This window comes from Draconibacterium orientale, assembly GCF_900111425.1.
GTDB lineage: Bacteria > Bacteroidota > Bacteroidia > Bacteroidales > Prolixibacteraceae > Draconibacterium > Draconibacterium orientale.
In genome coordinates, this window is record NZ_FOHT01000020.1 from 1 (window position 1) to 101,786 (window position 101,786).

A 101,786-nucleotide genomic window follows, 5' to 3' on the forward strand; every position below is an offset into this window, starting at 1 on the left:
TTCAAATGTATTTGAATGAGTTCGTCTACAAGCTAAACCGGAGGTATTTTGGAGAAAAACTCTTTGACAGGCTGGTTATTGCTGGAATTACTGGACTATGACTAAATACGGATATTCAAATATTTTTTGTCGAAAAGATTGATTGTTTCACCATTTTTTACCTCAGCACTCTCTTTTGCTTCTTCTTTTACTTCAGCAGATCCATTTGTAGGAGTAGCTGCCATTTCATAATCTTTGTTCATTTTATTAAATTTTTATTGTTTAAGACTTATTTTTTAATCTTTGATCTTTTGAGCAAAGGCTGCCCATTAATGGGTTTAACTTCATTGGTTTCCAAAAATGATTGAAGCTGATCTTCAGTCATATAGGTTTTGGAGCTCACAATGGTCAGAGGAAGTCTTCCTTCATCTTTCCAGTTGTAAATGGTTCTTTTTGTTACTCCAAAGAAGGTAGCTAATTCACCTAGTGAATAAACCTTCAATTCTTTTTTTACATTGTTTTTTTGCGTTAGCATTCTCAGGATTTGATCCTGACCAGCTTTCAATTTTTCAAATTCTAAATTCAAGTCCATGACTATTGATTTTAGATTATTACTTTAAGAACCTCCAGTTCATTGAAACCAAGATGGAGTGTACTCAGTTTCAATTTCCAACACTAAGGTATGGTGAAATGCACATAGGATTTCATGTCGACATCATGTCGGCATGTTGTGTAAGGGGTAGTATTTCAGTGATTTATATTAGAATTTATTTAATGATCCTTTCATGTTGGACAACAAAATCTTGAGGTTTTGCACAGAATTAGGATCTGGATCATTGTAGGCATTTTTTATAGATCCTTCGTTGAATGAAGATTTATCTGGGCTCTTGAATGAGTTTTTTAGCACTCTGTGGATGTGCGTTCGATGTTTAGCGGAAAATACCTTGTTTTCTTCTAAAAGACGGAATAGTAAAGCAATATCTGATAATGGCACATTGAGTTCCAGTTTACCCACAGTCGATTCATCTTTATTGGAATTATTGCTGATGATTTCTTCGAGTTCTTCAATCATACTTGTAATTACCTCATGCCTCGATTTATTATAAGCCACAAATTCTTTAATAATCAACTCATTGTCAGGTGACTTTAAATCGTATTGTTCAATCAAAACGTTTTGTTTATTCAAAATTCCAAATTCCGAAATAATTCTTGAGTTTATGTGGCATAAATACTCTGTGTCGTTAATATCTTTTTGTACAAAGTCCAATGAAATATCATTTAAAAAGTGCAGCTGTGCATTAATATATTCAATACCAATTTCCTGTTTCGAAAACTCGGTTCTTATTTCTCGTATAATTTTTCTTGCATTGCTGACCATGAAATTGTGGTAGCTCTCAGCATTTTTGAAATCTTTATAAGAAAGGTAAGAATTGATGGCTTTTATTGTGCCATGAACATCTTCTATCTCATCCAATGCCTCTTGAAATGTCGGTACATGATCCGATAATAGATCAAAGAAATCATCAATATTTAATTTCTGTTTTTTAGGTTCATTATCATTATCCAACATTTCTTTCAATCCGTTTATTAGTTCCACTGTATAATCATATTTGAGCTGTGATACTTCAACAATTTTGTCAAAAATTTCGTCTTTTACCTTTTCAATATTTCCTTCATATTCATAGCCTTCCCAAACTGGAATTACTGCTTCAGGTTGATATTGGAATTTTTTATCTCTTAATTTATATAGTTTGAACGTGTCAAGTGTTTCTGATAGTTCATTTAATAACAATCGCACATAATCGTATTCAATTTTGTTCGATAATATTTGCTCCTTTATGTGAAATATTGTTTTATCAATTTTTCCCTTAAATGAATTTCCAAAGGAGCTTGGATCTGTGTAATCTTTATAATACAAAATCATTGTTATTTCATTGGTGCCGGGAATTGATTCCATACTAAACCTGTACTTCGGATTTTTATCACATAATACATCTTTTACATGATCAATGATATCAGGAGTAATTTTCATTTTTTGTATTAGTTAATTATAAGTTCGTTTGCATCATCTAGTACATCATTTTCAAAGCTATCCAGATACACCTGTGTTGTCTCTTCTGATTCATGTCCAAGACCTTCACTAATTATTGCAGTAGATATACCTGATCTTTTTGCAATAGTAGCCCATGAATGTCTGGATACGTATGTTGTTAAAGGTACATCAAGCTTTAATATTTCAGAAATTTTCTTCAACTTTTTATTCATTAGCCTCATGGCATTTCTGTAGTCGAGGTATTCTTTGTCTTTTCTATATATAATTGGGAATATGTGGGAATCTGGTTGTTTCAGGTCGTTATACCTGATAATAATTGCCCTTGCCTTATCAGTCATTTTGATGCTGAATTGCTGACCGGTTTTTTGGCGTGTATATTCAATTCTGCCGTTTTTTATATTACTAACTTTTAGAAACGCCATATCTACAAAATTCATCCCTCGGTTATAGAAACTGAACATGAAAAGGTCTTTGTAAAGCTGTAGGCTCTTATCAACGTCCAGATCTTCCACCAGTTTAATTACATCTTTATTGACAGCCCTTTTACGAGTTTTTTGTGTTTTTATCGATATGTTCTTGAAAGGGTAGGAGGCTTCTTCAATAAGTCCTTCCTTAATGGCTTTATTGATTATTGCTCGAAGTGTCCTTAAATAAACGGATATGGTATTAACAGTTAGTTTCTTCTTGACCTCGTTGCTTTTACCTTTATTAATTATAACAACTTTCTGTTCCAGGTATTTTTGGAATCGTTTTATAAAGTGATAGTCTATATTTTCTATTGATATATCTTTTCCACTTCTAAACGCAGATATTGAATCCAGACAATTTTTGTAAACTATAGCATTCCCCTTTTTCCCAGATTTCCTTAGTGATTGAATTATATCATCCGTATATTGGAAGAACATTTCCTTTGAACCACTAAGTTTATACTTGTTTTCCACGTCAGTTAACGAAAATTGGACATGTCTGTTTTCAAAATCGGTGATTATAGTTTTAAGTAGCAACACGGCATTCTTCAACCTTGATTTGATGATTTTATGGTCCGGGTGTTTACTATTTGGCAAGTTGGTTGTATCATCCCATTGGTGGTCTAAAGTGGAATAACCAAGATGGAATACTTTTTTCTTTCTATTGTGAAGAACTTGAATTATGATTGCCTTTGAACCGTCTTTTAGTAACAAGTCGTTTTTCAACTTTACTTTTACAGATGCCATCTTGAAATTGAATAGTGAAACAATAGTGAAACATTTATTTCAAAAATATGTATTTTATTTCATTTTTCAATAGCTTGTAATATTCTGTAATAGTATGTTTTACTAGTTTTGTGTGAAAAATCGTGAAGTGTCAGGAAATACTAGTTGTGCCTTCTAAGCAGTAGGTCATGGGTTCGAATCCCGTCCGGAGTACAACGAGTTACATTAAAGCACTGAAATCATTGGTTTCGGTGCTTTTTTTTTAGCGAATACCGGATAACCAGATACCCGCCAACACCAGCGATCAACGAAGCAATCAATATTCCCAATTTTGCGGAGTGCTGTAAATGAACAGACACGTAGGAAAGATTGCAGATGAAAATGGACATTGTAAAACCAAATCCGCCTAAGCAGGATAAGCCAAAAATCTGTCGGAAATCGACATCTTGAGGCAGTACAGCTATTTTTAGTTTTATGGCCAGCCACGAAAATAAACTTATCCCGATTATTTTGCCACAAACCAAACTTATCGCAATGCTTGTGGTTAAAGGTGTAAAAGCACCTTCGTTGCCCATTAAATTTATGCCCGAATTGGCAAAGGCAAATAGCGGAATAATAAAAAAGAAAACCAATGTGCTCAACTTGTTTTGCAGATGTTGTAAAGGCGATTGAATCTCGGAAGTTATATTGTCCAGAATGTTAATGGCTGTTTTATGATTTTTAAATTCTACCTCCTTTTTCCCGATTAGTTGCGATAACTCGTTAAGGGCATTTTTACCTTTTCCAATTACATATGCAAGCCTTTTTTTGCGATGCGAAGGAATGGTAAATGCAAAAAGAACACCTGCAATTGTAGGATGTATGCCCGACTCTAAAAACAGCAGCCAGACAACAATGCCTACAGGAATATGGATATAGCTGAAATATAAGTTTTTTATCGACAAAAGTGATAGCGCAATTAATAAAACAAAAGCTATGACGACCAAGTGCCAGGATATAAGAGAACTGTAGAATCCCGCAATAACCATAACCGCACCCAGATCGTCGATAATGGCAAACGCCGCAAGGAAAATGGTAAGGCCAAAAGGTACTTTTTTCCCAAGAATTCCTAATATACCCAACGAAAAGGCAATATCTGTAGCCATGGTTATTCCCCAGCCATGTGTGCTTTCGTTGCCCGAATTCAGTAAAAAGAAGATGGCAATAGGGAAGATCATTCCGCCAATGGCTGCCAAAATAGGTAGTATGGCTTTTCTGGCCGAGCTGAGTTCCCCAATCATAAATTCGCGTTTTATTTCCAGCCCAATAACAAAGAAAAAGATGGTCATTAAGCCATCGTTAATCCAGTGCAGCACCGATTTTGATAAGTGGAAGCCGGAAAAACCGATAGAAAATTCGAGTTCTAATAATTGTTCGTAATAGCTGTACAGGTTGGTGTTGGAGACTATCAGCGCAGCAATGGCAGCCAAAAGCATACAAATACTGCTCAGTGACTTAATTTTTATAAACCGCCGTAAGGGATCGAATTTTATCTCCATGTGTCATTAAGTTTTCTGTGTCTCTTTAGCCTTAATAAATTTCAGAAATAACAGTTTTCCATGTATTTACGCGTATGTGCTTTAAAGAGTTTCTAATATATTAGAGCGGAGTATTACGGATTTTAAGCCCTTTCAATTTCCTTAAACATAAATTCATTTATCCAAAATATTACTACATTCACAACCGACTAAAACAATTTAAAACCGATCAAAAAAAACGAAGCAAAATGGAACTGATTAAGTGTTTACATTGCAACGAAGACAATAAAACCAACGCCAGATACTGTCGCTATTGTGGCTACGAGCTTCCCAAAGCAGCGCCCAAAGAGCTCCTGGAAAAACAGGTGGCTAAACAAACAAAAAGTTCGACCAAAAAGAAGTTGATCGTCGCGCTTGTTAGTGTGGTGGCTTTTGTTGTTGCCTTTTTGGTGGTGCAGCAGTTGGTGCAGCGTGTTTTTTCTTTCGATAAGGTGTTAATGAAAACCGCCAGCGAATTAAACGAAGCCTGCCCTTTTATGGTGGATGCCGAAACCCGTCTCGATAATGCTGCGGCAATGCCCGATAATACTTTTCAGTACAACTATTCGCTAATGACTTTGGTAAAAGACTCGATCGACATCAGCAGTTTTGAAGCGTACCTGATTCCGCAAATAACCAATAACATAAAAACCAATCCTGATATGGAATTATTCCGCGTTAACCAGGTAACCATGAACTACAAATATGTGGATAAGAATGGGGTGTTTATCACCAAAATATCTGTTGGCCCTGAGCAATATAACGAGTAAGCTGTAAGCATAAAACAGGAGATACAATTCGTAGAATTTGCAATAAATACGGATTGCATCCTTTGTTACCCAATATAAACTTTATCTAAAATCAATCCAGATAAGCTTGCGTTTTTCAAAAATCAATTTATATTTGCGCTAAACAAATTCGGCAAGAATGAACATTGACAAAAGAAATACTACTTCTTCCAGCGCAGCAATCCGTTGCGAAGCAATGTTTATGTCGTCTATGTATATGTCTATGCGATAGCCTTCATTCGATGGTTATTCGTTGTTTGAAGGCATTCCGTACAAGTGTTTATTAAGCAAACAAAAATTTCAAAAAAAATATTTTTATGTCGGATAATGTTATTCGATTTGGTGGAAGCCATATTGGCAACCAAATAGCATTGCACAATTTAAAAGCTTGGTTAACAGGTTGCAATAGCCGCAATTATGTAGTGGTTTCGCCTATTCCGCAATTGCTCGATCTTGTTCAGTTTAACCTGCAACAGGTATTTCTGCAAGAACTGGATGAAGAGGAATTGTTGAACGAGATCTATGGATTTTATATCAGTACCGTTGATGAGCAACCATCAGAAGTGTATTCTGATTTGGCCAAACAATTGGTTGGATTATTAAAAGGAATTGGACTTATCGGCGATTATTCGCAGGCTTTAAAAGACCAGGTACTGAGTTTTGCCGAAAAATTGTCGGTTGAGATTCTTTCGTCGCTTTGGAATGAAGCAAGTATTATTCTTCCCGAAGACATTGACTTGCAGGTGTCGTCCGATTTCGGAAATGCAACTTTCCTTTCGGTCGATACATTTAAGCTCAATAAGCAGGAGCCCGGTGTTTTCCTGATTCCCGGAACATACGGGATCAACGAGAACAATAAACTGGCACGAACCGGTAAAACGGCAGCTGATTATACCGCCGCTTTTCTTACCAAAGAATTGGGTATCGATACACTAAAACTTTGGGGCCTCGATAACGATTTTCAGCGGGCCAAGCCTGCCATTATCGAAAATCCTGAAATCATTAAACGCCTTACGTATTCCGAAGCCAGTGAACTGGCCTATTTCGAACACTACTCGTTTCACCCGCGAACGGTAGAACCGCTGGAACACGCGCATATCCCGATCCAGGTACTAAGTCCGGATACGCCCGATGGCGAAGTGCAAACCGTTATCAACACCGAGACATATATTGAAGAGCAGATTGTAAAAAGTGTAGCCTGCACCGACGATATTTCGCTGCTGAAGCTCGACGGGCCGGGCGTTGGTTTAAAACCGGGTATCCTGGCAAAAGTTACCAACCAGTTAAACGATGCCGGACTAAACATTAAGTCGGTGATTACCTCGCAAACTTCCATCAATTTTATTTTAAGCAAAGAAAATGGTGCAAAAGCACTAAAACTCGTGCACAAATTGGGCTTTTCGGCTGTTACTGATATCAAAGTGGTGAACGATGTGGCGCTTATAGGTATTGTTGGGCACGGAATGCAACAGGCCTACGGTGTGTCAGCCAAGATATTTGCCGCGGTGGCCAACAACAAAATAAATGTAATACTTAGCGGCTCCGGCGCATCCGACCTGGTAAGCTATTTGGTGGTGCAGGAATCCGACAAAGAAAAGAGTGTACGTGAAATTTATAAGGCTTTTTTCTAGTCCAAAATAGTTCTAAAAAAAAAAATAATGATTTTACCCTTTTGGCTGTCGCCATTTTCCCTTAAAAAGGGGAAAATATTAAAGGGAAGCTTCTGCGGAAAAGATTTGCAGAGGCCTATATTTAAACGTTCTCCGCTTGTAAGTGGAGATGCTGACAAGCAGAGGGGTAAGTCCCTTTCAGGGGATTTAGTAGTAACAAGTTTCTAACTCAAAAAATTATAACATGACAACTCAAAAATTAAATTTCGAAACACTGCAATTACACGCAGGACAACAACCCGATTCAGCAACTAGCTCGCGAGCGGTGCCTATTTACCAAACATCGTCGTACGTGTTTAACGATGCCAATCATGCGGCTAATTTGTTTGCCTTAAAAGAATTTGGCAACATTTACACGCGAATCATGAATCCAACTTCAGATGTGTTTGAGCAGCGTATTGCAGCGCTCGAAGGGGGAGTGGCAGCACTTTCTGTGGCTTCGGGACACGCAGCTCAGTTTATCGCACTGAATAATATTCTGGATATTGGCGACAATATTGTTTCGTCGCCTTATTTGTACGGCGGAACCTACAACCAGTTTAAAGTTACTTTTAAACGACTGGGAATTGAAGCTCGTTTAACCGAAGATTTGGAAGCCGCATCGTTCGAAAAACTGATTGACGAGAATACAAAGGCCATGTACCTTGAAACCATTGGAAATCCGGGATTTGTGATTCCTGATTTTGATGCGATTGCGGCTGTGGCTAAAAAATACGACATTCCGTTTATTGTCGACAACACTTTTGCCGGCGGAGGGTATTTGTTCCGTCCGATTGAGCATGGTGCCGACATTGTTGTGGAATCGGCAACCAAATGGATTGGCGGCCACGGAACCAGCATTGGCGGCGTAATTGTTGATGCCGGAACTTATAACTGGGGCAATGGAAAATTCCCTGGCTTTACAGAGCCTTCTGAAGGTTATCACGGATTGAAATACTGGGATGTGTTTAATTTCGACGGGCCATTCGGAAACATTGCATTTATTACAAAAGCACGTGTTGAAGGACTGCGCGATTTTGGATCGGCGATCAGTCCGTTTAACTCGTTCCTGCTGCTTCAGGGGCTGGAAACCTTGTCGCTCAGAATGGATCGTCATGTGGAAAATACGCTGGCTGTGGCCAAATGGCTTGAAGCGCATCCGAAAGTAGAAAGTGTAAATTATCCCGGACTGGAAAGCAGCCCATCGTATGCCAACGCACAAAAGTACCTGCCGAAAGGTGCCGGTGGTGTGCTGTCGTTCAATGTAAAAGGCGATAAAGATACGGCGAATAAGGTGGTAAATAGCCTGGAGCTTGTAAGTCACCTGGCTAATGTTGGCGATGCCAAAACGCTGATCATTCAGCCGGCAGCAACAACACACCAGCAATTGTCGGAAGAAGCGCAGGCAGCAGCTGGTGTAACGCCAACACAGTTGCGAGTGAGCGTAGGTTTGGAACACATCGACGATATTATTGCCGATTTTGAACAGGCTTTAGCTAAAGTTTAATCAGAACAATTCACCTGCTGGCTTCAAGTCAGCGGGTGAATAAATATTTTCCAACTTCATACTATTGGTTAATTTTGCACGAACTGAAAAAATGGAGCGACGAGATTTGAAAATTGGTCTTCTCGTCACGAAAAAAGGAATATAAAATGCCATTAAATATAAACGACAAATTACCGGCAATTGAAATTCTTCGCGAGGAGAATATTTTTGTAATGGATACTTCGCGGGCATCGCACCAGGATATCAGACCGCTAAAAATTGTGATCTTAAACCTGATGCCGCTGAAAATATCTACCGAAACAGATCTGCTTCGTCTGTTATCCAATTCACCGCTACAAATTGAAATTGATTTTCTGAAAATAAAGGGACACACGCCAAAGAATACACCAAGCGAGCACATGAGTGAGTTTTACGACACTTTTGATGAGCTGAAAAACAAAAAGTACGATGGCATGATTATTACCGGAGCGCCGGTTGAACAGCTCGATTTTGAGGAAGTAACCTATTGGGATGAAATGAAAGAGATTCTCAACTGGGCCGAACATCACGTAACTTCGTCGTTGTTTATTTGCTGGGCGGCACAGGCGGCTTTGTTTCATTATTACAAGGTGCCCAAATACCCGCTCGACAAAAAAATGTTTGGCGTTTTCGAGCATCGTTTGTCCGACAATACATTGCCTATTTTCAGAGGTTTTGACGATGCTTTTTTTATTCCTCACTCTCGCCATACCGAGATTCGAAAAGAAGATATCGAAAAAGTGGATGAATTGCAGATTATTTCCTGTTCTGATGATGCCGGAGTGTCAATCGTAAAAGCCAAAAACGGCCGGCAGTTGTTTATTACCGGACATTCTGAATACTCGCGCCACACACTGGATGGAGAGTACAAACGCGATAAAGCAAAAAATTTGCCCATCGAAATTCCAAGAAATTACTATCCGGATAACGATCCGTCGAAAACACCGGTTATGCGATGGAAATCAACGGCAAACCTGTTGTTCTCCAACTGGCTGAATTACTATGTTTACCAGGAAACACCGTACGACCTGGAGCAGATTAGTTAAGTACAGATCTTAATTACGTTTTCTGATTCACTTTTTATCTTGTAACTTTGAAATACAAAATTAAAAAAGGAGATAAAATGAAAAATATAGCAGTAGTATTAGCAGGAAATGGTGTTTATGACGGTGCCGAAATTCACGAAGCCACATTAACTTTACTGGCTATTGCACAGCAAGGTGCAGCTTACCAGTGTTTTGCTCCCGATGTGGATCAGGCGCATGTGGTAAATCATATTTCGGGCGAAGAAATGCCGGAAACCCGTAATGTGTTGGTAGAAGCTGCCCGAATTGCGCGGGGTAATATAAAAGCATTGTCGGAATATAATGCTGCCGATTACGATGCCATAATTTTTCCGGGTGGTTTTGGGGCGGCCAAAAACCTTTGCACTTTTGCTTTTGATGGCCCTGATTGTAAAGTAAATCCCGATGTTGAGAAAGCCATAAAAGCGACTGTTGACGCAAAGAAACCTGTAGGGGCACTGTGCATTTCGCCGGCCATAATTGCCAAAGTATTAGGCGATGTAACACTTACTATCGGGCAGGATAAAGGAACCGCCGATGCGCTGGAATCGTTGGGCGTCACACACATTAACACCACCCACGGCGAAATTGTAGTTGACGAAAAATACAAGGTAATTACAACGCCATGTTATATGCTCGATGCTACTATCACGCAAATTGCTGATGGTGCTTCAAATGTGGTTGCTAAAATGCTGGAGATGGCATAGTTGAGGAGGATTTAGCTAATAAAACTGGTTTATGAGTTCAATTCCCTATATCGATATTCACACACATCCGTTTCATAATGAACTGGAAACGGTAACGGTACAAAACATATTTCCGAGCGATGGATTTGCGGCTTTTAACGGGCGTAATTTTTATTCGGTAGGGCTTCATCCGTGGCATCTTGGCAGCAAACAGGAAAACAACGAGGCGCTGCAAATGGTAGAGGAAGCACTTGAATTCGATCATGTAATTTTTGTGGGGGAAGCAGGCCTCGACAAAATTAACGGCGGCGATTTTATCGAGCAGCTTCGGGTGTTTGAAGCGCAGGCTGTTATTGCCGAAGAGTATGAATATCCGCTTATCATACATTGTGTGAAAGCATTGAACGAGGTCGTTGCGCTTCGCGAAAAACTTAATCCCGCTATGCCCTGGATTATGCATGGATACAACGGGAGTGTCGAAATTACAAAACAATTGATGGATAAAGGATTTTTGTTTTCGTTTGGGAAGAACCTTTTCAGGGAGGATTCAAAAGCGGTAAAATCATTTAAATACCTTCCTTTGAATAAAATTTTCTTCGAGACCGATGAGCTGGATTTAAATGTAGATACCATTTACGAGCAGGCAGCAGCCTTAAAAGAGGTGCCGGTTGAGGTGCTTAAAAAGGCGGTGTGGACCAACTTTAACCAGATAGAAAAATCGTTGATGCCCGGAAGAATGTAAACACAATTTTGTTTCTTTGCCCCACGAAAATTAAGTTTTAGAGAGTAATGTATTGGTTAGAACGAACTGAGTTATTGTTAGGAGAAGAAAAACTGGCCAAATTGAAAAATGCCAATGTTCTGGTGATTGGTTTAGGGGGAGTTGGAGCTTATGCCGCCGAACAATTATGCCGGGCCGGAATAGGAAAAATGACCATTGTTGATGGCGATGTAGTGGAAGAAAGCAACCGCAACCGTCAGTTGCCTGCGCTTATAAGCACCAAAGGACAGCCAAAAGCCGAAATTCTGGCAAAACGTTTTATGGATATAAACCCTGATTTGAAATTAAGGGTGGTAAATGATTTTATTCACGACGAGCAAACGCTAGAGCTCTTAAAAAGCGAGCCTTTCGATTATGTGGTTGATGCCATCGATACACTTTCGCCAAAAGTATTTCTGGTTTACCACGCACTGCAGTTAAAACTTCGTATAATCAGTTCGATGGGGGCAGGCGGAAAAATGGATCCGTCGAAAATAGAAATCACCGACATCAAAAAATCTCACAATTGCAAACTGGCAAAAATGATGCGTAAACGACTTGGTCGTTTGGGCGTTAAAAAGGGCGTAAAAGTGGTTTTTTCGTCCGAAGATATTGACGAAAATGCGGTACGAATCGAGGAAGGCCGGAATAAAAAATCAACTGTAGGCACTATTTCGTACATGCCACCGCTGTTTGGAGGCTTTATTGCCAGCGCGGTAATTCGCGATCTGCTTGCGGAATAAAAGTATGTTAAAGAAATATGTTAATTTTACTTTGTTAGTTCGAATAAAGAATTACCTTTGGGCTGTTAATTTTTAGAAAAGTCTGGCAATTAGCATTTTGGTCTTTTTTTATTGATATTAATAAACCGGACAGTTTATCTCTCTTGTGTTTTTCCCGACGTTATTTCGATCGTAAATAAAGCTTCTTTTTATACTGTATTCAAGTAACACCAGGACGTGATGCATTTTGATTGGTTCTTCTGGTGATCAGTAAGATGGATATATTAACTTTAAATTATAGTATAAAATGAACATTTACATTGGAAATTTGCCCTTCAACATGGGCGAAGAAGATTTGAGAGAAATTTTTGAAGAGTATGGTGAAGTTGCTTCATCTAAAATTATCATGGATAAATTTACCGGTAGAAGCAAAGGTTTCGGTTTTGTTGAAATGGAAGACGATTCTGAAGCTAACAAAGCTATCGAAGAACTGAACAACGCTGAGGTTGCAGGTCGTAACATCAAAGTTAACGAATCAAAACCTCGCGAAAACAACAACCGTGGCGGTGGCGGCGGTGGTTACAACCGTGGTGGCGGTGGTGGTTACGGACGTCGTGACCGTTACTAGAATCAGAAAAGAATTTTTTGATAATATAGAAAAGGGGTTCATTAAGTTGAATCCCTTTTTGTTTTTATAAGACGAGAATTCAATGTTTTTCTATTTTTGAGATACAATTCAAGCCGATTAAAATTATGAGCAATATCGTTTATCTGAACGGAGAATTTATAGCAGCCGACGACGCAAAAATCTCACCAAACGACCGTGGATTTCTGTTTGCCGATGGTGTTTACGAAGTAGCCAAATATTATAATGGCAAGGCTTTTCGTTTTCTGGATCATTTGGATCGTTTAAACCGCAGTTTAAAAGAAATTGGTATTAACTATAATACTGAAAATCTTAAGGCTGTTTTTATGGAATTGATGCAGAAAAACGATATGCTTAACAAACATGCCGGAATTTACCTTCAAATTTCGCGGGGCGCAGCCAAACGAACGCATAATTTCCCAGATGAGATTACTCCAACCGTTTACGCCTTTGCTTTTGATCTGCCATCAGCAACCGAAAAACTGGAGAACGGTATTAAAGTGATTACCCGCAACGATATTCGCTGGCAACGCTGCGACATTAAATCGGTGTCGTTGCTGCCCAACACCATGCTTTACAACGAAGCGCACCAAAGCGGGGCAGGAGAGTGTATTCTTATTCGCGACGGATTTGTCACAGAAGCAACACATTCAAGCGTACTGTGTGTAAAAAATGGCGCAGTAGTTACACGTCCGTTATCGAACCTTATTTTACCGGGCATCACCCGAAAAGTAATTATGGAACTGTGCGCGGTCAATAATATCCCGGTTGAGGAGCGCCTGTACACCAAAGAAGAGCTTAACGAAATGGATGAAGTTTTTATCGCCGGAACCGGTAGCGAAATATGCCCTGTTGTGCAAATCGAAGAGCAATTGGTTGGTAACGGAAAACCGGGAGAAATAACACGTTTGCTTCAAAAGCTGTTTTTTGCGTTGGTTTAATTAGTTTGTTCTTGCAAATTTATACATTCAAAATGGGGATTACCTGTAGGTTGTGCTTTTGCCTGCCGGCGGCCTTCATTTTTGCCTTAATGCAAAAACGAAGCAAAAAGATCAAGGCTGCTTTTGATCTTCACCCTACATTTTCATAAAACCTAAGTTCTGGCGGGTGATCTCCTCGCTCCCTCGGAGCTTCCCGCTCTCACTAAGGTTTCATTTCCACTCCGGGTAAATACCAAAAGAGGCCGGTCCACTTAAGTATTGTTAGCAGATACGAAAGCAATATCGAAGCTTCGGCCTCGGCCGGTGAACCGGAAAACAAGTGGTGACGGCGTTAAAAAATTACTGATGTTTGAGGAGGTACGACGAGTTTCAGGAATTTTAGCTGGTATCGCGTAGTTTTTCCGAGTGAAGTGGGCGCAGCCTTGAGTTTTTTGTTTACTTATTGTCTCAAGACAAAAAGTAAAATCCGCCTGATAAGGCTATAGGAACTAAATTCTTGTGTATAATCTTTATCATCTCAACCATGTCACAATTAGAATCGAACAGATTTCAATATAGGAGATTTGGAAAGCCAAATCTTAGACTTCCAAAACAAGTTGATCAAGTTCATTTTGTATGAAAGTAAACTCTTCATCCGAAATGTTTAATTCAGCAGCTTTCAGATTCTCCAATACCTGCTTTTCATTTCGGGCACCGGCCAACACGCAGGTTATTCCGGGTTGTTGCAAAGTCCATTTTAAAACCAGTTGTGCTAACGTTGCTTGATTGGCTTCAGCAATCGGTTTTATTTTGTGAAGAAATGCATTGATTCGTGACAAATTCGGCTCCTTAAAAAATGGAGTTGTCGGCCGATGATCACCTTCTGAAAATTTATACCCGGCAGTAATTTTTCCGGTTAAAACACCTCTTTGCAGCGGGCTGTAGGGAATAATTGCCTTATTCGTGGCGATGCAATACGGCACCAATTCCTTTTCAATGCCGCGGTTAACCATGCTATACGGAACCTGGTTCGATGAGAGTTCGAAATATTTTTCAGCTTTCTTCATTTCGTTCACCGAATAATTGCTAACACCACCTGCTCGGATTTTCCCCTGATCTTTAAGTATTTCCAGTGCTTCCATTGTTTCTTCAACCGGAGTAGAACTGTCGGGCCAGTGTTGTTGATAAAGATCGATGAAATCGGTGCCAAGTCTTCGTAAACTATCCTCGCACTCTTTTATGATGCTTTCTTTACTACCCAAACGATACAGGCTTACCTCGTTTCCCTGGTTATCGAAAGTCTTTTCGTAATGCACATGCCCCGATTTCCGGTCCCACACCAAACCAAACTTGGTTAACAGTTCAACTTTGCTGCGTTTGCCTTTTATGGCTTTCCCTACAAACTCTTCGCTTTGTCCGAAACCATAAACCGGCGCGGTATCAATGGTTGTCATACCGTTTGAAATAGCTGCTTCAATGGCTTTTACCGACTCATTTTCTTCGGCTCCGCCCCAAAACCAGCCGCCAATGGCCCAGGCTCCAAAAGTTATCGGTGTAATTTTTACGTCTGATTCGGGTAACTGAACTTTATCCATGATGTTAAACTTTTCAGGTGACTATGTTTCGGGAAGTTAGGGATAAAATTTAACTTATCGAACTCCAGTCGAAGCTTGTATCTTTTGATGATAACAGGTTTTTTAGCAGCAGTTGGTTTTGCTCTTTTTGCAAAAACGGATCGTCGTCGAGAATATCGTTCGCAATGTTTCGGGCTTTTTGAAGGATTTCGCCGTCTTTCCCGAGGTTGGCAATTTTTAGGTCGAAACCCATACCGCTTTGTTGTGTGCCTTCCAAATCGCCGGGGCCTCGTAGTTTCATGTCAACTTCGGCAATATCAAAACCATCGTTGGTGCGTACCATGGTATCCAATCGTTTGCGGCTTTCAGTGCTTATTTTATACGACGACATCAGGATACAATACGATTGTTCGGCGCCACGTCCCACGCGGCCACGCAACTGGTGCAACTGCGACAAGCCAAAACGTTCGGCACTTTCAATTACCATAACTGCAGCATTTGGCACGTCAACACCCACCTCAATAACGGTTGTGGCAACCATAATCTGTGTTTCGCCACGTTTAAAAGCCTGCATGGCATTTTCCTTAATGTTGGGTTTCATTTTCCCGTGCACCATGCTGATCTTGTAATCGGGGAAAGTCTCCGAAATATGACGGTAGCCTTCTTCCAGGTTTTTCAGGTCCATTTTTTCCGACTCGGAAATTAGCGGATAAACGATATAAACTTGTGTGCCTTTTTCAATTTGCTGTTTCAGAAAACGGTTTAACTGCGCTCTTTTGTTCTCGAAAAAGTGCATGGTTTGTATCGGTTTCCGTCCCGGTGGCAATTCGTCAATTACCGATACTTCCAGGTCGCCGTAAACAGTCATGGCCAATGTTCGTGGAATAGGAGTGGCCGTCATTACCAAAATGTGCGGCGGGATAAGGTCGTTCTTTTTCCAGAGTTTTGCCCGTTGAGCCACACCAAATCGATGTTGCTCGTCAACGATAACAAGTCCCAGCCGTTTAAAACTAACCGTATCTTCAATTAATGCATGCGTCCCAATAATAATCTGCATTTCGCCCGATTGTAATGCGGCATGCAATTCGCGGCGCTGCCTGGCTTTTGTCGATCCGGTTAATAGTCCAACGTTTATTCCCATTCCATCTACCATTTTTGAAATCGATTGGTAGTGTTGCTGAGCCAGAATTTCGGTTGGTGCCATTAAACAGCTCTGGAATTCGTTGTCCATGGCCAGTAGCATCGTCATTAATGCTACCAGTGTTTTTCCGCTTCCCACGTCGCCCTGCAGCAAACGGTTCATCTGTGATGTGCCGTTAACATCGCGCCTAATTTCTTTGATCACCTTTTTTTGTGCATTGGTAAGATCAAAAGGCAGGTATTTTTCGTAAAAGGTATTGAAGTTGTAACCTACTTTTTCAAAATGAAATCCTTTAAATTTTTGATTACGATTATGTTTTAATGCCAGTATTTTCAACTGAATAAAAAACAGCTCTTCAAACTTTAAGCGGAAGGTGGCGTTTTTAAGCTCAATTGGTTTTTCCGGTTTATGAATGGCCGAGAGTGCCTGCTCAAGCGGCATTAATTTTAGCTCGCTGGTGATGTATTCCGGCAGTGTTTCTCTGATTTTACCTTTTGCCAGCCCAAGTAAAGTGAGCTGGAATTTATTGATGGTTTTCGAGGTGAGAAACTGCTTTTTCATTTTCTCGGTGGTGTTGTAATGCCCCTGGAAAAGCCCGATCGGTTTAAGTTGCATTTCCTGCTCAGTTTCCATTTCGGGGTGCACCACACTAATGCGGCCGCTAAACAAAGCCGGCTTGCCAAAAACAATGTAGGTTTTGTTAATGCGGAGTTGTTCCTTTTGCCATTTTATCCCTCTGAACCACACCAATTCCATGGTGCCGGTGCTATCCGAAAAACGGGCAACAAGCCGCTGTTTGCTTCCGGTGCCAACAGTTTCCATCGAGCGCAAAACGCCTTTCACCTGAATGTACGCCATCTCGGTGTTAATGTCGGAGATATTGTAAAATTTGGTGCGGTCGATGTATTTATACGGATAATAATAGATCAAATCTCTGAAGGTTTTTATTTTCAGCTCTTTGAATAAAATTTCCGCACGTTTTGGCCCCACACCGGGTAAGAATTTTATTTCCTGATCGAGAAATTCTGGCATGCAGCAAATATACATATTCACACAAAGTGCGGCAACAGAGAAATACAACCAATTATTCAAAAATAATTAACTGTTGGGTACAGTTTTTGTTATAAAGCGAAAGTTTTACTTATGATAATAAATCTTAAAAAATGCTATTTCTGGCCGGTAAACGCGCGGAAAATCATATTTTTAACATCGATTCGATCAATTCGTGTAATACAACAGAAAAAATACTACAAATACATAAAACAAAGCTATGCCGGAAAAAATTATTCATGTTGAGAATATTGTAAAAACTTATAAAGTTGGAACGCAGGAAGTTCGCGCCCTTCGTTCGGTTTCTATTGATATTTACAAAGGCGAATACGTGGCCATTATGGGCGCCTCGGGCTCGGGAAAGTCAACCTTAATGAACATTATTGGCTGTTTAGATACTCCAACCAGTGGGAAATACGTGTTGAATGGAAAAGATGTGAGCAGCCTGTCGGACGATCGTTTGGCAGAAATAAGAAATTCGGAAATCGGATTTGTTTTCCAGGTTTTTAACCTTTTACCACGTAATTCAGCCCTTGAAAACGTAATGTTGCCACTGGTTTACGCCGGGAAACGCAAGGCTGAACGCAAGCAAATGGCCGAAGCCACCCTTGTTGACGTAGGTTTGGAAGACCGTATGGAACACAAGCCCAACGAATTGTCGGGAGGACAACGCCAACGTGTGGCCATTGCCCGTGCGTTGGTAAATAAGCCCGCTTTGCTGCTGGCCGATGAGCCAACCGGTAACCTCGATTCAAAAATATCGGAAGAAATTATGAAGCTTTTTGCCGAAATTCACCGAAAAGGGAATACGCTGGTTATGGTAACTCACGAAGAAGATATTGCCGAGCACGCACACCGTATTATTCGGTTAAAAGATGGAGAAGTGGAGTCGGATGTAATTAATGAAAATCCTATTTATTAACTTTGCAAAACATTAATAACAATTATCCCGAATGGTAAACATCTCGGGATTTTTTATGTTTTCACTTTACAAAAGAATAAACATGTCAGGAGATTTTAAAATATACACGAAAACCGGCGACGACGGTACAACCGGACTGGTTGGTGGCAGCCGCGTAAAAAAATACGATCTGCGGTTAGAAAGTTACGGAACAGTTGATGAATTAAATGCGTGTATTGGCGTTATCCGGTCGTTCGACATTGATGTGGCGGTGAAGGATTTGCTGCTAAAAATTCAGCATAAACTTTTCAACATTGGTTCGCGACTGGCATCGGATGAAAAAGGACAGGAGTTTACCGCGAAACTTATTGTTAAAAATGAAGATATTGAGGTGTTGGAGAAAGCCATTGACGCGTATCATGAAACACTGCCAGAATTACGAAACTTTATTCTTCCGGGAGGAGAACTGTCAGCTGCTCAGTGTCATATAGCCCGAACAATTTGCCGAAGGGCAGAGCGACGAATCGTTGAATTCGCAGAACAAACGCCGGTTCAGCCCGAATTGATAAAGTACATTAACCGGCTTTCGGATTACCTGTTTGTATTGGCCCGAAAACTCGCTCATGATAAAGGGATTGACGAAACAACCTGGCAGTATTGATATTTTTTTTTCAGGAACGTTTTTTGGTATTTATTTTTTGTTATATTCGCGCCAAAGTAAAAAATCGAGTTTAACCACATAAAACTATATACACATGTATTGGACTCTGGAATTAGCATCGAAGTTAGAAGATGCACCTTGGCCGGCAACAAAAGACGAGTTAATTGATTATGCAATACGTTCGGGTGCTCCGCTTGAAGTAATTGAAAACTTGCAGGAGATTGAGGATGAAGGTGAAATGTACGAAAGTATTGAGGATATCTGGCCGGATTATCCGAGTAAGGATGATTTCTTTTTTAACGAAGATGAATACTAGCAATTAGATGATAGTATATAAAGCATCCGCCTTGATGGTGGATGCTTTTTTTATTTTCTTTTTAGAGGCTTAATGTTTTCCAGCCTTCTTTTAAGTAGTCGGATAACGGAACACCCATTCCTTTAACATCAACACCCATTTCGGCTAATTTTTCGTCAACATCGTACATTTTTGCGCAGTATAAACACGCTTCGGTTTTTACACCTGCTTTCTGCATCTTTTTAATGTGTTCCTGTATCATTTCATTTTCGGCAGCCAGTTTTGCCGATGGTCCCCAGATAATTAGAACTACCTCGTCGAACCAACCTTGCGTTTTGGCATTGTAGGTGTACATAAAAGCCATTTTTTCTGCCACTTCCGGATCGCCGCTGGTCCACAGCACTGCCAACTTGTTTTTATTTTCTTCCATTGGTTTATTATTTGTTGCCATTGCAATATTGCAAAGCAGGATTAAAAATAATACTACAAAAATACGTTTCATAATCTCAGTTTTTAAATGTGTTTTGCCAATTCTTTAATCGGTATTAAATCAAGCTCCGAATGGTTGGTTAATCCGTTCTTAGCAATAAACTCTTTATTCAATAAATAGAGTTTGCTGTTGAATTTATCTTGTGGAAATGTGTTCCCTTCCGAAAAGTCGTCCATGTCAAATTCAGTGAAGTTCAGTTCGCATGCCGATAATTCCCAACCATTGTCTTCATTCATAAATAACAAGGGCAGACCGTGTGTTCTGCATATTATCGGCCGCTCGGCATAGATTTCGCATTTGTGGTTATTCAGAAAAATACAACTTGATTCATCCTTATTGGTGTTTAAAACGGGTTTATCCCCGCGTTCTTTTAGCGCTTTAGCAATGCTGTAAAATTCTACCGGAAAAATACTGTAATCCATGCAGCACAGATCGCATCCGGCTTTGCACTTCATGTGCTTATTGTGTTGCTTCTCCAGTTTTTCTGATAGTTCATCAATAGTGTTTACTAATGTTTTGTAAGCTGTAAAATCCATATTTTTATGTTGTGTTTTAAATTGCAAAGGTAAGCAATCAATCGAAAAGAGTAGAAGTATGAAATTTGTCTGTTATTAAAACAGAAGTGTCTTTTTTTAGAAAACAAATCACTCAATTAGTCGTATATTTGTAGTCTTTTGCAGAATAGAACAGAATAGTAGTTTGTGAAATGAAACGCACATGTACTAAAATTTAAACGACGAAAAATAAAAAAGTGTGTGTGTTACGTCTGTTGCCAACTAAAATAGAACAATTATAAAACAGATGAAGAAATCAATTTTAAACCTAATTCTAATTTTTTGTGCTTTCGTAGTATTTGCACAAAATGAAAATCTCGATTTTTTAGATCCATCGCTTCCGATGGAGGAACGTGTTGATTTGCTGGTGTCGCAAATGACATTGCAGGAAAAAGTTGATCAGCTGGAATATACCTCAAAAGCGGTTGATCGTTTACAAGTGCCGGAATACAACTGGTGGAACGAGTGTTTACACGGAGTGGCAAGGGCCGGTTATGCAACGGTTTTTCCGCAATCGATAAGTATTGCTGCCTCGTGGGACGCCGATTTGGTAAGCCGTGTTGCAGTGGCTATTTCTGATGAAGCGCGTGCCAAACACCATGAATTTGTTCGCCGCGATAAACGAGGCATTTACCAGGGACTTACGTTTTGGTCGCCTAACATAAATATTTTCCGCGATCCGCGTTGGGGACGAGGACACGAAACTTATGGAGAAGATCCATACCTCACCGGTATTCTGGGAACTGAATTTGTTAAAGGACTTCAGGGCGACGACCCGAAATACCTGAAAGTAGTAGCTACGGCAAAACACTATGCCGTTCATTCCGGTCCCGAGCCATTGCGCCACGAATTTAATGCACTGGTGAGCGAACGCGATTTGCGGGAAACCTATTTGCCGGCATTCCGCATGTTGGTGAAAGATGGTGGTGCGTATTCGGTAATGGGCGCGTACAACCAGTTTCGGGGAGTTCCGTGTTGTGCCAGCGATGAGTTAATTGGCATTCTGCGCAACGACTGGGGATTTGATGGATACATCGTGTCCGACTGTTGGGCAATTTCCGATTTTTTTACTTTTCAGGATTTCTCGGAAGATGCTGCCGAAGCAGCGGCCGTGGCAGTTAAAGCCGGTACCGATTTAAATTGTGGAAATTCATACCGTCATCTTATTGAGGCTGTTGAACGCGGTTTGATCAACGAAGCGGAGATTGACGTTGCAGTAAAACGCTTGTTTACCGCCCGTTTTAAGTTGGGAATGTTTGATCCGAATGAAGAAGTGCCTTATGCCCAAATTCCATTTTCGGTAAATACATCGAAAGAAAATAATGAGCTGGCACTGGAAGCCGCACGCAAAAGCATTGTTTTGCTGAAAAACCAGGATAACACATTACCGCTTTCAAAAAACATTGAGACACTTGCTGTTATTGGCCCAAATGCCGATAACTGGGAGTCGTTGGTTGGAAACTATAATGGTATTGCCAAAAATCCGGTAACTGTGTTAAAAGGATTGCAAAATAAACTGCCGAACACCAAAATTCTTTATGCCGAAGGAAGTCATTTGGCAAAAGGAGTGAGTAATCTGCATGCTATTCCTTCAGAGTTTTTACAAACTGGAGATGGTACAAAAGGCGTTAAAGGAGCGTATTTCAATAATGCGAAATTAGAAGGAGAACCGGTGTTTTCCAGAATAGATGAAAATATCGATTTTTACTGGGAAGCTGACGCGCCAACACCCGAGATTAACGATGATGACTTTAGTGTGCGCTGGACAGGTTACATTGTACCACCGGTGAGTGGTGAATACCGGATTGGAAGTTGGGGAATGCCAAAACTTGATATTTGGCTTGAAGGAGAAAAGTTACTAAGTCATAAATCCGAGCATCATGCTTTTCATCATGAAAAGGCAGTTAAAATGGAGGCGGGCAAAAAGTATAAATTTGTATATGAATATGCCAACGATCATGGCGACGGCGATGCAAAACTGTTGTGGGCCATGCCCAACCAAAATCTGAAACAGGAAGCCGTAGAGGTAGCTAAAAAAGCTGATGCTGTTGTTTTGGTGCTTGGCCTGTCGCAACGCCTTGAAGGTGAAGAAATGGAATTGGAAGTAGATGGTTTTGAAGGCGGCGACCGCACCCACTTAAAACTTCCGGCAACACAACGCGAATTGATGAAAGCCATTCAAGCAAGCGGTAAACCAGTGATTCTGGTTTTACTTAACGGAAGTGCACTGGCTGTTAACTGGGCCGACGAAAACCTGGAGGCAATCATTACTGCCGGTTATCCGGGGCAGGAAGGCGGTAACGCTGTTGCCGATGTGTTGACAGGCGATTATAACCCGGCCGGACGTTTGCCGGTTACCTACTACAAATCAGTTGATCAGTTGCCGCCGTTCGAAGATTACGACATGGAAAACCGCACTTACAAGTACTTCAACGGAGAGCCTTTATATCCTTTTGGCTACGGATTGAGTTATACCTCTTTTACTTATTCAGATGTAAATCTGGCTAAAAAAGCAAAAATTGGCGATACTATCGAAATTAGTGTGAAAGTAACGAATAGTGGAAATGTAGCAGGCGAAGAGGTTGTGCAGTTATATATGAAAGATTTGATCGCATCAACACCGCGTCCGAAATATCAGTTGGAGGGTTTTCAGCGGATTGCTTTAAAGCCCGGAGAAACAAAAACGGTGAAGTTTGTACTTGAACCACGCCAGTTTTCCATTATTGGAGCCGATGATAAGCGGGTTATCGAACCCGGAGATTTTTTGCTGTTTGTAGGCGGAAGTCAGCCCGAAGGAAAAGGAAAAAATGGTCTTTCAAGAACAATTGAATTGAAAGGAAATAACACTTTTATTGAATAAAAAAGCAGGTAAAAAGTAAAGGCCGTTTCGCGAATTTTTTCGGAAACGGCCTTTTTTCTGAAAGTCCCCATTTTTTTATGTGTATTGCCTTTTGAGTTTCGTCCGGGAGAACCATCTGGCTTCGATCTGCTTTCTTCGCCAGACGATTTTACTTTGGTTATTTGATCCCGGCGCTACGCACCGGGTTATTCATATTAGACGCTTCCAGCGTCGTGAAAAATTTGCAATTACGACATAGCAGCTCAATAAAGTCGTTTTAACTTTGTAATTCAGGTCAATATCCCGAGGGGATAGAATGTGACTAACCTCGGGTAAAACCCGGGGGTGATGAGAAAGTAAATCAAAGGCGCAAATAATCAGTTATTCAACGCACAGCTGCTGTATGCGCCTCGTACTCTCAATGTTTTTATGAAATGCTGTCGTTAGACCTCACTTTCATTCCTGTTGGTGATTCCTGAGAATCATGATTGTTTTATTATCCTTCGCATAGTAGTTATCTTCCGATACGGTACGAAAATTTTACCAGGAAGACATTATGTGGTTTCTCGTCAAAGAGATCAGTAATATCGTCTCCAAAATTAAATTTGCCCCAGTTATCGTAACGTCCCCGATTTTGCGACCACACCAGGTAAATCATCGAGCCGGGACGATATTCCCACCGAACTACCAGGTTTGATAAAAATTCTTTCACATTAAAATCAGGATTATCAAAACTATAATCGGTTTGTCCATTTAAGGTTTCATCAATGTTGTAAACACTGTTTTGTGCATCGTAGGTAATCTGGTCTTTGGAATAGAGTGCAAATCTGTCGTGAATTTCATTAGCCTTACTATCAGTTATATACTTAAACGCATTGTAATCGCCCGTTGCAATAAAAGGCTGTCCCCAAAACTGCACCGTTAAATCGGGCGTAACATTATAGTTTATCCGAACAGAGGTGCTGAACGTTTTACGCTGAATGGTTCCCATAATGTAGCGTGTGTCGTTCAGGTGGTCTTGCTGCGTAATATATTGAAGCTGATTGTCGCTTACGCCATATTCGGGGCTAATTTCAATTTGCATGGCTTTTATCGGGCGATAACCAAATTCTACCTCAAAACTTTTGCTCGAGAAGTAGCCTTTTTCGTTACTCCAGTTCATTCCACCGTCGGCTCCGTAGGTAAACTTCTTTTGTGGATTTGAGAATATTCCGGTATAAAAACTGTGGTTTCCTGAAATTTTCATCGATGGGCCGCCTCGTAGTGCAGAATGAGAAAGCTGTTCGCCATTAAAATTTATACTCGAAAAGGCATTCCAGAAGTTTTTAAACTGTGTATTGCCGTTAATATTGCCACCTGCACCCAATAAGTTTCCGCCAAAATCATAATCGGTCCACTGGTTAAAATTAAGTCCCATACTTCTGAAAATGGAGAAAGGCTCGTACCAGCGATAGCCTACCCAAAGTGCCTGAGTAATGTCGTCAACTTCGGGTGTATAGCCAATGTCGTTAATTTCCAGTCCCGGTGATTTCCAGCTAAAAATTCCCGCAAACTTCAGCTTGCCACCTGTTTTGCCAATGGTGAATTTGCCTCCGGTACCAGCAAGCGAAGTTCGTGTTGAATCGAGTGTTACGTAATCGGCATCAGGGCGCTGATAGGTTCGCGAATAGGAAGTTTGCGTGTTAAGAATCGCTTCTTCGCTACCTTCAACACGGCTAAAATATACTCCGGCATCTACAAACCAGTCTTTGTTGTGCCATTTGTGTACAACATCAACTCCACCGGTGTAAGCGCTTTTGTGCAGAAATTCAAGATGTTCATCATTTATATTTCGGTTCACAGCGGTAAGCATTCCTCCGATATAGGTATTTCCCTCGTTAAAATCCTTTTGAACTCTGCTTACGAAATAGTTGGTTAAAGGCTCAACCGCTTCGGTTTTGTTACCTGATAGTCCTCTGATTTCAGCTTCTTCTCTGGCAGTAACACTTTCAATTACACCAATCGACCAGCCGCTTTTTGTTTTGCCGGTTATTTTTGCTGCACCCAATATTCGGGTAAAATCGGGCAGATCGGCATATTCATCATCCGCCAAATCGGGCGAATGATTGGGACGGCGTCCGATTCGGCGCGAGTAAAACAGGTTATTGGCCGATTGATCTCCGTCGCCAAAAGCAAGTTTGTACGACAGGATATTGTTTCCCTCGATAAAAAACGGGCGTTTTTCTCTGAAAAAAGTTTCGTAAGTACTCAGGTTTACCTGCGACGGATCAGCTTCAACCTGGCCAAAATCCGGATTAATGGTGAGGTCCATGGTAAGGTAATTGGTGAGGCCGATTTTGGCATCTAAACCGGCATCAAAACCATTTGATTTTCCTGATTTCAGAAATGGATTTTCAGGTTCTTTTTCAAAACGTTCGGTACGGGCAACCATATACGGCGTAACATTCAGCGAGTTTTGCGGCTTTATATTTTCAATGCCTCGCAAAATGCCAAACTGCGAGGTAAAACCGGCCGTTTCACGTTTCATAGCTTGCCACGACGAAAGTTCGTCTTCCCTAAAAATATAGCGTAATACATTCAGTCCCCAAATCTGTTCTTCGTTTTCGTCAAACCTAAGTTGGGTGAGAGGAATGCGCATTTCGGCATTCCAGCCATTTTTTGTAACGGCTGTTTTTGCATACCAGATCGGGTCCCAGGTGTCGTCTTCGTTATCGCCATCGTTGGTATTCACCATATCCGAGCGTACTCCGGCTGCTGAAACGATAAATGCAAACGAGGTTCGTTTGTCAAAATACGAGTCGATGTAAACGCCTGCCAGGTCGCCATCCGTTTCATCGCGTCGTGTCATTCGCATTGAAATACTGTCCGGATCGTCGAACGAGTGAATTGCCACATAAAGGTTGTTGGCATCGTATAAAATGGCGTATTCTGTTTGGCGGGTTGGCGCTTCGCCTTCGTTAGGTTCATGCTGTATAAAGTCGTTTTCCCAGTTGGCATTTTGCCATTCCGGTTCATCAAAAACGCCGTTAATTGTAATATCCAGATTATTGAAGGTTGTAGCTTTGTAAGTTCGTTTCTCCTGGGCTGATATTGTGCAAAAAAGGAATAATAACCCGAAGACAGCTGCAACTTTCATTGAATTGGTTTTTTTATAAGACTGCCAAATCAGAGAAGTGTTACAGCTAAATGTGATTTTCTTGGGAGTGGACCTTATTTCAGACTTGTTTTCATGTTGATTTTGCTGGCACCAATATAGAAAAACCAGGCTGCAACGGCCATTAAAACATGGCTTGCAGCAATGTGGTTAAACCACTGGTGTATGGATATATCATTCATGAAAAACAGAGCTGCAACTGCTGCAAAAGCAACTCCAATAAGAATAAACTTGCTGGATTTATTACGTGTTTTTACGTATAAAAATCCTTCCAGCGAGAGCACAACAAACATTAATCCGTAACCCGAATGAAATTCAACATAAAAGAAATTGAGGGTAATGATCGTTAAGGTTAAAAAAGTCAGGAACTCAATAATATTCAGAATGCTCAAAATTTTAACAATCTGTTTTGAGAGCTGAATACGAGTGTGTTCGATTGCTGCCCGTTCAACAAACATTATAGCGAACATACTGGTTATCCATCCCGGTAATTTCCAGTAGAAGTTTAATTTGTACAGGAAGGCATGACCGATCAGGCCGCCCAAAGCGGTGGCTATTCCCATAATCAGGAAATAAAGTTTGAAATAGGTAAATACTTTTTCAGACCGGTTATTATTGTGGATTTTGTAGGCAAATATGAAACATAACACCGAAACAAGGAGGTCGGTGAGCGTTACAACAGGCTCGTCAATTTTAATTCCAAAAAGAAATACCGTGTTTATTTTTTCCATTCATTTTAAAGCGTTTAATACAACAACACATTGTGTATTAACAATAATGTACTGTTATTATTTTTGTTCAAAACCGATGTCGGTTTTTATTTATTGAGTAGCTTTATCAAAGAACCAAATAAGCAACCAGAAATCAAAAAAAAATAATAGATGAAACAGACCTGCATTTTTATTTTCTTAACCCTTTCAGCTTTTTGTTTTTCATGGGCTAACAAACCGGAAAAGGAAAAACGTTTTAATGCCGAAAAGGACTTGCTGGTGATGCAGTTTGATTGCAAAACCGATGTAGATGATATTCATTCGGCCGCAGCTTTTAAAACCTTGCTTTCGTGTCCTGATTTCAGTGCAATAAATTACTTTGCAGTTGCCGGAACATACGGCATTCAGGAAGGTTTATATGTGCCGCCAAACGAGCTTTTTCAACAGGCTTTTAGGGATAATTGGATCGATGCACATACAAACCGCCCAAAGGCAATTGTGAAGATGAAAAATATAACACTCGAATGTTTGCAAAATGGAGGAAATGTATGGATTGCTGAAGCCGGTCAGTCCGATTTTTCGGCGGCGTTAATAAAGGCTATTCAAAACGATGCGCCCGAAATTAATACTTCCGAACGCATTCATATCGTCCAACACAGCGATTGGAATGAAAAAGTAACATCGGCCAACAGCCTGGCATACGTGAAAGCGAACAGCAATTACCATAAAATTCCGGATGGGAATGCAGTGGGAAACGGAACGCCCGGATTTCGAACGCCCGGCTACAACGATTGGCAAACAAAAGTAAAAGATACTGATCTTATCAACCTGTGGGAACTGGCCGTTGAAATAGGCTTAAAATACAACGGCAAAAACGGACGATACAACAATGAAGCTGTTGCAAGTGGAGGACTTGACTTCTCAGATCTTTGCGAAGTTTGCTGGATTTTGGGATTACAGGAAATGAAAGATACTGATGAGTTTTTCAATACTTTTGGAAGGTAATTTATAGTCCTGTACAACAGGATGAAATCCTTCAGAACATCAACAAAAATATTGAGGAGAAGAAAGACGATTAAGCAGATTTCCCTGACAGTCAGACAGCTTTTAATTAAATCTGGTTAACGATTCTTAGCTATACCTGCACATAAAAGGTGTTTCCCGATAATTTATTTAGTTTTGGCCCACGAAATTATAAAATATGGCGAAAAAGAAATTATTATGGGGAGCCGCGATGGCTGTTTTTCTGGTGTCGTGCGGGGCACCAAAAGTACTGACCACCCCAAAAACAGAAGCAACAAATTTTGAAGCAACAGGAAATTATTCGCAGGCGCTAACAGCCTGGACGAGTTATTTCGAAACAACAGCAATTGAAGAGGTGGCGGGAGCCGATTTTGCTCAGGCGGCAAAAACGGCATTCAAAGCGGGCAACGCTGCGCAGGCTATCAGTTGGTTCGATCAGGCACGTTATAAAAATTATGCCGATGCTGATATGTATCAAACACTGGCAGCCATTTACCAGCAACAGGATAATTTATCGAAAGAATTGTCGGCGCTGGAGTACATCACCGAAAATTACGGAAGCGATAATAACGAAGTAAATGCGCGTTTACTGGCTATTTACACCGAAATTGATGCAAACGATAAAGCGCTGGAAGTATGGAGCAAAATGGATGGTGCCTCGAAAAATAAGGAGGAAAACCTCGATCATTACTTCGAAGTGAACAAGGCGCTGGAAAACGAAGCGGTTTGCGATAGTCTGGCTGACGTTTTGCTGGGTAAAAATCCGGAGCATTTGGAGGCCTTGGAATGGAATGCCAAAAAATACTACTGGGCCGGACAAAACCGCTACGAGCGCGAAATGGCAAAATACAATGCAAACAAAACCCGAAAAAACTACAATACGCTTTTAAAAGAACTGGATTTGGTAACAGCGGATTTTAAAAAGGCTTTACCTTATTTAAATAAGTTGTGGAAGCTGAATCCCGGAAAAGAATATGCCGGTTATCTGGCCAATATTTACGCCCGGTTTGGCAACGAAGACAAAACAAAATTTTATCAGAATTATATGAAGTAAAAAAAGAGGCTGTCTCAAAAGGGCGGTCTTTTTTTTTGCTGCCATCAGAATGGCTGTTCAGTGTCGCCCGGCGCAGAAAACTAAACGCACAGCGTGTTGTCTGCGATTTCTGGAAAATCCGGGCATTTATTATCATAATATGCGCTGAGTTATTTTTATCCGAAATAAACAGAACTCTTATTTTAAATCTGAAAGATTTTTGAACATTAATTTTTGACTTTTGGAATAAAAGAGTCATTTTTGTCATCCGGAATTTGGGGAACATTCCTGAATTTCGGGGACACGTCCGGAGACCATCCCGGTCTCTTGTTTTCCCATTTATTTTTTAAAATTTACGAGAGAAATGCTGAATAGAATTTCAAAGAGAAACGACTGTTCAATCTACAAAATTGAAGAGGAGGGGAAGACGAGTGTAAACCGACTGGTGATTTCCAACGCTGAAACGCGCGCCATTTGCAACGATACCACGGTAATGGGGGTAAATTATACCCGCAAGCTGCGCAAGGCGTGTTCGATGGCGATGAAGAGTTTGCAGGAAGAACAGGTAATTTGCCTGGAAGAAAGAAAAACCATAGTGTTTAATATTTTGCGGGGCGGACTGAATTTTGGTTTGCGCGAAGCCATCGCCGACGCGTTCGACTGGAATTTACACGGTTCGTCGTTTATCAGTGCCCAGCGGGCCCGTATTAATCCCGATTCGGAAGAGTGGCACATTATCGAAAGCGACTACCAAAAGGTTTATATGCCGCAATCGGCGCAAATTGTAATTGGCGATGTGGTTGCAACCGGCACCAGCCTCGAGTTTGGGTTGGAAGCCCTGGTAAAACAAGCCGAAATCAACAATACGAACATCGAATCGATCCTGTTTTTTACCTATGGAGGGAAACGAACCGAGGAGATCCTGGAGAATGTGGATGCACTTTGTCGTGCGAAGTTTAAAGGATATCAATCCACCACCTTGTGCTATATCGAAGGACGTTTTACGGTGCCTACCGTTTCAACGCCTTTAACCATTAAACTTACCGGAACCGATTTGGTAAAACGCGAAGCGCTGATGGCCCCCGAGTTTGTTGAAAGCCAGTATGAAAATCCGGCTTTTCCGATGGAACGCTGTGTGATTTACGATGCCGGTTCACGCGCGTTTTGGTTACCCGAATACCTCGAAGATGTGATCGAATACTGGGGACAGGTGCATACCATGGCCCGTCGAGGCCGAACCTTTGAACAACAAGTGGGAGAGCGTGTACCGAATCTCGACTGCAGTAAGTTTGGAGCGGTTGATCTGGAAGAACTGGCTTCAGCTCAACTCACGAAACTAAAAAGCATTGCAAATTCTTAAAAATCAACTTATAAAAAACTAACAATGGAAAAACCATCGCATCACGATCACGATTTTTCGTTATCGGCAGTTGAGAGCAACAGTAAAAAAGGATTTTGGGTAATGCTTGTAGTAATGCTGGGCTTTACCTTTTTCTCGGCCAGTATGTGGGCCGGAGGAAAACTGGGTGCTGGCTTAACTGCGTCGAAATTTATAACCGCCATTTTGGTCGGAAACCTGATATTGGGAATTTATACAGGTTTGCTTGCTTATACTGCTTCCAGAACGGGTTTATCGACACACTTGCTGGCGCGGTACTCATTTGGCGAAAGAGGATCGATTCTCCCTTCGTTCTTGCTGGGAATTACCCAAGTGGGATGGTTTGGCGTTGGAGTGGCCATGTTTGCCATTCCGGTACAAAAAGTCACCGGCTTAAATATTTACATGATTGTTGCCGTTTCGGGAATAATAATGACAGCTACGGCATGGTTTGGGATCAAGGCACTTACTGCGCTTAGCTTTGTGGCCGTGCCTGCGATTACCGTGTTGGGGTTGACATCGGTGGGAAAAGCCTTTGGCGATTTTGGCGGAACAGCTGCCTGGTTTGATGTTGTTCCTGAAAATCCGATGACGCTTTATACAGCGATTGGAATCTGTGTGGCTTCGTTTATTAGTGGCGGAACTTTAACACCCGATTTTACCCGTTTCTCCAAAAACAGCAAAATTGCGGTATCCACTACGCTGATTGCCTTTTTTCTGGGTAACTCGCTGATGTTTTTCTTTGGCGCTGTTGGATCTGCCTTTTATCAGCAATCGGATATCAGTGATGTTTTGGTGAACCAGGGGATGATTGTTTGGGCGATGATTGTTCTGGGATTAAACATCTGGACTACCAACGACAATGCGCTTTATGCATCGGGGCTGGGATTCTCGAACATCACCCGTTTACCCAAAAAGATCATGGTGATTGTGAATGGAATCATCGGTACGCTACTGGCAATTTATTTATACAACAATTTTGTGGGATTCTTGAATGTGCTGAATTCTATGTTGCCTTCGATTGGTGGAGTGTTGATTGCCGACTTCTTCATCGTTCATAAAGCAAAATACATTGATTTTGCAGAACGGAAAATTCGTAATTTCCGCTGGTCGGCAGTAGTTGCCTGGGGAATTGGCGTTTTGGCCGCAACTTATTTGCCCGGTGTAGCACCGGTAAACAGTGTTGTGAGTTCGATTGTAGCTTATGTGATCATTGAAAAAGCCATTTTAAAAACAGAAACGCTTTAGTGTCTTTGATGCAAAACATTTTAACTCCCAGAGGATTTCGGGATTGTAATCTTTAAAATTCAATACAGCTTTTAACGCACAATTGGGATAAAAATAAAAGGCTGTCCAAAAAAGTTAAATTGGACAGCCTTTATTTTTACTTGTATTTCCGATTTATTACTCCATCAAATTATCTTTCAGGAAATTTACCATTTTGGTGTACAAATGCATACTTGTGTTGCCACCCCGTATTCCGTGGTTGCGGTTGGTGTACATTGCCATTTCGAACTGTACGCCCGCCTGCACCATTTTTTCGGTCATTTCATAAGTGTTTTGTGCATGCACATTGTCGTCGGCAGTTCCATGTACAATCAATAAGTTTCCTTTTATGTCTCCTGCGTACGAAAGCGGCGAATTATCGTCGTAGCCTTCCGGGTTTTCTTCCGGAGTGCGCATAAAACGTTCGGTATAAACCGTGTCGTAAAAACGCCAGCTGGTTACCGGAGCAACTGCAATACCGGCTTTAAACAGGTCTCCACCTTTTTCAAGCGTTAGCAATGTCATAAAACCACCGTAGCTCCACCCGAAAATCGAAATGTTTTCAGCATCGACATAGGGCAGGGTAGTTAAGTATTTCGCTGCTTCCACCTGGTCGTCCGATTCGTATTTTCCCAGCTGCATGTAGGTTGCTTTCCTAAAATCTTCGCCACGGGCAGCAGTTCCACGCCCATCGACACAAACCACCACAAAACCTTCCTGTGCCAGGTATTCGTTCCAGCTAATGCCACCCCACGAGTCGGTAACACTTTGCGAATTCGGACCACTGTACTGTGTCATTAAAACCGGGTATTTTTTCGAATCATCAAAATCGGTTGGCTTTAACATCCAGCCATTCAACTCAACGCCTTCAGAGGTGGTAAACGTGAAAAACTCCTTTTGTGGAATTTGCAAACTCTTAATCGTGTTTTTCAGCACCGTATTGTCCTGCAGAAAGCGGATTTGTTCGCCTTTTTTATTGTCGTGCAAAGTGATGTAATTCGGCACTTTTGCGCTGCTGTAATAGTTAATGTAGTATTTAAAGTTGGTACTGAATACAGCACGGTTTGTTCCTTCTAATGTCGATAGTTTTCCTTTCTCTTCTTTATCCTGGCTAATGTAGTAAACCTCGCGGCGCAATGGCGATTCGGCCGCCGCCTGATAGTAGTATAGTTCTTTTTCGGCATCGTAGCCATAAAAGTCGGTTACATCGAATTCGCCTTCGGTAAGTTGGGCAATTTCGAAGCCCTGTTTGTCGTAGAGGTACAAATGCGACCAGCCATCACGTTCGCTTTGTACAACAAAACTCCCGTCTGGAAGATAAGTAAAAGCATCGAGGAAATCCTCGGCAATGTAGCGGTCGTTTTTCTCTGTCAGGAAGTTGCGCGAGTCGCCTGTGTAAGGATTGGCATATAAAATATCAATTTGGTTTTGATGACGATTTAAACGCATTACCACCAATTCGTTGTCGTCGGGTGTCCAGTTTAAACGCGGAACATAAATATCCGATTTTTCGCCAATGTCAACTTTAATGGCAATTTTTGTTTTCACTTCGTACGAATAAACTTCTACCTTCGAGTTCGCTTCACCGGCTTTCGGGTATTTAAAGGTGTATTCTCCGGGATACAATTTATTGTTGTTGAGTGTTGGCGCCGCTCCGGCATACATCGGCATTGAAAACTCGCGTACTTCGGTTTCGTCAAAACGAATGTAAGCCAGAAATTTGCTGTCGGGCGACCACCAAAATGCTTTGTTAAAGCCAAATTCTTCTTCGTAAACCCAGTCGGGAGCTCCGTTGATTATCTCGTTAAACTTACCGTCTTTTGTTGCCTGGTGAGTGCTTCCAAATTTCAGGTTTTTGATGACGATATTGTTGTCGCGCACATAGGCCACGTAATTTCCATCGGGCGAAAAAGTTGCCAGTTGCTGTGCCCCTTTATCTGATAATTGGGTAAGTTCTTCGGTAACCGAATTCCATACATAAAATTCAGCAGTATAAGAGCGTCGGTAAATCGGTTTGCGCTCGGTTGTCAGCAATATTTTTGTTTCATCGTTACTGAATTCGTAGGCCGAAAAGGAAGAAATAGGGGCATCCTTAACCTTGGTAATATCAAAAAGTACCTCAATTTCTTCACCGGTTTGGTAGCTGTATTTAACTATCTGGGTTTGTTTTTCCAGGGTAGTGTAATGGATGCCATCGTTCATCGAGCGCAGGCCGTAAACCGATTGTGCCCGAAAAGTGCCTTTTTGTAAAATTTCTTCTAATGTAATTTTTTGCGGCTGTTGTGCCTTTACCGAAAAAGTAGTCAGAAATATGACCAGTAAAATAAGCAGTTTCTTCATGTTATTTCTTTTGTGTGTGAGCAAAAATAGAAAAATGTTTATCGAATGTTTAATGACATTTAAAGAATATCAGAAATCGCAAATTAATTTCATCCATCTTGTTTCGTAAAATTTTCAACGAAAACAGTCTTTCATAACTTGATTCCTCTTATTTCGAAAAAATATCTCTTAATTCGTATTGTTCGCTATTGCAAAAAATTAAAATAGCACCGGAAATAATAAGCTGGCATTAACCCAAGTGGTTTGTTTTGCATGTAAAAGAGCTGTAAATCAATAAGTATAGCAACTGTTCCTGAACCCCGGCAGCGTTAATCAGAAGTTGGTAACTTTTAATAGATTTGTAATTTAACAACTGAGTGTTGAAAAAACGTTACAATTGCCTAACATGCAGGCGCTCGATTCTTTCTAGTATCAATGGATTGATTATCTTTGCCGCGCAAAAGTGATTTAGGTTTGGAAATGAAGGTTTTTAATTCAAAAACTTCTGACTGCATTTGAATTACAAGATTTAAAATAACAGATAGATTTCAATAGTAATATTGAAACAAAAAATAGTAACAGTAAAATGATAAAAATTACACTTCCTGACAACAGTGTGCGCGAGTTTGCGGAGCCTGTTAATGGTTTAGAGATTGCCAAATCGATCTCGAACCGTCTGGCAAAGGATGTGCTGTCGATTTCGGTTGACGGCGAAGTTTGGGATTTATCGCGGAAAATTGACCACGATGCCAACATAAAACTGCACACGTGGGACGACAGAGAAGGAAAAGAGACTTTCTGGCACTCATCAGCTCACTTAATGGCTGAAGCTATTGAAGCTTATTTTCCGGGTACCAAATTTGGTATCGGGCCAACTGTTGACACAGGATTTTACTACGATATCGATCTTCCGGAAGGAAAAGTGCTTTCGGAAAATGACCTGCAAAAAATCGAGCAGAAAATGCTTGAGTTGGCACGTCAGAAAAACGATATTGTTCGCTCTGATATTTCGAAAGAAGATGCTCTGGCTATGTTCACCGATAAAAACGATGAGCTAAAGCAGGAGTTGATAAGCGAACTGGAAGACGGAACCATAACCCTGTACAATCAGGGAAATTTTACTGACTTATGCCGTGGCCCACACTTGCCCAACACCAGCTATATTAAAGCCATTAAATTAACGGCGATTGCGGGTGCTTACTGGCGTGGCGACGAAAAAAATAAAATGCTTACCCGTGTTTACGGTGTTACTTTCCCAAAAGCAAAAATGCTTGAGGAGTACCTGCAAATGCTTGAGGAAGCCAAAAAGCGCGACCACCGTAAAATCGGTAAGGAAATGCAATTGTTTGCCTTTTCTGAAGCCGTTGGACAAGGCTTGCCGTTGTGGTTGCCAAAAGGTGCGCAATTGCGCGAACAGCTGGAGAATTTCCTGAAAAAGGTACAAAAGAAATACGGTTACGAGCAGGTGATGACACCACATATTGGCGATGTGAAGTTGTATAAAACTTCAGGTCACTTTCAAAAGTACGGACAAGACTCTTTTCAGCCGATAAGTACACCGGCAGAAGGCGAGGAGTATCTGTTGAAGCCGATGAACTGTCCGCACCACTGCGAGATTTACAAAGCATGGCCACGTTCATACAAAGACCTTCCGGTGCGTATGGCCGAGTTTGGTACGGTTTATCGTTATGAACAAAGTGGCGAGTTGCACGGTTTAACACGTGTACGAAGTTTTACGCAGGACGATGCGCATATTTTCTGTCGCCCGGATCAGTTGAAAGATGAGTTTAAGAAAGTAATCGATATTATTTTCATCATTTTCAAAGCATTGAACTTTGAAAATTATACTGCACAAATTTCGTTGCGCGACCCGAATAAACCCGAAAAGTATATCGGATCGCCGGAAAACTGGGACAAGGCTGAAGAGGCAATTATTGAAGCCTGCGAAGAAAAAGGTTTAAATACGGTTACCGAACTGGGTGAAGCTGCATTTTACGGTCCAAAACTCGACTTTATGATTAAAGACGCTTTAGGACGTAGCTGGCAGCTGGGAACTATCCAGGTGGATTATAACCTGCCCGAACGTTTCGAGTTGGAATATATTGGCGCTGATGATAACCGTCACCGTCCGGTAATGATTCACCGCGCACCGTTCGGTTCGATGGAACGTTTTGTGGCCGTGTTAATTGAGCACACTGCAGGTAAGTTTCCGTTGTGGCTTACACCAGAGCAGGTGGTAGTGTTACCTATTAGCGAAAAGTATAACGATTATGCTAAAAAAGTTTCAGATTTTCTAAATATTTCCGATATTCGCACCGTCGTTGACGATCGTAACGAAAAGATTGGTAGGAAGATACGCGACAACGAATTAAAACGAATTCCTTATCTTTTGATCGTAGGAGAAAAAGAAGCAGAATCTGACTCGGTTGCTGTACGCCGGCAAGGCGAAGGTGATAAAGGAACAATGACACTAGAGGAATTCGCTGAATTTATTAATAAAGAAGTAAGAGATCAATTATCAGGATTATATAACTAACTTAAGGAGGAACGCATTATAGCTATTAAAAGAAGAGGTCCGAGAAGAAAATTCCAGCCCCGAAGAGAGCAGGAACCGCAACACCGGATAAATCACAAGATCAGGGTGCCACAAGTACGTTTAGTGGGTGATAACATCGAAGAACAAGGTGTTTACCCCTTACGTGATGCACTAAAATTAGCAGACGAGATGGAATTGGATTTGGTAGAAATTTCGCCAAAAGCCGATCCACCGGTTTGTAAAATTATTGATTACTCGAAGTTTCTTTATCAGCAGAAAAAGAAACAAAAGGAGATGAAAGCAAAAACCACAAAAGTTGTGGTAAAAGAAATACGTTTTGGTCCGCAAACTGATGAGCATGACTTTCAGTTTAAACTGAAACATGCCGAAAAATTCCTTCAGGAAGGCGCAAAAGTGAAAGCGTTTGTATTCTTTAAAGGACGTTCGATCTTATTTAAAGACCAGGGCGAAATTCTGTTGCTGAGACTGGCAACAGCATTGGAAGAATGGGGAAGCGTTGAACAAATGCCAAAATTGGAAGGAAAACGAATGACAATGTTTATTTCACCTAAAAAGAAATAGGTTTCGGTTAACGAAACTTGTTTTTTGGTGTTAAACCATATATAATAAAGTTCTTTGATAACATTTTAATTAGTAGGAATTATGCCAAAAATGAAAACGAACTCCGGTGCTAAAAAACGTTTTAGATTAACCGGAAGTGGTAAAATTAAAAGGAAGCACGCCTACAAAAGTCACATTTTGACTAAAAAAAGTACAAAACGTAAGCGTAATTTGACTTATTGGACAACAATCGATAAGACAAACGAAAGCAACGTAAAACTTTTGTTGTGCATGAAGTAATCCGTCGGTTGACGGACTTACATTAAACCTTTTAATTGAGAGAGGTAAAAAAAGTTAAAAACCTGATAATTGTGCTTTAAAGTATTTCCGTTGGTTGACGGAGACCGCCGATTATCAAAAAAGTAAAAAGTATGCCAAGAAGTGTAAATCATGTAGCATCACGCGCCCGAAGAAAAAAATTACTGAAAAAAACTAGAGGTTATTTCGGTTCGCGTAGTAACGTTTGGACGGTTGCAAAAAATACCTGGGAAAAAGGTCAACAGTTTGCGTACCGCGATAGAAAAGCGAAAAAAAGAACATTCCGTGCATTGTGGATTCAGCGTATTAACGCTGCAACGCGATTGGAAGGAATGTCGTATTCACAATTCATGGGATTGTTGAAAAAGAACGACATTGAAATTAACAGGAAAGTTTTAGCCGACTTGGCGATGAACCAACCTGAGGCGTTCAAAGCAATCGTAGAAAAAGTAAAATAAAGACTTTATTATTTAGGTGAAATACATTGTAAGTCCTGACGGTTTCGTCAGGACTTTTTTTATGCCCTTATTTTGGGCTGCAGAATAAAATAATCCTCTTTATTGAGCTAGTTCATAAAGCAATTTCACATTCGGATCAATGAAAATATCTTTAATCCCGGAAGTTGTTCTTGCCTGAAATTGCTGTGTTCTTTTTGTTTTTTCGATCATTACGGTTACGAGATCCACCGAACCATCTTCATAAAGAATATTCATTTCCAGCGGGAAACTGAAAAGTTGCTTGCCCCTTTGTTGAATCAGAATTTCCTGGTTGTCTATTTGTTTCCCGGTGGTTTCTGTTCCCCACGAAACTTTAAGTACCGGATGTCCGGCACTCCATAACCACTGATGAAAAAAACGATCAAGATCTTTACCCGAAACAGATTCCATAAGCGATTGAAAATCTTTTGTCAAAGCGGTTTTGTTTCTGAAATCGTGATAATATTCTTGTAATCCTTTAAAGAAAGTGTCGTCGCCCAATTTATTTCGTAACATGTGTAAAAACCAGCCGGCTTTTTCGTACGTATTGGCATTTAATAGGCGGGTATATTCCTGAACAGTTGTATCGATTACCGGAATGTATTTTTGTTTTGAGAATGCAATAACGCGCTCACGATCATATTTCAGTCCATCATTAAATTGTTCGTCGCCATAAAAGTGCTGTACATAAAGATGCGTGAGGTAGGTAGCAAATCCTTCGCTGAGCCACACATGATGCCAGTTTTGCTCGGTAACGGAATTTCCAAACCACTGATGAGCCACTTCGTGTGCAAACAGCTGTTCCGGAATACGATCGCTTATGGCCGAATTTTCATGGTAAAAAATACAGCTGGCGTTTTCCATTCCGCCGTAACGTGTTTTTGATTGTACATGCGCCAGCTTTTCGTAGGAGTAGGAACCAATCAATTCAGAAAAGTACTCCAATGCCTTTGTGCCGTATTGATAATTCTCAAATCCTTTTGTTTTGTTCTGTTCAAATACCCACGAACTCACCGGTATGCCCTGAAATTCCTGCTTGTTTCCAATCGCAAAATCGGCAGCTCCAATTACCATTAATTTGGTAGCCAGCGGCACATCTTCTTTCCAGTGGGTAAATTCAACTGCATCGTCAAGTTGTTTTTTCTCCACGAGCTTTCCGTTTGAGATAACCTCGTAATGCGCCGGAGCATAAACAAGGAACTCTAAAGTAGCTTTATCAGAAGGATGATCGACACACGGGAGCCAGTTTTGGGCGCGATTGGGCCAGTTGTCGCCAAAAAATGTACGATCTCCATAGCGATTCTCTGATATGATCAAGCCATCGGCAGGAACGCCGGAATAGCCAATGGTAAAATCGAGAATATCGCCCGCTTGTGCCTGTTCGTTTAAAAGAATTACAAGCTTATTGTGTGCTTGCTTAAAGTCAAGTTCAATGTCTTCCTTTTTTACCATATGAACCAGCATTCCGTAGTCGCCGGAATTCTCAACTAAATCGAGTGTGATATCGTTACCGGCTTTTAGAAATTTAATTGAGATGGTAGCAACTCCTTCTATCTGGTTTGTTGTATCGTTTAAATGGATTTCGAACTTGTGGTGTTGTACATCAATCTTCTCAAAACGAGATTGGTGATTTTGGGCAGACGAAAATACAACGTTGCCCCAAAATAGCAGCAGGCAGCAAAATTTTGTAATATTCATTATCGAGTGAGTTGAGCTCCGAACCTATTTATTGTGACTTTTTATTAATGCGTAGGTGGCAAAGGATGCCAGCCAGTGTGCTCCGGCATATTCGCCCGAATCCATTTTTTCGTAACTGTAATTAAAATGGGCGTCGGCAAAATCAATTAGTCGCTGGTTATTTAAGGCGTAACCCATTTCGTATAAGCACCAGGCACGGCTGAAGTTTAAGCCATCGAGGTGGGCAAGTTTGCCATCGCTGCGGTCGGTAACAGTTGCAATCTCAAGAAACTTTTCATGATGTTTTTCAAACTTTGGAAGAAACTTTTTTAGCCACTCTTCAAACTCTTTTTCTGGTAATACTTTTAGCATTATCGAAGCTTCCTGCAGGCAAGGCGAAAGAAAATCGAAACCGCCCGGTTCCCAGGTCAGCGGACAATCACAATCGGAAGCGTAATACTCTTTTGCTTTCCGTTCAATTTGAATGGCCAGTGCCGTATCGTATTTTTTTGCCCAGTCGTAGGCAAACGACATTCCGAAGGCAATATTGCAGTGTTCGCCAATTCGTATAGGGTAAATCAGTTTGTCGAGAAATTCACCAAATTTATCCGACAGCAAATCAACCAGTGGCGACAGGTTTGCCTGTAATTCAAGTGCTACCGGATCATTCCATTCGCGCAAAGCTTCATCAAGTTTTAACAACCAGGCCCAACCGTAAGTGCGTTCGTAGGTGGTGTTGTGCTTATCGTCGAAATAAGCAACTTCCTGGAGAATATTTGCTTCGGTAATATTTTTCTTGAGCTTTTTAATGATCTCATCACGGTACTTGAAATCCGGAAATTCAGTTAAAATTTTCACCAAAGTCCAGTGCCCGTGCACCGACGAATGCCAATCGAAACAACCATAAAAAGCAGGGTGCATTACTCGCGGAGGCTGAAGGTAACTGTCGTCGCCCAAAACATGCCCGGTTTTATTCGGGTATTCCTGGTCGATACACTCGTAAGCAAAATGATAAAGGTATTCGGCTTTCTTTTCATCGAAGCTAAGTTTTGAGGATTGCGCAGAAAGCTGACCGGTTATAAACAAAAATATTAGGAAAAACTGTAATTTCATTATTCATCAAATTTTGATCTGATGAAATTAGAAACAATTCTTAATAAGCCTTAATAATTGCGGTATTTATCGTTTAAACCGATGTTATTATTAATCATTGGGATAATCTTATTCAACCTCGATTGTTTGGTTTTTACCTGTTTTGCCTGTGCGATATAATTGGCAAATTCGCGTTGTTTGCCCGGCGAAAATTCCTGAAATGAAAGCTTCAGATGATTATCCTGGTTTAAGGCTTCTTTCAATTCGGGCGGAATAATTAACTTTTTATTTCGGATGATTTTTACCCTTTTGTTTTGCTTTTCGTTGGAAATAGCTTCGTTTGCATAAGCAATAATCATTTCTGCATCAAGATCGTCGACCGTTACAAAGCGCCACTGACGCAATGCTTTGGTTTTATCGTTTTGTGCATTAAAAAGCACTTTTGCTTCGTCTTTTAACAGCGCACCCTGAAAGAACCAAATAGCCACGTGTTCTTTAAAAACACCGAGCCCGATTACATTTTTTCCATTAATAGTGTAACACGGCGCACCCCATTTTATAGTTTCCGATAGTTCCGTAGATCTTAGCAAATCACGCAGTATCATCAAAATATCCTGCCTTGATCGGGCAGTTAAAATATACTCGTCAACTGTTTTTGCACCTGGCATAGCCACTTATTTTTTTCGGGTGAAAATGGCAATAATTGCCGAGGTTGCCAGTCCCATAATTGGTGCTGTAAGAATACTTTGTAGCATATAGCTTTGCAGGTTGAAATAACTTGCTGCCTCTTCCTGCGTTTGCAAGCCATTTTCAACCGCATAGCGAATCATGTTTTCGAAATAATGTGGAGTAATCACTTCAACCGTAAGGTATTGGGTGAGGGGAGTAAGAATGGTAACTCCCAAAGTAATGATCAATCCGCTGATAAATCCCTGTATCCAGGTCATTTTGCCGTTGAAATCATTTTTCCGTTTGTCGAACAGGGCAACCACATAAACTGCAATGGCCACAATGGCGAAGAAGTTGGTTGCAATGGCGTGTTTTTCAATGTTCTCATCATGAAGGCCGGCAAGTCGTTCTCCTAGCATCCAGACCAGCTGAACAACAGCAAATAAAACGGCCCATTTCATCTCAATTGCGAATTTTTTCATCGATAAATAAGTTTTGGTTTCAGTTTAACAATGAATCAGAGGGACTTATTGTTCATCAACTATTTTGGTTTTGAACGCTTTTTCTCTTTCAACACCGATTTTATCATTTTGCCAAACTCCTTATCGCGCTGCCGTTTTTCGTAAAGGGTACTGCTGAAATGTTCTTGCTCGCGCTTTAGTTTTAAATAGTTTTCGTAGGCATCTTCGCTTAATTCGCCACGCTCAAGTGCTGCCAACACGGCACAGCCCGTTTCGTTGGTATGGCTGCAATCGCTAAACCGGCAATCGGAAGTCAGATCAGAAATAGCATCAAAGGTCATTTCAAGTGCATCGGCCGAGTCGGTTACTCCCAACTCGCGCATTCCCGGTGTGTCGATCACAATGCTATCGTTCTCCAGCACAAACAATTCGCGATGGCTTGTTGTATGCCGCCCTTTACTGGTACTTTCGCTAATCGACCGGGTTTCGAGGGCTTCCCTGTTTAGCAGGTGATTAATAATTGTTGATTTGCCAACACCGGAAGAGCCCAGGAAACAATAGGTTTTTCTCGCTTCCAGTTCATTTCTCAGAAGGTTAAAACCTTGTTTGGTTTCATTGCTTATGGCAATTATTTTAATATTCCTGATTCGATTTTTTACTTCATCCATTAAGGTTTTACACTCGGTTTCACTAACCAAATCAGTTTTTGAGAGTACCAAAAACGGTTGGATATTTCCGGCATAACAAACTGCGAAATATCTTTCCAGACGGTTCGGGTTAAAATCGTGCCCAACAGCTTGTACAATAAACGCTACATCAACATTGGCGGCAATAAGCTGCACATCGCCGTGTTTGCCAACAGCCTGGCGTTCGAGTTTCGAAAAACGGGGCAGAACTTCATTAATGATTGCATTGTCATCGTCCATTGGCACAAAGTGTACCCAATCACCAACAGTAGGGAAATCGGCGGCAGATTGAGCCCCAAACCTTATATTACCGGTTATTTCGGCTTTTAAAACCGATGTGCTGCTTTGAATAATGTAACGTTCTTTGTGCACCGTTATAACCCGCGCCAGTTCAGCGGTTGAGATGTTATTCTCTTTTGAATAATTTTCAATCGAAACAGGAAGTTGTTGTTTCATGATAAAGAGTCTTAAGAGATAAATTTACACTTTTTGTTGTTTCCATTTGCCTTTGCGGAACACATATAAGGCTATGATTGCCAAAAACGATTCGGCTATTACAATTGCCATACTGGCTCCAAACAACCCCATATTCAGCACAATGGCCAGGAAATAGGCCAATGGTATCTCGAAGAGCCAAAAGCTGATAAAATTGATTTTTGAAGGTGTAATCGTATCGCCGCTTCCGTTAAATCCCTGCATCAGAACCATTCCAAGTGCATAAAACAGAAAACCAAAACTGATTATGCGCAGTGCCAGTGTGCCGTTATCAATAACTGCCGCTTCGCCGATAAACAATTTTATCCAGAACTCGGGGAATACAGCCAGTATAATTCCCATAAATCCCATAAAAATCATGTTTACGTATCCGGTTATCCAAACCGATCGTTCGGCACGCTCAGGTTGATTGGCACCAAGATTTTGCCCAACCAGCGTTGAAGCAGCGTTGCTGAGGCCCCAGGCAGGCAACAGCGCAAAAATAATTATCCGGATGGCAATGGTATAACCGGCCAACGCTTCCGGTCCTGAAACGGCAATAATGCGAACCAGCAAAATCCAGCTCGAAGTGGCAATCAGGTTTTGTAAAATTCCACCACCGGAAATTTTCACGAGTTTCAGCATTACATTGAAACGGATTTTTAAACTGTGCCAGTAAAGCCGAATGCGGTGATGCCCGCCAAACAAAAGGTAAAACTGGTACAAAACTGCCAGTCCACGCCCGATTGTAGTGGCAATTGCTGCTCCCGCAAGCCCAAGTTCAGGAAAAGGGCCAATGCCAAAAATCAGCAATGGGTCGAGAATGATGTTGATAATATTAGCCAACCACATTACCCGCATTGAGATGGCTGCGTCGCCCGAACTGCGGAACACCGCGTTAATAATAAACAGCAGCATAATTACCACATTACTGCCAAACATAATGGCAGGGAAAAGGTAACCTTCGGCAGCCATGGAGTCGGTTGCGCCCATAAGCTTTAAAAATTCGCCGGCAAATAAAACACCGGGAATGGCTAAACAAACTGAAAATATTAAACCGACCATCATAGCCTGAAACGCCACAACACCGGCTTGCTTGTTGTTTTTCTCGCCAATTCTTCGCGAAACGAGCGCTGTGGTTGCCACACTTAATCCCATTCCAATGGCGTAAACAATGGTCATTACCGATTCAGTGAGGCCAACCGTTGCTACTGCATCGGCTCCTAATTTCGAAACAAAAAATATATCAACTACGGCAAATACCGATTCCATAATCATTTCGAGCACCATCGGCACTGCCAAAATAAAAATGGCTTTGCCCAGGCTGCTTTCAGTGAAATCGCGCTCTGTACCGCCTATTGCTTCTTTTACATCAATCCAGAGCTCTTTAAAATCAATGTCTTTTAGTTTTTGTAAAGACAAAACATTTACTCTTTTGCGTAACATGATAAAATTATGGAAATAAATGAATAAACTAATTGAATAATCTCTCTTGGCCAACCTAGAACGGTCGGTAATCAGTAACGGTGATATTTATTGAGCTATTCATTTTTAGTTCTCTTTTTATTTGAGTGTAACAAAGTTATAGAAATTAGTTCTTAAAAAACAAATCAATTTTCAATAAACTTTTAATTGCCATTTGTTTGAACACTTCACACTGATTCGTGTTTATGAGCTGAAAAGTAACTACAAATGAATCCTAAACTGTATTTTATTATTCTGTTTTTTGTACTTGTTTCATGCAATTACAACGATCAATTTCCAGTAAAAAAGTCGGAACGTATTTCAACCGTCAATACATCTGTAACACAAGACTATGGTAATGATTACGGGCCTTTTGAAAATCTTTTTACTTTTGTGAATCAGTTTGATGCACAAGATTCAGCCTTTGATTTACAGGTGTTTAAAGATAAATACGATCAGTTTTATGCAGCTAAAAAAAAGGCCGTTTATGATAGTCCGGAATTGCCTGCCTGGATAGAAATAAACGGATTGTTACTTGAATTAACAGGCGAGGCAAAATATGCACAGGAACTGGAAGAAATATCGGCAAACGAAAATATGGCGAACTACATCGAACCTTTTGTGCTGACAAAAAATGGTGATCACATTTACGTTAACCTGTTCAATCCGGTTGAAATAAACTACCAGCATTCGCTTGGCGGCGAGGTTACTTTTCGGCAGGAAACCACTTATCCGGAGTCGGGAAGTGTACGCTTACATTTCGACAATGCTGAAAATAGTTACATAGAGTTGTACATTCGAATTCCGGAATGGGCCGAGGGAACGAGTGTGGTCGTAAAAAAGGTGAAATATTTCACGCAGCCAGGCAGTTACTGTGTAATTGCCAAAAAATGGAAACAAGGTGATGTGGTTGAGATTGAGTTGCCGATAGAAAACTATCAAGCTCGTCTTCATTAATATCCAGCTTTTCACAGCATAAATCGTCATGCTGAACTTGGTTCAGCATCCAACTATTTCAAAAAGATTCCGAAATAAATTCGGAATGACGACTTTATGAATTCTTTAACGAATCAGCAGTTTGGCAAAGCATCAAAAATTGCCAGTCCGCCTTCCGATGTTTCACGATACTTACTTTGTAAGTCAATTCCTGTTTTATACATGGTTTCCACCACTTCATCGAAACTAATGCGGTGGCGCCCATCGGTAAGTAAAGCATAATTATTGTGCGATACGGCCCGTTCGGCAGCAAATGCATTTCGTTCTATACAAGGTATTTGTACCAGCCCGGCCACCGGATCGCAAGTCAATCCCAAATGATGCTCGAGGCCCATTTCTGCCGAATACTCGATTTGATAAATGGTGCCGCCCATCATTTGTGTTGCAGCGCCTGAAGCCATCGCACAGGCTGTTCCTACTTCGCCCTGGCAACCTACTTCTGCTCCTGAAATTGATGCATTTGTTTTTACCAGATTACCGATGATTCCTGCGGTAGCTAATGCCCTGATTATACTTTTCTTATCGGTATTATGAATTTTTTGGAAATACTTTAGGATTGCAGGCATTACGCCGCTTGCTCCGCACGTTGGAGCTGCCACAATCTTACCTCCCGAAGCATTTTCTTCCATTACCGCCAGTGCGTATGAAAACAACTGCGAACGTCGTTTAAAAGGTGTGGCAAAATTGCGTCCCTTGGTATTAAAACTTTGTGCTTTTCGCGGAAGTTTTAAACCTCCGGGTAAAACTCCATCGGTTTTTAAGCCGCGCTTAATGCTGTCGAACATTACGTGCCAAACTTCCTCCAGGTAATCCCAAATATCGGGTTCTTCAAACTCGGCCACGTATTCCCAAAAGCTTTTTCCGTTGCGGTTACACCAGTTCAGTATTTCGGCCATGGTGGTGTGTTCGTACACATCAACCGTTTCGGTTTGCGTATAATCATCGATAATGGCACCTCCGCCAATGCTGTAGCAGGTCCATTCTTTCAACAGGTTATTTGCTTTGTCGAAAGCTTTGAAACACATCGCATTCGGGTGTCTTTTTAGAAAGGTTTTCGGCTCCCAGTTAATTTGTAACTGACGCTTGCCAAAACTTTGTTCGATTGCATAATCCGTAAGGTGACCTTTTCCGGTGGCGGCCAAACTACCATACAGTGTTACCTCAAAATGGTTGGCATCATTGTTTTCTGCCAGAAACCTTTCTGCAGCTTTTTTCGGTCCCATGGTGTGACTGCTTGATGGGCCGTGTCCTATTTTATAGATTTCCTTTATCGATTCCATACTTCTATTTTACTGATTCAATAAAAGAATAGAAATTGTTGTAGTTTATGATATTTAGCAGTGCCTTAAAAAAGTCCTGTTATTTGACTACTTTTTGTCTTTCACCCGCATAAAACGAAACATATTCATAATCCATTTCGGAAGCGGGTGGTAGCCTCGTTTACGAAGGTCGATGTACCAGCCAATTTTTTTGACAATCGGTATTTTATGTGTTTCAACAAATTCGATCAATGTTCCTTCGGGGGCCTGTATATAGGCAAAATTTCCGGCAGCTTCGCCCATATCGAATGATTCCATCGCTTTTGCACTGTCGACGGTAAACGGATAACCAATTGCTTTTGCCTTTTCGCGGAATTGGTCCATACCGTTAATGTCGAAACAAAGGTGAATAAAACCCGGATCGCCCCATATTCTTCCTTCGTAAATATCTCGGGGCTCGTAATCAAAGGCCTGAATCAGCTCGATAACCGATTGCCCGAAGAAAGGACTAAAAGCGCCTTGTTTTACATCGGAATGACGAAGCAAAACGCGACGGAATTTTTTGTCGCCACCCGGAATACTTTTGTAATCTTCAAAAACACCGGTTTCATCGTAAACAACTTCGTCGTATTGCAGAATCTCCTGGTAAACTTTCAGGCTGGTATCCAAATCTTTTACCCCAATTACCGTTCCCAGTACACCACCGGTTAACGACTTTTCTTTTTTACGAAAAACACCTTCCTGGTTTTTTATTTCCCACATGTTTCCGTAAATGTCTTTCATAAAAAAATGGTCGTTGCCGGCCGGATCTTTCGAAACAGGAGTAAGCAGATTTAGCTTTGAAGCACTGAATTTATCGTAAACTGCCTGTACATTTTCGGTTTTTATTTTTCCGATGTTAATGCCCAAATCGCCCAGTTGAATCTCGAAATTGATGGGCTCAGGTTTTTTTCCGGTATGTTGCCATATTTCAAAACCTCCACCACCTTGCATATTTAGTGCCAAAACAGCTTTTCTGTCGCGTGTTTTTCCTGCTGTGTGTGCCAGCATCAACTCTGCTGTGGCTTCATCTTCAAACATTCGAATATCCATTGAGAAATGTTCGCGATACCATTTCCATGCTTCCTGAAGATCTTCAACTCCAACTCCTAACTGCTGGATTCCGTTTATTTGTGCTTTCATTCGTTTACAATTGTTGATTTTTACGGTAACTCATGCCTGCCTGCGGTAGGCAGGTAACTCGCATATTCATTCTCCCGACTATTAAAATCGCTCTTGTTATGCTCGTTTCATTTTGCTTAATCCTTATATTTACAGTGGTTTAACGCGCGAAGCCATGTAATAATACAAACGCGGCAAAAACCGTCTGATGTGTACCATAATAACTTCTGAACCACCTACCAATATTTCCTTTTTCTCTTTTTTCAGTTTTTTACAAATCACTTTTGCGCATTTTTCTGCCGACATGCCCTCGTCTTGGCCGGCATCCATTTGCGCGTGAGTTTTTCCGTCTTTATTGATCGCATTCACCGAAATATTCGTTTTTATACGTCCGGGAATGATAACCGAAACGGCAATTTTGTTTTTGGCGTTCTCGGCCCGTAAACTTTCGAAAAAGCCGTGTAAAGCTTGTTTCGATGCCGAATACGACGACCGGTATGGAAATCCAAATTTACCAACAATACTGGAGGTAACAGCAATTTGCCCGCCACCATTTTTAATCATTTGCGGCAAAACCTTTTTGGTTAAAGCAATTGTTCCAAAATAATTTACTTCGAAAATTTTGCGATCGACACTTAACGGGGTTTCGGCTACATACGAACGTTGGCTAATTCCGCCAAACTGGTATAGCGCATCAATTTTTATGTTGTTTTCGTTAATGAACTGAGCCGCTTCTTCAATCGATTGTTCGTTTCCTAAATCGAAAGGAAGAATAACGGTTTGGCAGCCGTTTTTTATGCAGCATTTTTCGGTGTCTTTTAAGGCCTCTTCTTTTCGGCCCGAAAGAATGAGTGTTACGTTGTTTGATGATAACTCAATAGCCACCGCTTTGCCAATGCCCGATGATGCTCCTGTAATCCAAATTGTTTTTCCCGAAAAATCCATTTTCTACTTACTTTCAGCGTGGCACGAAGATAACAGAATATTCAGCCGGATAAAATGAAAGAGGGCTATTTTTACATGCCGTTGAATTTAAAAATCGTTAAGATTGTTAAAATGTACATTTAACCAACTATGGCTGCTAATTGTTACCTTTTTGATTCAGGCTCTGAAATCCTTCGCCAAGAATTTCTTTAGTATCCATAACGGTAATAAATGCGTCTGGATCTATTTTACTGATGTATTCTTTCAGTACTGCCACTTCGCGACGACTCACAACGGTGTATATAATTCGTTTTTGCTCGCCGGTAAACATACCTTCACCATTCAGATAAGTTCCTCCGCGCTCTAAATCAACCAATAACTTTTCTTTTATTTCTTCATGTTTTCGCGAAACGATTAGAAGGGCTTTGTTGTAATTGGCACCTTCAAGAGCAGTGTCGATCAATTTTCCGCAAATGTAAATTACAATTAGCGAGTAGAGTGGGATGGCCCAGTCGCGGAAGGCGAGCAAGCCAAATAATACGATTACTGAATCAACATAAATCATCAGTCTGCCAATTTGCAGATGGGTGTATTTTGCAATAATCATGGCAATAATATCCGATCCGCCGGATGTAGCACGCGATTTAAAAATCAAACCCAGTCCAAATCCCATTAAAACACCGCCAAACAGGCACGATAAAAGAATATCATTCACCAGTGGCAAGTTTGCATCCGGGCGCATCATGGTCAGCAAATCGGTAAAAACAGCGGTTAACACCGATCCGGTAATGGTTTTTATTCCAAAACGTGGACCGAGAATTTTAATTCCGGTAATAATCAGCGGAATGTCAATCATCAGTGCAAATGTACCCACCGGAATCCCATCGGGCCAAAACGAAAAAACACCTTCGGTTAGGTAGTGTACAACAATGGCGATTCCGTAAACGCCACCCGGAACAATTTTATGCGGGGTAACAAAAAATACAAAAGAAGCGGCCAAAACAAATGAGCCCGAAATTAAAAGCAGATTATCCTGAATCCACTTTTTACTGAAAATTTTGTCTTTTGTCAGAAATGCCATTGTATTGAAATTTTTCGCAAAAGAACACAATTTAAATGGATTAAAAAACAGATAATTGTCAGCAAAGATTTATGCTGGATACTGGATGCTGGATGCTAGATACTAGATACTAGATACTAGATACTGGATCCTGGATGCTGGATCCTCGTAGCTTGAGTTTCGATACTAATCCAATCTGAAACGATACGAAATAGTTCCCTGCTGGAAAGCTGCCGCATCAGGATCGACGTTGAATTTGGCTTTTAATGCTGCCTGCTTGGCTTCGTCCCAAAATGCCTTATTGGCAATCGTTGTTCCGCGAACTCCCGGTTCGGCAGAAGTAACTCTTCCGTTTTTATCCACGATAACTTTTACCACCACAATTCCGGCATCGTTACCCGGGTATTCCGGTTTGGGCAACGAAATTGCTGAGCGTCCTCCAAGGTCGAATGAAATGCCTGCGCCTGTTCCCTGGTTTCCGGCACCGCTGCCACCATCGCCATAATTTGTTGCATTCGGGTCGCCGGTTGGCACACCTTGGTTACCACCCGGGAATGTTGCTCCCTGGCTTTTCCCGTCGCTGTTGCCGGTGCCGCCGCTTCCTGAGCCACTGTTTGCAAAAGCGCCTTGCGTGCGCGAGTTTATCTCTGCAATTTTTCGTTGTTCTTCCAGCTTACGTTGGCGCTCCGCCTCTTCACGTGCTTTGCGTTCGGCTTCCTCGCGGGCAATTCTTTCTGCCTCCTCGCGTTGCTGGCGTTCTATTTCTTCTTGCTTTTTGCGTTCAATTTCTGCCAAACGCTTTTGTTCCGCTTCTTCAGCATTTTTGCGGTCTATTTCTTCCTGTTCTTTACGTTTTTTTTCATCCAGCTCCTGCTGACGTTTGCGCTCTTCTTCCTTTTTCTTTTTCTCGGCTGCTTCAATGGCTACTGTTTTTTCGTAGTCCTGTGTCATTGCAACTTCCTTGGCAGGTTCCGGTTCCGAAGTTTTTACCGGAGGCGGAGGTGTTTGTTGAGCCGTTGGTGGCGTAGATTTTTTTTGTGCCGTTTGTGGCGGTGGAGGAGGAGTGGTTTGTTGTTGTCGGCGCGCCGGACTTGGTTCGCGGTCGCCCAATCCATTCTCTGAATTTCCGAAATTAACCAGAATTCCTTCTTCTCCGGGCAGAGGAAGTGGCGTGAAAAAGCCAAGCACAAGCAATAATATCAGTACAATTGTGTGAAAAACAATCGTTCCGATAAGCCCCTTTTTCTTCTCGCTATATTCCTCTCTTTCTATCATTCTTCGTCTATTCAGGCGATGTTGCCAGTATCATTTTATACTTATTTCGGCGGGCAATGTTCATTATTTTTACCACTTCGTTAACCGGAACAGATTGATCGGCGTGCAACGAAATAAAAATATCGTCGTTACCCGAACCAAACTTATTGGTTAAAAACGGCTCAATTTCACCAAATTTTACGCTTTGAAGCTTGTTGTCGTCGTTGATATAGTATTTCAAATCGGATGTTATCGATATGGTTGTGATCGGCTTGGCAGCTGTTTGATTGTTACTTTGCGGAAGCAACAATTTCAGCGCATTTGGCGCAATCAGGGTAGAGGTAACCATAAAGAAAATAAGCAACAGAAATACAATGTCGGTCATCGACGACATGCTAAATGCAGCATTTACTTTATTTCTCTTTTTTAGTGCCATTTACTACAGATTATGCCGGTTCGTTTAACAGATCCATAAATTCAGAAGTGGTAGCTTCCATTTTAAAAACCACTTTCTCCACATTCGAAACCAAAATATTGTAGGCGAAATAGGCGATAATACCCACGATTAATCCGGCAACTGTAGTTACCATTGCCTGGTAAATACCTGTTGAAAGCAGTGTTACATCAATATTGTTTCCGGCGTTCGACATATCGTAAAATGCCTGAATCATTCCCATCACCGTGCCAAGAAATCCGATCATTGGAGCTCCTCCGGCTACCGATGCCAATACCGGAAGTCCTTTTTCCAGTTTCGAAATCTCGAGGTTACCTACATTTTCGATAGCGGCATTAACGTCGGTTAGCGGTCGGCCAATCCGGCTGATTCCTTTTTCCAACATGCGCGATGCCGGGTTGGGATTGCTGCGGCACAGTGCCACGGCTGAATCGATTTTTCCTGAAGTGATATAAACTTTTATTTTTTCAAGCAAACCTGAATCAAATCTTCCGGCTTTTTTTATGGCAAAATAGCGGTCGAAAAAGATGTAAACGGCTACTACCGACAAAAATAAAATCGGAATCATAATCCATCCACCTTTCATCGCCAGATCTATAAATTTTGTTGAAATGCCTTCCGGCTCGGTCGCCATAGCTTCCAACTCTTGTGGAAGATCAGTCTGAATCATCAATAAGTTAAACATGTTTATCCAATTATTTTTTTTTACAATTCTTAAAATAAAAAACGAGGTATAACCTTAAATATTATACCTCGCTAAAATAAGTAATATTTTAACCGTTTTGCTTGCTCTGCACCTCGTATCTTATAGAGTTATGAACAACTGATTTTTGATATTACAGGCCAAACATTACAAAGTAAACTGCGGCACCTGCCAGATAGCCAATTAAAGCCAGCCAGCTGATTTTTTTCAGGTACCAGATAAAATCGATTTTTTCCAATCCCATGGCAGCCACACCAGCAGCCGAGCCAATAATTAACATACTGCCACCGGTACCGGCTGTGTAGGCCAGGAATTCCCAGAAAGCTCCATCCTGAACAAAGGCAGCCTGGTAACCAACAGCTCCGGCATCGGCAATCGGGTACATACCCATTGCACCTGCTACCAACGGAACATTGTCAACCACCGACGAAAGCACACCAATGGCAAGGTCGATCAGGTAAATGTTGCCCAGTTTCTCATCGAGATAAGTGGCCAGGATATTTAAGTGTCCGGCTGATTGTAAGGCTGCAACTGCCGAAAGTATTCCAAGGAAAAACAATACAGTTGGTACATCAATGCGCTGAATTACAGCTGTAACTTTTAGTTTTTCTTTAATTTCTTTTGGTTTGTCTTTGTGAACAATTTCGCCAACCACCCACAAAAGGCCTAACGAAAGTAACATTCCCATGTAAGGAGGCAGGTGGGTGATGGTTTTAAATACCGGAACGAACAATAAACCGGATACACCCAAAATAAGGAACAGAAGCCGTTCTTTTTCGGTACTGTATTCCACTTCGTCTTCGTCGATTGCCGGGCGTTGAACATTTCCTTTCATGGTTACCGAAAGTATGGCCAACGGAACAACCATACAAACCAAACTAGGCAGAATTACATTCGTTATAATTGTACCTGCTGTAACCTGTCCGCCAATCCACAACATAATGGTGGTAACATCGCCAATTGGCGACCACGCACCACCGGCATTGGCCGCTAATACCACCATACTTGCAAAAAACCAGCGGGTTTGTTTGTCGTCGATCAGTTTTCGGAGCAATGCAACCAAAACGATTGTTGTAGTGAGGTTATCAAGCAGTGCCGACATGAAGAATGTAAGCAAACTCAATATCCACAGTAGTTTTACTTTATTGGTGGTTTTTATTTTATCGGTAATAATTTTAAATCCTTCGTGCTGATCAACCACTTCAACAATGGTCATTGCGCCAAGCAGGAAGAATAAAATTTCACTGATTTCGCCCAAATGATGGATAATCTCCGATTCAACAATAAATTCATGAGCAGCATGTAAGCCGTGCGAATCGGGATGAGCGACAAGGAATGCCTCCCAGGCCGGGCTAAAGCCGAGATGTAAAATGCCTTCAGCACCAAGTACATATACTACCCAGCATAAGGTGCCAATAATTAAAGCCGATGCCGCCTTATCGACTTTAAGTGGATGCTCCAGCGCTATGGCAACATAGCCCAGAACAAATACAACAACCATTAATATAAACATAGTAAATAATTTTAGGTATAAGTTTTTGTATTAAAGAATTGCAAAATTACCGGAAGTAAAATATTTGCAAAGGAAATCGGTCAGTTTTTTTTATGATTTATAATATAGAACCGGCCTTTTTATGTGCCGGAATAAAAGTGAACACTAGTTCTCTTTCTTTTTAAAAAGTTTGCCAAATTTTGTAATCAGTTCATCAATCGAATTATATTCTTCTTTAAACGATAAACCAATTCCCTGGGTATAAGGAGCTGTGTCGTATATAAGGTTGTTATTCGACCGGTTGTAAACTTTGAAAAGAATTTTTCCACTGCGCACCAGTTTTACGCTCATTTCAAAGTCGCCAACTATTTGACTGCTGTTGTTGTTATTGGTTCCGTACTGGTTCGTATTATTTCCAATATTTCCGTTCAATGTTACCCGGTCGTTAAAAATCTGTGTACTCAGTGCCAGCTCAATTTCATCGTTGGTAACCTGGTTTCCGGGGCGGTAATTAATACCAATATCCCAGTTTTCATCAATTTGCGAGAGCCAGTTACTTAGTTGGTTCGAAAAAACTTCGCTGGCCGTTGTACCTATCATATTTGGGTTTTGGGCTTCAAAAGTTCCCCGTACATATTCGGGCGTATAAAATTTTCCGAGAACGATTAACGAAAGGATTTGTTTGTTCATTTCCTCCTCGGTTTTAAAAAACTGCTGTAACTCATCACGTAGCGGTTCTTCAATATTTGGAAAGTTGATATCAAAACCAATAGTAGGATTAACCAGTTCATCCTGAAGGTTAATAATACATTCTACCGGCACACGATTGGTTTGAGAAAATTGCTGGTAACTTGTTGGCAAATCATTTAAAGATGCTTTTAGTTTATAAATTGCCTGTAAGTCAACAATTGCATTATAAGGATCGCCCGACCAAAGTATTGAACCGCCCGGCTCAATCGAAAAGCGCTTGTTCATTACATTTTGCAGGGTGAACAGGTAATCGCCTTCGGTTGGATTATAGTTTCCTGAGAGGCTCATGTTTCCTTCATTATCCATTTCAAAAAGCAAAATTCCTTCACCTTTTGCATGAATAACGTCGCCGATCTGCGAATTGTAAATCAGCTGAACTTCGGCATCGGGAGTGGCTTCAACGGTAATGCCTAAATTAAAACCTCCGGCATCGCGGTTTGAGCTATTGGTAAAAAAAGCCGATTCTTCCTTTTCTTCATCCGGTTTAACAAACTCCAGAAAGTCGTATTGTTTCAGTTCGCTCTGGCTTTCCATCGATATTTTAATGTCGGTTCCGGGCAAAGTGGTCCCAAAGCAAGTTAGATTTACACGTGTTGCCTGCCCCTCGATTTCGATACCTCCGTTGGCCATTACTACACCGTAAAACTGGTCATTATCTTTTTGAGTAGTATTTAGCGCTTTTATTTTATTCGACTGAAAATTCAGGTTGTAAGTCATGTTCTGAAAGTTATGCTGCGTAATTTCTCCATCAAAAATGGCCGTATTGTTCTGGTCGTCGAAAACCGTAATATTATCGAATATTATACTTCTGTTCTTAAAATAAACCGAATCGGAAAAATGATAGGGAACCTGCGTAGCATCGATGGTTAAGCCGGCATTGGCCCCATAAAGCGCACCATTTAAAAGGATACCTTTTACATTGCCGCCCAGGTTTACTTTACCCGATGCTGCCCCCTGGAAATTGGAAAAGTTCTCGCGCATAAAAGCCGACAAAATCAATAACGAAGCACTGTCAACTTCTATATCAAAATCCAAATCTCCGGCCGAAGGAGTGTAGGAGCCGGCTGCGTGAAAGTTTGTTTTGTTATTCCTGATAACTTTTAACTCGGAATCGATAACGGAGTTGGCCTGGTTCCACTGACTGGACAGAAAAATATTCCCCATGTATTCGTTTTTGTACGAAAGACTGTCGATTCTCAGATCCGATAAAATAACAGGCTCGTCAAATAAACGCGAAAAACCAAAGTATCCGTTTATTTTACCTTCCAGGTCAATTGTTTTGTCGAAATACTTATCCAGATAGTTTAGATCGATGTTTTCCATTTCCAACCTTACGAGGTCTGCTTTTTTGCTGGTAATGCTACCGTCGATAGTAAAAATCTGGTTGGCATGTTGAATTTTAAATCCATCTACTTTTATCGACGTAGTATCAATGCTGGCATAAAACGGATTTACCGACCAAAGCGTGTCGGCTACATAAATTTGCGATGGTTGCCCGTAAATATCAATGTGGCGCAGTTTTGTGGAATCGGAATAGGAAAATTTCGATTGCGTTCGAATAGCTCCACTGTAGGTAAGTTCATCAAAATTACTCCACGATATTATGTTTTCGAGTTCGTTGTTGGCCATTTTGCTGTCAACCGTAAAATTGTACAGCAGAAAGCCATTTCGCTGGTACAATTCTCCAATTCTGAATTTGGAGTTATAACGGCCATTCAGCGCGTTGTTTCCAATATATACATCGCGTGCCCAATTGTTGTTGTATTTTACACCCGGAATACTTCCGTTTAAATTCAGAATATTTCTTGGTGCGTTTATTTTTCCGTACAATAAAAACGGCCCTTCAAATTCCAGTTCCGGAATAAATATTTTTACCAGCGGGTTAATATCTTTTGCGTTAAGGTTGTAATCAAAATTATTTGAATTGGCTCTTGTTGTATCTGCCGGTATTCTTGCGGCCGGAACATAATGATTTACCAACTGAAAGAAATCGTTTTTTAAGTTTCGAAAGTTGTATGCGCCCAATATTTCAGCATCTAGAAAATCAGACTCGATACGAAGCTTGTTTTTGCCCGCTTCCTGGTTGGCACGAAACTCAATTCCTTGCAGGTTTACCTCGCCGTTTCGGTTACTGTAGTATCCTTCTTTTACCGAGATCATCCCGTTAATATTGTCGATTCTATCGCCGGTAAAGTTGGCTTCCATTTGAAAAGCCATGTTGCTTGCCGGAAAGTTTTGCGTAAAATTCAGGTTACCCGTGTAGGCGTGTCGCAGATTCATATTAAAATCGAAACGCGGAATTTTTTTGTTCAGGTCAAGCTCCCCGATAAAGGTGAAATCGAGGTTCGGGTCTTGAATTTCGAGTAAACCATCGAACATTTTTTCGTGTAATATTCCATCAATCGACAGGTGCCGGTAGTTGTAGTTATTGTATTCAATACTATCAATAGTGCCTTTAAAAATACCGGAAACAGCTTCGGTGGTTTTGTTGAACTGCCCATCGGCCGATCCTTGCAGGGTAATAGCTCCCAGCTCTTCATGTTTAAAAAGTTCGCCCAACTGGAAGTTTACTGTTGAAAGATTTCCCCGGTAATAAATTTGTCCTTCTTTTTCGGGCATAACCAATATATCGGTGGTTAATGAGCCCATTTCGCTTTGCAGGGTTCCGAAGGTTACAAAATCGGTTAAGAAACCACTAAAATTACCTTTAAACTGTAGCTGGCCAGCCTCGTAAAAACTCTCGGGAAAGCGTATGTAGCTGTTTGGTACGCTGTTGGGTAGGCGAATGCTGCTGATGTCCTGAAACGTTGTATTTGAATTTTTTAAATCGAGAAACAGGTACATATTGGCCGGATTAAGCAGGTCGTTCACATAAAAGTCGAGCAGTGCATTGGTTTCGTTGGCTGTTTGCAGGTACAGGTTTTTTCCTTTCAGGTCGTTCAGGCTGCCGTATATAATTCCTGAAAGTTTTATTTCATCGCGCATTCCTTTAAGCGAAGGAATCAGAGCTCCAATTTCCTGCATTCCAATTTCAGAATCGGCAATTTGAATATCCATATCAAAGCTGCGGTTCATCGAGTCGCTGGCGCTGTAAAACTGAAAACGCATATTGGTGTTGGTTAGCGACGAATGGTTGCTTACCATATTAAAATTTTCAACGGTAAGTACTTTTCCAACGTTTGTAATGTTGGCAGCAGCTTGTTTTAGGTGTAAGTTGGGGTCGGCATCAACGCTTAAATCTTCAATCCGGAACGCAACAGAATCGCGAAACGAATAAAAATCTGAGACCTTCAGATTCAAATTCCGGGTATCTAAAATCGGGTGGCTTTCGTTTTCGTTATTAACATACCGAATTTGCATGTCGTTAAAATTAAACGTACGGCAAGCAAAGGTCCAGGCATTTAGCGTGTCTTTTTCCGGGTTGGCCCCAAATTCTTCTACCAGAAAACCAAAATTGAAAACATCGGCCGTGTCTTTCGAGATGTAAATACGGTTATTTTCAAAATAAAGATCTTTTAAAACAACCTGTTTGCGTTTAAACTTTAAAGTGTCAACCCGGGCTTTTATTTGTTCGCTGTAAATCAGCGTATCGCCCAGCTGATCTTCAATTAAAACATCTTTCAGCGTTAGGCGTTTAAAAAAGCCAATATCAACTTTGCCAATTGTGATGTTGGTATTTAAATCTTTTGAGAGATTTTTGGCTATTTGTCGCGTAATTTGCGTTTGCACCCAGCTGTTTTGAATAAGCACAAAAATACCGCCCGGCAACATTATAAATGCTGCCAGCAAAACAATGATTATTTTCCAGCCTTTTTTAATAGTTTTGCAATTTTAGAACGAACATAATCCATTTCAATTAATAACAATAAAAAGGATAGCGCGTTTTGTTAACTATTTATTTTTAATAAGTGCAAAGATATAAACCCAACAGCGTTTATCGTGTTTTATTGAGGTAAAAAAAGGGAAGATTTTTATGGCTGATAAAGGAATTATAATAATGGGTATCGAATCGTCGTGCGACGATACTTCTGCTGCCATCATTCGCGATGGAGAAATACTGTCGAATGTGGTGGCTTCGCAGAAAGTTCATGAAGAGTACGGTGGGGTAGTGCCCGAACTGGCTTCGCGTGCACATCAGCAAAATATCATCCCGGTGGTTGATCTGGCGATGAAACGGGCCGGAATTGAACGTGAAGAAATTTCGGCTGTAGCTTTTACGCGTGGTCCGGGATTGCTGGGGTCGTTACTGGTAGGTACTTCGTTTGCAAAGGGTTTTTCGCTGGCTTCGAAAATACCGTTAATTGAGGTGAATCATTTGCAGGGGCACGTGCTGGCTCTGTTTATCAAAGAAAATGGAGTGGAATTTAACCCGCCCAAATTTCCGTTTTTGTGTTTGTTGGTTTCAGGCGGTAATTCGCAAATTATTCTTGTGCGCAACCATCTGGATATGGAAGTGATTGGGCAAACCATTGATGATGCTGCCGGAGAGGCGTTTGATAAATGTGCAAAAGTTATGGGCTTGCCTTATCCGGGAGGTCCGCATGTCGATCGTTTGGCAAAAGAAGGCGATCCGCACCGTTTTGAATTTTCGCGCCCACGGATTCCGGGTTTAGACTACAGTTTTAGTGGCTTAAAAACCAATTTTCTGTACTTTTTGCGCGACAATCTGAAAGAGAATGAAAACTTTGTGGAAGAGAACCTGGCCGATCTTTGTGCATCGTTGCAGCACACCATTATTGAAATTTTGCTTAGCAAATTAAAACGGGCTGCCCGCGAAACAGGCGTTAACGAAATTACTGTTGCCGGTGGTGTTTCTGCCAATTCGGGGTTGCGTAAGGCACTGCAGAATAATGCCAAAAAGCACCGCTGGAACCTGATTATTCCAAAGTTTGAATACACCATGGATAATGCAGCTATGATTGCCATTACCGGCTATTACAAATACCTGAATAAGGAATTTACCGGTCAGGATGCCGTTCCGTTTGCACGAACTCAGCTGTAATATTATTACCAGAAAATACCTGATTTTGAAATTTGAGAAAGAACTTGTTCATGGCCGGCTGATAAAACGTTACAAACGGTTTTTGGCTGATATTGAATTGGATACCGGTGAAATTATTGTGGCGCACTGCACCAATTCCGGGTCGATGAAAAGTTGCCTCGAAAATGGGGCAGAGGTATATCTTACACCGGTTGACGACCCAAAACGAAAAACAAAGTTCACCTGGGAAATGATAAAAATAAACGGCGACTGGGTAGGTATTAATACCGGCAATCCGAATAAGTTGGCGTACGAAGCCCTTTTGTACGGAGAAATTCCGGGACTGGATGAATATACAACCGTAAAGCGCGAAGTGAAATTTGGCGATTCGCGTTTTGATGTGTATGCGGAGAATGAGACAGAAAAGTGTTTCGTTGAAGTAAAAAACGTTTCTATGAAAGAAAACGAATACGCCTTGTTCCCGGATGCCGTTACTACACGCGGACAGAAGCATTTGAAAACACTGATGGATGTAAAAAGGCAGGGAATGCGTGCTGTTATGCTTTATATTATTCAGCGCAGCGATGTGCAGCTATTTGCCCCTGCCAAAGAAATCGATCCGGTGTATGCCGACTTGTTAAAGCAAGCTCACAGGGCCGGTGTCGAGATTTTTCCGATGCAGGCCAAAGTAACTCCCTCGGAAATTACATGGAGCAAAAAACTACCTTTTGAGCTATAAAAAAGCCGGAATATTTAATTATCCCGGCTTTACTCTGTGAAAAATAAAATTCTACTTTTTCTCTTTTTCTTCAATCGGAACCAAGTCGCCATTATAGGAAATAAACTGGCGATTGGTGCTGTTTACTTTTAAACTTGCCGATCCGGTAGCACCTACTGAAAAAATAAATTCCACGTTGTCGTTTTTGTTTTTTGCACTAAACTTAACGGTGTAACCACCTTTCTTTGCATCCTCAACTTTATAGTCGGTAACAGGTGCTTTAAAAATCATTGGCGAGTCTGTCGATCCGTAATCAACAGAATAAGCACGGCCAAAGTAAGGAAGATAAGAATCTACCTCACCATCCGTTAATACAACATTATACGGAGTTGTTAATGTACGTGTTCTTCCGCCTGAAGGAAGCATTTGTGTAGCATCAAATTGCCAGACATTGGCTTCAATAAGTTTTTTTGTTTGCTCGGTAAGCATAGCTTCACGTTGTGCTTTCTTCTCTTTTCTTGTAGGTTTTTTGTCTTGTGCATGCACTGCTACAATTGAAAATAGCAGAAATACCAATAAAATTATTCGTTTCATGACTCCAGATTTTGGATATAAAATACAAAAAATATGCCGCAAAGTCAATGGATTACACAAAAGAAAAGGGACATGTTTATATCCCTTTTCGTGCAGTTTAACTAAATAAAATCACTTTATATGATTTCTGAAAAATTTCAAACCGATTTTTATTCAATACCAATTGTGCGCCGTATTTTTTAAAACAGTTGGCATCGAATACAAAAGTTCTTTTCTTTGCAACGTTTCTTTACAACAACAGGTAAAATTAATGCTGTTTATTCTTTCGTAGCAAAGGTATTACTTTTGCAAAAAATTTAAAAGAGTAAAGTTGAATAATAAAAAAATGCAGTTATTCAGATAAACAATGCAAAGTATAACTATTAGTAGTGAATTAACAGAAAAAGTACCGGCATTGGTTTTGTCGTGTATTGAATGCGATGTGAAATTTCAGGAGCATAATAGCGAACTTTGGAAAGAGATCGAATCGAAAATTGAAGAGTTAAATAAAAGCCTGCGCGTGGAAGAAATAAGCAAAATGCCTGCCATTGCTGCATCGCGAAGGGCCTATAAAGTATGCGGAAAAGATCCCGCTCGCTATCGCTTGTCGGCCGAAGCATTACTTCGACGGGTTTTAAAACGTGGCGAAATTTACCAGATAAATAATGTGGTCGATCAACTGAATTTGGTTTCCATTTCAAGCGGATTTTCAATTGGTGGTTATGATGCCGATAGCATAACCGGAGCAGTTACTTTTGGCATTGGTAAAAAAGACGAAGCTTACGAAGGAATCGGGCGCGGGGAGTTGAATATTGAATTTATGCCGGTGTTCAGAGATGCGAAAGGCGCTTTTGGAACACCAACAAGTGATTCGGTGAGGACTTGTGTTACCGAACAAACAAAACGTTTTTTAATGATAATTATCGCCTACGAACCCACAGAAAGTATTAAAAATGCCACCAACCAGGCTCAGGAACTTTTAAAAAAGCATGCCGGAGCCACTAACTTTGAATTAAAAATTATTCAAGCAATATAATGAAAGGAATTTGTAAATTTTTGCTCAGACTGATGGGCTGGACCGTTGTTGGAGAGCCGGCACCGGCAAAAAAATGTATTATTATTGGAGTTCCACATACCAGCGCCTGGGACTTTGTTATTTCGTGGTTGTTTTACACCTCGAAAGGTGCGGTTGCCAATATTCTTATCAAAAAGGAATTTTTCTTTTGGCCGGTGGGTTATTTTGTGAGAAAAATGGGCGGTTTACCCATTGATCGATCAAAAGGGGCTAACGTAATTCGCCAAACCATTCAGCTCATCAATAAACGAGAGCGTATTCATTTGGCATTAACGCCTGAAGGAACCCGAAGTTTGAATAAACGCTGGAAAGCGGGCTTTCATATTATTGCCAAAGAAACCGGTATTCCGGTGTATCTCGGCTATTTTGACTGGGGACGAAAAGAAGTTTCGGTTGGCGAGCCCTTTGAGCTTTCAGACAATGCGCAGGACGACATCAAACGTATGAAGGATTTTTACCGCGAAAAAGGAATCAAAGGGAAATTTCCGGAGCTGTTTACAACCGATTATTAGTAGAAATATAGCATCAGAAATAGTAGCTTTTTATCCCATTATAAAAGCTACTATTTCGGTGCTGTTAGTCAAAAGCAGAAATGCTGAGTTTAACCTGAAAACTCTCAAAATCACTCTCGTTAAAACCTGCAAATACACCTACATTGCCTGCAAAAAACAGGTTGTTCAAACTGTAACCAACTTCCCAGTAATTATTGTATTCCGGCGTGGTAAGGTAATTTAAATGAAGGCTTTCGCTCCAGGTTCTTTTATTAAAAACCGACAGGTAACGCAGCAGCAGGTATTCCGACCGGTATTCCGTCATTACGTTTAGGTAACTTTTGTTAGTGCTTAAAGCATAGTCGTTTATCAGTTGAAAGCGATGCGTAAAAGGTTGCATCATTACCGGTATTTCAGCAGTGCTAAAATGTTTGTATTGCGAAAAGTGCATTTGCTTATTCGAAAAATAATGTCCGGCATTTATTTGCCAGTCAATACCAGTACTCGGCGAAATATTGGCCTGCTGGTGCACCGTAAAATCAACCCGGCTAAATTCTGATTCGGAATCAAAAAGATCGGGTACACCTTGTTTGTAGGTCAGGTTAAGTTCATAATAATCATTTACAAACAGAAAGGGCGATTCTTCGAGCCACGGTTTACGCTGCGATTTGCGGAAATTCAACCCAATGCCGTAACTGAAACTTTTTTGCTCGGCAAGTGCGCGATTGTCAGCTGTAAAGTTGGCGGGTAAATTGGGGGCAAAATCTTTGTAATCTGAAAGCGGAAACGAAATATTGTTTTGCAGCGGGTAGAAATGATCCATGTTAACGCTGGCATAATACCTGAAATACTTTTTAAAGCGCTGAGAGAAACTCAGATGCACAAATTCGCTTTCGTAAAAACGCATGTAGTTTTCGCCAAAAAACCACGAACTTAAGGAGTTAACAACCGGGCTAATTCCCTGAAGGCTGCTTTTAAAATCGCTGCTTTGCTTTCCGGCGTACAGGCTAATTTGGTTTCCTTTTGCCAGGAAATTAACAAATTGCGTGTTCAGGCTGCCAAACAGTGCTTTGCGGTTAAAGGCATAGCCCAGCTGCGGAGTAAGGTAAATTCGTTTTGTGGAATCGACCAAAAACCGGATTCGGAATTCCTGGCGGTATTTATAGCCGTCAACCGCGTTAAAATCAAAATTCACCGGCGAAAGCAAGCCATCATAACTCACACGAATAGTTGAATCTTTCGAAATATCGTAAGCTCCGGCCAAAAGGCGGCTTAAAATCCGTTTGCTACTTTCATTACCCGATACTGAGTCATTTGAAGCCGCTTTTTCCATCAGTTTTAGCGAATCGGCCATTTGGTAACTTTCAATTTCGGCTTGTGTTAGCGGGATGCTTCTCACCGTATCCCAGGCAATAGTTGTTTGCAGCGAATCGTTATTTTCTGTAATTCGGTAGCTGCCGTAATCGGGCGCCACAATCGTTGAATCTTTGTATTGCTCTTTTAAAATCTTACGGTTCAGGCGGGCCACTTTTTTTACATCTGCATTGCTCAATTCTTCCTTTGCATTCAGATCATTTAGCTCGCTAACCAACTTCTCTTCTTTTTCGCCGGCTTTCCGTTCAAGCTGTTCGGTATTGGTTTGTTCCGCTATTTCAGCGTCTTCGTATTGTATGTTAGAATAATTATTTACGATGGAATCGTACTTAACCGATGCGCCATAATAAAAGTTGCCGCGCAGCCCCAGCATACCGAAATCGCCTGTAATATTGTGCGAAACCGGCAGCCAGTTTTCATTATCAAGGTTCTCGAACTGTTGTTTTATACGGTAATTAAAAAACTCGAAACTGGAGCTGAAATCGAGGTTGTAAATACACCAAAGCTGGTCAACAATATAAATAAAACCTTCAACCAGTTCATCGCTTTTCCGTTTGGGCGTAACGCGTATTTTAAACACATCGTAATCGCCGGGCGTAATAAATCCTTCGTAAACAAAATGGTAATGTTTTAGTGCCAAAACCGATAGCGGAGACACCACTTCGTTGGGGCGTTCATCGTAAAAACTGGCTGTCATCAGGCCCATTACCGGCGGCTCGTCGAAACCCGTTATCGAGCTTTTTTTGCTTATCACCTGCTGGTTGTACTGGTTGGGATAATCGTACGTAATCCGGTTTTGCGACTCCATTACATAGGTTACATTCTCTTTAAAGTAATCGTTGAATTTGCGGCCGTCTTCCACTTCCTGCTTTTTTATCAGGTTCGGAATATTGCTGAAGGCAAAATTGGCTTTGATGTACAGATCGGCACCATAATGTTTTATATTCTTGCGGTAGTAAGGCGCTTTGGCAATCGCTTTCCGCATAATAAAATAGGCCGGATCTTCATCTCCGGGAAACACTTTTATCTCGGCCAATTCAAAATTCTGAGTCTGCAAAGTAATGGGTAAAAATAAACTGTCGGTTTGCACAGCGATCGTTTTTTCCAGCTTTTCGTAGCCCATCGATCGCACGGTAAGGTGAAAATTTCCGGATGGCAAATTAAAACTAAAATCTCCGTTTGTGTTTGATGTTGTTCCTTGCCGCGTTTCTGAAATATAAATAGTGGCATAGGGAACTGGCTGTTTTTGTTCATCCAGTATGCGTCCGGAAAGAACCTGCCCGCTGGCAAAAAAGTGGGCAAAAAGAAATAGAAACGTAAAAAAAACGGACAGTTTTCTGCCGGTTGATTGGTAGATTTTTTGGGTATTCATGGCTTCATTCTGTTTTCACCTTATTAACTTAATCCTATTTTTTGTATAAGATGGAACTCGCACAATCGATTTTCAACGTTTCATTAAGAAATCGATACAACTCGTTTCATTTGCAAGAAAATGAAAAAAGCGGTCTGGTTAAAATAGTTATTGTTTAAAAAGTATATGGTGCTATAATCCCAGATCATCGCTAATCGACCGCATTGCATTAACCGCCAGATCGGCAAACTCAGCGAGCGGAATACCAATTTTTTCGCACTCCATAATATTTTCGCGCTTAACCGATGCCGCAAAGGCCTTTTGTTTCATCCGTTTGGTAACCGATTTTGCTTTTACGCTGGCCAGCTTTTTATCCGGGTAAACCAGGGTTGTTGCAGTAATTAAACCTGTAATTGTTTCGCCGGCGGCCAGTGCGTGCTGAAATTCGGTGTTACGTTCTTTTCCGGTAGCCACTTCGTTGTGCATTACAATGGCATCAAGCATTTCATCGGTAATTTTTCCTTTTAGCAGCTTTTCGGCATAGGGACCGTGTGTGTGCGGGTCGGCATTTGTAATTTCCACATCAATATCGTGCAGTAAGCCTGCGATGCCCCATTCTTCCTCGTTTTTGCCCAGATGTTTGGCCACTGCACGTAGTACTGCTTCCGATGCCAGACTGTGTTTTAACATGTTTTCCGCCTCAACATTCGATTTTAGTATTTCAAGCGCTTCTTCTCTTGTAATCATATTCAGAATATAAATGTTCGCCGCATTAAAAATAGTGATAAATTTGTCAGCGTTATTTTTTCGAAACAACTAAACTTAATATCATGATTGAAATTGAACGGAAATTTCTTGTTGATACCAATTTATGGTGCCCAAAAGATTCGGGAAATCTTATTGTTCAAGGCTACCTGTCAACCGACAAAGAACGGGTAGTTCGGGTACGCATTAAAGGCGAAAGAGCTTTTTTAACCATTAAAGGCAAAACACAGGGAATTTCGCGTATTGAAATGGAATATGAAATTCCGGTTAATGAAGCTGAAATTTTAATGCAAATGTGTCATGATTTTCCTGTTCGAAAAAAGCGTTTCGTGGAAGAGATACATGGAATGACATGGGAAATTGATGTATTTGAACATAAAAATGCCGGTCTTGTTTTGGCAGAGGTTGAACTTAGCGCTGAAAATGAAAAAATTGAGCTGCCAAACTGGGTAACCCAAGAGGTGAGTGCCGATTATCGGTATTTTAATGCCTGGCTGTCAGAGCATCCTTATGCAACATGGTGATGTGTTAAAATAATGATGTTGAGACAATTAAAAAACGGGTGTTAGTTGTTTAGGAATTTAAAATATAGGATAACATAACAATGGTATTATTTTTGCGTTTAATCCGAAAGCTAAAAACAGTGTATATGTTCTCAGAAAAAGGGAAAGTTTTTTTACTTATTCTACTATTTACCGGCTTCTCAAAACTTTTATTTGCGCAAAACCCAATAATTGAAGAGGAACTTTTGCGCAATAATATCCAGGTTTTAAGAAGCTATTTTATTGAAAACAACAACTGGCACGTTGTTAAAAAGGAAGTGGGTACCGATGTTGATGCCTTATTGCATTTTATCGAGGATGAATCGCTCGATGAGATCATAAAAAACCTGAACGACACGCAGCGCGTTAACGGGAATTATGTAATGCGTTTGCCCGAAAATGTTGAAGACAGTCTTAGCGTGCCGGGTTTTGTGCCTTATTCCAGGCAGCAAATGGAAATCCGGGCTATAGAATCGGATTACAAGGCAAAGGTAAAACCCGAAGATATAATTGTTCCACCAGTAATAATTCGCGAAGCTGAAAACGAAGTAAAGCAGGTGCCCGAAGGTGAGGGTATGTCGCTTTTTACCGATTCTGTTTATACGTTTCCGGAAGAGCTCTATATTCCTGAAGTGATTCCCGACTCGATTTTAAATTCCCCCGACATGTTCAATGAACTTATCCGACGCGACAGCCTGCGGAGGGATTACATCGAAGAAAAACGAGTATTTTATAACGACTCGGTTAAAGCCGATTACATAGCGAGAATAGTTAGTGTTTACCGTGCCGGTAAATACAATGAAAACCTGCAATATCGCATAAAACGTTATAAAGACGAAGTTAAGCTCAATAACTACTACGTACTAAAGGCCTACAACGATGAAGTGGTGGCACAGGTAAACGATTCGATAAAAGCGGTTTTAAATATTTTGATGGAGTATGCCGACCATATTGATACCACACACTTGTCGTTAATTAATTTATATGGCGAAAAGGAGGAAATTTTATTGCAGAACGGTGCCGAACGTTATTCGCGCATTTGGTTAAAAAACCAGCAGAACGATTCGCTGGCTGTGATGGTAAAAAATACCGATAAACGAACGGTGCAGATGTTGATTGACGATGGCGTTACATTTTCGAGGTTTAAGGAAAAACAAACCAAAGATTTTGATTTTGAAAGCCTGAAGCCAGATTATAATAAATTTAAGGGAGTGGGAAAAAGTTACGAGCTTGAAACTCCCTGGAATATTGGTGGCGACGGAAGCATTGGGCTTACTCAAACCTATCTTGATAATTGGAAAAAAGGGGGCAAAAGTGCCCTGTCCACGTTAATGGTTTTAAAAGGTTTCGCGAATTATTCGCGTAAAGACGCTAAGGTAAAATGGGAAAACTCGGCGGAATTCCGAAACGGTTGGATTAAGCCGGGAGGCGAAGAGTCGGAGTGGCAAAAGAATGATGATAAGTTTGAATTCACATCGCGTTACGGATTAAGCGCCTTTAAAAAATGGTACTATAGTGCCGAGCTTAACTTTAATACACAGCTATTTAGAGGTTATAAATATCCTAAAGCGGATAACCCGGAGGTGCTTTCCGCATTTCTTGCTCCATCAACAACTTATTTTAAAGTTGGTTTAGATTATAAGCCAAACAATAACCTGTCGTTATTCCTGTCGCCAATAACGATGAAAAACGTTTACGTGCGCGACACTGCTTTGGTTAACCCGGTTAGTTTTGGTATCAACGAAGGTCGAAAGGCATTTTGGGAGCCTGGTTTGAATGCCGATCTGCGTTACAAAACTCAAATAACCGACAATATCTCGTATGAGACAAAATATAAGATGTTTATTAACTACAAAGACCCGTTTAAAAAATTCGACTTGAACTGGGAAAACAACTTTAAAATGCAGTTAAACTCGTATATCGACATACGTTTAATGCTTCATTTTATTTACGACGACGATGTGAAGTTCCCGGTTTTCGATGCTGAAGGCAACAAAAGTGGCGAGGAAGCCAAACTCCAGGTAAAAGAGTTCTTTACCATTGGGTTTTCGTATAAAATAAATAAGAAGGTGATGCGTACACACCGAATTCGCTAATGGGCAACGATGTTGTTTTGTGCAAACAATAAATCATTTAAAAGAAGAAAAAAGTTACTTTTGATAAAAAGACAAATTCATGAAAGATTTAAAACGCTACTATATTTTAACCGCTGATCCGAAAGACGTTTACAATGCTTTAACCAACGAAAATATGCTTGAAATATGGACCGGCGAAACAGCAGTTATGCCGCTGGAACCAAACGCCGAATTTTCGTTGTGGGGCGGAAGTATTTCGGGTGTGAATGTGGAATTTGAGCAAGATAAAAAGATCGTTCAAAAGTGGTTTTTTGGTGAAGAAGTAGAAAATTCGTTGGTGACCATAAAACTACATCCGCATAAAAAGGGTACAAGCATTGAATTGCGTCATACCAATATTCCCGACGATGCTTTTGATAACATCTCGGAAGGCTGGGATGAAGACTATTTTGGAGCACTTAACGAACTGTTTATCTAGTTAGGTAATAGTTTTCTGTTCGAGAGGAAAAGGCTTCTTATTTCAGCTCTTCCTGTAAAAGGTCTCTTATTTCAAGAAAGTTGTGTTCGAGTTTTAGCATGTTTTCAATAAAGAAGTTGAAGATGTCGGGCCATTGGTTCTGACGGTGAAAATCAACGCCTTCCAATTGTGTATATATCCGGCATACTTCGGCACCACTGTCTTCGCGTTCGTGCAAAAAGTCCCACTGCAAACCATTTGCAAAACCATCTTCAATAACCGGCTTGTATTTTTCCAGAAATTCGTAGGCTTTCAGTCTTTTGTTTTCATTTTTATTACCCAGTTCCAGAATTACCTTTGCATCTTTACGACTAACATCAAAACGCAGCGCCACACCTTTAATTTTTGTTTTATGTAGCACCCATTTTCGTTTCCGGTATTGTAATTCAGGATGTACACTGCAGCGCTTGTCAAACAGTTGCCAAAAATCCAGCTTTAATTGTCGCAATTCCTCTTTTGAATACATGCGCCAAAGGTAAACTAAATTTAATTTTTACTTTTATCATTTGTAAACATGTGCTATATGATTCACAAAATACTTCTATTGTTAAAATTAATATTGATTACCAGTGTCACAATAGCTCAGTATGTTGAAGTGCAGGCCAATTACAATTCGCTTGGCGATTGTGTTTTTAGTGCAACCAACAATGCAAAAGTGCCAATGTATCTGCATATTAACTTTGCCGACCTGGAGAACACCACGTTTAACGAAACCTTACCCTATGTAAAGAAAGTAGCACCGGGTTTTAATAGTCTTTTTACACTTCAGCGCGATATCGATGCCGAAATTCCGCGTTTTAATTACGATATTGAAACTTTCCGGTCGAATCCAACGGCCGATATTGATCTTGATTTTCCTTATTTAATTCCGTTAAAAGAAGGTAAAAGCGTATCGGTTTTCGATGTGAAAAATATTGATGGTTTTTGGGGAAATGACACACCCGATTCCTGGTTTGCATCAGGTTTTAAGGCCGGTCGGGGAGATGCCGTTTTTGCCAGCAGAAATGGTATTGTAACTGAACTTGTTGGGGAAACGAGAACCGAAGAATCGCGTTTTTGGTATCATACCTTTACAAACAGTATTACCTTGTTGCAACCCGACGGAACTTTAATTTGTTATCATGGTGTAAAGTATAATCCGGAGCAACTCGTTGTAGGGCAAAAAGTATTTGCCGGGCAAAAAATAGGGGAGTTGTCCAATAAAAACGGCGAATTGATAGTGCTTATCTATCATGATTCCCTATTTACCCAAAAGTTATCGTTTATTATTCCGCAGTTTGTGGTAAACAACAATGGCGATACCGAAATCCTTAATGTTGTAAGCCCCTACACCGTTTTTCACCCTCAGGCTATTCGAGGACTGGAAATGACAAAGCACGAGAAAAGAAAGTACCTGAAATAACAACAAGTATTTTTATGGTTACTATTTTTACAAAAATCAAACGAAAATTTGAACATCAACAAAACATTAATTGTTAAATATTTTTTATACTTATACAATTGTTAAATATTGTTAATTTGTTTAGTATTAAAGAGGGTTTTTGACGAAGAAACATGACAAATATCACATCATTCTGTTTCTCATTCGTTAAATTTGTGATGTATATGAATATGATAACACTTCGAATTAGAATTAGTTAATTTAAGTCTTTATCCTTAAACGGCCAATCAGAAACAAATTTTAAGAAAGTAACTGTTTGATGTAAATATTTGTTAATTGATGTTTTTTTTTTCTAATTTGCCGGTGAGTATTAAAAGTGAGTGAGTTATTTACTAATATTTTAAATTTTATTCTATGAAAAAAATTGCGCTAATGCTATTGGGCATTGCCTTGTTTGGCGTGCTTGTGGCTGAAGCACAGGTAAAAAGTATCACAGGTACTGTAATCAGTTCCGATGATGATATGGGCATACCTGGTGTTTCAGTAAGTGTTAAAGGTACCACAATTGGTACAGTTACAAACCTTGATGGGGTTTACCAGCTGGAAGTTCCGTCAGATGCTGCAACCCTTATTTTCTCCTTTGTTGGTATGAAAACGCAGGAAGCACCAATCTCTGGAAGTGTAATCAATGCAACTCTCGTTCCTGATGTTATTGGAGTTGACGAAGTAATGGTAGTTGCTTATGGTACTTCTACCAAGGGATCTTTTACCGGTTCTGCCGGAGTTGTTGAAGCAAAAGAAATTGAGAAACGTCAGGTTTCCAACATTTCAAATGCTTTAGCCGGAACAGTTGCCGGGGTACAGGTATTAAGTAATAATGGTCAGCCTGGAAGTTCTGCAACAATCCGTGTTCGCGGAGTAGGTTCTATTAATGCAGGTACAAACCCGTTATACGTTGTTGATGGTGTGCCTTTTGATGGCGACCTTTCATCTCTTAACTCTGCCGACATTGAGTCGATGACAGTGTTGAAGGATGCTGCTTCTACCGCACTTTACGGTGCACGTGGTGCAAACGGAATTATCATGATTACCACTAAAAAAGGTAAAAGCGGTGAAACAAAAGTTACTTTTGATGCAAAAGTAGGATCGAATGCACGGGCTATTAAAAACTACGATGTTTTAACCAGCCCTAAGAATTATACCGAAATGGCTTATGCAGCTATTTATAATGCAGGTATTTATAACCTGGGTTATGATCCGGTACAGGCGAATTCGTATGCCAATGCACGTCTTACCTCAAACAGTGAAGGTGGATATGGCTACAAAGTATATACATTGCCTGCTGGAGAGTCTTTGGTTGGAACAAACGGAAAACTGAATCCAAATGCAACTTTGGGTTATAACGATGGCGAGTACTATTACACTCCCGACAACTGGGCTGATGAGACTTTCCAAAACAACATGAGACAAGAGTATAACCTAACCATATCAGGTGCTAACGAAAAGCAAAACTTCTACCTGTCGTTTGGTTATCTTGATGATGAAGGTATTGTTGCTGGTTCTGGCTTCAATCGTTTTTCAGGCCGTTTTAAAGGCGACCAAAAAGTAAACGATTGGTTAAAAGTTGGTGCCAACGTAAACTTCAACAAAATTGAAAGTAATTACCCGGGCGAGCAAACATCTACTTCATCAAGTGGTAATGCCTTCTTTATTGCCAACTACGTTGCGCCGGTATATCCAATGTATGTTCGCGATGGCGAAACAATGCAGGTAATGGATATTAATGGCCGTAAAGTTTACGATTATGGCGACGGAGTAAGTACAAACTTCTCTCGTTCATTTATGCAGATTGCCAACCCTGCCGGAGACCTTGCATACAATAAAACCGACTATTTAATGGATATCATTAATGCGAACTGGTTTGCTGAAGTAACACCAATGAAAGGCTTAACGCTTACTGCAAAGTATGGTTTACATATCGACAATACTCGTTACAGCGATTTAGGTAACGCCTACATGGGACAAAGTGCTCAGTACGGTGGTACAGCCTACCAAAGTCAAACTCGTGTATGGGGATTTGACCAACAATACATTGGTTACTACCTGTTTACAATAAACGACGAACACCAATTTGACATTACTGCCGGTTACGATGGTTATTCATATACAGATGAATACATTTCAGGTAGCGGCCAGAATTTGTACAACCCTGAAAGTTATTACCTAAGTAATGCGATTGATAATTTGAATACCGGCGGCGAGAAAGATACTTACTCAACTGAAGGTTATTTTGGTCGTATTAATTACTCATTACGCGATGCATATTTCCTGAATGTTGCTTATCGTCGTGACGCTTCTTCACGTTTTAGCCCGGATAATCGCTGGGGTGACTTCTGGTCGGCAAGTGCTGCCTGGATGTTGACTCAGGAAGATTTTATGGCAGGCATTTCATGGGTTGATATGTTAAAACTGAAAGCTTCTTACGGTGAGCAGGGTAATGATAACATTGGTAACTACTACGCTTGGCTCGACCAGTATTCTATGTCGGGTGCCGACGGCGTTTTCTCTGATGGTACGCTGGATTACAAAGGAAATCCTGATATTACCTGGGAGACTTCTACTTCATATAATATTGGTGTTGACTTTGCTGTGCTGAATAGTAAACTGTCGGGTTCGGTTGAATACTTCGGACGTAAATCAACCGATATGCTTTACTACAAGCCTGTACAAGGTAGTGTTGGTTATACTTCAATTCCAATGAATATTGGTTCGATGACTAACTCAGGTGTTGAATTAAACCTGAACTTGAGCATTATGAATCGCGATAACTTTAACTGGACTGCAAATGCCAACGCAACCTTTATTAAAAATAAAATTAATGAATTGCACCCCGACCTGGAAGGTCAGTTAATTGATGGTAGCCGTATTTACGAAGAAGGCGAATCAATGTACCGCTATTACTTTGTTGAGTATGCCGGTGTTGATCCGGAAACAGGTTTGGCACTTTATTACGCAGGAGAAGGTGAAGACGGAGAACGCGTAAAAACAAGCGATTACTCATCTGCACTGGAGCACAAAGTTGCAACTGATGATTTATTACCAGCCGTTTATGGTGGTTTCAGCACAAGCATTGAAGCTTATGGTTTCGACGCTTCTATTCAATGTTCTTACCAACTGGGTGGCGATATTTACGATTCTGGTTATTCACGTTTGATGCACGAAGGAAACTCAGGGTCTGCAGGAAATAACTGGCATAAAGATATTTACAACGCATGGACACCAGAAAATACAATTACTGATGTACCACGTGTTGATGCCAGCGACTTGTATGCAAATTCTACTTCAACTCGTTTCTTAACAAGCTCTGATTATTTGAGTATCAATAACATTACCTTAGGATACACATTGCCATCGAGATTAACCGATGTATTAAAAGTTGAAAAACTTAGAATTTATTTTGCAGCTGATAACGTAGCATTATTAACAAGCCGCAAAGGATTGGATCCACGTCAAAGTTTTACATCGGCCACAACTGCACGTTATACACCGATTCGTACACTTTCGGGAGGTATTAACTTATCATTCTAATTTTTAAAATTGAATAACTATGAAGAGAAAACATATATTTGCTTTACTAGCAATTAGTTTATTTGCTTTCGTGGGGTGTGAGGATTTAGATACCCTGCCCGAAGGTGATATAATTACATCTTCGCAGAAAGAAGATGTTGTAACAAATGATCCTGCCAAGGCAGAAGCAGGGGTAAACGCGATTTTTGCGCAGTTCACCACTTATATGCCTAACGAGGATGCCCTTGGTGCATCGCGTCACAACGACTTCGGTTATCCTTCAGTAATGCTTTTTACTGATAATAACGGCCAAGACATGGTTTCTGATAACAACGGTTATAACTGGACTGGTAACAACCTTGAATTTTCTGATCGTGACTACACATCAAACGAAAGTCAGATTCTGTGGAACGATATGTATTCGATTATTTTTACAGCAAATAATGTTGTAGGTTCTATCGACCCGGCAACTGAAGATCCAACTACACAGTTTTACCTAGCGCAAGGTTTAGCTGCCCGTTCCTTTAGTTATTGGGTATTGGCTCAGTTGTATCAATTCAACTATGTAGGTCACGAGTCTGATCCTTGTGTACCTCTTATTACCAACGAAAACTCCGACGAGGCTGCTTTGCTAGGTTCTCCAAGATCAACTGTTGGCGAAATTTATACACAGATTTTAGCCGATATTAATGCCGCTGTTACTTTATTGGAATCAGCAGAAGAAAACGGAATGATGCGTGCCGACAAACGCTATGTTAACCTGGCAGTAGCATACGGTCTTCGTGCCCGTGTAAACCTTACTATGCAAAAATGGAGCGATGCTGCAGCCGATGCAACTAAAGCAATTGAAGTTTCAGACGCTACGCCTGCTGCAATTGAGGATGTTAACAAGCCGGCTTTCTGGACTGTTGACGAATCAAACTGGATGTGGGGAATTATCATCTCTGAAACCGACGATGTTGTATCGTCCGGTATCGTAAACTGGATCTCACACATGGGATCGTTGAATTATGGTTACGCCAACTACTCGGGAGGTAAACAAATCAACAAAGTCTTGTTTGAATCAATTCCTGAAACCGATGTTCGTAAAGGTTGGTTCCTGGACGAAAATGGCATTTCTGACAACCTGTCTTCAGATCAGGAAGATTTTATGGTTGAGTACGGTTATGTGCCCTATACGCAAGTGAAATTTGCTCCTTACAAAAATGAGGTGGGTACTTCAATCAACTCAAACGATATTCCTTTAATGCGAATTGAAGAAATGTACCTGATTAAAGCTGAAGCTGAAGCCATGAGCGGAGGTGACGGAACAGCAACACTTACTTCTTTCGTTCAAACTTATCGCGATCCTTCTTATTCATTCAGCGGTGGCGATGTACAGGAAGAAGTTTTCCACCAACGTAGAATTGAGCTATGGGGCGAAGGACTGAACTGGTTCGATATTATGCGTTTAAACAAAGGCGTTGATCGTAGAGGCGGAGCCTATCCGAATGCCAATATGATTTTTAATATTGCGCCAGAATCAGATATTTTATTGTGGAGAATTCCTGAGGCAGAGGTTCAGGCAAACCGTGCATTAAACGAAGGTGATAACAACCCGTCTGCACCGGTTCCAACTCCAGTTGCTGATTTATAATGTTTCAATTTTATATTTTAAACTATGAAAATTAATAAGTTATATATATTGTTTTTTATCGCAACGCTCTTTTTTGCGGCTTGTGATGAATATGAAGATACGGTAGAGCCAAGTCCTGCCGTACCAGAAGGATGCCAGGGAGTATATTTCCCTAGTTCGAATACAGCTGTTTTTGAGCTGGAGCCAACAGAAGCAACTGAAATTTCGTTAACTCTTGCCAGAACTGTTTCATCAGGAAATGTTGAGGTGCCAATTTCAGTTCAAGTAAACTCTGATGATGTGTTTAACGTACCGGCAACAGTAAGTTTTGCCGATGGTGAAACAGAGGTAGATTTTACAATAACTTTTCCGAATGCCGGAGAAGGTACAACCTATGGTCTGAAATTGATTGTTGAAGGAGATCAGTATATAAATCCATATTCAGCAGCTTCGCCTGTTGTTTCAACTCAGGTTACCCGAATTAAGTGGACTCCTGTTGCCGAGCCAATGGTTTATGTTGATGGAGTATTTGCTGCAGGCTACGGCGTTAGTCAATATCCAATGTATGTTGAAGCCGAAAAAGCTCAGCTAGGTGAATCAGTACGTTACCGTTTTAAAAATGCATATGATGTACCAACCCAGGATGCTGATGCAGATGGAATTTATGACGGCTATCCATATAATGATGCCGAAAAGGTTGATGCTGACAACGACTACTACACTATTATTGAAATTTACGATCCTGCAGGAGTGTCGGGTGATGTTTTTATGCCAGCACACGAAATAGGTAATGACTGGGGGTATGGAATGATAACTATTGGTTCTGTTTATGGAAACCTTTCAGAAAATATCAGTTCTTACCCGTTGGGAACAATAAGTAACGGAGTTATTACTTTCCCTGCTAATTCTCTTTACCTGAGTGAGGCCGGCTACGAAGATGGTAAACCTTATCCTTCTTCTACACCTACTTATATTTACCTTACCAAAGAGGCTTTTATTGCAGCTAACCTTAAAATTGAAGATTTCAATGATGTTGAATACAACGCAATTGCAGATGGTGCAGTAAGCGAATTTATATCAGCTGCATACAGCGAAAGCTGGAGTCAAACATTAGCAATGGCTGTTGATGCTGATCCGGATAATGCAGACAGTGAATATAAAAACCTGTACTATTTGTCTGACTTGTTCGCTGAAGGATACGGCGTTGCTTTCTATTACGAAGAAGGTGTTGGCGTAACAATTCCTGAAAACCAGCCAATTGGTACTGAAGTATTCGGCCAGGCGCTTTATGTATCGCCAAGCGAAGACATCGAATCATCGGTTGTTGTAAATGCAAAAGGAGTTACTATTTATACGCTGGGATTAACTTTCCACTATGCTGATGGTACTGTTGTGGGTGAATTTGCTGAAAAATTCTTTTACTCTGAAGATGCAGTTTCTTATGCAAAAGAAGATTTCATTGGTAACTTTGTAATGACTGGTATAAGTCAGTTTGGCGAGGCAGATGCTAGCATGGACGTGAACATTGCAGAAGGTGACGATGAGAATACATTTGTTATTACCGGTATTGATTATGCTCCTGAAGTGCTTGCACTTTTCGATCCTGCTACAAGTGTAATGACTATTACCCCGCAAGTATTACCTGATTTGGTACTAAGCAGCGGAACATACGATGTTACTTTATATACAACCGATCTTGACGGAGGCGTAAGCACCACAGCCGTTATGGACTTTACATTTAATATGCAGGGCGATTTGGTGATGACAAGTTCAAGTGCAGCTGATGGTTACCTGATTCGCAGTGAAGCAGCCGGAGGTTGGTTGGATGGTTATTATGGACTGTCGTTTACACCAGATGCCAGCAAGTCTGCAGGAATCGCAACTCAAAGCATTGTTCCATTCAACGTACGTACAATACAGGAAATGGTACAAAAAGCAGAACGTACTACGAACAATTTCGCAGTACAAGGAAAAAGATCTCCAAAGAAAAGAGTGACAACAAATTCAGTAGTGCTTTAGTACTGAATAGTAGAATATAGAAAAAGCCGCTTCATTAATTTGAAGCGGCTTTTTTTTAGCCATTCAGCAGATGCCTGCCGTTTACCTGCTGAATACAAGAGCTCCCCATTAACCATTTTGCAACTGTCGTAGTAGTACGAAAGCTTCAAAACAACCATTTTGTAAGCGTTGTAGCAGTACGAAAGCTTTAAAACAACCATTTTGCAAGCGAAGTAACTGTTTAACCCGGATTTTGTCGACAATTTGAAGCCGGCATTGTTTTTCAGCAACACCTCAGTTAGAAATTTTAGGCTTTTTGCAGGCCTGCGAAAGGATTTCTGCAGCACCATCAAAGTCATATCCGGCGCTTCAAAGTCTAACTAGGGCGAGTAACGATGAATTTCATAATGTAACGGACAAAAAAAAAGACCGTCTCTAAACAGAAACGGCCTTTCAATTATCTCTTTTTGTATTACTTAGTCGTAACGATGTTCATCTGCATGCGGTTTGTCATTGTCGCATGCACATATCTTATCCAACCCTTTTTCGTATTGCTCCAATGCACGTAAACTCATTCCCATGTTCGAGAATCCTCCATCGTGGAAAAGGTTTTGCATGGTAACCTTTTTCGTTAAATCAGAGAAAAGTGTGATACAGTAATCGGCACACTCATCGCCGGTTGCGTTTCCAAGTGGCGACATTCTTTCGGCGAAGTCCAGCAAACGGTCGAAACCTTTTACTCCGTTTCCGGCAGTGGTAATGGTTGGCGATTGCGAAATGGTATTTACCCTTACGTTACGCTCACGTCCGTAAATATAACCGAAACTACGTGCAATCGATTCCAGCAAGGCTTTAGCATCGGCCATGTCGTTGTAGCCAAAGAACGAACGCTGTGCCGCAACATACGACAAGGCAACTACCGATCCCCACTCGTTAATGGCATCCATTTTACGGGCCACCTGAAGTACTTTGTGAAACGACACTGCCGATACATCAAGTGTTTTGTCCAGGTAGTTATAATCCAAATCACTGTAATGACGCCCTTTTCTTACGTTTGGCGACATACCAATAGAGTGTAAAATGAAGTCGATTTTACCACCTAAAACCTCCATCGATTTTTTTATCAGGTTTTCCAGATCTTCAACATTGGTGGCATCGGCACCAATAACTTCGGCATTAATTTGCTCTCCCAGTTTATTTGTCTCGCCCATACGAATGGCAACCGGGGTATTTGATAATGTTACTGTGGCTCCTTCTTCGTGTGCTCTTACTGCCACTTTCCAGGCAATTGAATCGGGATTAAGTGCCCCGAAGATAATTCCCTTTTTTCCTTTTAGTAGATTATTCATAATTTATTTTTATGAAACGTGTACGACAAATGACATACACGATAATTATTAAATACATGTTATATTCATGTGTTCTTTTCACAAATGAAAATACGCTTGCAAATTTAATTCAGTCTAGTTAAATTATTCACGAATGGTCATTTTTCAGCTCTTAAGTCTGCTTTTTTAACTTTTCTCATCGAATTTTGTTCAATAACATTCGAAAATATGAATGTTAAACGCAAAAGCTGTGAAATAATCTTTTATATGGCAGCTGCTTTTTTTAGCTTTGAAAGCAAATAAAAACTGGTACATATGAAACGAATATTCATGCTGTTTATGGCAACAACTCTACTCTTTAGTTGTTCTATAAGCACTAAAAAAGAAGCAAAAGAAGACACAAAAATGGAAGTGAATGAGGAAATAAAAACGAAGGCCGACGAATTTGTATCGTTTAAATTAACCACCGATTTAAGCGTACTTAGCGAGAATGAAAAGCAAATGCTGCCGATTTTGCTCGAAGCTGCAAATTTAATGAACGACATTTACTGGCAGGAAGCATACGGCGAAAAGGACGAATTGTTGAGCCAAAGCTGGGATGAATACACCCTGAAATTTATAAAGTTAAATTATGGTCCGTGGGAACGTTTAAATGCCAATAAACCATTTTTACCCGGATACGATGAAAAACCGGCAGGGGCAAATTTCTATCCGAAAGATATGACCAAGGACGAATTTGAAGCCTGGAATGATGAAACAAAAACCAGCCTGTATACCTTGATACGCCGCGACGAAGACGGTAATTTAAAATCCGTTCTATACCACATCGCATTCAAAAAAGAAATAAAAAAGGCTGCCGAGCTGTTATTGCAGGCAGCTGAGCTGGCTGAAGATGCCGGACTGAAAAAGTACCTGGAAGAACGCTCAAAAGCACTAATTACCGATGATTATTATGCCAGCGATGTGGCCTGGATGGAAATGAAAAACAACACCATCGATTTTATTATTGGCCCCATTGAAAATTACGAAGATCAGCTTTATGGTTATAAAGCTGCACACGAATCGTTTATCCTGATTAAAGATAAAGACTGGAGTCAGCGATTGGAAAAATACGCAGCATTGCTTCCGGGCTTACAAAAAGATCTGCCTTGCGAGCAGCCATACAAAAACGAAACACCGGGCGTTGATTCGGATATGAATGTTTACGATGCCATTTATTACGCCGGCGATTGTAATGCAGGGAGTAAAACCATTGCCATCAACCTGCCAAACGACGAAGAGGTGCGCGAAACAAAAGGAAGTAGAAAACTGCAGTTGAAAAATTCGATGCAGGCGAAATTCGATAAAATTTTGGTGCCCATTGCTGATTTGTTAATTGCTGAAGATCAGCGTCAGCACGTTAAATTCGATGCTTTCTTCGAAAACACGATGTTTCATGAAGTGGCACATGGCCTTGGCTTAGGAAATACGGTTGATCAAAGTACCACCGTTCGCGAAGCCTTAAAAGATGCTTACACTTCAATTGAAGAAGGGAAAGCCGATATTTTGGGTTTGTGGTGCGTTTACCAGCTGAACGAAATGGGCGAGTTGGGCGAAAAAGATATGATGGACAACTTCGTAACATTTATGGCAGGTATTTTCCGCTCGGTACGTTTTGGCGCTGCCAGTGCGCACGGTAAGGCAAACATGATGCGTTTTTACTACTTCCAGGAAATGGGAGCATTTACACGCGATGAAGCCACCGGAACCTATCGTGTTGATTACGATAAAATGAAAGCCGCGATGATGAACCTGTCGGAAACCATTCTGAAAATTCAGGGCGATGGCGACTACGAAACTGCCAAACAAATCATTGAAGAAAAAGGCTTTATTCGCGAAGCCCTCCAAAAAGATCTCGACCGAATAGGAGAGGCCGGCATTCCACGCGATATTGTTTTTGAACAGGGAGCTGAAGTTTTAGGACTTTAAAATATAAGCCGGGAAGTAAATAGCTTCCCGGTTCCTTTTTCTGCTAATTTATTCGTAGCAGGGTTTAACACCCCGTTAACAACAATTTTGTTACATACGGGGTTATATTTGCAAAGTGAATCGGTTTAAAAACATAGCGGTTTTGTTTCTGGGAGTAATCTTTCTGTTGTCAACTTCCGGCTTCGTTCTGTACAAAAGCTCTTGTGCATGTTCAGGCCAGGATTACACCAGCATTATTGTAAAACCCGAAACCTGTGAAACCGATTTTCATCAACACCATCATCATGATCGGTCGAACAACGGAATCGCCTGTTCCGAAGAAGAGTGTCATGAATGTACCCCGAAAGGTGAACATTCAGATAATTGCGGATGTGAAGCGCCTGAATCGATTTTCATGAAATTGATGGATGAGGCGATTAACGATGCAGTAAAGTTCGTTGCCGTTCAGCCAGTTGAGCTTAAAGTATTAAGCACCAATATGCTGGAGGAACAGCCTACTGATATTAATGACAACCTGAACAAACGATATTACGCCGATCCGCCGCCACGGATAACATCCACACTCGATTATCTTATCCATATTCAACAACTTAAAATCCCTTCGTTAGCTTAAGATTTGTTCTGTTTGCTCAGAACTCTACTGTATTTGGAGCAATAAAATTATGCTTTTCATTCTCTGATGAAAATCGCATGCTTTGAATTATAATCTTAAGAATAATGAAGAAATACATATTACTTTTATTTATACTGTTTCCATTCCTTTCGCAATCGCAGTCTGTTTCAGGTGTAGTTTTTGGAGACGACGAGAATGGAAAACAACCGCTTCCCGGCGTAAATGTAGTTTGGGAAGGCACCAGCAATGGTACTGCCTCACAGCCCGACGGAAGCTTCACATTGGAAAATAAATCGGGACAGAATAAGCTTGTTTTTAGTTTTGTTGGTTACGAGTCGCAAACCGTTCAGGTGCGCAATACCAACAATTTAGAGGTCGTGCTTCAACCCAATCTCGAATTGGAAGAAGTTACGGTGATAAAAAAGAACCGTGGAACGTATCTTTCTGTTATTAACCCTATTCAAACCGAAAATATTAGCGGAGCCGAGTTGCATAAGGCTGCCTGCTGCAACCTGGCCGAAAGTTTTGAAACCAATCCTTCGGTTGATGTAAGTTACAGCGATGCTGTTACCGGTGCCAAGCAAATAAAACTGTTGGGGCTCGACGGAACCTATTCACAACTTCAGGTGGAAAATATGCCTGCGCTTCGCGGATTGGCAACCACCTTCGGATTAACCTATATTCCCGGCCCGTGGCTGGAATCCATTCAAGTTTCGAAAGGCGCAGCATCGGTTTTAAATGGTTACGAATCGATAGCAGGGCAAATTAACGCGGAATTGAAAAAACCGGACAGTCAGGAAAAGCTTTTTCTGAATGTTTTTGCCAACAACGAAGGGCGCTATGAATTTAACGGGAACACAAACATTAAAGTTAAAGGCGATACGCTTACAACCGGTATTTTTGTGCATGCCAGCGATCTGTCGAAAGAAAACGACCACAACCACGACGGTTTTCTTGATTCGCCACTTTCGAGCACTTACGAGGTGGCCAACCGCTGGAAATACAACAACCACAAGGGCGGTATGGCACAGGCCGGATTCACCCTGTTACGAAACGACAAAATGGGAGGGCAGGTTGGTGCCAACAGCGAGATGCTGCCTTCAGTAGATAATCCGTACGGTGTAAATATTGAAACCAACCGGGTAGATGCATTTTTTAAGTCGGGAATTGTGTCGAAAGATAATCACCGCGCGCTGGCTATTTTGACCAATTTTGCGCGTCATGAAACGGACTCCTATTACGGGTTATCGCGTTACGATGCCGATGAAACACGTTTTTACGCCAACCTGGTTTATACCCAGGATTTGGACGAAGCTGCCATTCATGTGCTGAATAGCGGAGCAAGTTTTATCTACGACGATTTTAACGAAATGCTTTACAGCCAGGATGTACAGCGCACCGAAAAAGTTCCGGGAATATTTACCGAATATACTTTTAAACCCAGCGACAAGCTGACACTTATGACCGGAATTCGTGCCGATTTTCACAATATTTTTGGAAATTTTGTAACGCCACGTATGCATTTCCGTTACCAGTTTGCCGAGCATTATACCATTCGCACCAGTGCAGGGAAAGGCTACCGAACTGCAAATGTAATTTCGGAAAATACCTATTTGCTGGCCAACTCACGCCCAATTAGCTGGACCGAAGATGCCGTGCAGGAAGAAGCCTGGAACTTTGGTTTCGCGTTTATACAGAATTACAAATTACTGGATCGCGACCTGAGTATTAATGCCGAATTCTTTCGCACCGAGTTTCAGCAAAAGTTGGTAGTTGACCGGGAAACATCGTCTGATTTTATTTACCTGTTGCCTTCCACCGAAAAGGCCTATGCCAATAGTCTTCAGTTTGATGTGCGCTGGCAACCCATTGAACGTTTGGATATGTTGCTGGCCTACCGTGTTAACGACATTAAAGAAACCATTGGCGGCGAATTAAAAGATGCGCCATTAACCAGCGATTACAAAGGATTGATTAACCTGAATTACACGACCAACCTGAAAAAATGGATGTTCGATTACACCATTCAGTTTAATGGCGGCGGACGAATTCCCCGTGTTCATGAAGAGTGGATGAATCGGGCAGATTTCGCCGGAGACTTTTTTGAGTTTTTGCCTTACACCATTATGAATGCCCAGGTAACCAAATATTTCCGCTACTGGAATATTTACCTCGGGGTGGAGAACCTTACTGATTTTACACAACGAAATCCGATTGAAGGTGCCGACAATCCGTTTGGCGAAAATTTCAGTGCAACCAATATATGGGGGCCTACAATGGGGCGGAAAATCTACCTCGGATTACGTTTAAATTTGAATTATGAATAGAAGTTTCAAGCCTATAGCTACAAGCTTCAAGAAAGAATAACTTGTGACCTGAAGTTTGAAACTAAAAACTTTAAAAAGATGAAAAAACTGATTTTATTAGTTACAATGGCAATGTTTATCGGTTTTGCCGGTAACGAAACGTTTGCACAGAAAAAAGAGAACAAAGTGGTTTGCTTTAAAAGTAACATGGACTGCGCCGACTGCGAGAAAACGGTTACTGAATACCTGAAGTTTGAAAAAGGGGTGAAGGACCTGAAAGTTGATCATGCATCGAATACCATTTTGGTGGAATACAAAGATGGAAAGAACTCGGATGAAAAACTGGCTGCGGCCATCGAAAAGAAAGGCTACAAAGCAGACAAAATAACTCAAAAAGAATACGAGGAAATTGTTGCTCATGCACAAGGTCATGGGCACGAACACAACCACGAAGTTCATAAGGAAAGGGAATAATCGCCTGATTAAGAAGTGGAAAGCTGCCCGGTTTTGGGTGGCTTTTTCTTCTGAAGGAAACTTTAGTAAAACAAAAAAGTTCACGCAGAGATTTCTAAGTTTTCGCAAAGTACGCAAAACAGATTCTATACCTTTGCGAATTTTGCGCTTCTTCTTTTCTTTGCGTGAAACAATATTGATAATCTTCATTCCTGTTGTTGGTTTTATTGTAATCTTTGTAAATAAAAACCATGGAACCTATTATCGATCACATTGAAATTACGGTAAAAAATCTGGAGCAAACCGTTTCGTTCTACGATCAGTTTTTGCCTTTGCTGGGGTTTAGCCTCGATACGAAAACTTCTGCTTATATTGCTTCGCACGACAAACACGTGGTTGAATATTCGCATCCCAATCTTTGTATCGCACTCACTTCGCCGCGAGAATCGTTAAAGGATGAAGCTGTTCACCGCCGCCGGCCCGGAGCTCTGCATCACCTGGCTTTTAAAGCTGCATCGCGCAACGAGGTGGATGATGTATATACCAAACTGCGGGAAATGAATGCTGATATTGTAAGCATTCCGCGTTTATATCCCGAGTACCATGAGAATTATTATGCCGTTTTCTTCAAAGCTCCTGACGGGATTAAGTTTGAAGTAGTTTGTCAAACGCCGCAATAAACGCACTGCCACATACCAAGGTTTTTTAGCCTTCTATACATCTTTTGTGGTAGTTTGTCAATCAATGTTGTTTTCCGGCAAAAACAGGGCTAAATTTGAATAAAACAAAATCTACAGCCATGTTCCGGTACATTATCATTTCGGTTATTGTGGTGCTTTGTGCTTCATGTTCAGCAGATAAAAGCAACCATTCTTTTTCAGGCTTTTGGGAAGGCCCGCATCCCGAAGATCCCAACAAAAAATTCTATGTGCAGCTAATGGATGCAGATAGCACTCTCGCAAAAGGTTACTGGACTGCTAATGGTTTTTATGAATCAGGATTTCAAATTGATAGTTTGATAATTTATGGCAATTCCATCCGCTTTTTTGTGCCAAACTGGAATTGTACTTATCTGGGTGAACTTGAAGGAAATACAATTTGTGGAGGGTTTGTCTGCGAAGGAGAACCTTTTGATTCAGTCTTGCTGGTGAAAAATGATGGAGTAGCACGATTTCTAACTGATGCGCTACCCGGCTGTCATCTCGCAGATTACAAGTATCAATGCCAAACTCCAAAACAACTTGATGATGTTTTACAAACGTCACACATCGGAATTGAAAGCGATTCGCTTTTTATCTATTCGCTTTTGCCAGAGATTATAAACGGCTATTATGGCCGCATCAACTCTTTTTTACTCATCAAACACAATCAGTTAATTTGCGAAGAATATTTTTACGGCTACGGGCCAAATACGCTTCACCAGGCTGAATCAGTAACAAAAAGTATTACCTCGCTGCTGATCGGAATTGCAGTGGACAAAGGATTTATAACTGATGTAAATGAGTCAGTGGCAAGGCTACTGAAAGCGCCGGATTTTGATAAGCGAATCACGCTGAAACATTTACTTACCATGACTTCGGGCTTAACACCCAACGACGAGCAGCTATATTTGAGCAATGATTGCATTTCCACAATTTTTTCGCGCGAATTAAATTCCGAACCGGGAACCAAATTTCAGTACGATGGTGGAAATACAGAGTTGCTGGGGGCCATTATTAAAAAGAAAACCGGAATGTTCGCGGATGTGTTTGCAAAGAAATATTTATTTGAACCGTTGCATATAACACATTACAGCTGGGAAATAGGTAAACAAAACGGATACCCGTGTATGGCAGGCTCGCTGGAAATAACGCCGCGCGAATTGGCAAAAATAGGATTGATGGTGCTGAATAAAGGAAAATTCAATGGGCAGCAGATTGTGTCCGGAGAATGGATAAAAGCGTCGACAAGTTTAAAAACGCATACCCATATTCCGGGCGATGATTATGCCTTTCAGTGGTGGAATCTAACGCTAAAAACAGCAGGAGAGGAGTATCCCTGTATTTGGGCCAACGGATTTGGAAGCCAGTTTATTTATATTTTCCCAACGCTTGATGCCATAATTATTACCACCGGGCACAACTATGAATTCGACTCGTGGGCCATAACTTCGGGGATTGAAAAGTATTTGTATTTGTTGGAGTAAGTTGTTCAAGGCAAAAGGTAAAAGTAAAAAGGCAAAAGTAAAAAGGTAAAAGGTAAAAGTAGAAAGGCAAAAGTTCGGGAAGACTGTCATCTCGACGAGGAACGAGGAGAGATCTGTCGCACGTTCCGGGTACCGACCCCAAATCAGGGATTCACGGGAACATTTAGCAATTTTTCAGTTCTGCAAATAACTCAACCAGATTCACCAAACTCTAAAAAATTTAAGCATTTAAGCATTTAAGCATTAAAGCATTAACGCATTTAACAACGCTAAAGTCTCCTTCAGTCCCTCAATACCTCCTTCCTTCAATAACAAATCATTATCATTTCTACCACTGTCCATCGAGTGTACATCGTGTTGCTAAACAATAAGTAGCTTTGCAGTAATGAAACTCAAACAGAAATACAACAACTTTCCGTTCAATCCATCAAAAGTGCCGTTTTTTTATGGATGGGTAATTTTATTTGCCGCTACCATTGGTGTTTTGTGTAGTGCGCCCGGACAAACAACCGGCGTTTCTACATTCACCGATTATTTGATCGATAGTATTGGCATTTCCCGCGACCAGATCAGCACTGCCTATATGTTTGGAACCATTGGCAGTTCGTTTATTCTTACCTATGCGGGTACACTCTACGATAAATACGGCGCCCGTTGGGTGGGCATGGCAGCAGCGCTAACACTGGGTTTTGTTTTGGTACTGTTCAGCCAGTCCGACCGCATTATAAAAGCCATAGTTCCGCAAAGTTCACCTGGTTATGTGGCTGTGGCTGTGGCAACGTGTATTGTATTCTTTTTTATGCTGCGTTTCTCGGGGCAGGGCGTAATTACCATGGTCTCACGAAATATGCTGATGAAGTGGTTTATCGCCCGCAGAGGATTGGTGAACGGTATTTCTTCGGTATTTGTTTCGATGGGGTTTTCCATTGCGCCGCTTAGCTTCGATTTATTGATAGAAGGAACCTCGTGGCGTTGGGCCTGGTTGCTTATGGCAATGGGAATTGGTGTTGGTTTTTTCCTGTTTGTGTTTATTTTCTTTCGCGATAACCCGGAAGACTGTGACCAGATTCCTGACGGAGAGAAACACGGCAACAAAGAGCACGATGTTATCATTAAACCCTTTAAACAATTTACGCTGAAAGAGGCACGCAGCGGACTAACCTTTTGGTTATTTGTATTGCCATCGGCCATTTATGCCATGTTTATTACGGGCTATGTCTTTCACCTGGTTTCGGTGTTTGGCGAGGCCGGCATCGACAAAGAGCAGGCGCTTTCGGTATTTATTCCCATTTCGATGATTTCGGTGGTACTGGCATTTGTTGGCGGATGGATTAGCGACCGCATAAAACTGCAGTACCTGCTTTACCTTATGCTGGCCGGAATGGTGGTGGCTTTAATTGCACTGGCCAATATAAACACCGGGTTTTACTACTATGCATTTATTATCGGTAGCGGAATACCAAGCGGCATGTACAATGTGCTGTTAAGCGTAACGTGGCCTCGTTTTTACGGCCGCGATCACCTGGGGAAAATCACCGGATTTGTAATGGCTATTATCGTTTTCTTCAGCGCGCTGGGGCCAATTGTATTTAGTTTGTCGCATTCGCATCTGGGCAGCTATTCGTATGCCATTTATGCCTTGCTCGGGATTATACTCGTAATTTCGGCCATCAGTTTTAAAGCACATAATCCGCAGGATAAGTACGAGAAACAATAAATCGTAAATGCCACACGGAAATAGTTTCAGCCAGCATTTTTGTTACATTAGTATTTTGTTAGCTAAAAAAAATGGATTACAGAGATACTGTTTTTATATCGGTGGCCGAACTCCTAAGCTTTTCAAAAGCGGCCGATAACCTGCACATTAGTCAACCGGCGGTAACCCGGCACATAAAAGAGCTGGAGAGTAAATACAACACGAACCTTTTCGATCGCAAAGGAAATAAGATCTACTTAACTAGGGCGGGAAAAAAGGTTTACAATGCTTTTAAACAAATTGAAAAAGAATACCGCGACCTGAATTTCGAGATTAGCCAAATAAACCAAAGTATTTTGGGCGAATTTATAATTGGAGCCAGTTCTACCATTTCGCAATATGTGCTTCCCCGGGTAATTGCATCGTTTCATAAACGCTACCCCAAAATCCATATTCATTTAATGAATGGCAATTCTTTTGAAATGGAAAAACTTTTGCTGGAAAACAAGGTAGATGTTGCCCTGGTTGAAAACCATTCGTCGCAACCGGGAATTCAATACAAGGATTTTCTCAACGACGAACTGATTGTAGTAACAGGCCGAAACAGCGTTTATGCCAAGCGTAGTGTAATTACAAAGGAAGATTTGCTTCAGTTGCCGATTGTTTTGCGCGAACAGGGCTCCGGCACTTTGGAAGTAATAAAAAAAGCCCTAAAAAGCAAAGGTCTTGATTTTGAACAGCTAAACACACTTATTCATTTGGGAAGTACCGAGGCAATAAAAAACTTTCTTCAGGATTTTGATGGTTTGGCTATTGTTTCTGAAAAAGCAGTGCCAACAGAATTGTATATGAAAAGCCTTGTTAAACTGAATGTTAAAGACTTTGCAATGCACCGTAAGTTTAGAATGGCTTTTATTCCCGGGCACAAAAACAGGCAAGTTGAACTTTTCGAAAATTTTCTATTTCATTATAACTTTTAGTTATTTACTATTAATATTTACTATTTGATTTGATTATATCATACAGGTATTTTTGCAGAAAAATAGCTGTATGATAAAAGATGTAATTAAAATCAACTGGTTGTACAAACTCCTGCTTTTTGCTTGTCTTTTGCCTTTTGTTTCGCCAGCCATGGCACTTTCTGCAGGTATTCTGTTTTCTTTACTGGGATTTAAACCGCAAAATTTTCACAAACACACATCACAAATTCTACAAATTTCAATTGTCTTGCTCGGATTTGGCATGAACCTTAACGATGTTATAACAGCATCGAAAAGTGGTTTTTTTCAAACGTTTTTATCGGTAACACTTGTTATGGCGTTGGGTATTTTGCTCGGCAAATTATTTAAAGTTGAAAAAAATATAACCTTGCTTATTGCCTCCGGAACGGCAATTTGCGGGGGTAGTGCCATAGCCGCCGTGGCGCCAATATTGGGCAGTAAAAACTATCAGAACTCTTTTGCGCTGATTGTTGTGTTTGTGCTTAATGCCGTAGCTTTGCTGTTGTTTCCGTTTATTGGGCACCAGCTTGGTTTAAGCCAGGAGACCTTTGGCAACTGGGCAGCAATTGCTATTCACGATACCAGCTCGGTGGTAGGAGCCGGAGCAATTTATGGTGAAAAGGCTTTGCAAATAGCCACTACCGTAAAGCTGATAAGGGCCTTGTGGATTATTCCGCTGTCAATCGTTGTTTCTGTAGTTAATAAAGAACAAAAGCAAAAATCGGTAACGATTCCATGGTTTATCCTGTTTTTTGTTGTAGCCATTCTTTTCGCCAATAGTTTCCCCGAGTTAGAAGAAAGTTTCGTGCATTTCACCTGGCTCGGAAAACGCGGAATGGTAGTCGCGTTGTTGCTTATCGGATCAAATATTACCATTAAACAGGTAAAACAATCGGGAGTAAAAAGTTTTGCACTTGGTATTTCATTGTGGGTCATTACGGCTGCAGTTTCCTTATTTCTCTTAAAATTATAGTTATGCTAAACATCTGGGTAGTTGTTACGGTAGTAATTTCAAGCTTTGTAAAAGGACTTACCGGTTTTGGTTTTGCTCTTTTATCGTTGCCGGTTTTGCTGACTTGGTACACGCCAAAAGAAATTATTCCGGTTTTAATGATATGTAACTTCATTGCATCGGTACTGATTGTATTGCAAAATAAGACTGAAAAGCTTATTGATAAACAAGCAGGCGCTTTAATTGCTACAGGCGGTATTTTTACGCTGGTGGGCGTAAGTGTCTTAAATTGGGTGAATAACAATATGTTGGTAAATATTTCGGGTGCGTTTTTTATAGTATTAACGCTGGTTTCGATGGTAAAAAAAGAAAGCAGCGTTGCGTCAATTCCCGGTGTGTTTTACCCCTTGGCAGGTGCTTTTATTGGCTTTATAAGCAGGCTTATTTCCATAAGTGGGCCTCCTTTAGCCTTGTTTCTGAATAAAGCGAAGGTCAGTAATCAGCAATTTCGCGAAATATTTGCGTGGTTTAGTGTAATTACGGCTGCCATTGCAATTGTTGGCTATAAATATGCCGGATTATTAACTGTTCATACAATAAAAACGGCCCTGTTGTTTACTCCAATCCTTTTATCCGGAACGATTTTGGGTAAACAGCTAAATGCGTCTTTATCAGTAAGTAGTTTTAAAATAATAAATACAATTTTAACGCTTATAGCCAGTGTTTTACTCATTCTTAACAGGTGAAAATATCAGTAAATGATTTCGGTACAGATTTTAAGTAAATGTTCCGCATTGAATTTACCTGCTAAGAATTTCATGTTTAGTTTTTAATACTCCCTTAATCCCGCCTCAATATATTCCAGTTGCCATATCCGAAACAACAGCGGATCGTCGGGGATTTCCCTTGGTTCGGCAGCAAGCAGCCTGTCTATTTTGTCTTTAATTGCTGAATCAATCGCTACCGTATTCAACACTGCCTGCCGCGAATAATAGTAGGTTTTGTCTTTTAGCTGAAATTCCTGAACGGCCAATCGATCGGGTTTTTCATCAAATATCCGGATGGAATCGTAGCCAATTCCGGTGTCGGTAAAACGCCTGATATAACCGTTTTGGGTAAGCACATCTTCATCGTTGGCCAGCGCCGTAGCTACCTTATTGCGAAATCCGGCTTTCTGAAAGCGGTTTTTAAAATGAAAGGAACAGTAATTGATGCCAATATCGATGGAATGGTCGTGGGCATAAGCAATTAGTTCCAAAGCGGCCAGTTCCGATTCTAAAACCACGGGCTGCTCGGCATGAATGTAGGTGTAGTTGTGTTTCGACAATTGTTTTACGTTGTGTTGCGTAAGCCGAAGCTGGTGCAAATTCAGGTTCGATACGCCGGCTTTTACCATTTCGGGCAATAGCTTTTTTAAACGTTCCAGTTCTTCGGGTACCGCCGGTATTTCAATCGTAATTACGGGGATAATACCTTTTGCCGCAGCAATTTTATCGAGTCGGAATGCTGTGGCGCCTATATCAAAACGCACTTCGTTAATTCCGGCTGCCGCCAGTTTTCTGAACTTTTGCGTTTCGGCCAGAATTCCGTTGGTGTACATCCATATATAGGTGTCCGGGTTACATTTTCGGCGCACTTGTTTCAGGTAGTTTAGTGTTCTATCGAACTGTAACAAAGGCTCGCCGCCACTAAAACTCACGCCTTTAAACCGGAAATGGTTAATGTACTCGGCAAATGCTGCCGGATCGGCAAAACTCAGGTTTTGGGTGGTAGGCAAATGGTCTTCCTGCTGCGATGTGGGGCAGTAAAAACACGAGGCGTTACATTTGCCGGTAATAAACAAACAGCTCCATTGGCCCAGCCCGCAAAGTTTACACCCGTTTGATATCTGTTTGTAATACGGTTTGGTGCCCTTAAATAATATATTTTCCGCCTTATCCAGCAAAACTATTTTCTTTTCCTGCGCTTCCTGCGCTGAACAGCTGTTTAACCAGTTAAGGTTTGTCCACTCCGAAAAAGCAGACTTATTATTGTTCACCAGCTGATTCAGCCAGTTATAATACGTTTTCATTAAAAAATAATAAAGAACAACGATTGCTAAAATTGAATGTTAATCGGTTTGGGGAAAGGAAATGTTAGGAATCAGAGTTCGGAGAAGATAAAGAGAAACATCAGCAATTTCTCGCGATCGATGTAAACCGATTTCGGTTTGGCTATGTTATTGCTTGTTCTCATTTCCGGTGTTTATTTAATGGTGTAAAAATAGACAAAATGAGATACGAGATTCCTGGCTTCCCATTTTTTTCAACTATTCCTGCATAAACGGGTAATACCAATTGTATTTCAGTGTGAGCCTTAATCAAAACAGCGAAATTACAATGGTTAATGCCGATTGAAAAGAGTAATTCACTGAAATAAGGCTTATTTCGATGTGGCGTCGGTATAATTGCTTTCAAACAATTCTGAATAATCTCATCCCCGTTACTGCAATTCTGCGTAAATTTGTTTTTATTGTAGTGTTGTTTAAAATTTTTAGAAAGATATGAGACGAATTGTTTTAGGATTTTTAGTTGCCGCCATGGTGTTTACTTTGGGCTGCAAAGAGAAAAAGGAGAACAAACTGCCGCGTGTTGCCATTGCCGGTTTGGCCATTGAATCGAGTACTTTTTCGCCTGCACAGTCGGGTATTGAGGCGTTTCAGGCCCGTCGCGGCGAGGAAATATTCAGTTACTATCCGTTTATGGACGATACGGCGGCTACGCGTCAACGGGCTGAGTGGTTCCCGACTTTGCGCGGCCATGCACTGCCCGGAGGAATTGTAACCCGCGAGGCCTACGAAACGCTGGTGGGTGAAACACTCGACCGCTTAAAGGAAAATATGCCTTACGATGGATTATTTTTCGATATTCACGGAGCAATGAGTGTGGTTGGCCTTGATGATCCGGAAGGCGATTTTATCGAACGCATTCGTAAAGTAATTGGTGATGATGTGCTGATATCTACATCGATGGATTTGCACGGAAATGTAACAGAGCGACTGGCACATTACAGCGATATGATTACTTGCTACCGCATGGCACCACACGAAGATGCGATTGAATCGAAAAAACGTGCGTTAACCAATTTGCTCGACCGGTTGGAGAGCGGTTTAGGCAAACCAAAATACAAAGCCTGGATTCCGGTTCCGATATTATTGCCCGGCGAAAAAACCAGTACCCGCATCGAACCGGGGAAAAGCCTTTATGCCAAAGTTGCCCCGGCAGCAGCGCGCGAAGGCGTTAATGATGCCGCCATTTGGGTGGGCTACGCATGGGCCGACGAGCCCCGCAACCGTGCGGTGGTTATGGCTTACGGCGACGACAAAGAAGCAGTAACAAAATCGGCCGAAGAACTGGCGCAGGCCTTTTGGGATGTACGCGAACAGTTTGAATTTGTGGCTCCGGTAGCCTCTTTGGACGAATGTTTGGACCGCGCAATTGCCTTTAAAGAAAAGCCATTTATCATCAGCGATATGGGCGACAATCCTACGGCTGGTGGTGCCGGAGATGTTACCTGGACATTGAACGAAATCCTTCGGCGAAAAGAATTTAAAAAGAAAAACGGGCCATCGTTAATTTATGCATCAATTCCGGGGCCCGATCTTGTTGCCAAAGCTGTTGAAGCCGGCATTGGCGAAACCGTTACAGGTATGGTTGGAGCAGAAGTGGATGATCGTTATTGCGGGCCACTTGAACTAACCGGCAGGGTAGAAGCCATTAAAGAGGGTGACAGGTACGCCGAAACCGAAGTGGTGATTAATATTGGCAGTGTTGATGTGATTGTGACTAAAAAACGGAAACCCTACCATCACGAAACTGATTTTACTGATTTGAGTCTGTATCCGCGCGAAGCCGACATTGTAGTAGTTAAAATTGGCTACCTGGTTCCGGAGCTTTACAATATGCGCGCCGGTTGGCTGATGGCGCTTACTCCCGGTGGTGTTGACCAGGATTTGGAGCGGCTGGGGTATAAACGAATTCATCGCCCAATGTTCCCGTTGGATAAGGACATGGCCGATCCAGATCTTTCAGCACGACTGATCCCACTGGCTGATGAATAAAAGAAATTAAGGCGTTTGTAACATTTGGTGCAAGCGCCTTAATTTTTAAAACAAATTGTCAATCGTTATTCTGCTAACGATTTTTTCTTTAGTTTTAAAAACCGAAGTTGTCAAAAGTTAAGCGGGAATTTCGAGAGTGACATATTGATTCTCAGTGGCGAAGCTCCATTTTTCTTGCATAGCCATAGCTACGGAAGAAAAATTAGCTAAAGCCAATGGAATCAAGATGTTGCTTGCAGTTTTTCAGATTGACTTTAGACAACTTCACCATTAATAATCTAAACCAATAAACATGAGAAAGTTATTTTTTCCTCTAATTATTTTATTCGTTTTTACCGCTTGCCAGAATAAAGTTCCGGTGGGAGAGTGGCAAACTATTTTCGATGGCGAAACACTGGATGGCTGGAAAAAAGCGGGCGAAAATCCGGAGAGTATAAGCGTTGAAAATGGAATGATAAAATGTGCCGGAGAACGATCACACCTGTTTTACAACGGCGATTTTAAAAACTTTGAATTTGAAGCTGAAATAAAAGCTCTGGAGCATTCCAATTCGGGCGTATTTATTCATACCGAATACCAGGAAGAAGGATGGCCGGCAAAAGGCTACGAAATTCAGGTGAATAATTCGTATCGTGGCTCTGTTAAATTTCCCGAGCGACGAAAAACCGGAAGTATATACAATGTGCGCAACGTTTATTATCCGCTTGCTGGCGATAACGAGTGGTTTACCATGCGCATTAAAGTGGTGGAAAATGTTGTTGAAGTTTTTGTGAATGATGTAAAAGTAAATGAATACACCGAACCTGAAAATCCGTGGCGATGGGACGGGGGCGAAAATGTAAAGTTAAGCCACGGCACATTTGCGTTGCAGGCGCATGATCCTGGCAGTACAACGTATTACCGGAATATTCGTGTAAAAGCACTGCCTGAAGCAGAACCGGCAACTCCCGAAGTGGATAAAGAGTGGGATACAAAAGTTACCAAACTGATGTTTGCCGGTTTTCCGTTGGTGGATTACCACATACACTTAAAAGGCGGATTAACACTCGACGATCTGGCGGAAAATTCGCAGCGTTTGGGAATAAACTATGGGGTGGCACCCAACTGCGGCCTGTATTTTCCGGTAACCAACGATGAATCGTTGTACGCCTATATGAACGAAGTAAAAGGCAGCCCAACTTATAAAGGAATGCAGGCTGAAGGCCGCGAATGGGTAACACTGTTTTCGCCGGAAGCAGTGGCTGAATTTGATTATGTGTTTACCGATGCCATGACCTTTACCGATAAAAAAGGACGCCGAAACCGTATTTGGATACCTGAAGAAGTGTGGGTGGACGATAAGCAGCAGTTTATGGACGATCTGGTTGAGAAGATTGAAGCCATTTTCTCGCAGGAGCCGGTGGATATTTACGTGAATCCAACCGTTTTGCCGGATGAATTAATGCCCGAATACGACCAGCTCTGGACAAAAGAACGTATGCAACGTGTAGTAAAAGTTTTGGCTGATAACGGTATCGCACTGGAAATAAATGCCCGTTATAAAACACCAGGTGCTGAAATGATAAAAATGGCCAAAGAAGCAGGAATAAAGTTCTCGTTCGGCACAAACAACGTAACCAAAAACCTTGGCGAGCTGGAGTATTGCCTGCAAATGCTTGAGGAGTGCGAATTAACACCAAATGATATGTTTGAGCCCAAACCGGATGCCGAAAAACCGGTAAATGTAATTGGACTACCCGATAAAATTACGGGATAGAAATATTATGCACTGAAGATAAGCAACTTCAGTAGTATGAGAAAAGGGTAAGACCAAATAATCTTACCCTTTTTTTATGGGAAATATTGCTCGTTTAATGAAACGCCATTTTGTGGCTGAATTTATGAAGAATACCTTTTTCTTCAACGGCAAACTCTACCAGGTTAACTGCCTGCTCGTTGGTAAATGATCCGCGGTTTATCGTTAGATCAAAAAATTCTTCACGCAAGCTGCTTTCTCTAAGAGTTTTACGAAATGCCGCCCGCTCTTTTTCAACTTTTTCAATAAAAGCAATTGCTTCGTTCCGGTTGAGTTTATTATTCGTCATTATGGTATTTATCCGATAGCCAAGCGGTGCGGTTAAGCGAATGTGCAGCGCATTTTTAATGTCGCTGGCAATAATATGGCTTGCCCGGCCAACAATGATGCAATGTCCGTCAATAGCAAGCGTGCGTACTACTTCTTTTACCGTTTTAATAATCGTTTCCTCACTTTTATAACGCTTCTCACTAAAAGCTTTTAAAATCTCTTCAAAAACATAGCGGTCGGTCTTTTTAAAGGTTCGGCGCACCATTTCCGGATCCAGATCAAGCTCCCTGGCGCTTTCGTAGAATATTTCCTTACTCAATACACTCCACGAATCCTTCGGGTGTTTCTTGTTAAGTCGTTCGGCAATTAGCCGTGCCAAAACCAAACCGTTACATCCCACTTCCCGGGAAATGGTTATCACCGGTCCTGCTTCACTCATGTTGTCATATTCATGAGTTTTGGCCTCTTTCAGGCGGCTGTTCAGATAGTTCATCAATGAATTTCCCATAATTTCCAAGCTTTGTTACATTATAGATTACGCTAATTATGGTAATCATGTTATGTTTTTGCCGGTGATTTTAGTGCCAGTCCTAACCGGCTTTACAACTTTCCTGAATTGAGCTCATATTATTGTTGTTTTTAACTGTCAGATTATCTGTTGTTTGGCAGCCCCTTCTCCCTTGTTGTGACAAGAGTCAGCTCTATTCTGAACGCGAAAAACTATCTTTAACTTCTGTTAATTTTTTATTATTCTAAATAATTATCAGAAACAGTATCTTCGTGAAATTTTTATAAAACTGCACAATATGTTTGACAAAAATACTTACACCGACCGTAGAAATAAGCTTAAATCCAAAGGCTTAAAAGGTATTGGATTATTCCTCGGAAATGGCGAATCGCCAATGAATTGTTTGGACAATACTTATCATTTTCGCCAGGATAGTTCTTTTCTGTATTTTTTCGGTCTTGATTTTCCCGGGCTGGCCGGAGTAATTGACTTTGAAAGTGGCGATGAATACATTTTTGGCGACGATGTTGAAATTGACGACATTATTTGGATGGGGCCACAGGTTGCTTTAAAAGATAATGCAGCAAAAGTGGGAATTGCCAAAACAGCGCCATTCGCAAAACTTTTCGATATTGTAAAAAAAGCGATGGATGCCAGGCGAAAGGTTCATTTCCTTCCGGCATATCGCGGCGAGAATAAAATTTTGCTCGAGAAGTTAACCGGACTTTCTGCGTTGTCGGTTCAGAATTACGCATCGCTGGAGTTTATTAAAGCCATTATTTCGATTCGGGAAATTAAGGAAGTGCAGGAAGTGGAAGAGATAAAAAAAGCCTGTGCAACCGGTTATCAAATGCATGTAGCGGCAATGCGCATGGCGCAACCCGGAACCTGGGAGCAAAAAATTGCCGGAACGATGGAAGGTATTTCATTTGCCGGTGGTGGAATGGCATCTTTTCCTATCATCCTTTCGCAAAATGGTGAAACATTGCACAATCACGATCATTCGCAAACGCTCGAAAAAGGCCGTTTAATGTTATGCGACGCCGGTGCAGAGTCATTACTTCATTATGCATCCGATTTTACACGTACTACGCCGGTAGGTGGCCAATTCTCCAGCAAGCAACGCGAGGTTTATGAAGTGGTTCTGGCTGCCAATAATAAGGCCACAGAACTTACCAGGCCGGGCGTTACCTATTTGTCTGTTCACATGGCTGCAGCCGAGGTAATTGCTGCCGGATTAAAAGAGCTGGGATTAATAAAAGGAGATGTAAAAGAAGCGGTGGCTGCCGGAGCACACGCCCTGTTTTTTCCACACGGTTTGGGACACATGATGGGACTGGATGTTCACGATATGGAAGATCTGGGACAGATTTATGTGGGCTACGATGATGAGACAAGGCCGTCGGATCAGTTTGGGGCAGCAGCTTTACGTTTGGGCAAACGTTTAAAACCGGGCTTTGTAATTACCAACGAACCGGGCTGTTATTTTATTCCGGCGCTGATTAACAAGTGGCAGGCCGAAGGCATAAACAAAGACTTTATCAACTTCGATAAACTGAATGAATACCGTGATTTTGGCGGGATCCGTTTGGAAGATGATATTTTGGTTACCGAAACCGGTAGCGAAATAATAGGAGAGCGGGTTCCGATTGAACCGGATGAAGTTGAAAAGATCGTTCAACAAGGATAAATAGTAGAAAGGCATTCATAGTTGTGAGTGCCTTTTTTTTAATATCCGGTGGTAAAAATAATCCATTTCCGATAGAAGCTCATCGCGCACAGCACAACATCGTTCCCGAATTTCTTCCTGCGATTTGGCGCCTTTGTAAGGGCTTTTAAAACCCAAATGAAGCTTCCTTTTATACTTTACTCTCGGAATTGTTAACTCTTCGTTTGTTCCTTCGCCAACTGTAATCAGGTAATCAAAATCCATATCGGCATATTCCGAAAAATTATGAGGAACACTTTGTTTTAAATTAATTCCCGCTTCGCCCATCACTTCCATGGCAATTGTACTGACATGATCCACCGGATCTAATCCGGCAGAATAAATGCAAAGATTTTCATCATTGAAGTTTCGAAGTATGGCTTCTGCCATTTGACTTCTGCATGAGTTTCGGTTGCTTAAGAATAAAATACTTATCCCATCATTTTAGATTTAAGTTGGTAACCGTTTAAAATTGGAAAATGTAATTTACTATAATTTTTTCACATTAAAAATGTCTTATGATTTGATAGTAAAACTTTTAACAATGTTTTGGAACATAATTTCAGAATACAGTTAAATGAACAAAGTTGCAGAAATAACTTTAATCTGAAAATGTAAAGTATAAGTGTACAAACCCTGCTAAAAATGGCTCGTACAGAAGATTTTAGCCAATAAAGTTGCAAAAATGTAATGGCTAACCAATTGAAAACCAATTGCTATAAAATTCATAAACTATTATTTTCTCTGATTAATTGAGTATTAATGGGGATTTCCCTATTTTCGTAGGTGAATGATATCATGAAACGAGCATGTAAATCATTTACATTCGCAAGAATGATTTAACGAGGCGAGTTACATACGATACCGTTGAATATAAACAATTTAAATCGTATGAAAATCGTTTCAATACGATGTAAAAAATACTGTAAATGGAACCTATAGATCTAAAAAACTCGGAAGAGTTAAAGCGTACGGAGAATACTGACCTTGAGAATTCTGAAGTTAAACCAACCTCGGAAGAAGCTGTTAAATCGGAAGAACCGAATACTGTTGAGGATGAAAAAAGTGTTGAAACAACCGAGGAGGAAACACCCGAACAGCCTGCGGCAGAATCTGTTGAAGGAACTGCAAAGGAAGAGCCTCAAGCGGAAGTAGCAGAAGAACCGGAAAGTAAATCGGAGCCCGAACCAAAGTCAGAAGAAGAAAGTACAACTGATTCAGCTGAAGTTTCTGGTGATACTACTGAAGAAAAAGAGCAGCAAACAACGGAAAGCACAGTCGAAAAAGCCGAGCCTGTTAAAGAAGAAAAACCGGAAAAACGAGAGGCGGTTGATTATTCTAATTATTCTCAGGTTGAGCTTGTTAATGCACTTCGCGATGTGCTTGAAGATGATGACAGTGATATCAGAGTAAAAGAAGAAATAGACACCATTAAAGCAGCATTTTACAAGAATTTGAAAGAAAGCATAGAAGCTGATAAAAAGAAATTTATTGCTGATGGTGGTGATGAAGAGGCTTTTAAACCCGAAGAAGACCCCTACGAAAAAGACATTAAAGATCTGCTAAAAAAATACCGCCACATTCGTATCGAGCACAACAAGCAGATGGAAGCCGAAAAAGAGGAAAATTTGCAGAAAAAATATGATGTAATTGAAAAAATTAAAGGCTTAATCAATAACGAAGAGTCGATTAATAAAACCTTTAATGAATTTCGTGATCTTCAAAGAGAATGGCGTGAGATTGGTTTGGTTCCGCAATCAAAAATGAAAAATCTTTGGGACACTTATCATTTTCATGTTGAGAATTTCTACGATTACATCAAAATCAACCGCGAGCTGCGCGATCTGGATTTGAAAAAGAATCTGGAAGCGAAAATTAAACTTTGCGAGCGGGCAGAGGAGTTGTTGGTTGAAGAGCCATCAATTCTAAAAGCATTTAATACGCTTCAGAAATATCACGAACAATGGCGCGAAATTGGACCGGTGCCGCGTGAGCAAAAAGATGATATTTGGGAACGTTTTAAGGCAGCAACAACCAAGATAAATAAAAAGCATCAGGATTTTTTCGAGAATAGAAAAGTTGAGCAAAAGAAAAACCTGGAAGCCAAAACTGCACTGTGCGAAAAAGCTGAAGAGATCATTCAGGAGGAAATAAAAAACCATAAAGAGTGGGACGAAAAATCGAGGCAACTAGTTGAATTGCAGAAAGTTTGGCGCACAATTGGTTTCGCACCCCGAAAAGATAACAATAAAATTTACGAGCGTTTTCGTACTGCCTGCGATGCATTTTTTAATGCCAAACGCGCATTTTACGCTAAAAACAAAGAAGAGCAACAAAATAATCTGCAGTTAAAAACTGATTTGTGTGTTCAGGCGGAGTCGCTGAAAGACAGTGAAGATTGGAGAAAAACAACACAGGACTTTATTAACATTCAGAAAAAATGGAAAGAAATAGGCCCGGTGCCTCGTAAATACTCTGATATTTTATGGAAACGTTTCCGTGCCGCATGCGACTCTTTCTTTGATAAAAAATCAGAGCATTTCTCGGATGTGGATACTGAGCAGGATGATAATCTGAAATTGAAAGAAGACCTGATTAAAGAGGTGGAGAACTTTAAACCGATTGACGACGTTGATACAAATCTGGAAACGCTTAAAACTTTCCAGCGCAGGTGGACAGAAATTGGCCATGTTCCGTTTAAAAAGAAAGACGAAATTAAAGTACAGTTCAGAGATGCAATCAACAAACTTTTCGACGATCTTAATCTGGACGATGAAAAGCGCAACCTGCTGAAATTCAGGAATAAAATGTCGTCGTTCTCGGAGTCGTCGCGTGGGCAAAACAAAATGCGCATGGAACGCGATAAGTACATGAACAAAATGAAGCAGCTGGAAAACGACCTAGTACTGCTGGATAATAACGTTGGATTTTTTGCCAAATCGAAAAATGCAGAATCGCTGATTAAGGATGTGAAAAAGAAAATTGAGGTAACCAAGCAAAAAATTGAATTGTTGAAAGACAAAATCCGGGTTATCGATGAAATGGATAATGACTAAAGAATAAAATGTAATATTTAAAAGCCGGTTTTTACCGGCTTTTTTCCTGAAAGCAACTTTGGTAAAAACAAAAAAGTTCACGCAGAGTAGATCACTAAGTTTTCGCAAAGCACGCAAAACAGATTCTATACCTTTGCGAATTTTGCGCTTCTTCTTTTCTTTGCGTGAAACAATATTGATGTCCTTTCATCCCTGTTGGTGATTCCATAAATCATGAATGTTTTTCTGAAAGTCCCCATCTTTTTAGGTGTATTGCCTTTTGTGTTTCGTCCGGAAGCACCATCTGGCTTCGATCTGCTTTCTTCGCCGGACGATTTCGCTTTGGTCATTTCTTGAGGCTGTCCAAAAAGGCGGTCTCTTTTTTTATGCTGCAATTTCAGAATAGTAGTTTTTCATCCAGATTTTAGATTGTTGCTTTTTCAAGTTGTT

The 101,786-nt window shown here is 40.9% G+C and carries 82 protein-coding genes and 1 pseudogene; 48 read left to right on the forward strand and 35 right to left on the reverse strand.

Going from position 1 to position 101,786, the window contains the following annotated elements; translation table 11 throughout:
* Positions 1 to 101 (forward strand): annotated as a pseudogene (locus BMW53_RS20770) (IS1595 family transposase); the annotation flags it as partial.
* Here the strand turns inward: BMW53_RS20770 and BMW53_RS20960 are convergent.
* The 5 genes from BMW53_RS20960 to nhaA all read right to left on the reverse strand — a co-directional run bounded on the left by BMW53_RS20960 (position 102) and on the right by nhaA (position 4,763).
* The gene (locus tag BMW53_RS20960) at positions 102 to 242 is read right to left on the reverse strand and encodes a hypothetical protein (RefSeq protein WP_157470869.1); all 141 of its coding nucleotides are present in this window, start codon (positions 240 to 242) and stop codon (positions 102 to 104) included.
* A gap of 26 nt (positions 243 to 268) precedes the next feature.
* Complete coding sequence (locus BMW53_RS11705; protein WP_038562338.1) at positions 269 to 571, reverse strand: helix-turn-helix domain-containing protein; 303 nt, start codon at positions 569 to 571, stop codon at positions 269 to 271.
* Between the two features lie 168 nt (positions 572 to 739).
* A complete protein-coding gene (locus BMW53_RS11710) occupies positions 740 to 2,011 on the reverse strand; it encodes a hypothetical protein (RefSeq protein WP_038562335.1) in 1,272 nt (423 codons plus the stop codon).
* 8 nt (positions 2,012 to 2,019) lie between these two features.
* A complete protein-coding gene (locus tag BMW53_RS11715) occupies positions 2,020 to 3,246 on the reverse strand; it encodes a site-specific integrase (RefSeq protein ID WP_038562332.1) in 1,227 nt (408 codons plus the stop codon).
* Between the two features lie 218 nt (positions 3,247 to 3,464).
* Positions 3,465 to 4,763, reverse strand: a complete 1,299-nt coding sequence (gene nhaA, locus BMW53_RS11720; protein ID WP_038562330.1) for a Na+/H+ antiporter NhaA — start codon at positions 4,761 to 4,763, stop codon at positions 3,465 to 3,467.
* Positions 4,764 to 4,990: 227 nt separating this feature from the next.
* On the opposite strand from nhaA, the gene BMW53_RS11725 reads away from it, so the two are divergent.
* The 9 genes from BMW53_RS11725 (at position 4,991) to dat (ending at position 13,562) form a co-directional block, all read left to right on the forward strand.
* The gene (locus BMW53_RS11725; protein ID WP_038562325.1) at positions 4,991 to 5,551 is read left to right on the forward strand and encodes a zinc ribbon domain-containing protein; all 561 of its coding nucleotides are present in this window, start codon (positions 4,991 to 4,993) and stop codon (positions 5,549 to 5,551) included.
* 335 nt (positions 5,552 to 5,886) lie between these two features.
* Positions 5,887 to 7,200, forward strand: a complete 1,314-nt coding sequence (locus BMW53_RS11730; protein WP_038562322.1) for an ACT domain-containing protein — start codon at positions 5,887 to 5,889, stop codon at positions 7,198 to 7,200.
* A 223-nt stretch (positions 7,201 to 7,423) separates the two neighbouring features.
* Positions 7,424 to 8,725, forward strand: a complete 1,302-nt coding sequence (locus BMW53_RS11740) for an O-acetylhomoserine aminocarboxypropyltransferase/cysteine synthase family protein (protein ID WP_038562316.1) — start codon at positions 7,424 to 7,426, stop codon at positions 8,723 to 8,725.
* 146 nt (positions 8,726 to 8,871) lie between these two features.
* A complete protein-coding gene (gene metA, locus BMW53_RS11745; RefSeq protein ID WP_038562314.1) occupies positions 8,872 to 9,789 on the forward strand; it encodes a homoserine O-acetyltransferase MetA in 918 nt (305 codons plus the stop codon).
* Positions 9,790 to 9,866: 77 nt separating this feature from the next.
* The gene (gene elbB / locus BMW53_RS11750; protein WP_038565483.1) at positions 9,867 to 10,514 is read left to right on the forward strand and encodes an isoprenoid biosynthesis glyoxalase ElbB; all 648 of its coding nucleotides are present in this window, start codon (positions 9,867 to 9,869) and stop codon (positions 10,512 to 10,514) included.
* A 31-nt stretch (positions 10,515 to 10,545) separates the two neighbouring features.
* On the forward strand, positions 10,546 to 11,235 hold the full coding sequence (locus BMW53_RS11755) for a TatD family hydrolase (protein ID WP_051568046.1): 690 nt from the start codon (positions 10,546 to 10,548) through the stop codon (positions 11,233 to 11,235).
* A 47-nt stretch (positions 11,236 to 11,282) separates the two neighbouring features.
* The gene (locus BMW53_RS11760) at positions 11,283 to 11,996 is read left to right on the forward strand and encodes a tRNA threonylcarbamoyladenosine dehydratase (protein WP_038562312.1); all 714 of its coding nucleotides are present in this window, start codon (positions 11,283 to 11,285) and stop codon (positions 11,994 to 11,996) included.
* A gap of 286 nt (positions 11,997 to 12,282) precedes the next feature.
* On the forward strand, positions 12,283 to 12,603 hold the full coding sequence (gene rbp / locus BMW53_RS11765) for an RNA-binding regulator (RefSeq protein WP_038562309.1): 321 nt from the start codon (positions 12,283 to 12,285) through the stop codon (positions 12,601 to 12,603).
* A 125-nt stretch (positions 12,604 to 12,728) separates the two neighbouring features.
* Complete coding sequence (gene dat, locus BMW53_RS11770; RefSeq protein ID WP_038562306.1) at positions 12,729 to 13,562, forward strand: D-amino-acid transaminase; 834 nt, start codon at positions 12,729 to 12,731, stop codon at positions 13,560 to 13,562.
* Between the two features lie 578 nt (positions 13,563 to 14,140).
* Here the strand turns inward: dat and BMW53_RS11775 are convergent.
* Complete coding sequence (locus BMW53_RS11775) at positions 14,141 to 15,136, reverse strand: aldo/keto reductase (protein ID WP_038562303.1); 996 nt, start codon at positions 15,134 to 15,136, stop codon at positions 14,141 to 14,143.
* Between the two features lie 49 nt (positions 15,137 to 15,185).
* Complete coding sequence (gene recG / locus BMW53_RS11780) at positions 15,186 to 17,288, reverse strand: ATP-dependent DNA helicase RecG (RefSeq protein WP_074780672.1); 2,103 nt, start codon at positions 17,286 to 17,288, stop codon at positions 15,186 to 15,188.
* 238 nt (positions 17,289 to 17,526) lie between these two features.
* Between recG and BMW53_RS11785 the strand changes: the two genes are divergently transcribed.
* The 3 genes from BMW53_RS11785 to BMW53_RS11795 all read left to right on the forward strand — a co-directional run bounded on the left by BMW53_RS11785 (position 17,527) and on the right by BMW53_RS11795 (position 19,184).
* Positions 17,527 to 18,228 (forward strand): ABC transporter ATP-binding protein, encoded by a 702-nt coding sequence (locus tag BMW53_RS11785; RefSeq protein ID WP_038562300.1) that lies wholly within the window; start codon positions 17,527 to 17,529, stop codon positions 18,226 to 18,228.
* A gap of 82 nt (positions 18,229 to 18,310) precedes the next feature.
* Positions 18,311 to 18,868 (forward strand): cob(I)yrinic acid a,c-diamide adenosyltransferase, encoded by a 558-nt coding sequence (locus tag BMW53_RS11790; protein WP_038565477.1) that lies wholly within the window; start codon positions 18,311 to 18,313, stop codon positions 18,866 to 18,868.
* Between the two features lie 94 nt (positions 18,869 to 18,962).
* Positions 18,963 to 19,184, forward strand: a complete 222-nt coding sequence (locus BMW53_RS11795; RefSeq protein ID WP_038562297.1) for a DUF2795 domain-containing protein — start codon at positions 18,963 to 18,965, stop codon at positions 19,182 to 19,184.
* 61 nt (positions 19,185 to 19,245) lie between these two features.
* Here the strand turns inward: BMW53_RS11795 and BMW53_RS11800 are convergent, their stop codons facing one another.
* Together BMW53_RS11800 and BMW53_RS11805 are read right to left on the reverse strand one after the other, a co-directional pair.
* Positions 19,246 to 19,665, reverse strand: coding sequence for a DsrE family protein (locus BMW53_RS11800; RefSeq protein WP_245749041.1), 420 nt, complete (start codon positions 19,663 to 19,665; stop codon positions 19,246 to 19,248).
* Positions 19,666 to 19,676: 11 nt separating this feature from the next.
* Positions 19,677 to 20,189 carry a YkgJ family cysteine cluster protein gene (locus tag BMW53_RS11805; protein ID WP_051568045.1) on the reverse strand — a complete coding sequence of 171 codons (513 nt, stop codon included), beginning with the start codon at positions 20,187 to 20,189 and terminating at the stop codon, positions 19,677 to 19,679.
* A 265-nt stretch (positions 20,190 to 20,454) separates the two neighbouring features.
* On the opposite strand from BMW53_RS11805, the gene BMW53_RS11810 reads away from it, so the two are divergent.
* Entirely contained in the window at positions 20,455 to 23,067 is a 2,613-nt protein-coding gene (locus BMW53_RS11810) for a glycoside hydrolase family 3 protein (protein WP_038562294.1), read from the forward strand.
* A gap of 493 nt (positions 23,068 to 23,560) precedes the next feature.
* Here the strand turns inward: BMW53_RS11810 and BMW53_RS11815 are convergent, their stop codons facing one another.
* Together BMW53_RS11815 and BMW53_RS11820 are read right to left on the reverse strand one after the other, a co-directional pair.
* On the reverse strand, positions 23,561 to 26,182 hold the full coding sequence (locus BMW53_RS11815; RefSeq protein ID WP_051568044.1) for a DUF5916 domain-containing protein: 2,622 nt from the start codon (positions 26,180 to 26,182) through the stop codon (positions 23,561 to 23,563).
* 74 nt (positions 26,183 to 26,256) lie between these two features.
* Positions 26,257 to 26,931, reverse strand: coding sequence for a DUF6962 family protein (locus BMW53_RS11820; protein ID WP_051568043.1), 675 nt, complete (start codon positions 26,929 to 26,931; stop codon positions 26,257 to 26,259).
* A 150-nt stretch (positions 26,932 to 27,081) separates the two neighbouring features.
* On the opposite strand from BMW53_RS11820, the gene BMW53_RS11825 reads away from it, so the two are divergent.
* From BMW53_RS11825 to codB, 4 genes are all read left to right on the forward strand, one after another.
* The gene (locus BMW53_RS11825; RefSeq protein ID WP_038562291.1) at positions 27,082 to 27,915 is read left to right on the forward strand and encodes a hypothetical protein; all 834 of its coding nucleotides are present in this window, start codon (positions 27,082 to 27,084) and stop codon (positions 27,913 to 27,915) included.
* A gap of 196 nt (positions 27,916 to 28,111) precedes the next feature.
* The gene (locus BMW53_RS11830) at positions 28,112 to 28,987 is read left to right on the forward strand and encodes a tetratricopeptide repeat protein (RefSeq protein WP_038562287.1); all 876 of its coding nucleotides are present in this window, start codon (positions 28,112 to 28,114) and stop codon (positions 28,985 to 28,987) included.
* Between the two features lie 343 nt (positions 28,988 to 29,330).
* Positions 29,331 to 30,326, forward strand: coding sequence for a hypothetical protein (locus BMW53_RS11835; RefSeq protein ID WP_038562285.1), 996 nt, complete (start codon positions 29,331 to 29,333; stop codon positions 30,324 to 30,326).
* A 24-nt stretch (positions 30,327 to 30,350) separates the two neighbouring features.
* Entirely contained in the window at positions 30,351 to 31,592 is a 1,242-nt protein-coding gene (gene codB, locus BMW53_RS11840; RefSeq protein WP_038562282.1) for a cytosine permease, read from the forward strand.
* A gap of 156 nt (positions 31,593 to 31,748) precedes the next feature.
* Here codB and BMW53_RS11845 read toward each other — a convergent pair whose 3' ends face one another.
* Positions 31,749 to 33,950, reverse strand: coding sequence for a S9 family peptidase (locus BMW53_RS11845; protein ID WP_038562279.1), 2,202 nt, complete (start codon positions 33,948 to 33,950; stop codon positions 31,749 to 31,751).
* 565 nt (positions 33,951 to 34,515) lie between these two features.
* On the opposite strand from BMW53_RS11845, the gene thrS reads away from it, so the two are divergent.
* From thrS to rplT, 4 genes are all read left to right on the forward strand, one after another.
* The gene (thrS, locus tag BMW53_RS11850) at positions 34,516 to 36,465 is read left to right on the forward strand and encodes a threonine--tRNA ligase (RefSeq protein WP_074780675.1); all 1,950 of its coding nucleotides are present in this window, start codon (positions 34,516 to 34,518) and stop codon (positions 36,463 to 36,465) included.
* A gap of 24 nt (positions 36,466 to 36,489) precedes the next feature.
* Entirely contained in the window at positions 36,490 to 37,047 is a 558-nt protein-coding gene (infC, locus tag BMW53_RS11855) for a translation initiation factor IF-3 (protein WP_074780678.1), read from the forward strand.
* 90 nt (positions 37,048 to 37,137) lie between these two features.
* Entirely contained in the window at positions 37,138 to 37,326 is a 189-nt protein-coding gene (rpmI, locus tag BMW53_RS11860) for a 50S ribosomal protein L35 (protein ID WP_425531652.1), read from the forward strand.
* Positions 37,327 to 37,457: 131 nt separating this feature from the next.
* Positions 37,458 to 37,802: a 50S ribosomal protein L20 gene (gene rplT, locus BMW53_RS11865; protein ID WP_038562270.1), complete on the forward strand. Its 345-nt coding sequence runs from the start codon at positions 37,458 to 37,460 to the stop codon at positions 37,800 to 37,802.
* A 99-nt stretch (positions 37,803 to 37,901) separates the two neighbouring features.
* On the opposite strand, the gene BMW53_RS11870 is transcribed toward rplT, so the two are convergent.
* The 6 genes from BMW53_RS11870 to BMW53_RS11895 are packed head-to-tail and all read right to left on the reverse strand — an operon-like array spanning position 37,902 to position 44,325.
* A complete protein-coding gene (locus BMW53_RS11870) occupies positions 37,902 to 39,518 on the reverse strand; it encodes a M1 family metallopeptidase (protein ID WP_038562267.1) in 1,617 nt (538 codons plus the stop codon).
* 24 nt (positions 39,519 to 39,542) lie between these two features.
* Entirely contained in the window at positions 39,543 to 40,610 is a 1,068-nt protein-coding gene (locus BMW53_RS11875) for a DUF2891 domain-containing protein (protein ID WP_051568042.1), read from the reverse strand.
* A 50-nt stretch (positions 40,611 to 40,660) separates the two neighbouring features.
* On the reverse strand, positions 40,661 to 41,257 hold the full coding sequence (locus BMW53_RS11880; protein ID WP_038562264.1) for a YdeI/OmpD-associated family protein: 597 nt from the start codon (positions 41,255 to 41,257) through the stop codon (positions 40,661 to 40,663).
* A gap of 6 nt (positions 41,258 to 41,263) precedes the next feature.
* On the reverse strand, positions 41,264 to 41,740 hold the full coding sequence (locus BMW53_RS11885) for a DUF4199 domain-containing protein (RefSeq protein ID WP_038562261.1): 477 nt from the start codon (positions 41,738 to 41,740) through the stop codon (positions 41,264 to 41,266).
* A 59-nt stretch (positions 41,741 to 41,799) separates the two neighbouring features.
* Positions 41,800 to 42,861: a ribosome small subunit-dependent GTPase A gene (rsgA, locus tag BMW53_RS11890; RefSeq protein ID WP_038562256.1), complete on the reverse strand. Its 1,062-nt coding sequence runs from the start codon at positions 42,859 to 42,861 to the stop codon at positions 41,800 to 41,802.
* A gap of 24 nt (positions 42,862 to 42,885) precedes the next feature.
* The gene (locus BMW53_RS11895) at positions 42,886 to 44,325 is read right to left on the reverse strand and encodes an MATE family efflux transporter (RefSeq protein ID WP_081804909.1); all 1,440 of its coding nucleotides are present in this window, start codon (positions 44,323 to 44,325) and stop codon (positions 42,886 to 42,888) included.
* Positions 44,326 to 44,571: 246 nt separating this feature from the next.
* On the opposite strand from BMW53_RS11895, the gene BMW53_RS11900 reads away from it, so the two are divergent.
* Positions 44,572 to 45,300 carry a glycoside hydrolase family 127 protein gene (locus BMW53_RS11900; protein WP_038562251.1) on the forward strand — a complete coding sequence of 243 codons (729 nt, stop codon included), beginning with the start codon at positions 44,572 to 44,574 and terminating at the stop codon, positions 45,298 to 45,300.
* Between the two features lie 113 nt (positions 45,301 to 45,413).
* Here BMW53_RS11900 and BMW53_RS11905 read toward each other — a convergent pair whose 3' ends face one another.
* From BMW53_RS11905 to BMW53_RS11945, 9 genes are all read right to left on the reverse strand, one after another.
* Positions 45,414 to 46,619: an L-serine ammonia-lyase gene (locus BMW53_RS11905; protein ID WP_038562246.1), complete on the reverse strand. Its 1,206-nt coding sequence runs from the start codon at positions 46,617 to 46,619 to the stop codon at positions 45,414 to 45,416.
* An 87-nt stretch (positions 46,620 to 46,706) separates the two neighbouring features.
* Complete coding sequence (locus tag BMW53_RS11910) at positions 46,707 to 47,780, reverse strand: VOC family protein (protein WP_074780682.1); 1,074 nt, start codon at positions 47,778 to 47,780, stop codon at positions 46,707 to 46,709.
* Positions 47,781 to 47,909: 129 nt separating this feature from the next.
* Positions 47,910 to 48,704, reverse strand: coding sequence for an SDR family NAD(P)-dependent oxidoreductase (locus tag BMW53_RS11915; protein WP_038562241.1), 795 nt, complete (start codon positions 48,702 to 48,704; stop codon positions 47,910 to 47,912).
* A gap of 136 nt (positions 48,705 to 48,840) precedes the next feature.
* Positions 48,841 to 49,764, reverse strand: a complete 924-nt coding sequence (locus tag BMW53_RS11920; protein WP_038562237.1) for a YitT family protein — start codon at positions 49,762 to 49,764, stop codon at positions 48,841 to 48,843.
* A 165-nt stretch (positions 49,765 to 49,929) separates the two neighbouring features.
* Positions 49,930 to 51,018 (reverse strand): cell envelope integrity protein TolA, encoded by a 1,089-nt coding sequence (tolA, locus tag BMW53_RS11925; protein WP_074780686.1) that lies wholly within the window; start codon positions 51,016 to 51,018, stop codon positions 49,930 to 49,932.
* 7 nt (positions 51,019 to 51,025) lie between these two features.
* Positions 51,026 to 51,433, reverse strand: coding sequence for an ExbD/TolR family protein (locus BMW53_RS11930; RefSeq protein ID WP_038562226.1), 408 nt, complete (start codon positions 51,431 to 51,433; stop codon positions 51,026 to 51,028).
* 10 nt (positions 51,434 to 51,443) lie between these two features.
* On the reverse strand, positions 51,444 to 52,136 hold the full coding sequence (locus tag BMW53_RS11935; protein ID WP_074780689.1) for a MotA/TolQ/ExbB proton channel family protein: 693 nt from the start codon (positions 52,134 to 52,136) through the stop codon (positions 51,444 to 51,446).
* A 151-nt stretch (positions 52,137 to 52,287) separates the two neighbouring features.
* Positions 52,288 to 53,667 carry a sodium:proton antiporter NhaD gene (gene nhaD / locus BMW53_RS11940; protein ID WP_038562220.1) on the reverse strand — a complete coding sequence of 460 codons (1,380 nt, stop codon included), beginning with the start codon at positions 53,665 to 53,667 and terminating at the stop codon, positions 52,288 to 52,290.
* A gap of 144 nt (positions 53,668 to 53,811) precedes the next feature.
* On the reverse strand, positions 53,812 to 58,185 hold the full coding sequence (locus tag BMW53_RS11945; RefSeq protein WP_139178128.1) for a translocation/assembly module TamB domain-containing protein: 4,374 nt from the start codon (positions 58,183 to 58,185) through the stop codon (positions 53,812 to 53,814).
* 184 nt (positions 58,186 to 58,369) lie between these two features.
* Here BMW53_RS11945 and tsaD point away from each other — a divergent pair, with 184 nt between their 5' ends.
* A complete protein-coding gene (gene tsaD / locus BMW53_RS11950; protein WP_038562214.1) occupies positions 58,370 to 59,398 on the forward strand; it encodes a tRNA (adenosine(37)-N6)-threonylcarbamoyltransferase complex transferase subunit TsaD in 1,029 nt (342 codons plus the stop codon).
* Positions 59,399 to 59,423: 25 nt separating this feature from the next.
* Positions 59,424 to 60,116, forward strand: coding sequence for a DNA/RNA nuclease SfsA (sfsA, locus tag BMW53_RS11955; RefSeq protein WP_038565454.1), 693 nt, complete (start codon positions 59,424 to 59,426; stop codon positions 60,114 to 60,116).
* Positions 60,117 to 60,167: 51 nt separating this feature from the next.
* On the opposite strand, the gene BMW53_RS11960 is transcribed toward sfsA, so the two are convergent.
* Entirely contained in the window at positions 60,168 to 60,689 is a 522-nt protein-coding gene (locus BMW53_RS11960) for a DUF4251 domain-containing protein (RefSeq protein WP_038562211.1), read from the reverse strand.
* A 346-nt stretch (positions 60,690 to 61,035) separates the two neighbouring features.
* Here BMW53_RS11960 and BMW53_RS11965 point away from each other — a divergent pair, with 346 nt between their 5' ends.
* Together BMW53_RS11965 and BMW53_RS11970 are read left to right on the forward strand one after the other, a co-directional pair.
* On the forward strand, positions 61,036 to 61,704 hold the full coding sequence (locus tag BMW53_RS11965) for a B3/B4 domain-containing protein (protein ID WP_038562208.1): 669 nt from the start codon (positions 61,036 to 61,038) through the stop codon (positions 61,702 to 61,704).
* On the forward strand, positions 61,704 to 62,255 hold the full coding sequence (locus BMW53_RS11970; RefSeq protein ID WP_038562205.1) for a 1-acyl-sn-glycerol-3-phosphate acyltransferase: 552 nt from the start codon (positions 61,704 to 61,706) through the stop codon (positions 62,253 to 62,255). The genes BMW53_RS11965 and BMW53_RS11970 overlap by 1 nt, the downstream gene beginning before the upstream one ends.
* Before the next feature lie 64 nt (positions 62,256 to 62,319).
* Here the strand turns inward: BMW53_RS11970 and BMW53_RS11975 are convergent, their stop codons facing one another.
* Both BMW53_RS11975 and BMW53_RS11980 read right to left on the reverse strand, forming a co-directional pair.
* Positions 62,320 to 64,980: a DUF5686 and carboxypeptidase regulatory-like domain-containing protein gene (locus tag BMW53_RS11975; protein WP_074780699.1), complete on the reverse strand. Its 2,661-nt coding sequence runs from the start codon at positions 64,978 to 64,980 to the stop codon at positions 62,320 to 62,322.
* A gap of 171 nt (positions 64,981 to 65,151) precedes the next feature.
* Positions 65,152 to 65,706: an HD domain-containing protein gene (locus BMW53_RS11980; protein WP_038565450.1), complete on the reverse strand. Its 555-nt coding sequence runs from the start codon at positions 65,704 to 65,706 to the stop codon at positions 65,152 to 65,154.
* Between the two features lie 83 nt (positions 65,707 to 65,789).
* Here BMW53_RS11980 and BMW53_RS11985 point away from each other — a divergent pair, with 83 nt between their 5' ends.
* The 3 genes from BMW53_RS11985 to BMW53_RS11995 all read left to right on the forward strand — a co-directional run bounded on the left by BMW53_RS11985 (position 65,790) and on the right by BMW53_RS11995 (position 68,819).
* Complete coding sequence (locus tag BMW53_RS11985; RefSeq protein WP_038562191.1) at positions 65,790 to 66,248, forward strand: CYTH domain-containing protein; 459 nt, start codon at positions 65,790 to 65,792, stop codon at positions 66,246 to 66,248.
* Between the two features lie 125 nt (positions 66,249 to 66,373).
* Positions 66,374 to 68,362: a DUF3078 domain-containing protein gene (locus tag BMW53_RS11990; protein ID WP_038562188.1), complete on the forward strand. Its 1,989-nt coding sequence runs from the start codon at positions 66,374 to 66,376 to the stop codon at positions 68,360 to 68,362.
* Positions 68,363 to 68,441: 79 nt separating this feature from the next.
* Entirely contained in the window at positions 68,442 to 68,819 is a 378-nt protein-coding gene (locus tag BMW53_RS11995; protein WP_038562184.1) for an SRPBCC domain-containing protein, read from the forward strand.
* A gap of 37 nt (positions 68,820 to 68,856) precedes the next feature.
* Here BMW53_RS11995 and BMW53_RS12000 read toward each other — a convergent pair whose 3' ends face one another.
* The gene (locus BMW53_RS12000; RefSeq protein ID WP_175463509.1) at positions 68,857 to 69,306 is read right to left on the reverse strand and encodes a DUF4268 domain-containing protein; all 450 of its coding nucleotides are present in this window, start codon (positions 69,304 to 69,306) and stop codon (positions 68,857 to 68,859) included.
* A gap of 75 nt (positions 69,307 to 69,381) precedes the next feature.
* Between BMW53_RS12000 and BMW53_RS12005 the strand changes: the two genes are divergently transcribed.
* The 4 genes from BMW53_RS12005 (at position 69,382) to BMW53_RS12020 (ending at position 77,440) form a co-directional block, all read left to right on the forward strand.
* Positions 69,382 to 70,260 carry a M23 family metallopeptidase gene (locus BMW53_RS12005; RefSeq protein ID WP_074780701.1) on the forward strand — a complete coding sequence of 293 codons (879 nt, stop codon included), beginning with the start codon at positions 69,382 to 69,384 and terminating at the stop codon, positions 70,258 to 70,260.
* A gap of 393 nt (positions 70,261 to 70,653) precedes the next feature.
* Complete coding sequence (locus BMW53_RS12010; protein ID WP_081804906.1) at positions 70,654 to 73,827, forward strand: SusC/RagA family TonB-linked outer membrane protein; 3,174 nt, start codon at positions 70,654 to 70,656, stop codon at positions 73,825 to 73,827.
* Positions 73,828 to 73,846: 19 nt separating this feature from the next.
* Positions 73,847 to 75,442, forward strand: coding sequence for a RagB/SusD family nutrient uptake outer membrane protein (locus tag BMW53_RS12015; RefSeq protein WP_038562176.1), 1,596 nt, complete (start codon positions 73,847 to 73,849; stop codon positions 75,440 to 75,442).
* 24 nt (positions 75,443 to 75,466) lie between these two features.
* Positions 75,467 to 77,440 (forward strand): hypothetical protein, encoded by a 1,974-nt coding sequence (locus tag BMW53_RS12020; protein WP_051568039.1) that lies wholly within the window; start codon positions 75,467 to 75,469, stop codon positions 77,438 to 77,440.
* Positions 77,441 to 77,895: 455 nt separating this feature from the next.
* On the opposite strand, the gene BMW53_RS12030 is transcribed toward BMW53_RS12020, so the two are convergent.
* On the reverse strand, positions 77,896 to 78,768 hold the full coding sequence (locus tag BMW53_RS12030) for an enoyl-ACP reductase FabI (RefSeq protein ID WP_051568038.1): 873 nt from the start codon (positions 78,766 to 78,768) through the stop codon (positions 77,896 to 77,898).
* 294 nt (positions 78,769 to 79,062) lie between these two features.
* On the opposite strand from BMW53_RS12030, the gene BMW53_RS12035 reads away from it, so the two are divergent.
* The 10 genes from BMW53_RS12035 to BMW53_RS12080 all read left to right on the forward strand — a co-directional run bounded on the left by BMW53_RS12035 (position 79,063) and on the right by BMW53_RS12080 (position 90,667).
* Complete coding sequence (locus BMW53_RS12035; protein WP_038562170.1) at positions 79,063 to 80,715, forward strand: dipeptidyl-peptidase 3 family protein; 1,653 nt, start codon at positions 79,063 to 79,065, stop codon at positions 80,713 to 80,715.
* Positions 80,716 to 80,857: 142 nt separating this feature from the next.
* A complete protein-coding gene (locus BMW53_RS12040; RefSeq protein ID WP_139178134.1) occupies positions 80,858 to 81,328 on the forward strand; it encodes a hypothetical protein in 471 nt (156 codons plus the stop codon).
* Positions 81,329 to 81,432: 104 nt separating this feature from the next.
* On the forward strand, positions 81,433 to 83,655 hold the full coding sequence (locus BMW53_RS12045) for a TonB-dependent receptor (RefSeq protein ID WP_038562166.1): 2,223 nt from the start codon (positions 81,433 to 81,435) through the stop codon (positions 83,653 to 83,655).
* A 78-nt stretch (positions 83,656 to 83,733) separates the two neighbouring features.
* Positions 83,734 to 84,108, forward strand: a complete 375-nt coding sequence (locus BMW53_RS12050; RefSeq protein ID WP_051568037.1) for a heavy-metal-associated domain-containing protein — start codon at positions 83,734 to 83,736, stop codon at positions 84,106 to 84,108.
* A 230-nt stretch (positions 84,109 to 84,338) separates the two neighbouring features.
* Positions 84,339 to 84,767: a VOC family protein gene (locus tag BMW53_RS12055; protein ID WP_038562163.1), complete on the forward strand. Its 429-nt coding sequence runs from the start codon at positions 84,339 to 84,341 to the stop codon at positions 84,765 to 84,767.
* A 95-nt stretch (positions 84,768 to 84,862) separates the two neighbouring features.
* Positions 84,863 to 86,272, forward strand: a complete 1,410-nt coding sequence (locus BMW53_RS12060) for a serine hydrolase domain-containing protein (RefSeq protein WP_139178136.1) — start codon at positions 84,863 to 84,865, stop codon at positions 86,270 to 86,272.
* 385 nt (positions 86,273 to 86,657) lie between these two features.
* The gene (locus BMW53_RS12065) at positions 86,658 to 87,989 is read left to right on the forward strand and encodes an MFS transporter (RefSeq protein WP_038562155.1); all 1,332 of its coding nucleotides are present in this window, start codon (positions 86,658 to 86,660) and stop codon (positions 87,987 to 87,989) included.
* Between the two features lie 71 nt (positions 87,990 to 88,060).
* Positions 88,061 to 88,948 (forward strand): LysR substrate-binding domain-containing protein, encoded by an 888-nt coding sequence (locus BMW53_RS12070; RefSeq protein WP_038562150.1) that lies wholly within the window; start codon positions 88,061 to 88,063, stop codon positions 88,946 to 88,948.
* A gap of 70 nt (positions 88,949 to 89,018) precedes the next feature.
* Positions 89,019 to 89,942 (forward strand): YeiH family protein, encoded by a 924-nt coding sequence (locus BMW53_RS12075; RefSeq protein WP_038562145.1) that lies wholly within the window; start codon positions 89,019 to 89,021, stop codon positions 89,940 to 89,942.
* Between the two features lie 2 nt (positions 89,943 to 89,944).
* Positions 89,945 to 90,667 carry a sulfite exporter TauE/SafE family protein gene (locus BMW53_RS12080; RefSeq protein WP_038562140.1) on the forward strand — a complete coding sequence of 241 codons (723 nt, stop codon included), beginning with the start codon at positions 89,945 to 89,947 and terminating at the stop codon, positions 90,665 to 90,667.
* Between the two features lie 83 nt (positions 90,668 to 90,750).
* Here BMW53_RS12080 and BMW53_RS12085 read toward each other — a convergent pair whose 3' ends face one another.
* Positions 90,751 to 91,992, reverse strand: a complete 1,242-nt coding sequence (locus BMW53_RS12085; protein ID WP_051568036.1) for a radical SAM protein — start codon at positions 91,990 to 91,992, stop codon at positions 90,751 to 90,753.
* Between the two features lie 471 nt (positions 91,993 to 92,463).
* Here BMW53_RS12085 and BMW53_RS12090 point away from each other — a divergent pair, with 471 nt between their 5' ends.
* Together BMW53_RS12090 and BMW53_RS12095 are read left to right on the forward strand one after the other, a co-directional pair.
* Positions 92,464 to 94,020, forward strand: coding sequence for a M81 family metallopeptidase (locus BMW53_RS12090; protein WP_038562137.1), 1,557 nt, complete (start codon positions 92,464 to 92,466; stop codon positions 94,018 to 94,020).
* A gap of 292 nt (positions 94,021 to 94,312) precedes the next feature.
* A complete protein-coding gene (locus BMW53_RS12095) occupies positions 94,313 to 95,776 on the forward strand; it encodes a DUF1080 domain-containing protein (RefSeq protein ID WP_051568035.1) in 1,464 nt (487 codons plus the stop codon).
* A 94-nt stretch (positions 95,777 to 95,870) separates the two neighbouring features.
* Here the strand turns inward: BMW53_RS12095 and BMW53_RS12100 are convergent, their stop codons facing one another.
* Entirely contained in the window at positions 95,871 to 96,593 is a 723-nt protein-coding gene (locus tag BMW53_RS12100) for a cytidylate kinase-like family protein (protein WP_038562133.1), read from the reverse strand.
* A gap of 298 nt (positions 96,594 to 96,891) precedes the next feature.
* Here BMW53_RS12100 and BMW53_RS12105 point away from each other — a divergent pair, with 298 nt between their 5' ends.
* On the forward strand, positions 96,892 to 98,283 hold the full coding sequence (locus tag BMW53_RS12105; protein ID WP_074780706.1) for an aminopeptidase P family protein: 1,392 nt from the start codon (positions 96,892 to 96,894) through the stop codon (positions 98,281 to 98,283).
* Between the two features lie 15 nt (positions 98,284 to 98,298).
* On the opposite strand, the gene BMW53_RS12110 is transcribed toward BMW53_RS12105, so the two are convergent.
* Entirely contained in the window at positions 98,299 to 98,736 is a 438-nt protein-coding gene (locus tag BMW53_RS12110) for an arsenate reductase/protein-tyrosine-phosphatase family protein (protein WP_038562128.1), read from the reverse strand.
* Between the two features lie 494 nt (positions 98,737 to 99,230).
* On the opposite strand from BMW53_RS12110, the gene BMW53_RS12115 reads away from it, so the two are divergent.
* Positions 99,231 to 101,357: a DUF349 domain-containing protein gene (locus tag BMW53_RS12115; RefSeq protein ID WP_074780709.1), complete on the forward strand. Its 2,127-nt coding sequence runs from the start codon at positions 99,231 to 99,233 to the stop codon at positions 101,355 to 101,357.
* Positions 101,358 to 101,786: the final 429 nt, after the last annotated feature.

What these genes read in the sequence shown, in the direction of transcription:
- BMW53_RS20960 (WP_157470869.1), bottom strand. Translation starts at nt 242, where the DNA reads ATGAACAAAGATTATGAAATGGCAGCTACTCCTACAAATGGATCTGCT.
- BMW53_RS11705 (WP_038562338.1), bottom strand. Translation starts at nt 571, where the DNA reads ATGGACTTGAATTTAGAATTTGAAAAATTGAAAGCTGGTCAGGATCAA.
- BMW53_RS11710 (WP_038562335.1), bottom strand. Translation starts at nt 2,011, where the DNA reads ATGAAAATTACTCCTGATATCATTGATCATGTAAAAGATGTATTATGT.
- BMW53_RS11715 (WP_038562332.1), bottom strand. Translation starts at nt 3,246, where the DNA reads ATGGCATCTGTAAAAGTAAAGTTGAAAAACGACTTGTTACTAAAAGAC.
- nhaA (WP_038562330.1), bottom strand. Translation starts at nt 4,763, where the DNA reads ATGGAGATAAAATTCGATCCCTTACGGCGGTTTATAAAAATTAAGTCA.
- BMW53_RS11725 (WP_038562325.1), top strand. Translation starts at nt 4,991, where the DNA reads ATGGAACTGATTAAGTGTTTACATTGCAACGAAGACAATAAAACCAAC.
- BMW53_RS11730 (WP_038562322.1), top strand. Translation starts at nt 5,887, where the DNA reads ATGTCGGATAATGTTATTCGATTTGGTGGAAGCCATATTGGCAACCAA.
- BMW53_RS11740 (WP_038562316.1), top strand. Translation starts at nt 7,424, where the DNA reads ATGACAACTCAAAAATTAAATTTCGAAACACTGCAATTACACGCAGGA.
- metA (WP_038562314.1), top strand. Translation starts at nt 8,872, where the DNA reads ATGCCATTAAATATAAACGACAAATTACCGGCAATTGAAATTCTTCGC.
- elbB (WP_038565483.1), top strand. Translation starts at nt 9,867, where the DNA reads ATGAAAAATATAGCAGTAGTATTAGCAGGAAATGGTGTTTATGACGGT.
- BMW53_RS11755 (WP_051568046.1), top strand. Translation starts at nt 10,546, where the DNA reads ATGAGTTCAATTCCCTATATCGATATTCACACACATCCGTTTCATAAT.
- BMW53_RS11760 (WP_038562312.1), top strand. Translation starts at nt 11,283, where the DNA reads ATGTATTGGTTAGAACGAACTGAGTTATTGTTAGGAGAAGAAAAACTG.
- rbp (WP_038562309.1), top strand. Translation starts at nt 12,283, where the DNA reads ATGAACATTTACATTGGAAATTTGCCCTTCAACATGGGCGAAGAAGAT.
- dat (WP_038562306.1), top strand. Translation starts at nt 12,729, where the DNA reads ATGAGCAATATCGTTTATCTGAACGGAGAATTTATAGCAGCCGACGAC.
- BMW53_RS11775 (WP_038562303.1), bottom strand. Translation starts at nt 15,136, where the DNA reads ATGGATAAAGTTCAGTTACCCGAATCAGACGTAAAAATTACACCGATA.
- recG (WP_074780672.1), bottom strand. Translation starts at nt 17,288, where the DNA reads ATGCCAGAATTTCTCGATCAGGAAATAAAATTCTTACCCGGTGTGGGG.
- BMW53_RS11785 (WP_038562300.1), top strand. Translation starts at nt 17,527, where the DNA reads ATGCCGGAAAAAATTATTCATGTTGAGAATATTGTAAAAACTTATAAA.
- BMW53_RS11790 (WP_038565477.1), top strand. Translation starts at nt 18,311, where the DNA reads ATGTCAGGAGATTTTAAAATATACACGAAAACCGGCGACGACGGTACA.
- BMW53_RS11795 (WP_038562297.1), top strand. Translation starts at nt 18,963, where the DNA reads ATGTATTGGACTCTGGAATTAGCATCGAAGTTAGAAGATGCACCTTGG.
- BMW53_RS11800 (WP_245749041.1), bottom strand. Translation starts at nt 19,665, where the DNA reads ATGAAACGTATTTTTGTAGTATTATTTTTAATCCTGCTTTGCAATATT.
- BMW53_RS11805 (WP_051568045.1), bottom strand. Translation starts at nt 20,189, where the DNA reads ATGGATTTTACAGCTTACAAAACATTAGTAAACACTATTGATGAACTA.
- BMW53_RS11810 (WP_038562294.1), top strand. Translation starts at nt 20,455, where the DNA reads ATGAAGAAATCAATTTTAAACCTAATTCTAATTTTTTGTGCTTTCGTA.
- BMW53_RS11815 (WP_051568044.1), bottom strand. Translation starts at nt 26,182, where the DNA reads ATGAAAGTTGCAGCTGTCTTCGGGTTATTATTCCTTTTTTGCACAATA.
- BMW53_RS11820 (WP_051568043.1), bottom strand. Translation starts at nt 26,931, where the DNA reads ATGGAAAAAATAAACACGGTATTTCTTTTTGGAATTAAAATTGACGAG.
- BMW53_RS11825 (WP_038562291.1), top strand. Translation starts at nt 27,082, where the DNA reads ATGAAACAGACCTGCATTTTTATTTTCTTAACCCTTTCAGCTTTTTGT.
- BMW53_RS11830 (WP_038562287.1), top strand. Translation starts at nt 28,112, where the DNA reads ATGGCGAAAAAGAAATTATTATGGGGAGCCGCGATGGCTGTTTTTCTG.
- BMW53_RS11835 (WP_038562285.1), top strand. Translation starts at nt 29,331, where the DNA reads ATGCTGAATAGAATTTCAAAGAGAAACGACTGTTCAATCTACAAAATT.
- codB (WP_038562282.1), top strand. Translation starts at nt 30,351, where the DNA reads ATGGAAAAACCATCGCATCACGATCACGATTTTTCGTTATCGGCAGTT.
- BMW53_RS11845 (WP_038562279.1), bottom strand. Translation starts at nt 33,950, where the DNA reads ATGAAGAAACTGCTTATTTTACTGGTCATATTTCTGACTACTTTTTCG.
- thrS (WP_074780675.1), top strand. Translation starts at nt 34,516, where the DNA reads ATGATAAAAATTACACTTCCTGACAACAGTGTGCGCGAGTTTGCGGAG.
- rpmI (WP_425531652.1), top strand. Translation starts at nt 37,138, where the DNA reads ATGAAAACGAACTCCGGTGCTAAAAAACGTTTTAGATTAACCGGAAGT.
- rplT (WP_038562270.1), top strand. Translation starts at nt 37,458, where the DNA reads ATGCCAAGAAGTGTAAATCATGTAGCATCACGCGCCCGAAGAAAAAAA.
- BMW53_RS11870 (WP_038562267.1), bottom strand. Translation starts at nt 39,518, where the DNA reads ATGAATATTACAAAATTTTGCTGCCTGCTGCTATTTTGGGGCAACGTT.
- BMW53_RS11875 (WP_051568042.1), bottom strand. Translation starts at nt 40,610, where the DNA reads ATGAAATTACAGTTTTTCCTAATATTTTTGTTTATAACCGGTCAGCTT.
- BMW53_RS11880 (WP_038562264.1), bottom strand. Translation starts at nt 41,257, where the DNA reads ATGCCAGGTGCAAAAACAGTTGACGAGTATATTTTAACTGCCCGATCA.
- BMW53_RS11885 (WP_038562261.1), bottom strand. Translation starts at nt 41,740, where the DNA reads ATGAAAAAATTCGCAATTGAGATGAAATGGGCCGTTTTATTTGCTGTT.
- rsgA (WP_038562256.1), bottom strand. Translation starts at nt 42,861, where the DNA reads ATGAAACAACAACTTCCTGTTTCGATTGAAAATTATTCAAAAGAGAAT.
- BMW53_RS11895 (WP_081804909.1), bottom strand. Translation starts at nt 44,325, where the DNA reads ATGTTACGCAAAAGAGTAAATGTTTTGTCTTTACAAAAACTAAAAGAC.
- BMW53_RS11900 (WP_038562251.1), top strand. Translation starts at nt 44,572, where the DNA reads ATGAATCCTAAACTGTATTTTATTATTCTGTTTTTTGTACTTGTTTCA.
- BMW53_RS11905 (WP_038562246.1), bottom strand. Translation starts at nt 46,619, where the DNA reads ATGGAATCGATAAAGGAAATCTATAAAATAGGACACGGCCCATCAAGC.
- BMW53_RS11910 (WP_074780682.1), bottom strand. Translation starts at nt 47,780, where the DNA reads ATGAAAGCACAAATAAACGGAATCCAGCAGTTAGGAGTTGGAGTTGAA.
- BMW53_RS11915 (WP_038562241.1), bottom strand. Translation starts at nt 48,704, where the DNA reads ATGGATTTTTCGGGAAAAACAATTTGGATTACAGGAGCATCATCGGGC.
- BMW53_RS11920 (WP_038562237.1), bottom strand. Translation starts at nt 49,764, where the DNA reads ATGGCATTTCTGACAAAAGACAAAATTTTCAGTAAAAAGTGGATTCAG.
- tolA (WP_074780686.1), bottom strand. Translation starts at nt 51,018, where the DNA reads ATGATAGAAAGAGAGGAATATAGCGAGAAGAAAAAGGGGCTTATCGGA.
- BMW53_RS11930 (WP_038562226.1), bottom strand. Translation starts at nt 51,433, where the DNA reads ATGGCACTAAAAAAGAGAAATAAAGTAAATGCTGCATTTAGCATGTCG.
- BMW53_RS11935 (WP_074780689.1), bottom strand. Translation starts at nt 52,136, where the DNA reads ATGTTTAACTTATTGATGATTCAGACTGATCTTCCACAAGAGTTGGAA.
- nhaD (WP_038562220.1), bottom strand. Translation starts at nt 53,667, where the DNA reads ATGTTTATATTAATGGTTGTTGTATTTGTTCTGGGCTATGTTGCCATA.
- tsaD (WP_038562214.1), top strand. Translation starts at nt 58,370, where the DNA reads ATGGCTGATAAAGGAATTATAATAATGGGTATCGAATCGTCGTGCGAC.
- BMW53_RS11960 (WP_038562211.1), bottom strand. Translation starts at nt 60,689, where the DNA reads ATGAAACGAATAATTTTATTGGTATTTCTGCTATTTTCAATTGTAGCA.
- BMW53_RS11965 (WP_038562208.1), top strand. Translation starts at nt 61,036, where the DNA reads ATGCAAAGTATAACTATTAGTAGTGAATTAACAGAAAAAGTACCGGCA.
- BMW53_RS11970 (WP_038562205.1), top strand. Translation starts at nt 61,704, where the DNA reads ATGAAAGGAATTTGTAAATTTTTGCTCAGACTGATGGGCTGGACCGTT.
- BMW53_RS11975 (WP_074780699.1), bottom strand. Translation starts at nt 64,980, where the DNA reads ATGAATACCCAAAAAATCTACCAATCAACCGGCAGAAAACTGTCCGTT.
- BMW53_RS11980 (WP_038565450.1), bottom strand. Translation starts at nt 65,706, where the DNA reads ATGATTACAAGAGAAGAAGCGCTTGAAATACTAAAATCGAATGTTGAG.
- BMW53_RS11985 (WP_038562191.1), top strand. Translation starts at nt 65,790, where the DNA reads ATGATTGAAATTGAACGGAAATTTCTTGTTGATACCAATTTATGGTGC.
- BMW53_RS11990 (WP_038562188.1), top strand. Translation starts at nt 66,374, where the DNA reads ATGTTCTCAGAAAAAGGGAAAGTTTTTTTACTTATTCTACTATTTACC.
- BMW53_RS11995 (WP_038562184.1), top strand. Translation starts at nt 68,442, where the DNA reads ATGAAAGATTTAAAACGCTACTATATTTTAACCGCTGATCCGAAAGAC.
- BMW53_RS12005 (WP_074780701.1), top strand. Translation starts at nt 69,382, where the DNA reads ATGATTCACAAAATACTTCTATTGTTAAAATTAATATTGATTACCAGT.
- BMW53_RS12010 (WP_081804906.1), top strand. Translation starts at nt 70,654, where the DNA reads ATGAAAAAAATTGCGCTAATGCTATTGGGCATTGCCTTGTTTGGCGTG.
- BMW53_RS12015 (WP_038562176.1), top strand. Translation starts at nt 73,847, where the DNA reads ATGAAGAGAAAACATATATTTGCTTTACTAGCAATTAGTTTATTTGCT.
- BMW53_RS12020 (WP_051568039.1), top strand. Translation starts at nt 75,467, where the DNA reads ATGAAAATTAATAAGTTATATATATTGTTTTTTATCGCAACGCTCTTT.
- BMW53_RS12030 (WP_051568038.1), bottom strand. Translation starts at nt 78,768, where the DNA reads ATGAATAATCTACTAAAAGGAAAAAAGGGAATTATCTTCGGGGCACTT.
- BMW53_RS12035 (WP_038562170.1), top strand. Translation starts at nt 79,063, where the DNA reads ATGAAACGAATATTCATGCTGTTTATGGCAACAACTCTACTCTTTAGT.
- BMW53_RS12045 (WP_038562166.1), top strand. Translation starts at nt 81,433, where the DNA reads ATGAAGAAATACATATTACTTTTATTTATACTGTTTCCATTCCTTTCG.
- BMW53_RS12050 (WP_051568037.1), top strand. Translation starts at nt 83,734, where the DNA reads ATGAAAAAACTGATTTTATTAGTTACAATGGCAATGTTTATCGGTTTT.
- BMW53_RS12055 (WP_038562163.1), top strand. Translation starts at nt 84,339, where the DNA reads ATGGAACCTATTATCGATCACATTGAAATTACGGTAAAAAATCTGGAG.
- BMW53_RS12065 (WP_038562155.1), top strand. Translation starts at nt 86,658, where the DNA reads ATGAAACTCAAACAGAAATACAACAACTTTCCGTTCAATCCATCAAAA.
- BMW53_RS12070 (WP_038562150.1), top strand. Translation starts at nt 88,061, where the DNA reads ATGGATTACAGAGATACTGTTTTTATATCGGTGGCCGAACTCCTAAGC.
- BMW53_RS12075 (WP_038562145.1), top strand. Translation starts at nt 89,019, where the DNA reads ATGATAAAAGATGTAATTAAAATCAACTGGTTGTACAAACTCCTGCTT.
- BMW53_RS12080 (WP_038562140.1), top strand. Translation starts at nt 89,945, where the DNA reads ATGCTAAACATCTGGGTAGTTGTTACGGTAGTAATTTCAAGCTTTGTA.
- BMW53_RS12085 (WP_051568036.1), bottom strand. Translation starts at nt 91,992, where the DNA reads ATGAAAACGTATTATAACTGGCTGAATCAGCTGGTGAACAATAATAAG.
- BMW53_RS12090 (WP_038562137.1), top strand. Translation starts at nt 92,464, where the DNA reads ATGAGACGAATTGTTTTAGGATTTTTAGTTGCCGCCATGGTGTTTACT.
- BMW53_RS12095 (WP_051568035.1), top strand. Translation starts at nt 94,313, where the DNA reads ATGAGAAAGTTATTTTTTCCTCTAATTATTTTATTCGTTTTTACCGCT.
- BMW53_RS12100 (WP_038562133.1), bottom strand. Translation starts at nt 96,593, where the DNA reads ATGGGAAATTCATTGATGAACTATCTGAACAGCCGCCTGAAAGAGGCC.
- BMW53_RS12105 (WP_074780706.1), top strand. Translation starts at nt 96,892, where the DNA reads ATGTTTGACAAAAATACTTACACCGACCGTAGAAATAAGCTTAAATCC.
- BMW53_RS12115 (WP_074780709.1), top strand. Translation starts at nt 99,231, where the DNA reads ATGGAACCTATAGATCTAAAAAACTCGGAAGAGTTAAAGCGTACGGAG.